The following is a 111,303-nucleotide window of genomic DNA, read 5'->3' as shown; positions in this document are numbered from 1 at the left end:
TCACCGTGATCGCCTTGTGGGACACCAGCTGGCGTGCTTCGGCGCGTGTGGAGCCGAAACCCATGCGGTACACGACGTTGTCCAGACGCGATTCCAGCAGGAACAGCAGGTTGGCGCCGGTGTTGCCCTTCTTGCCGTCGGCAGCTTCAAAGTAGCGGCGGAACTGCTTTTCCAGCACGCCGTACATGCGCTTGACCTTCTGCTTTTCGCGCAGTTGCAGACCGTAGTCAGAAGTGCGGGCGCCCGAAGTGCGGCCGTGTTGGCCAGGCTTGGAGTCGAACTTGGACTTGTCCGCGATGGAGCGACGTGCGCTCTTCAGGAACAGGTCGGTGCCTTCACGGCGGGAGAGTTTGGCCTTGGGGCCGAGGTAACGTGCCACTTGAGCTTCCTTTGTGTCATCTGCCGCAAACCATTGCGGGAGCCGCCTGAGGCGCTTGCGCGTTCACAGGCGGCGGTGGGCTTAGAGAGAAATTAGATACGACGGCGCTTTTGGGGGCGGCAGCCGTTGTGAGGCACCGGGGTCACATCGGAGATCGATGTGATGCGGATGCCCAGTGCGCCCAGTGCGCGCACCGACGACTCACGACCAGGACCTGGGCCCTTGATTTCCACATCAAGGTTCTTAATACCTTGATCGATAGCAGCGCGGCCGGCCACTTCAGAAGCCACCTGGGCTGCGAAGGGGGTGGACTTGCGCGAGCCCTTGAAACCTTGGCCACCGGACGAAGCCCATGACAGAGCGTTACCCTGGCGATCGGTGATCGTGATGATGGTGTTGTTGAACGAGGCGTGCACGTGGGCAATGCCATCCGAAACATTCTTCCGGACCTTCTTGCGGACGCGCTGAGCTGCGTTATTGGCAGGAGACTTAGCCATGATGATCTTTCAATCTTTATTTCTTCAGTGCAGCAGCACCCTTGCGCGGACCCTTGCGAGTGCGTGCATTGGTACGAGTGCGCTGACCACGCATTGGCAGACCGCGGCGATGGCGGAAGCCACGATAGCAGCCGATGTCCATCAAACGCTTGATGTTCATCGTGGTTTCGCGGCGCAGGTCACCTTCAATGGTGAACTGCTCGATTTGCTCGCGAATTTTTTCCAGATCGCTGTCCGTCAGATCCTTGATCTTCTTGGAGTAAGCGATACCAGTTGCTTCGCAGATCTTGCGAGCGCGGGTGCGACCGATGCCAAAAATGGCGGTCAAACCGATTTCCGCGTGCTTATGCGGCGGAATGTTAATGCCAGCGATACGTGCCATATGCGTCCTCTAATACTTTCCAATCAACCTTGGCGCTGCTTGTGACGCAGATCCGTGCAGATCACACGCACCACACCCTTGCGGCGGATGATCTTGCAGTTGCGGCAGATTTTTTTGACCGAAGCCGAAACTCTCATTGCATTCTCCTAAAACTTTTCCATCCGTCCCGGCTGCTTCGCACGGAACACAATTTGTGCCCGCGAAAATCGTGGGGCGCCAATTCAACCGATATCCAACTCTTTGCAGACAGCGCCGTGCGCCGCCTTGGTGCCATCAACCGCCTGCACCGCCCTTGAAGTTCGCCTTCTTGAGCAGCGATTCGTACTGTTGCGACATCATGTAGTTCTGAACCTGGGCCATGAAGTCCATGGTCACCACCACGATGATCAGCAGCGAGGTTCCGCCAAAGTAAAACGGAACGTTGTACTTCAGGATCAGGAACTCGGGCAGCAGACACACAAAAGTGATGTACACCGCGCCCGCCAACGTCAGGCGAACCAGGATCTTGTCGATGTAGCGTGCAGTTTGCTCACCAGGACGAATGCCCGGAATGAACGCGCCGCTCTTCTTCAGGTTGTCTGCTGTCTCGCGGCTGTTGAACACCAAAGCCGTGTAGAAGAAACAGAAGAAGACGATCGCTGCAGCGTAGAACATCACATAGATCGGCTGACCTGGCGTCAGTGCACCCGAGATGTCCTTGAGCCAACGCATCGATTCGCCAGCGCTGAACCAGTTCACCACGGTCGCAGGCAGCAGGATGATCGACGATGCGAAGATCGGGGGGATTACACCCGCCATGTTCAGCTTCAAGGGCAAGTGCGACGACTGGCCGCCATACACCTTGTTGCCGACTTGTCGTCGTGCGTAATTCACCAGGATCTTGCGCTGTCCACGCTCCACAAACACCACGAAGTAAGTCACGAGACCCACCACGATGACGATGAAGATCGCTGCAAGGATGCTCATTGCACCGGTGCGCACCAGTTCCAGAAGGCCACCGATCGAGCTGGGCAGACCGGCAGCGATGCCGCCGAAGATCAGGATCGAGATCCCGTTGCCCAAACCGCGCTCCGTGATCTGCTCACCCAGCCACATCAGGAACATGGTTCCTGCGGTCAGGCTGACCACTGCCGTCAGGCGGAAGCCAAAACCGGGGCTCAGCACCAGACCAGCAGAGCTTTCAAGGGCCACTGCAATACCCAGCGACTGGAACAGGGCCAGACCCAGAGTCCCATAACGGGTGTACTGCGTGATCTTCCGGCGGCCGGCTTCGCCTTCCTTCTTCAACTGCTCGAAGGCGGGCAGCACGTACGTCATCAGCTGCATAATGATCGATGCCGAGATGTACGGCATGATCCCCAGAGCAAACACCGTGAAACGCGACAGCGCGCCACCCGAGAACATGTTGAACAGGTTCAGGATGCCGCCCTGCTGGCCACTGAACAGCTGCTGAAGTTGGGCTGGATCGATGCCCGGCACGGGGATATGCGCCCCGATGCGGTACACGACCAGCGCCAGCAACAGAAAAACCAGACGCCGACGCAGGTCGCCGAATTTTCCGGTCTTTGCAATTTGAGCCGCGCTAGTAGCCACAGATGCCTTCCTTCAGTGCCACACTCAGGCGACGCTGCCGCCAGCAGCTTCGATGGCTGCCTTGGCACCTGCCGTAGCGCCCACGCCAGACAGCTTGACTGCCTTGGTCAGGGAACCGCTCTTGATGACCTTGACCACCTTGGCCAGCTCGTCCACCAGACCAGCTTGCTTCAGTGCCAGAACGTCGACTTCAGCCAGACCCAGTTGGTCCAGGGCTGTCAGCGTCACTTCCGCATTGAACTTCAGCAGGTGCGACTTGAAGCCGCGCTTGGGCAAGCGACGTTGCAGAGGCATTTGACCGCCTTCGAAGCCCACCTTGTGGTAGCCACCGGAGCGGGACTTTTGGCCCTTGTGACCACGGCCAGCGGTCTTGCCCAGGCCGGAGCCGATACCACGGCCTACGCGGCGCTTGGCATGCTTGGCGCCGTCTGCGGGCTTGATGCTATTGAGTTCCATGATCTATCTCTCAGACGATTTTGACCAGGTAGCTGATCTTGTTAATCATGCCGCGAACTTCGGGCGAATCCTTCAATTCGCTGACGCTGTTCAGCTTGCGCAGACCCAGGCCACGGACGGTGGCGCGGTGCGATTCCTTGGTGCCAATCGGGCTGCGCACCAGTTGAATCTTGACGGTTTGTTGCGTTGTCATATTCAGGCTCCGGTTCAGGCGAAGATGTCTTCGACTGTCTTGCCGCGCTTGGCTGCAACGTTCGACGGAGTCGTCGAATTGACGAGCGCGTCAAAGGTAGCACGGACCATGTTGTAGGGGTTGGACGAACCATGGCTCTTGGCCACGATGTCGGTAACACCCAGCACTTCAAAGACTGCGCGCATCGGGCCGCCGGCGATGATACCGGTACCCTTGGGAGCGGGAGCCATCATCACGACAGCCGCGCCATGATGGCCGGTCACGTTGTGATAGATGGTGCCGTTCTTCAGAGACACCTTGACCATGTTGCGACGAGCTTCTTCCATCGCCTTTTGCACGGCAGCAGGCACTTCCTTGGACTTGCCCTTGCCCATGCCCACGCGGCCATCACCGTCGCCAACCACCGTCAGTGCAGCGAAACCGAGGATACGGCCACCCTTCACGACTTTGGTCACGCGGTTGACCGCGATCATTTTTTCGCGCAGACCGTCGTCACGACCTTCGTCTTGCACTTTGGGTTGAAATTTAGCCATTTTGTATTCCGCTCCGCTTAGAACTGCAGGCCGGCTTCACGGGCTGCGTCGGCCAAAGCCTTGACGCGACCGTGGTAGGCAAAGCCTGCGCGATCAAATGCAACCTTCTCGACACCTGCAGCCTTCGCCTTTTCAGCGATACGCTTGCCGATGACCTGGGCTGCAGCGGCGTTGCCACCCTTGCCCGAACCGCCGAGCGACTTGCGCACGTCGGCTTCTACCGTCGAAGCGCTTGCCAGCACCTTGCTGCCGTCGCCGGAAATCACACTGGCGTAGATATGGAGGTTCGTACGGTTCACGGTGAGACGCGCCACGCCTTGCTGTGCAATGCGGATGCGGGTCTGACGCGAACGACGAAGACGCTGCTCTTTCTTGGTCAACATGTTGCAGCTCCTTATTTCTTCTTGGTCTCTTTGATCGTGATCTTTTCGTCCGCATAGCGGATGCCCTTGCCCTTGTAGGGCTCGGGTGGACGAACAGCACGGATCTCAGCAGCGATCTGACCGACGCGTTGACGATCGGCACCCTTGATCACCACTTCCGTGGGCGTGGGGGTGGCAACCGTGATACCAGCGGGCATCTCGATGTTGACCGGGTGCGAATAACCGACGGCCAGATTGAGCTTGGAACCGGCTGCAGCAGCCTTATAGCCCACGCCCACCAGGCTCAGCTTCTTTTCAAAGCCCTTGCTGACACCGACCACCATGTTGTTGACCAACTGGCGAATCGTGCCGCTCATGGCGTTGGCTTCGCGGGAATCATTGGCAGGCTCAAAGCTGAGCTTGCCGTCATTGCTGGACACCTTCACCAGCGCGTTTTGCGCCAGCGACAGGGTGCCGCCAGAACCCTTGACGGAGATCTGGTCGCTCTTCACGGACACATCCACACCTGCGGGGATGGTCACGGGCATTTTTCCTACTCGGGACATTTCAGTTTCTCCTCAATGCCGCGGGTTAGGCCACGTAGCAGAGCACTTCGCCACCGACACCGGTAGCGCGCGCCTTGCGATCGGTCATCACGCCCTTGGGCGTCGTGACAATTGCCACACCCAGACCGTTCATGACTTGTGGAATGGAATCACGGCCTTTGTAGACACGCAGACCAGGGCGGCTGACGCGCTCGATGCGCTCAATCACGGGACGGCCTGCGTAGTACTTCAGGGCAATTTCGAGTTCGGACTTGCCAGCTTCGGTCTTGACCTGGAAGCCGTCGATATAACCTTCGTCCTTCAGCACTTGGGCGATGGCGACCTTCACTTTGGAAGAAGGCACCAGAACCGTGGCCTTGGAGACCATCTGTGCATTACGGATGCGGGTCAGCAAGTCAGCGATGGGATCACTCATGCTCATGTTTAATCTCTCCTGCCTGCTTACCAGCTGGCCTTGGTGACACCGGGGATGTCGCCATTGAAAGCCAGTTCGCGGATCTTGGCGCGAGCCAGACCGAATTGACGGAAGGTGCCGCGTGGACGACCGGTGATTTCGCAACGGTTGCGCTGACGCGTGGGGTTGGCATTGCGGGGGAGCTTTTGCAGGCCCAGGCGGGCTGCATCACGCTCTTCGTCGCTGCGCTTGGCATCGCCAGCGATTGCCTTCAGTTCCGCATACTTGGTTGCGTACTTGGCTGCCAGTTTTTCGCGCTTCAGTTCGCGCTGGATCAAAGCTACTTTAGCCATGCTTCGCCTCAGTTCTTGAACGGGAAACGGAAACCAGCGAGAAGCGCCTTGGCTTCTTCGTCAGACTTGGCCGTCGTGGTGATGCTGATATTGAGACCGCGCAAAGCGTCAACCTTGTCGTACTCAATTTCAGGGAAGATGATCTGTTCTTTGACGCCGATGTTGTAGTTGCCACGGCCGTCGAAAGCGCGACCGGAGATACCACGGAAGTCACGAACGCGGGGCAGAGCCACGGTCACGAAACGGTCCAGGAACTCATACATCTGCACGCCACGCAGCGTGACCATGCAACCGATGGCCTGGCCTTCGCGGATCTTGAAACCGGCGATAGCCTTCTTGGCCTTGGTCACCACAGGCTTCTGACCAGCAATCTTGGTCAGGTCGGCCACGGCGTTGTCCATCACCTTCTTGTCCGAGACTGCTTCGCTCACGCCCATGTTCAGGGTGATCTTGGTCAGACGGGGAACCTGCATCGGCGAGGTGTAACCGAACTGCTTGGTCAGTTCGGGAGCGATCTTGTCGCGGTAAATGTCTTGGAGTCGTGCCATGTTTACCCCTTAGGCCGCCTTGATTTCAGCGCCGCTGGACTTGAACACGCGAACGCGTGTGCCGTCAGCCTGCACCTTGATGCCCACGCGATCAGCCTTGCCAGTAGCGGCATTGAAGATGGCCACGTTGGACTGGTGAATCGGCATGGCCTTTTCGATGATGCCGCCTGTCGTACCCTTCATGGGGTTGGGCTTGGCGTGCTTCTTGACCAGGTTGATACCGTCGATGACGAGGTGGGAGTCATCCTTGCGCAGCGTGACGGTGCCACGCTTGCCCTTGTCACGGCCGGTCAGCACGATGACTTCGTCGCCCTTGCGAATCTTGTTCATGGCGCGTCCTTAGAGAACTTCAGGAGCCAGGGACACGATCTTCATGAACTTCTCGGTACGCAGTTCACGCGTCACGGGTCCGAAGATACGGGTGCCGATAGGCTCCAACTTTGCATTCAGCAACACTGCAGCATTGCCGTCGAATTTGACGAGCGAACCGTCGCCGCGACGAATACCCTTCGCCGTGCGAACCACCACTGCGCTGTAAACCTCGCCTTTTTTGACGCGGCCACGTGGAGCGGCTTCTTTGATGCTCACCTTGATGATGTCGCCAACGCTTGCATAGCGACGCTTCGAGCCACCCAGCACCTTGATGCAAAGGACGGACTTGGCGCCGGTATTGTCGGCAACCTCTAACCGAGATTCTGTCTGGATCATTTCAATATTCCCAACTTGCACCAGAAGACAACAGCCCCAGAGAACTTCTCAAGGGCCGCAAATCAGCCAGTCAGTCTTGGGCCCGTCGTCCGCACCGCAAACCATTTGCAGCACTTCCCGCTGGGCAGAAACTTCACGTAGGAAACGCGAAGCCCTCGATTATTGCAAAACACTTTCGGGAAGTCAAGCCCGTGTTATGCAGGCACATGCAGATACTGTGGCGCCAGCGCCAGGAAGGCGTCCAGTTGCGGGTCGGAGCCCAGTTCCTCGCGCAGGATGCGGGCGACGACGGGCGCCAACTCCATGGCCTTGCGGGCATCCAGGAACAGCAGGCGCGAGCGTCGCGCCAGCACATCCTCCACCGTGCAGGCATATTCAAACCGGGCCGCAAAACGGACCATGGCCTCGGTCAGGCCGCCGCCCAGATCCGTTTGTGCGCCCGGCGTTGCCTGCACATCGGCCGCTTCGCTGCCATAGGAGTGCAGCCCCTGGGCGTCGCTGATCCGGTGCTGGACCGGCTCCCGTGGCGTACCCACCAGCGGCAACTGGTTCGTCACGCCGGCTGGCTTTTCGGGCAGCAGACCCGTGGTGAAGCATTTTTGCAACACATCTTCGGCCATGGCCCGGTAGGTGGTCCATTTCCCGCCGGTCACGGTGATCAGGCCGCTGCGGCTGGCCAGCACCGTATGTTCCCGGCTGATTTTCTTGGTGTTGTCGCCGTCGTCGTCCTGCGGCTTGACCAGCGGGCGTAAGCCCACCCAGATGCTGCGGATGTCCTCGACGCGGGGCGCGCGGGTCAGGTAGCGGGCGGATTCCTCCAGGATAAACCGCACTTCCTCCCGGAAGGGCTCGGGCTCACGCACCACGTCCTGGCGCGGGCTGTCGGTGGTGCCCAGAATGAGTTTGCCCAGCCAGGGCACTGCGAACAGCACGCGGCCATCGGCCGTCCTGGGCACCATCAAGGCGTGGTCGGACGGCAAGAACTCGCGGTCCACCACAATGTGCACGCCCTGGCTGGGCGCCACCATGGGCTTGACGGGCCGCCCGATGGCTTCGCCGTCCATCTGGCGCAGGGTGTCCACCCACACGCCCGTGGCGTTGACCACCGACCGGGCGCGCACGGTGAACTGTTGGCCGGTGTCCGCGTCCTCGCAGACAAAGCCCACGACCTTGCCGGCCTCGTGGACCAAAGATTTGGCTGGGCAGTAATTGACCACCAGGGCGCCCAGGCTGGCCGCCGTGCGCGCCAGCGCCAGCGCCAGGCGCGCATCGTCAAACTGGCCATCCCAGTATTTGACCCCGCCTTTCAGGCCCTCGGTACGGGCGGTGGGCAGGCACCGCAGGGTGCTCTCGCGCCCCAGGAACTGGGTGGCGCCCAGGCCCGCCTTGCCTGCCAGCGCGTCGTACATCATCAGTCCGACGCCGTAAAAGGGGGTCTCCCAGAAACGGTACGACGGCATCACGAAAGGCAATGGCTGCGCCAGATGGGGCGCGTTGTGCAGCAGCGTGGTGCGCTCGTGCAGCGCCTCGCGTACCAGGGCGATATTGCCCTGCGCCAGGTAACGAACGCCACCATGCACCAGCTTCGTGGCGCGGGACGACGTCCCTTTGGCGAAATCGTGGGAATCCACCAGCACCACACTGAAGCCGCGTGCCGCAGCATCCAGCGCCACCCCCAGGCCCGTCGCGCCCCCGCCGATCACGGCGAGGTCATATTGGTGCGGCTGGGCCAGGCGGGCCAGGAGGTCGGCGCGCCGTGTAGGGAGGGGAGCGGTGGCAATGGTCATGGGGTGATTGTCCATGGGCGGAGTAAAAACCAAGGGTTTACCCTTGAATTCCTGACACTCCCGGGGTGAGAACCCGCCCCAAGCCCTATGGAGGCCGGGGCGGTATGGAGCAAAAAAGACAGCCAGAGACCTTGTGAGCCCTGGCTGCCGATCAATGGTGGTTACAAGAACCCCTTGATCTGTAGGTCAGCGCGTCTTGCCGTCCTTCCACGCCTGCAGCAGCGTGTTGTAGGCAATCGTCTGGCCCTTGGGCTTCTCATTGGCGAGCTTGGCCCAAGGTGCCTGCTTGTCGCTCAGCCACTTGGAAGGATCGCTCTTGGGGTTCAGCTTGGGCGCGCAGTGGGCCATGCCGGCACGCTCCAGACGGGCCATCACCTGGTCCATTTCGTCGGCCAGCGTGTCCATGGCGCCCTGGGGCGTCTTTTCACCCGTCACAGCCTGGGCCACGTTCTTCCACCAGAGCTGGGCCAGCTTGGGGTAGTCAGGCACGTTGGTGCCGGTGGGCGACCATGCCACGCGGGCGGGGCTGCGGTAGAACTCCACCAGGCCACCCAGCTTGGGTGCCATGTCGGTCATGGCCTTGGACTGGATGTCGGACTCGCGGATCGGGGTCAGGCCCACCATGGTCTTCTTCAGCGACGTGGTCTTGGCGGTCACGAACTGGGCGTAGAGCCAGGCAGCGGCCGTCTTGTTGGCGTCGTGGTCCTTGAAGAAGGTCCAGCTGCCCACGTCCTGGTAGCCGTTCTGCATGCCCTGCTTCCAGTACGGGCCGTTGGGGCCAGGGGCCATGCGCCACTTGGGCGTGCCGTCGGCATTCACCACGGGCAGGCCGGGCTTGGTCATGTCGGCCGTGAAGGCGGTGTACCAGAAGATCTGCTGGGCGATCTGGCCCTGGGCGGGCACAGGGCCGGCTTCGCCGAAGGTCATGCCCGTGGCTTCCTTGGGCGCGTACTTCTTCATCCAGTCCACGTACTTGGTGAGGGCGTAGACGGCGGCGGGCGAGTTGGTCGCACCGCCACGGGCCACGCTGGCGCCCACGGGGGTGCACTTGTCGTCGGCCACGCGGATGCCCCACTCGTCGATCGGCAGGCCGTTGGGCGTGCCGATGTCGGCAGAACCTGCCATGGAAAGCCAGGCATCGGTAAAGCGCCAGCCCAGGGATGGGTCCTTCTTGCCGTAGTCCATGTGACCATAGATCGGCTTGCCGTCGATGTTCTTCACATCGTTGGTGAAGAACTCGGCGATGTCTTCATAGGCCGACCAGTTCAGCGGCACGCCCAGGTCGTAGCCGTACTTGGCCTTGAACTTGTCCTTCAGGTCCTTGCGGTCAAACAGATCGGCGCGGAACCAGTACAGGTTGGCGAACTGCTGGTCAGGCAGCTGGTACAGCTTGCCGTCGGGCGCCGTGGTGAACTTGGTGCCGATGTAGTCCTTGATGTCGATGCCGGGGTTGGTCCACTCCTTGCCCGCGCCGCCCATGTAGTCGGTCAGGTTCATGATCTTGCCGTAGCGGTAGTGCGTGCCGATCAGGTCCGAGTCCGAGATCCAGCCGTCATAAATGGACTTGCCCGACTGCATGGAGGTCTGCAGCTTCTCGACCACGTCACCTTCCTGGATCAGGTCGTGCTTGACCTTGATGCCAGTGATTTCCTCAAACGCCTTGGCGAGCGTCTTGGATTCGTACTCGTGCGTGGTGATGGTTTCGGAAACGACCGAAATTTCCTTCACGCCCTTGGCCTGGAGTTTTTTGGCTGCGTCGATGAACCACTTCATCTCGGCCATCTGCTGGTCTTTGCTCAGCGTGGATGGCTGGAATTCGCTGTCGATCCACTTCTTGGCCTCGGCCTCGCCGGCCCAGGCAGCCTGCCCCATCGCCAGAGCCGCGGCGGCGAAAGCGATCGCCTTGAACTGCATCTTCATTGCTGTCTCCTCTCAGATTGAGACCCCCATTGGTAGACTGGCACCAACCCGGGGGGGAACCAGGCCAGGCCTTCGACACTACAAAATCAATAGCTAGCAGCGCATATTCCTCTAGCGCTACCGGCTGTTTTTGCTTCAACCCTTGCGCAGGATCAGCACCAAGAGCGCCATCGACGCCACAAAGCTGATCCACACCGACGGCTCGGCAGACAGGCTGAACCACTGGACCAGCTTGCCACTGATGCCCACAAAAATCAGGTTCACGTAGGCCGCCGACAGCAGGCCGATAAAGAGCCGGTCACCGCGCGTGGTTTCCAGCGGCAAAAAGCCCTTGCGCATCGTCGTGGGCGACTTGATCTCCCACACCGTCATGCCGATCAGCATCAGCACGATGCACGTGAAGAACACCGCCACCGGCAACGTCCAGGCCATCCAGTCAAACATGGGTACCCCCCTGAGCGCCTGCGGCGCTTCCCCCCAGGGGGACGCAGCCCGCGGCCGGGCAAAGCCCGCTCCGCGGCTGCCGCTGGCTCGGGAAGCAGCGCGCGCTCTGCTGCGGGTTGTTGTGGTTCATAGGTCGGCTTCCCCTCATATCAAACCCGGCCCATCGCAAAGCCTTTTGCGATGTAGTGCCGCACAAACCAGATCACGATGGCGCCGGGCACGATGGTCAGTACCCCGGCGGCAGCCAGCGTCGCCCAGTCCATGCCGCTCGCGCTCACCGTGCGCGTCATGGTGGCCACGATGGGCTTGGCGTTCACGCTGGTCAGCGTGCGGGCCAGCAGCAGCTCCACCCAGCTGAACATGAAGCAGAAGAACGCCGCCACCCCCACCCCTGCCTTGATCAGTGGCAGGAAGATGGTCACGAAAAAGCGCGGAAAGCTGTAGCCGTCGATGTACGCCGTCTCGTCGATCTCGCGCGGGATGCCGCTCATGAAGCCTTCGAGAATCCACACCGCCAGCGGCACGTTGAAGAGCAGGTGCGCCAGCGCCACGGCGATGTGCGTGTCCATCAGGCCCACGGTGGTGTAGAGCTGAAAGAACGGCAGCAAAAACACGGCCGGTGGCGTCATGCGGTTGGTCAGCAGCCAGAAGAACACATGCTTGTCGCCCAGGAACTGGTAGCGGCTGAAGGCATAGGCCGCAGGCAGCGCCACGGTGAGCGAAATCACCGTGTTGATGCCCACGTAGATCAGGCTGTTGATGTAGCCCGAGTACCAGGACTCGTCCGTGAAGATGGTCTTGTAGTTGGCCCAGGTGAAGTGCTGAGGGAAGAACGTGAAGGTCGACAGGATCTCCTCGTTCGTCTTGAAGCTCATGTTGACCATCCAGTAGATGGGCAACAGCGCGAACAGCAGGTAGACCACCAGAAAGATCGACCGCTTCTGGAAGCGCTTTTCATTCATGGCCGGCTCCTTCGTTGCTGGCGGTGCCCACGCGCTGCATCCAGTTGTAGAGGATGAAGCACAGCAGCAAGATGATGAAGAAATAGATCAGCGAGAACGCTGCGGCAGGCCCCAGGTCGAACTGGCCCACGGCCTTGGTCGTGAGGTACTGGCTCAGGAAGGTGGTGGCATTGCCCGGCCCGCCACCGGTGAGCACGAAGGGCTCGGTGTAGATCATGAAGCTGTCCATGAAGCGCAGCAGCACGGCAATCATCAGCACGCCACGCATCTTGGGCAGCTGGATGTAGCGGAACACTGCGAACTTGCTCGCGCCGTCGATGCGGGCCGCCTGGTAGTACGCGTCGGGGATGGAGCGCAGCCCGGCAAAGGCCAGCAGCGCGACCAGCGGCGTCCAGTGCCAGACGTCCATCAGCAGCACCGTGAGCCAGGCCTGCGTGGCGTTGCCGGTGTAGCTGTATTCGATGCCCATCTCCTGCAGCAGCCGGCCCATGAGTCCGATGTCGGCACGGCCATAGATCTGCCAGATGGTGCCCACCACGTTCCAGGGGATCAGCAGCGACAGCGCCACCACCACCAAAACGGCGGACGACTTCCAGCCCTGCGCGGGCATGGACAGCGCCAGCAGAATGCCCAGCGGAATCTCCACCGCCAGCACGGCCAGCGAGAAGGTGAGCTGGCGCAACAGCGCGGCGTGCAGCTCCTCGTCGCGCATCACCTGCACAAACCACTCGGTGCCCACAAACACGCGGCGCTCGGGGCTGATGATGTCCTGCACCGAGTAGTTCACCACCGTCATCAGCGGCAGGATGGCCGAGAAGGCCACACACAGAATCACTGGCAGGATCAGGAACCAGGCTTTCTGGTTGACGGGTTTGGTGGTTGCGCTCATGCCAGCAACTCCTCATTTTTGTAAAAGCAGGTGTGCTCGCCCAGCACCTGCAGCCAGGCCGTGTCACCGGCCGATGGCAGTCGCGTCTCGGGCGTAAAGCGCGCCTTGACGGTGTGCTCGCCCACCTTGGCGGTCAGCATCTGGTAGGTGCCGATGTCCTGCACCTGCACCACCGTGCCGGGCAGTGCACCAGCCTGTTGCGGCTGGGCCAGCGCCAGGTATTCTGGGCGGATGCCGACCTGCAGGGTGCCAGCGGGCAGCGCGCGGCCGACGGGGCTGGCCAGGCGGTTGCCAGCCACCGTGAGGCTGTCGCCCTCGCTGTGCGCCGGCAAGAAGTTCATGCCCGGCGAACCAATGAAGTGCCCCACGAAGGTGTGTGCAGGCCGCTCGAACAAGGCGTCTGCCGAGCCGACCTGCACGGCCTTGCCGCGCGTCATCACCACCACCTGGTCGGCAAAGGTCAGCGCCTCCACCTGGTCGTGGGTCACATAGATCAGCGTGAGCTTGAGTTCGTGGTGGATCTGCTTGAGCTTGCGCCGCAGCTGCCACTTGAGGTGGGGGTCGATCACCGTGAGCGGTTCGTCGAACAGCACGGCGGCCACGTCCGCGCGCACCAGGCCACGGCCCAGCGAAATCTTCTGCTTGGCATCCGCCGCCAGGCCTGCAGCGCGCTGGTTGAGCTGGCCGCTCATCTCCAGCATCTCGGCGATCACACCCACGCGCTGCTTGATCTGGTCCTCAGGCACCTTGCGGTTGCGAAGCGGGAAGGCCAGGTTCTCGGCGACCGTCATGGTGTCGTAGATCACAGGGAACTGGAACACCTGCGCAATGTTGCGTTCTTGCGGGCTGGCGCGCGTCACGTCGCGGCCGTCGAACAGCACCTTGCCATGCGAGGGGACGAGCAGACCCGACATGATGTTGAGCATGGTGGTCTTGCCACAGCCCGAAGGGCCGAGCAGCGCATAGGCACCGCCGTCCTCGAATTCCATCTTGAGCGGCAGCAGCGCGTAGTCGCTGTCCTGCTGCGGGTTGGGCTTGTACGAATGCGCCAAGTCCAGGCTGATGCGGGCCATGTCAGCGCCCTCCTTGTGCGGTAGCAGGCCGGGCGGGCGCCCAGGCCAGTCGGCCGTCGGCACCAAACACGTAGGCCTGGGCGGGATCCAGGTGCAGCGTGATGGGCGTGCCCAGTTCAAAGTAATGCACGCCAGTCAGCTGCGCCACCAGGTCGCCCCAGGGCGTGGCCGCGTGCACAAAGGTGTCGGAGCCCGAAATCTCGGCCAGCTCCACCACCCCCGCCACGCTGACGTCGCCCGGGCGGGCCGCAACCCGCAGCGCACTGGCGCGCACGCCCACGGTGAGGCCGGCGGCTGCCGCCACGCCTTGTGGCAGCGGCACGCTCAGCTCCAGGCCGCCCTGCAGGCGCACCCCGGCAGGCGTGGCCGATGCGGCAATCAGGTTCATCGGCGGGTCGCTGAAAGCGCGCGCCACGCGCAGCGAATTAGGCGCATGGAACACCTCGGCCGTGGGGCCGTACTGCAGCAGCTGGCCTTCGTCCAGCACCGCCGTGTAGCCGCCCAGCAGCAGGGCCTCGCCCGGCTCGGTGGTGGCATAGACCACGGTGGACTGCCCGGCAGCAAACAGCTGGGTCAGCTCCTCGCGCAGTTCTTCGCGCAGCTTGTAGTCCAGGTTCACCAGGGGTTCATCCAGCAGCATCAGCGGCGCGCCCTTGGCCAGGGCGCGGGCCAGCGCCACGCGCTGCTGCTGCCCGCCCGACAGCTCGGCCGGGTAGCGGTCCAGGAACATGTCGATGTGCAGGCGGCTGGCAATTCCGCGCACGCGGGCGTCAATGTTCTTTTCGCCGCGCAGCCTCAGGGGCGACGCAATGTTGGCCGCCACCTTCATCGAGGGGTAGTTGATGAATTGCTGGTACACCATGGCCACATTGCGGTCGCGCACGGGGGTGCCCGTCACGTCCTTGCCATCCACCAACACGCGCCCGTGGGTGGGCACATCCAGCCCCGCCATGATGCGCATCAGGCTGGTCTTGCCCGCCTGGGTCGCCCCCAGCAACACCGTCACGGCATTGGGCTGCAGCGACAGGTTCATGTCGTACAGCCAGGTCTGCGCCCCGACTTTTTTGCTGATGCTGTCCAACGCCAGCTGCATGAAGCATCCTCTTCCGGCCCTGCGGCCTGTGTGAAAGGGCTGCACACACGCACGGCAGCCCTCAAATTTCGATCTTTTTCATTTTTGTTCCTTTTTGCTCGAATCGAATCAAGGTTTACCCTTAATCAATTCGTTTTTGTTCGATTTACAGTCTTTAGCGTGTCACCGGGCACCCAAGCGGATGTTTCAGATTCGTTACGATTCGGTGACAAACCACTGCGCACCACACCCCACCGTGAACACCAATCCCCGCCAACTCCAACTCCTCGAAGAAGTGCGCGCGCGCAAGTCCGCCACGGTGGAACAACTTGCCGACACCCTGGGGGTCACGCTGCAGACGGTGCGCCGCGACGTGCAGCGCCTGGCGGAGTCGGGACTGCTCACGCGCTTTCATGGCGGCGTGCGCGTGCCCAGCTCCACGGTGGAGAACCTGGCACACACCCAGCGTGAAAACCTGCATGCCGAAGGCAAGGCACGCATTGCGCGCGCCGTGGCCGAGCAGGTGCCCAACGACTGCTCGCTGATCCTGAACATCGGCACCACCACCGAGGCCATTGCCAAGGCGCTGCTGCACCACCGGGGCCTGCGCGTGATCACCAACAACCTGAATGTGGCCGCCATCCTGAGTGGCAACCCCGAGTGCGAGGTCATCGTGGCGGGCGGCGTGGTGCGCGCGCGCGACCGGGGCATCGTGGGCGAAGCGGCGGTGGATTTCATCCGCCAGTTCAAGGTGGACATTGCGCTCATCGGCATTTCGGGTATTGAGCCCGACGGGTCGCTGCGCGACTTCGACTACCGCGAAGTGAAGGTGGCGCAAACCATCATCGAACACGCGCGCGAGGTCTGGCTGGCGGCCGACTTCAGCAAGTTCAACCGCCCGGCCATGGTGCAACTGGCCACGCTGGCACAGATCGACCGCCTGTTCACCGATGCACCGCCGCCTGAGCCGTTTCCTGCCCTATTGCAAGACGCCGAAGTCCTCTGCACAGTCGCCGCCTGAATTCCTGAATCTTCCTCACCATGACCTACTTGCTCGCCCTCGACCAAGGCACCTCCAGTTCCCGCAGCATCGTTTTTGACGAAGGCGGCCACATCGTGGCCCAGGCGCAGCTGGAGCTGCCGCAGATCTACCCCCAGCCCGGCTGGGTGGAGCACGACCCGCTGGAGATCTGGCGCACCCAGCTCGCCACCGCGCGCGATGCGCTGGCCAAAGCGGGCATTGCGGCCCGCGACATCCGTGCCGTCGGCATCACCAACCAGCGCGAAACCACGGTGCTGTGGAACCGCCAAACCGGCCAGCCCGTGCACCACGCCATCGTGTGGCAGGACCGGCGTGCCGAGCCCGCCTGCGCCCAGCTGCGAAGCCAAGGCCACGCCGCCGCCATCCAGGCCAAGACCGGCCTGCTGGTGGATGCGTATTTCTCGGGCACCAAGCTGCAGTGGATGCTGGACCACGTGCCCGGCGCGCGCGACACGGCCGAGCGCGGCGAACTGGCCTTTGGCACGGTGGACAGCTGGCTGATGTGGAAGCTCACCCACGGCAAGGTGCATGTGACGGACGTGAGCAACGCCTCGCGCACCATGCTGTTCAATGTGCACACCAACCAGTGGGACGACGAACTGCTGGCGCTGCTGCGCATCCCCAAGGCACTGATGCCCGAGGTGTTGCCGTCCAGCGCCCACTTTGGCGACACGGCGGCCGACCTGCTGGGCCACGCCATCCGCATCGGCGGCGTGGCGGGCGACCAGCAAAGCGCGCTGTTCGGCCAGGCCTGCTTCACGGCCGGTATGGCCAAGAACACCTATGGCACCGGCTGCTTCATGCTCATGCACACGGGCGGCACGTTCCAGACCTCGCAGAACGGGCTGCTCACCACCAGTGCGGCACAGGCATCGACCCAGCCTGAATTCGCCATGGAAGGCAGCGTCTTTGTGGGCGGCGCCGTGGTGCAGTGGCTGCGCGACGGTCTGCGCGCCATCTCCACCAGCGGCGAGGTCGAGTCGCTGGCCCAAAGCGTGCCCGATTCGGGCGGCGTGATGATGGTGCCCGCCTTCACCGGCCTGGGCGCCCCCTACTGGAAGCCCGACGCACGCGGCACCATCACCGGCCTGACGCGCGGCACCACACTGGGCCACATTGCGCGCGCGGCGCTCGAAAGCATTGCCTACCAAAGCGCCGCCCTGCTGCTGGCCATGAGCCGCGACGCCGTGGCCGCCGGCGGCGCCCCGGTGAGCGAGCTGCGCGTGGACGGCGGCGCGTGCATCAACGACTTGCTGATGCAGTTCCAAGCCGACCTGCTGGGCATCCCAGTGGTCCGGCCCGCGGTCATCGAGACCACCGCTTTGGGCGCGGCCTACCTGGCAGGGCTGTCGAGCGGCGTGTACCGCAGCACGGATGAACTCTCGCGGCTGTGGCGCGCCGACCGCCGCTTTGTGCCCACGCTCAGCAGCGCGCGTGCACAGGAGCTGATGGTGAACTGGGAACACGCCGTTCGCCAAACGACAGCCGATTGAACCCGCCGCGCGCCGGATGGCAGCGCGGCGGCGCTACCATCGTGGCCCCTGTTGTTGCCACCCTGTCGTCCCATGAGCCAAACCGCCGCATCCCCTGCCCTTCCCACCATCGCCTTCATCGGCGGTGGCAACATGGCCAGCGCCATCATTGGCGGGCTGATTCGCCAGGGCCACCCGGCCAGCCAGATCGAGGTGGTGGAGCCCTACGCCCCCACGCGCGAGGCGCTGCTCAAGAACTTCGGCCTCACGGCACAACCCGAGGCAGGCCCCGCACTGCAGCGCGCCAGCATCGTGGTCTGGGCGGTCAAGCCCCAGACCTTCAAGGACGCCGCCTCACAGGCCAAGGCGCACACCCCCCAAGCCCTGCACCTGAGCGTGGCGGCGGGCATTCGCTCTGACAGCATCGCCCAGTGGCTCTCCACCGAGCGCATCGTGCGCACCATGCCCAACACGCCCGCGCTGGTGGGCAAGGGCATGAGCGCGATCTACGCCCGTCCCGCCGTGACCCCGGCCGAGCGCCAGAGCGTGGAGGCCATCATGGCGTCTACCGGCGAATTCCTGTGGGTGGAGAACGAGACCCAGCTGGACGCCGTCACCGCCCTGTCGGGTTCGGGCCCGGCCTATGTTTTCTACTTCCTCGAAGCCATGACGCGCGCTGGCGCGGGCATGGGCCTGACCGAAGCGCAGGCGCACCAGCTGGCCGTGGGCACGTTTGTGGGCGCTTCCGAGCTGGCCCGCCGTTCCGACGAATCCCCCGCCGTGCTGCGCGAACGCGTCACCTCCAAGGGCGGCACTACCTACGCGGCCCTGCAGTCGATGGAAGCCAGCGGCGTATCGCAGGCGTTCGAGGCCGCCATGCGCGCGGCCGAAAAACGTGCCAACGAATTGGGCAACGAGTTCGGATCTTGATGTTTTGGGGCGGTAGCGCTAGTCGATCAAGCGCTGGCCGCTATCAATTGATGAGCATTGCACGCACAAGATAACTGCCTGCAATGCCGGCAAACACTGTAGCGCCCAGCCAGTGGTTGATGCGGAACGCCTTGAAGCAGCCCTCGCGGGTGCGGGTGCGGATCAGCGTGAAGTGCCACATGGCCTGGGCCAACGCCACCGCAAGCGCTACATAAAAAATAGCACCAAGGGCATATGGTTGTAGCGCTACCGCCCAAATTCCCAAAAAAAGCAGATAGAACACCCCGATGGCGGCCACATCCAGCCGCCCCAGGGTGATGGCCGAGGTCTTGATGCCGATCTTCAGGTCGTCGTCGCGGTCCACCATCGCGTATTCGGTGTCGTAGGCCAGCACCCAGAACATGTTGCCCAGCCACATCCACCACGCCACCGCGGGCACGCTGCCCTGCACAGCGGCAAACGCGATGACGATGCCAAAGTTGAACGCAATGCCCAGCACCGCTTGCGGCATGGAAATGAGGCGCTTGGTGAACGGGTAGGCAATGGCCACCAGCACGGCGGGTACCGACCACGCGATGGCGGCAGCGTTGGTGGTGAGCACCAAGCCAAAAGACACCAGCGCCAGCACCGCGCCCAGGCCCAGCGCCTCCTTCACCGACACCGCACCGGTGGTCACCGGGCGCTGCGCCGTGCGCTTGACGTGCTTGTCAAAGTCGCGGTCGGCCACGTCGTTCACACAGCAGCCCGCGCTGCGCATGAGGATGGTGCCCAGCACAAACACGATGAGCAGGTGCCAGCCCGGAAACCCGTCAGCCGCAATCCACAGCGCACTCAGCGTGGGCCACAGGCACACCAGCCAGCCCGCAGGGCGGTCCCAGCGGATCAGGTCGAGATAGAGCGAAAAACGGCTGCGGGCAGAGACAGATTGCGGCGACATGGCGGGACGATCGGATGCAGAAAGAGCAGGCCCGGCAGCAAGGCGCTGCGGCGGGTGGCAACCCACGGGCGCACCGAATGTAGCAGCAGCGCCGCCAACTGCTGGTGCGGCCCGCAGGCCGAGTAACAGCGCCCTACTGGCGCGTAAAACCCGTTACAGTCTCCGGTCCTCCCCCAACGCACCCGCCCTTTTTGGGGCACCAACGCATGCCCCATACATCGACCTCCCAGGCCGCCACGCGTTTTGCTGTCCCCCGCGGAATGCTGGTGGGATTTGTGATTGCTGCCCTCGCCACCGTGCTGATCGCGCTGGTGAACTTCCGCACCGCCCAGGTGCGCGCGCAAGCGGTGGAAGCCATGGACGAGACCACGGTGACCATGCGCCACCTCAACCTGTTCGTGTCCTCGCTGAAGGACGCCGAGACCGGCCAGCGCGGCTACCTGCTGACGGGGGACGACACCTACCTGCAGCCCTACAACCTGTCGCTGAGCGCCATGGAGCGCAACATGGCGCGCCTGAAGGAACTGACGGACGACAGCGCCGTGCAGCGGCGCCTGGTGCTGCAGATCGACGACCTGCGCCACGAAAAACTGCGCGAGCTGGGCGAGACCATTGAACTGCGCCGCTCCAAGGGCCAGGAAGCCGCCGTGGCCGTGACCCGCAATGATGCCGGCCGCGTGCTGATGGACCGCATCCGCGACCTGGCGTCGGACCTGTCCACGCTGCTGAACCAGCAGCTGGAGAGCGACCGCAAACAATGGGTGGAGGCTGCGGCCATGTCCACCTACTACTCCTGGGGCGGCTCGTTCGTGCTGCTGGTGCTCATCTGCCTGTCGGCCGCCGCCAATGCGCGGGAGTACCGCCTCAAGGCGCAGCAGTCCTGGGTGGCGGCCGGCCTCAACGGGCTGAGCCAGCGCATCCAGGGCGACCACCGGCTGGAAGACCTGGGCCAGCTCACACTCGAATACCTGGCGCAGTACCTGCGCGCCGCCGTGGGTGCGGGCTACGTGGCCGACTGCAATGGCGCACTCACCCTGTTTGGGGGCTACGCCCTGCCCCGCGAGCGGCTGGAGCAGCGCCTGCTGCCCGGCGAGGGCCTGGTGGGCCAGGTGGCGCGCTCGCGCCAGATGCTGCATGTGCGCGATGTGCCCGCCGGGCACCTGATGGTGTCGTCCAGCACCGGCCAGTCCGCACCGACCGAACTGCTGCTGGCACCCGCCATCGAGAACGGCGAAGTCTTTGCCGTGATCGAGCTGGGCTTTCATCGCCCGCTGACGGAGCCTGAGCGCACCCTGATGGAGCGCGCCTCGGGCATCCTGGCGGTGGCGATTCGCGCGGGCATTGACCGCAACCGTCTGGAGGCCTTGCTGGAAGAAACCCAGCGCCAGTCCGAAGAGCTGCAGACCCAGCAAGAAGAACTGCGCGTGAGCAACGAGGAGCTGGAGCAGCAAAGCCGCATCCTGCAAGAGTCGCAGGCCCAGATGGAGGTGCAGCAGACCGAGCTGGAGCAGACCAACGCCCACCTGGAGGCGCAGACCCAGCAGCTGGAATACCAGCGCGAACAACTTCTGCGCGCCCAAAGCGCCATGACGGACAAGGCCCGCGAGCTCGAGCTGGCCAGCCAGTACAAGAGCGAATTCCTGGCCAACATGAGCCACGAGCTGCGCACACCGCTCAACTCCACCCTGATCCTGGCCAAGCTGCTGTCCGACAACAAGCCGGGCAACCTGAGCGCCGAGCAGGTGAAGTACGCGCAGACCATCTACGCGGCAGGCAACGACCTGCTGGCCCTCATCAACGACATCCTCGACCTGTCCAAGATCGAGGCCGGCCAGGCCACCGTGTCGGTAGAAACGGTGACGCTGTCCAAGGCCCTGCAAACCCTCATCGACCCGCTGCGCCCGCTGGCGCAGGAGAAAGGCCTGACGCTCACGGCCACCGTCGCCCCCGACGCCCCCGCCACGCTGGACACCGACCCGCAGCGCCTGGGACAGGTGCTGAAGAACCTGCTGTCCAACGCGCTCAAGTTCACCGAAAAGGGCTCGGTGGCGCTGCATGTGTCGCGCAACCCGGACGACACCCTGTCGTTCGCCGTGAAGGACACGGGCATCGGCATCCCGGCGCACCAGCAGGAGCTGATTTTCGAAGCCTTCCGCCAGGCCGATGGCAGCACGCACCGCAAATACGGCGGCACGGGCCTGGGCCTGTCGATCTCGCGCGACCTGGCGCAGCTGCTGGGCGGATCGATCCACGTGCACAGCACGCCGGGCGAAGGCAGCGTCTTCACCCTGGTGCTGCCCCAGAAGCTGGTGCCCCCGTCGCCGGAAGCGGCCCCCGCAGCGCCGCTGGCGGCACCTGCTCCAGCCCATGCGGCGGCACCGGTCGTCGCACCGATTCCTACGGCCCCCGCGTTGCCACCCGTGGCGGCCCCGGTTGCGACCGCAGCCCCGCGCCGTGCGGGCGCGCGCAGCATCCTGGTGATCGAGGACGACGTGCGCTTTGCGCAGATCCTGAGCGACCTGGCGCGGGAGATGGACTTTGACTGCCACCTGGCCCACAACGCGGCCGACGGCCTGGCCTATGCGATACACAGCCTGCCCAGCGCCATCGTGCTGGACGTGAACCTGCCCGACTTTTCGGGCCTGGGCGTGCTCGACCAGCTCAAGCGCAACCCGGCCACGCGCCACATCCCGGTGCACGTGGTTTCGGTGGCCGACTACTCCCAAGAGGCCCTGGGCCGGGGGGCCGTGGGCTACGCCCTCAAACCCGTCAAGCGCGACGAACTGGTGCATGCCTTGCAGCGGCTCGAAGCCAAGTTCACCCAGAACCTGCGGCGCGTGCTGGTGGTGGAAGACGACGAGCGCCAGCGCGAGAGCGTGCGCCACCTGCTCACCAACGACGACGTGGAGATCGTGGGCGCCGGCACGGCGGCTGAGGCGCTGGCGCACCTGCGCGGCTCTACCTTCGACTGCATGGTGATGGACCTGAACCTGCCCGACCTGAGCGGCTACGAGCTGCTGCAGCAGATGACGGAGCAGGACGGCGTCTCCTTCCCGCCCGTCATTGTGTACACGGGCCGTGCCCTGTCACGCGACGAGGAGCAGCAACTGCGCCGGTTCTCCAAGTCCATCATCATCAAGGACGCGCGCTCCCCCGAGCGGCTGCTCGACGAAGTCACACTGTTCCTGCACCAGGTGGAGTCGGAGCTGTCGGCCGAGCACCGCCAGATGCTGCAGGTGGCCCGCAACCGCGAGACCGCCCTGGAAGGCCGCAACGTGCTGGTGGTGGAGGACGATGTGCGCAACGTGTTCGCGCTCTCCAGCATCCTGGAGCCCACCGGCATCCGCGTGGAGATTGCGCGCAACGGCCTGGAGGCACTGCAGGCGCTGGAGCGCGCAGGCAGCGGCGGCCAGCCCGCCATCGACCTGGTGCTGATGGACATCATGATGCCGGAGATGGATGGCTACACCGCCATGCGCGAGATCCGCAGCCGCCCCGAGTGGCGCCGCCTGCCCATCATTGCGCTGACCGCCAAGGCCATGAAGGACGACCAGGAAAAATGCCTGGCCGCCGGGGCCAATGACTACATCGCCAAGCCGCTGGACGTGGAAAAGCTGCTGTCCCTGGTGCGGGTGTGGATGCCCAAGTAGGCCCCGCCATGCCGCACCGCAAGGCCCGCACCGCCGACATCGAGCAGCGCCTGCTGATCGATGCCATCTACCACCGCTACCACTACGACTTCCGGGGCTACGCGCAGGCGTCGCTCAAGCGGCGGTTGGCGTCGGCGCTGGTGCAGTTTGACTGCAAGACGCTGTCGCAGCTGCAGGACCGCGTGCTGCACGAGCCCGCCGTGTTCCCTGCGCTGCTCGAATACCTCACCGTGCAGGTGAGCGACATGTTCCGCGACCCGAGTTACTTCCAGGCGCTGCGCCAGGAGGTGGTGCCGCTGCTGCGCACCTACCCATCGCTCAAGGTCTGGGTGGCCGGATGCAGCGCGGGGGAGGAGGTGTATTCGCTGGCCATCCTGCTGCAGGAAGAAGGCCTGCTGGACCGCACCCTGATCTACGCTACCGACATCAACCCGCACGCGCTGCGCGCCGCCGAGTCGGGCGTGTTCGACGTGTCGCGGGTGGCGGCGTTCACCGAGAACCATGCGCGCTCCGGCGCCCGCAGCTCGTTGTCGGACTACTACGCCGCTGCCTATGGCCGCGTGGTGTTCGACAAGGGTCTGCGTGAGCACATGGTGTTCTCCGACCACAGCCTGGCCACCGACAGCGTGTTTGCCGAAGTCCATCTGGTGTCGTGCCGCAATGTGCTCATCTACTTCGAGCGCGACCTGCAGGACCGCGCCCTGGGGCTGTTCCGCGAGTCGCTGTGCCACCGGGGGTTTCTGGGCCTGGGCTCCAAGGAGTCGCTGCGGTTTTCGGCGCACACCGACGCGTTCGACGACTTCGTGCTGCAGGACCGCATCTACCGCAAGAAGGCCGGGCTGTGAGCAGCGCCGACCGCGCACCCAGGCCAGTGCCCCCCGGGGGCTACGCCGCCATCGTGGTGGGCGGGTCTTCGGGCGGTATTGACGCCCTAATGGAACTGCTGCCCGCGCTGCCCGCCACGCTGCAGGCGGCGGTGCTGGTGGTGCTGCACCTGCCCCGGGACCGGCGCAGCCTGCTGGTGGAGATTTTTCAGCCCCGCTGCGCCCTGCCGCTGCGCGAGGCGCAGGACAAGGATGCCATCACGCCTGGATCGGCAAGCTTTGCGCCACCGGACTACCACCTGCTGGTTGATGCGGGGCCCCAGGGCCCGCATGTGGGGCTATCGGTGGACCCTCCCCTGCATTTTTCGCGCCCCGCCATCGACGTACTGTTCGAGTCGGCGGCGGACCACTATGGCCAGCGGCTGGTGGGCATTCTGCTGTCGGGTGCCAACGAAGACGGCGTGCACGGCCTGCAAGCCATTCAGGCGGCGGGCGGCCTCACCATCGTGCAAGACCCTGCCAGCGCCAGCATGCCCACCATGCCGCAGGCGGCCCTCGCGGTCGTGGCGGTGGACCACATCTTGCCCCCTGAAGGCATTGCAAGACTGCTGGCGGACCTGCACCAGCGCCAGCAGCTTTGACCCGGGCGCATGCGTCCCTTTTTGAGAACCCCACCCACCCTCCCCACCGCCCATGCCCCAGACCGACCGCACCAAATGCCTGCTCGTTGACGATGTTGAGGAAAACCTCATCGCCCTGGAGGCGCTGCTGCAGCGCGACGGGCTGGACATCCTCAAGGCCCAGTCGGGCCCCGAAGCCCTGGAACTGCTGCTGGCCCACGACGATGTAGCCCTGGCCTTGCTGGACGTGCAGATGCCCGAGATGAACGGCTTTGAGCTGGCGGAGCTGATCCGGGGCAGCGAACGCACCCGGCACATTCCGCTCATCTTCATGACGGCGGGATCGCGCGAGCAGAACTGGCAGTTCCGGGGGTACGAGAGCGGGGCGGTGGACTTTCTGTACAAACCCATCGACCCGCACATGCTCACCAACAAAGCGAGCGTGTTCTTTGAACTGCACCGGCGCAAGCAGGCACTGGCGCACGAGCTGCGCGCGCGCACCGAGGCGTTGCGCATCAACGAAATGTTCATGGCCGTGCTGAGCCACGACCTGCGCACCCCCCTGCAGTCCATCGTCGCGGCGGCCACCGTGCTCAAGCGCCAGCCGCCGCCCGACAAGGCCGCACTGATGGCCGACCGGGTGCTGGGCGCGAGCCAGCGCATGGGCCACATGATCGAAGACCTGCTGGACGTGACCCGCATCCGCCAGGCGGGCGGGCTGGCCCTGCAACTGGGCCCTGCCCACATGCAAACGCTGGTGCAACGTACGCTGGATGAGGTGGCGACCAGCCACCCGGAGCGCCCCATCAACTCCACGCTCGCGGGGGACCTGGCCGGCACCTGGGACGCCGAGCGCCTGTGCCAGGTGGTCACCAACCTGGTGGGCAACGCCCTGCACCACGGCAGCGTCGACCACCCGGTGCGCATTGCGGTGGACGGTTCCCGCCCCGAGGAGGTGAGCATCACGGTGTCCAACGGCGGCACCATTCCCGCCGGGCTGCTGCCACATCTGTTTGACCCGTTCCGGGGCGGCGAGCGCGAGCCGGGCCGCCACCAGGGGCTGGGGCTGGGGTTGTTCATTGCGCACCAGATCGTGCGGGCCCACCATGGAACCATCGAGGCCCGGTCACACAACGATGTGACGAGCTTTCGGGTGACGTTGCCACGCCACGCGCCCGCACGCAGCCCCCGCAGTTGACGCAGCGCAGCCCCATCACACGTCTCAGACCTTCAGGGTCCAGGGAGGCGCGATGGGGAAGAAGGAAAGAGGAAGGCAGGAAACCCGAGCGGTGGCCGCCCGTCAGACTTAGAGCGGCTAACAAAACTCAGCGAAGCGGTTCTGGCTAGGCGCTGTGTCGCAGGCAGTACGAGCAGTACGACAAGACACAGCAACGACGCCAGAAGAGTTTTGTTGGCCTCTCCTAACCGGCGGCTGCAGCCAGCGCGGTATGAATGGAAGTCAGGAGTTGCTCCAGCTCTTCCAGCTCGAAAGGCTTGAGCAAGACGCGCACATTCGGGCCCCATTGGGTTGGATGGCTGCCCAGTTCGTAGCCGGAGCACAGCACCACCCAGCGCTGCGGATCGTCCGCCAGCAGCTGGCGGGCCAGGTCCGTGCCCGAGAGGCCGGGCAGGCTGACATCGGTCACCAGCACGTCAAAGGGGTCGCCAGCATCCAGGGCCATCGCCTCCTCGGCAGAGGCGCAGGGCGTGACCGTCCGGCCTTCACCTTCCATGAGCATGCCAATGGTCTCGCGCAGCTCCGGATGGTCTTCAACGTACAGGATTCGCATACATCAGAGGGGGGTTGAGCCGCCATGCCACCCAGCGAAGAGAGGACATGGCCCAAACACGCATCATGTGCAGGCGGCCGTGCCGCGCCGTGTAGGACAAGGCGCCCTTTTGCACCCTGGTGCCCCCTGCGCCCGCGCTGGCTACGCCGGACTTCGGGCAACGCAGGCGGGTGCAACTGGCCTTTTTATTCTTCCAGCAGCGAGCGGAGCATCCACGCCGTCTGCTCATGCACCGTGAGGCGCTGCGTCAGCAGGTCGGCCGTGGGCTCGTCGCTGGCCTTGTCGGCCAGGGGGAACAGGCTGCGCGCGGTGCGGGCCACGGCCTCATGGCCCTCGACCAGCACGCGCACCATGTCCATCGCCTTGGGCGGCTTGGCCGGTGCGTCAGGTACGGTGGCCAGCTTGCCAAACTCGGCATAAGAGCCCGGGGCCACGTGGCCCAGCGAGCGAATGCGCTCGGCAATCGGGTCCACCGCGTTCCACAGTTCGGTGTACTGCGCCATGAACATGGTGTGCAACGTGTTGAACATGGGACCCGTCACGTTCCAGTGGAAGTTGTGGGTCGTCAAGTACAGGGTGTAGGTGTCAGCCAGCAGGCGCGACAGGCCTTGGGCGATGGCAGCGCGGTCTTTGTCGCTGATGCCGATGTTGATGCTGGGGGCAGAGGTTTTGCCGGATGCGGCTTTGCCAGGAGCTTTGGCCATGGGGGAGGTTCCTTCCGTGCGGAAAACATGAAACACCCCGCGCTGTGCGGGGTCCTCAAACACTGTAGCGCAAGCCGCAGCGCCCCTGTGTCAGCCAAGGCCGATGCCTTGGACCAGGGTCAAGAAACCAGCGCGGGCGCCCCCATCGGCTGGTTTATTGCATCTTCGGCAAGTTGCCGATGCGCACCAGCATCTCGGTGAACATCTGCATATCGGCATCCAGGTCCGCCACTTCCTTGAACTCCTTGGCGTTGTGGGCCGTGTACTTCTTGCCCGGCATGGCAGGGCCAAAGTTGATGGCATTGGGCATCAGCTTGGCGGTGGTGCTGCCGGCCGTGGGCACGGGCTTGGCTTCGAGGCCAGTGGTGTCGCCGAAGGTGTTGAGCAGCGTGGCCAGCCAGGCGCCCTTGGGGTCGCGCGCCATCCAATTGCCCTGCTGGTGGTCCACTTCCACCGCCACACCGGCCTGGGCGCCCCAGGCCTTGATCTTGGCCGACGTGGCCTGCGTGAGCGCCTCGGGCGTGCTCCCACGGGGCATGCGCACGTTCACCAGCACATCGACCTTGCCGTCCTTTTCACGGATGAGGTTGGGCGACATCGTGAGCGGGCCCATGAAGTCATCGCTGTAGGTCAGGCCCATCGTGCGCCCCAGGTAGTCGGTGCCGTACAGGTCGGTCAGGTAGCGCACGGCCTGCGCGTAGCCGTTGGGTGCCAGCGCAAGGCCCGACTCCTTCAGGAACAGCGCCAGGCGCGGCAGCGGGTTCACGCCTTCTTCGGGGCGCGATCCGTGGGCCGATGCGCCCGTCAATTTCACCACCACCGCACCGCCGTCCTGCGCCACGTCGATGCTGAAGGCGCCGCCTTGCGGCTGGTACTTGGCGACAAAGGCGCCCTTCGCCGCGTTGAGCCGCGCAGCCACGTCGGCCAGGTTGCCGCCCTGCAGGCGGGCGGTGGCCGTCTGGGGCACGGCGTTGGCCGATGCGGCGCCCGCCATGGCGATGATAGCCGTAGCGCCCGGGTTGGCAGTCGGTGGCAGCGGGAACGAGGCGCGCAGTGCACCCGATCCCTTTTCGGCCACCACGGCCGGGTACTTGCTGTCGAGCACGATGTTGTACTCGGGCAGCGCGGTCTTGGCGCGGTAGTACTTCATCGCGTCGCCGCCGGTTTCTTCGGTGGTTTCGATCATCAGGCGAATGGTGCGCACCAGCGGCAGGCCGCTGTCCTTCACGGCCTTCATCGCGAACAGCACGGTGGCGATGGAGCCCTTGTCGTCGATGGAGCCCCGGCCATACAGGTTGCCGCCCACGCGGGTCAGCTTGAAGGGGTCGAGCCGGGTGCCGTCATCCAACACCCATTCGTCGGCCACCACCGGCACCACGTCGGCGTGTGTGAGGATGCCGAACTCCTCAGGGCCGCTGCCGGGCAGCTTCACCTCAAAGATGCGGTTGTCCACATTGCGGTACTGCAGGCCAAAGTCCTTGGCCATGCCCTCTACCAGGGCGCCAAACGCAATGGTGTGTTTGTCTTCATGCGGCGGCACCTTGTCGGCGCGCACGGTGGGAATGGCCACCATCTTCGCGGTGGCGTCGATCACCGCCGCCTGGTTGCGCAGCCGGTTGTGCAGGCCCAGCAGGCGGCTGATGTTGACCAGGTCATCGCCCGCCAGGGGCTTGTGGGCCAGATACGCCGACACGGCAGTTTGCAGCTGCGGCTGCATCTGCGCGGCCAGCGCCAGGAACTGGCGGAAGTCCGCCGCCGTTGCTGCCGCAGGCGCCGCCGCAATGCGGTCGAGTGCGGGCTTCTTCAACGTCTGGGTGGCAGGCGGAGTGGCGGGGGTGGAGCATGCCGTCAGGGCAGCGGCCAGCGTGGCGGTAAGCCAAAGCGTTTTCATAGGAACCTCTTGTGGGGGCAAAGGCACCGACCGCCGATGGGCGGAGGGTGCCGAGGAGGGAGCATCGCCTGCCCAGGCCGTGTGGACCTGCGCAGGGGCGGCGCGAGTGTAGCGCCGATCCTCCGCCGCGAATCAGAGTCCTGACGCAGTCAGGACAGTCGCGTCACACCCGGCAGTTCACACGCATAGATGGCATTGCGCAGGGCCGCAATGGCTTCATAACGGGTGAAGCTGCGGCGCCAGGCCAGCACCACGCGGCGCATGGGCGGCGGGCCGCCGTCTTCCTCGCGGATGGGCAGGTAGCGGATGTAGGTCTCGTCGCTCTTGCGGCGGCGCGACACGGTGAGCAGCGCATCGCGGGGCACCGACAGGCGGGGCACCAGCGTCACGCCCATGCCGGCGGCCACCATGTGCTTGATGGTCTCCAGCGACGAGCCCTCGAACGACTTGCGGATGCCCTCGGCATTGCTCGCAAAACGCGCGAACTCGGGGCACACCTCCAGCACGTGGTCGCGAAAGCAATGGCCCGCGCCCAGCAGCAGCATGGTCTCGTTCTTGAGTTCAGCAGCCGTGACGGACTTCTTGGATGCCAGCGGGTGCGTGCTGGGCACAGCAGCCATGAAAGGCTCGTCATACAGCGGCGCCATGGCCAGGCCAGTGTCGGGGAAGGGCTCGGCCAGGATGGCGCAGTCGATCTCGCCCGTGCGCAGCATCTCCAGGAGCTTCACGGTGAAGTTCTCCTGCAGCATCAGCGGCATCTGCGGGGTGCGCGTGATGGACTGGCGCACCAGTTCGGGCAGCAGATAGGGGCCGATGGTGTAGATCACGCCCAGTGTGAGCGGCCCGGCCAGCGGGTCCTTGCCGCGCTTGGCGATTTCCTTGATGGCCGCCGCCTGCTCCAGCACGCTTTGCGCCTGGCGCACGATGTCTTCGCCCAGCGGCGTCACCGTCACCTCGCCCGCGCTGCGCTCGAACAGCTTCACGTCCAGCTCTTCTTCCAGCTTCTTGATGGCCACCGAGAGCGTGGGTTGCGACACATAGCAGGCATCGGCCGCATGGCCGAAGTGCTTCTCGCGGGCCACCGCAACGATGTACTTGAGTTCGGTGAGGGTCATGGTGAACTGCTAAGAGTGCTATTCATCCAGGAGTTGCTTTTGTCCCCCATTGAACCAGGCAGCATCAAAACCTTCCGCTAGGACAATTGCCTGCGCAGATGCTTGACCCTGGTCGCGGAGTCTTCCCAGGTACTTGACCAGGGTGTTTGAATCTTCAGTGAGGATGTGCGTGATGGACTCACACACCATCTGCGCCAGCAACTTGACGTCGTCCTTGACTGCCACCCGGTCGTCGCCAGTATCGCGCGACAGCACACGCATGAAATTACCGGAGGTCATAGCGTGGTCAATATTGAAGGGCAATACATGAAAATTGCGCAAAGGGAGGTCGCTCACAGGTTGTCCTACTTGGAACTCTGACGCGACCACGGCAGACAAGTACAAGGGACAGCCTTGAGCCAAGGCCTCGCGCAGATAACGCTTGGCCGTCTCGTGGTGCGCGCGCCCTGGATCGGCCAGCGTGATCAAGTAACTCGTATCCAGAAGAATCGAGATCAAGCTGGACCTCCCCGCAAGGAGTCCACCCAACCGCTCGCATTAGGCACGTCCCGCCAAGCCTTCGCTCCTCGCTCCGTCAACCGACGTAACTGCGCCTCGTCCAAAGTCTGGTGATGCTCTTCAAAACCGAGCAATCGCGCATTGCGGTACTTTCGCGTCACCACGTTGTACTCTGCACTGATGCGAGCCATAGCGACCTTGTAGAGGCGATTCACAGTATCGCTGCGAAAGAACTCGCGATCCGATTCCACCGGAATCAAAGTGCCATCGGGCAAACGAATATGTGCATTGACTTTTTTAAGTCCGCCCATTTCGACAATCTCACCCTGCAAGTAACGCTCAACCTGGACCCATTGGTCTGCGTCGTCCGCGTGGAAATCAGTAGCAGCACTGATGCTGATGTCCCGTTGCGGAATGCCTGGGGCGGTAATTCGAAAAACGCAGCGACGCGCCCCCCGCGCGAGCTTCTGCCACCGCTCCACTACTTCCCGACGCTTTTTGTCGAGGCCATCCAAACGCTCGGAGGCAGCAAGCTGAAGCAGATCCCGCAGAAGGCCTGGCGAAGACACAGGAGCAGTCTGGATCGCCAGGGAGCCTTTGACCACCCCTACATCCAGCGCCTGTAGATCCACTTCGGAGCCATCTCCTCGAAGGAAATCCTCCACGTCTTTCACAAAAGTTCGCAAGACTGCCAAGGGCACTCTGTCCGGGGATATCTCATATCCACCAGACTCGTCGTGCAAACTAATGAAAAGGGGCTGTGCGTCCATCCAGCAATTCTAGGCACTTACCGTGCTGTCCGCACCTCTCATCGAAATCCATTGACACACAGTAGTTGCGAGCGCCTCAGGCCTTGAGATAGTCCGATTTTCCACCCAACCACCGCGCAACATGCCGAGCCGCCAATTCGGGGTGGCGATCCAGCATCTGCGGCGCCAGTTCGCGCGCCCATTCGAGCAGATGGGTGTCGGTGGCCAGGTCGGCAAAACGCAGCAGCGCATCGCCCGACTGGCGCGCACCCAGAAACTCGCCGGGGCCGCGGATTTCCAGGTCGCGCCGGGCGATCTCGAAGCCGTCGTTGGTCTCGGCCATGGCGCGCAGGCGCTCCTTGGCCGTTTCGCCCACGCGGCCGCTGTCGTTGGTGGCGTACAGCAGCACGCAGGCCGACGCCGCCGCGCCCCGCCCCACCCGGCCGCGCAGCTGGTGCAGCTGGCTCAGGCCAAAACGCTCGGCGTGCTCGATGACCATGAGCGATGCGTTGGGCACATCCACGCCCACTTCGATCACGGTGGTGCTGACCAGCACGCCCATCTGGCCGCTGGTGAACAGCGCCATCACGGCCTTCTTCTCGGCCGTGGGCATGCGCGAGTGCAGAAGCCCGACCATCACGCCGGGCAGGGCCTCGCTCAGGTCGGCGTGCGTGGCGGTGGCGTTGGAGAGGTCCAGCGCCTCGCTCTCTTCGATCAGCGGGCACACCCAGTACACCTGCCGCCCGGCCTCCACCTGCGCGCCGATGCGCTCGATCACTTCGTCCTTGCGGCTGTCGGCGATCAGTTTGGTGACGATGGGGGTGCGGCCCGGGGGCAGCTCGTCGATCACCGACACATCCAGGTCCGCGTAGTAGCTCATGGCCAAGGTGCGCGGGATGGGCGTGGCGCTCATCATGAGCATGTGCGGCTCCATGCCGTGGGCCGCCAACTTTTGCCGCAAGGCCAGCCGCTGGGCCACGCCAAAGCGGTGTTGCTCATCGATGATGGCCAGCGCCAGGTTCTTGAACTGCACCTGGTCCTGGATCACGGCGTGCGTGCCCACCACCAGCGCCGCCTCGCCGCTGGCCACCAGCGCCAGCATGGCAGTACGGTCCTTCTTCTTTTGCCCGCCCACCAGCCAGGCCACCTTGCGGCCGTGTGCGGCCAGCAGCGGTTCGAGCCAGCCGATCATCTTGGCAAAGTGCTGCTCGGCCAGGATTTCGGTGGGTGCCATCAGCGCGCACTGCCAGCCCGCGTCCATGGCCAGGCAGGCGGCCAGGGCCGACACCACGGTTTTGCCCGAACCCACATCGCCCTGCAGCAGACGGTGCATGGGCACCTGGCGGGCCAGATCGGCCGCAATCTCTTCGCCCACGCGGCGCTGGGCCGCCGTCAGGTCAAACGGCAATACGCCCATCAACTGTTCGTGCAATGGCAAGGCGCCGTCGGTGCTGCGCCGGGGCCGCAGCACCGGCGCGCGCAGCATGTCGCGTTCGCGCCGCGACTGCTGCTGGGACAGCTGCTGGGCCAGCAACTCCTCCGCCTTCAACCGCTGCCAGGCGGGGTGGCTCTGGTCCTCCAGCGTGGACAGCGCCACATCGGGCGTGGGATGGTGCAAAAAAGTGAGCGCCTCGCGCAAGCTGAACCTGCGCTGCAGGCCATTGGGGCCATAAACCCGGGCCATCGGTGGCTCTGTGCCGGGTGGCAGGGTGTCGGACAAATCCACCCGCGTCAGCGCACTGACGACGGCCCGGCGCAGGTAGGGTTGGGGCAGTCCGGCGGTGGTGGGGTAGACGGGCGTAAGAGCGGCAGGCAACTCTCCACCCGCCACGCGGAAGGCCGGGTGCAGCATCTGCCGCCCCCAGAAGCCGCCTTTGACCTCGCCCCGAATGCGCAGGCGCGCGCCCACGGCCAGGGTCTTCTGGTGCGACGGGTAGAAGCTGAAAAAGCGCAGCTCACAGCTGCCGGTGTCATCCTCTACCTGCACCAGCAGCTGGCGGCGGGGGCGCAGTTGCACCTCGCTGGCAGTGACCGTGGCCTCGATCTGTACCGTTTGCCCGTCGCGCGCGTTGGCCAGCGGGGTGATGCGGGTTTCATCCTCATAGCGCAAGGGCAGGTGCAGGGCCAGGTCGATATCGCGGCGCAGGCCCAGTTTTTGCAACGCCTTCTGCGCCACCGAGGCCGCACCCTGGCCACGCGCGGCCGGGACGGCGGAGCGCGCAGTGGGTTTGGCGGGAGCAGGGGCGGCAGCGGGCATGGAGAGCAATTTGCTAGGGAAAACGAGCGGAGATCGCAGCCTGAAAAGGCTACCATGGTTACCATTGCTAACGCCTGATCACGGCGTGTTTTCGAGTCCGGGGCCCCGTCATGCTCAAGCGCATTCAAATCCAACACCTGACCCTGGGCATGTACCTGCACGAGTTTTGCGGCTCGTGGATGGAGCACCCCTTCTGGCGGGCCAAGTTCCTGCTCAAGGACCCCAAGGACCTCGCCCGCATCCAGGCCACCGCCATTCAGGAAATCTGGATAGACACCGACAAGGGCCTGGATGTGGCCGCAGGCACGGCGTCGATGTCGCGCGAAGAGGTGGATGCGCAGATCGAGACCGACTTCAGCCGCCTGGAGGACCTGCCCCCCATCAAGGTGACGCTGCCTTCACCCCCTCCTCCCCCCAAGCGGGACCGCCAACCGGCGGACATGCACAGCGAGCTGAGGATGGCCGCCGCCATCTGCGTCAAGTCCAAGGAAGCGGTGGTCTCGATGTTCAACGAGGCCCGCATGGGCCGCGCAGTGGACTCGGCCAGTGCACAGAGCCTGGTGGAAGAAATCTCCGACTCCGTCACCCGCAACCCCGGCGCACTCATCAGCCTGGCGCGGCTGAAGACGGCCGACGACTACACCTACATGCATTCGGTGGCGGTGTGCGCACTCATGGTGGCCCTGGCCAAGCAGCTCAAGCTCAAGGACGACCAGCAGCGGCTCGCTGGCATGGCGGGCCTGCTGCATGACCTGGGCAAGGCAGCCATCCCGCTGGCAGTGCTCAACAAGCCCGGCAAGCTCACTGACCAGGAGTTCACCGTGGTGCGCAGCCATCCGGTGGAGGGGTACCACATGCTCAAGGAGGGCGGCAACGTGCCCGACGCCGTGCTGGACGCCTGCCTGCACCACCATGAAAAGGTGGACGGCTCGGGCTACCCTGACAAGCTGCAGGGCGAAGGCATCAGCGTGATCGCCCGCATGACGGCCATCTGCGACGTGTACGACGCCATCACCTCCGACCGGCCCTACAAGCGCGGCTGGGACCCGGCCGAATCGCTGCGCCGCATGGCCGAGTGGACCAAGGACCACTTCGACGCGCGCATCTTCCAGGCGTTTGTCAAAAGCATCGGCATCTACCCCGTGGGCTCGCTGGTGCGGCTGACCTCGGGCCGCATCGGGATCGTGACGGAACAATCGCCCACCGCGCTCACCACTCCCATCGTCAAGGTGTTCTTCTCCACCAAGTCCGACCTGCGCATTCCGCCCGAGGTGGTGAACCTGGCTGCCCCGGACTGCAACGAGAAGATCGTGGCACGCGAAGACCCCGAGAGGTGGCGCTTTCCCGACCTGGACGAGCTGTGGTCCGGGTTCTCCGACAAGGTCTGGTAGCCCATGCCCGCACTGATCACCCTGACGCTCAACCCCGCCCTCGACCTGGCGACCACCACCGACCACGTGGCCCCCACGCACAAGCTGCGCTGCGGCCCGGTGCGGCGGTTTGCGGGCGGTGGCGGCATCAACGTGGCGCGGGTGCTGCACCGCCTGGGCGCGGATGTGTGCGCCTGGGCCCTGGCGGGCGGCGCGGCGGGCGCCCAAGTGCAACAACTGCTGGCCGACGAGGGCGTGCCCACGCAGCTGCAGCGCATTGCGGGCGACACGCGCGAGAACTTTTCAGTGGTCGAGACTACCACGGGCCAGGAGTTTCGGTTTGTGCTACCCGGCCCCACGCTGCAGGCCAGCGAGTGGCAGGCTTGCCTGGATGCGCTGGCAACCCACGCCCCACCACCCCGCTGGCTCATTGCCAGCGGCAGCCTGCCGCCCGGCACGCCCGACGACTTCTATGCCCAGCTGGTACGCGCTGTATCCGCTGTATCCGACCAGGGCGTGCGGGTGGCCGTTGACACCTCAGGCCCGCCGCTGGCGGCGGCATTGAAAGCCGGGGTGGCGCTGGTCAAACCCAGCCTGCGCGAGCTGCGCGACCTGCTGCAACAGCCGCTGGAGCACGCCGCCGACTGGTGCACGGCTGCCCAGTCGCTGGTGCACAGCGGCGCGGCCGACACCGTGGCCCTGTCGGTGGGCGAACAAGGCGCGGTGCTGGCCACGCGGGAGGGCGTATGGCAAGCCCCCGCCCTCAACGTGCCCGCCACCACCGGCACCACGGGCGCGGGCGACTGCTTTCTGGCCGCGCTGGTCTGGGCGCTGGACCGGGGCGATGCGCCCGCCGAGGCGCTGCGCTGGGGCGTGGCCGCAGGCGCTGCCGCCTTGCTGCACCCGGGCACCACCCTGGCCAAGGCCGATGACGTGCAACGGCTGGTGCACAGCGTACCGGCACCGGTGGCATTCACCACCTCGCCCTAGCACCGCGCCTGCAGGGGCTGCAGCCCCGTGGGACAATCGCGCCTTCCGCAATTTTTTACCTTGGCACGGGCCCGTTCGGCCCTCAAGCACGATGACTGATCTCTCCAGCGGCGCAGCCAGTGCGCCCCTCGCCTCCGGCGGCCCTTCCACGCCCCGCGTGTTCACCCTCAGCGACTTCGACTTCTCGCTGCCCCCCGAACTCATTGCCCAGCACCCCGCGCCCGAGCGCAGCGCCTCGCGCCTGCTCGACGGCCGCGCCATGCAGCCGGTGGACCGCATCTTTCGTGAGCTGCCCGGCCTGCTGCGCGAGGGCGACCTGCTCGTATTCAACGACACGCGCGTGGTCAAGGCGCGCATCTTTGGCGAGAAGGCCAGCGGCGGCAAGCTGGAGCTGCTGATCGAACGCGTGTTGCCCGCCGAGGCTGGCAACCCGGGTAACGAAGTCGTGGCCCACATGAAGGTCAGCAAGAAGCCCCTGCCCGGCAGCGTGGTGCACATGGCCGGTGGCCGCAAGGCGGGCGGCTTTGACGCGCAGTTGCTGGGCCGCTGGCCCACCGAGGACGGCCCGCTGTTCCGCTTTGCGCTGCACGGCCCCGCAGGCGAATCGCCCTGGGAGCTGATGGACCGCCACGGCCACCTGCCGCTGCCGCCCTACATCGAGCGCCAGCAAAACACCGACCACGACCCCGACGAGGCCGAGGACAGCCAGCGCTACCAGACCGTGTTTGCCCGCAACCCCGGCGCCGTGGCCGCGCCCACGGCCGCGCTGCATTTTGACGAAGGCGTGCTGGCCGACCTGGCGGCGCGCGGCATCGAACGCGCCAGCGTCACGTTGCACGTGGGCGCAGGCACCTTCCAGCCCTGCAAGACCGAGAACCTGGCCGAGCACCAGATGCACAGCGAGTGGTACGAGATTCCGCTGGCCACGCTGGCCGCGCTGGAGCGCTGCCGCCAGCGCGGCGGCCGCGTGGTGGCGGTGGGCACCACCACCGTGCGCACACTCGAATCCTGGGCGAAGACGGGCCAGGCCTCGGGCGACACCAACATCTTCATCACACCGGGCTTTGCATTCCAGGTGGTGGATGTGCTGATCACCAACTTCCACCTGCCCAAGAGCACGCTGATGATGCTGGTGAGCGCGTTTGCGGGCTACGCCCACATCATGGGCCTGTACCGGCACGCCATTGCGCAGCAGTACCGCTTCTTCAGTTATGGCGACGCCATGCTGCTGGAGCGTGCGCGCGGCACGCCGTGAGTCCCCCCGGCCCTGCGTCGTCGACCAGCCCTGCAGCCCGCCGGCGTGCGGCGCTGGCAGGCATCACGCTGGCCGTGGTGGCCTGCGCTTTCTTTGCCTTGCTGGACACCGCGAGCAAGCTGGTCAGCGTGGGCGTGCCCATCGTCATGGCGCTGTGGATGCGCTACGTGTTCCAGTCGCTGCTGACCACGGCCTTTGTGCTGCAGCGCGCGGGGCGCTCGGCGCTGCGCACCACACAGCCCCGCTTCCAGGCCCTGCGGGGCGCGCTGTTCGCCATGACCAGCCTGTTCGGCTTCATCAGCCTCACGGCCCTGCCGCTGGCAGAGTTCACGGCCATCGTGGCGACGGTGCCGCTGTGTGTCACGGTGGTGGCTGCCCTGTGGCTGCACCAGCCTGTGAGCCCTTTGCGCTGGTTGCTGGTGGTAGCCGGGCTGGCGGGCACGCTGGCCATCATACGGCCCGGGGGCGAGGCCTTCACCTGGGCACTGCTGTGGCCGCTGTGCATGCTGGCTGCGGGCACGGGCTACCAGGTACTCAGCAGCAAGATGGCGGGCCAGGAGAGCCCCGCCACCACGCAGCTCTACACCAGCTGGATCGCCACCGCGCTGGTGTCGCTGGGCGTGCCGTTCTTCTGGCAGCCGGTGAGCGACCCGTGGATGTGGGCGGGCATGTTCACTATGGGCCTGTCGAGCGCGGTGGGCCACATGCTGTTGCTCAACGCCTATGCGCGCACCACGCCGGTGACGATTGCACCGTTTCTGTATTCGCAGATCGGGTTTGCCATGCTGGCAGGCTGGCTGGTGTACCGCCATGTGCCGGATGCGTGGTCGATGGCGGGCATCGCGGCCATCGTGCTCAGCGGCGCAGCCAGCGCGTGGCTGACCGTGCGCGAGACACGTTAAGCGCCAAAACAGCCGATAGCGCTAGTGCAATATGCCTGAGCAGCTACACATTCAATAGCGCCAAACCTGCTACCTACGGCATGGATCAGAACGCCACCGCGTGCCCGTCCTTGCGCGGGTCCGAACCGGCGATGTAGCTGTTGCCGTTCTTCAGCACCAGCTGGGCGCCGCCAAAGGCGAACACGCCGTTGCCCTCTTCCACCGTCACCTCGTGCCCGCGTGCGCGCAGCGCGGCGACCACGGCGGGGTCAAAGCCTGGCTCCACGGCCACGCCCTTGCCACCCGTCACGCGCCAGCGGGGCGCATCGGCCGCCGCCTGCGGGTTCTGGCCGTAGCGCAGCACGCGCAGCGCCATCTGGGTGTGGCCCTGGCTTTGCATGGGGCCGCCCATCACGCCAAACGCCATCTGCGGCGTGCCGTCGGCATGCATGGCAAAGGCCGGGATGATGGTGTGCGAGGGGCGCTTGCGCGGCGCCACCTGGTTGGCGTGGCCCGGAGTCAGGTTGAAGCCGTGGCCCCGGTTCTGCAGGCTGATGCCCGTACCCGGCACCACCACGCCCGAGCCAAAGCCCATGTAGTTGGACTGGATGAACGAAACCATCATGCCGGACGCGTCGGCCGCCGCCAGGTACACCGTGCCGCCGGGGCGTGGCGCGCCGTAGACAGGGTCGCCAGCACGCGTGGTGTCGATCAACGCGGCGCGGCTGCGCAGGTAGTCGGGGTGCAGCAGCGCATCGGGCTTGACGTGCATGGCGTCAATGTCGGCGTTGTACTGGTGCAGGTCGGCAAAAGCAAGCTTCATGGCCTCGATGCTGGCGTGGACGGTTTCCACATCGTCCAGCGGGTGCTTGCCAATGCCATGCGCGTCGAGCATGCCCAGCGCCATCAATGCGGCAATGCCTTGGCCGTTGGGCGGGATCTCGTGGATGACCGAGTCACCAAACCGCTGCTGGATGGTGCCCACCCAGTCGGCCTGGTGCGCGGCCAGGTCGGCCATGGTCATGGCGCCGCCGTTGGCTTGCGCGTGGGCGGCGATGCGTTCGGCAATCACACCCCGGTAGAAGGCCTCGCCCTCGGTTTCGGCAATCAGCTCCAGCGTGCGCGCATGGGCTTCACTGCGGAAGATTTCACCCGCCTTTGGCACCCGACCATTCGGCATGAAGCATTCGGCAAACCCGGGCTGTGCGCCCAGCTTGGCCGCGCCCAGCGCCCACAGGCGGGCGATGGTGGGCGACACCGGAAAGCCGTTGCGCGCGTAGTCGATGGCGGGCTGCGCCAGCTGCGCAAACGGCAGCTTGCCCAGGCGCTTGGACAGCGCCACCCAGGCCGACACCGCGCCCGGCACGGTGACGGCGTTCCAGCCGGTTTCGGGGATTCCGCCCAGCTTCTCGAAGTATTCAGGCGTCCACGCCGCAGGCGAGCGGCCCGAGGCGTTCAGGCCGTGCAGCTCCTTGCCATCCCACACGATGGCAAACCCGTCGCTGCCCAGCCCGCAGCCCGTGGGCTCCACCACCGTGAGCGCCATGGCAGCGGCAATGGCGGCGTCCACCGCGTTGCCACCCGCCAGCAGCATGCGCAGGCCCGCCTGTGCGGCCAGCGGCTGCGAGGTGGAGACCACATTGCGGCCCATGACCGCACTGCGGTGTGAAGAATAAGGAAGGGACCAGTCGAGGGATGGGGTGTTCATAGCGTTCTGACTCTGTTGCCCCGCACAGGGCGGGCTGCATGAAACCGGCGCGGCGCAAAGCGAGGGACGCCGAGGAAGGGCCGCCCCGCACCGAGGGCGTCGTCCCCCTTCCCGAATGGCAACGCCATTCGAGAGAAGGGGGAAGCGGCAAAGCCGCTCAGGGGGATGTCACTCCAGGGCTATTTTGTGCTGGCGAATCACCGTCGCCCAGCGGTTGCTGTCGGCCTGCACCATGCTGGCGAACTGCGCGGGCGTGCGCGGCGCAGCGGGCTCCACGCCCAGCTTGGCCAGGCTCTCGGCCACTTCGGGCGCCTGCACGGCTTTGGCAAAGGCCTTGTGCACCTTCTCCACCAGCGCGGGGGATGCCCCGGCAGGCAGGTACACGCCAAACCAGGTCACCGACGAATAGCCGGGCAGGCCGGACTCGGCCAGCGTGGGCAGCTCGGGCGCCAGCGTGCTGCGCTTTTCGCTGGTCACCGCGATGGCACGCAGGCGTCCGGCCTTGGCGTGGGGCATGCCGGTGGGCAGGGAGTCAAACAGCACATGCGTCTGCCCGGCGATCAGGTCCGGGATGGCCAGCGCCGTGCCCTTATAGGGGATGTGCGTCATCTCCACACCCGCCTGGGCGCTGAAGGCGGCCGTGTTCAGGTGCACGATGGTGCCGTTGCCGCTGGTGGCGTAGTTGAGCTTGCCGGGGTGGGCCTTGGCATAGGCAATCAGCTCGCCCACGGTCTTGACGGGCAGCGAGTTGGTGACCAGCAGCACGCTGGGCGCGTCGGCCACATGGGCCACCGGCGTGAAGTCCTTGCGCGGGTCATAAGCCAGCTTGGGCATCAGGTGCGGCGAGATGGCGTGCGTGCTGCTGGTGGTCAGCAGCAGGGTGTAGCCGTCGGGCGCGGCCTTGGCCGCCTCGGCCGTGCCCAGGGTGCCGCCCGCGCCGGGCTTGTTGTCCACCACCAGTTGCTGGCCCAGGTCGGCCGCCACGCGCTGGGTGACCACGCGGGCCACCAGGTCGGTCGCGCCGCTGGCCGGGAAGGGCACGATCACCCGCACGGGGCGGTCCGGCCAATTGGCTTGCGCCTGAGCGGCAGACGCCAGCACCAAAAGGCTAGCCAGGCCCCAGACACCACGGCCCCAGGAAAGTAGACGCATACAGAGCACTCCCGCAAAGAAATCGGACACAACAAAGGATGGAACCATCTTAGGAAGCTGCGCCTTGCTTGACCACCAGCATTTCAGCAAGCTGCTTTGCCGCCACGGCAAACCGACGCATACTGCCAGCCTCGCTCCCGACTCCGTCACCCATGCGCCCCCACCTGCTGCAAGACACCACCCTGCGCTACTTTCTGGCCGTGGCGCAGAGCGGCTCGCTCACCGAGGCCTCGGCCCGGCTGCATGTGGCCGCCTCGGCGCTGAGTCGCCAGATCGCGGGGCTGGAGGCGCAACTGGGCACGCCCCTGTTCGAGCGCCACCCGCGCGGCATGGTGCTGACAGCGGCGGGCGAGATCCTGGCCGTGCACGCGCGCCGCACCCTGCTGGACGCCGAGCGTGCGCTGGGCGAGATCGGTGCGCTGCAGGGCCTGCGTGCCGGGCAGGTGCGCCTGGCCACGTCCGACGCATTTGCCAACGAGCTGGTGCCACGCCTGTGCGTGGAGTTCCAGCGCACCTATGCCGGGGTGCAGTTCAGCGTGATCGCCCTGCCCACCGCCCAGGTGCCCGACGCCGTGCGCAGCGGCGCGGCCGACATCGGCCTGTGCTTCAGCCGCGCGCCGCACAGGGACATCGACGTGGCCTACCGCCAGAGCGCCCCCGTGCTGGCCCTGCTGCCGCCCGGCCACCCGCTGGCCAGCGCAGGCAGCGTGACCCTAGCGCAGATGGCCGCCTACCCGCTGGCTCTGCCCCCGGCCGAAACCACGGTGCGCCAGATGATCGACATCGTCTGCAGCCGCCACGGCCTGCAGCTCGAAGCCGTGCTCATCAGCAACCACGCCAAGACGGTGGTCAACTTTGTGCAGCTGGGCGGCGGACTGTCCGTGGCCAGCGAGATCGCCGTGCGCCACCTGGTGGCCGAAGGCGCCATCGTGGCCCTGCCCATCAGCGACCCCGGCATGGACCTGCGCGACATCGAGATCCAGACCCTGGCCGGGCGCAGCCTGCCGGTGGCGGCGCAGGCGTTTCTGGAGCTACTCAAGGAGCGGCTACCGCAGCCATGGTAGCCCTGGTCGTGGGTTATTCGCTATGCGGGTCATCACCCGGGAGTCCCAGGCGAATCGGGCCGCCGGGCGCCGTGGCATCCACCAGCACACCGCCGCGCGTGACGCGCAAGCGGTGCTGCTGTGCCAAAGCCTGCGCCACCTGCCTGACGTGGGGCATGTGCTGACGCCAGGCGCCACCCTCGGAAGCTAAAGCTCGGGCGACCTCTGACGGGCAGATCGTCGTGTGCGGCTTGCGCTGTGCGAGCAAGGCGAAGATCTGCGCTTCCACGTCTACGTCGGTCATGGCGCACTCGTGGTGTTGCGAACCCTGCTCAATACCCGTACTGCGCGCGAAAATCCCGCGCCTTGCCAAAGTGCCCGTTGCCAATGAAAGGCACCGGCGGGCGCAGTGCCGACAGCGGCGAGGGGTGGTTGGAGGTGAGCACCAGGTGCCCCCGGTCGGCGGGAATCCACGCGCGCTTGGACTGGGCGTGCGAGCCCCAGAGCATGAACACCACCGGGCGCGGCCCCTCGGCCACGTGGCGGATGACGGTGTCGGTCAGCTCCTCCCAGCCTTTGCCTGCATGGCTGGCGGCCTGGCCCTCTTCGACCGTCAGGCAGGTGTTGAGCAGCAGCACGCCATTTTTGGCCCACTTGACCAGACTGCCGCCCGGGTTCGGGAACGGGGGGAAGGCCACCCCCAGGTCGCGCTGCATCTCCTTGAAGATGTTCTGCAGCGAGGGCGGCAGGCGCACGCCCGGCGCGACGGAAAACGCCAGCCCCTCGGCCTGGCCCCGGCCGTGGTACGGGTCCTGCCCGAGGATGACCACGCGCACCTCCTCGGGCGGCGTCAGCTCCAGCGCACGCAGCGGCTGGTGCGGAAAAATCGCCGCCCCAGCCTGCAGCCGCGCCTGCAAAAACGCGAGCAGTGCCTGCCCACGCGCGCCGGCAAAAAACGCGTCCACCAAGGGCTGCCAGCCCGGGGCTACCGGCCAGTCAGCGGGCTGGGCCGTCTGGAGTTGCGTAGCGGGCATTTCAGAGGGATTCATGGCGAAATGGGCTGGAAGCGCAGGTGATATATGCGCTAGCAGCTATTAAAAAGATAGTAAATGTTCACTGTCAAGCAAACAGCTTGGCCAGCGCCAGGCCGGGGTCGTCGGCGCGCATGAAGGCCTCGCCCACCAGGAAGGCGTGCACGCCCGCGTCGCGCATGGTCTTCACGTCGGCAGGCTTCAGGATGCCCGACTCGGTGACCAGCAGGCGGTCCGCAGGCACATCCTTGAGCATGCCCAAGGTCGTGTCCAGCGTGACCTCGAACGTGCGCAGGTTGCGGTTGTTGATGCCGACCAGCGGGGTCTTGAGCTTCAGCGCGCGCTCCAGCTCGGCGCGGTCGTGCACCTCTACCAGCACGGCCATGTCCAGGCTGCGGGCGATGGCTTCAAAGTCGGCCATCTGGGCATCGTCCAGGCAGGCCGCGATCAGCAGGATGGCATCAGCGCCCATCGCGCGCGATTCGTAGATCTGGTACGCGTCCACCATGAAGTCCTTGCGCAGCACGGGCAGCGTGGTGCTGGCGCGGGCTTGCTTCAGGTAGTCGGGCTGGCCCTGGAAGAACTGGCGGTCGGTCAGCACCGACAGGCAAGCCGCGCTGACCTTGCCATCGCCTTCCATGTAGCTCTGGGCGATGTCGGCCGGCTCGAAATTGGCGCGCAGCACGCCCTTGCTGGGGCTGGCCTTCTTCACTTCGGCAATCACGGCCGCCTGGCCCTTGGCGATCTTGGCGCGCAGCGCGCCTTCAAAGTCGCGCGTGAGCACGCGGCTCTCGGCATCGGCGCGCATGGCGTCAAAGGGCAGGCGCTTTTTGGCGGCGGCCACTTCTTCGTGCTTGACGGCCACGATCTTGTTGAGGATGTCACTGCTCATGGTGGGCTGCCTTGTCGGTTTCAGTGGGCTCGGCGGAGCCCTGTTTCAGAATGCGGGTGAACACACGGTGCATCACAACCCCGGCCACGATGAACAGGGCAGAGACGCCCAGTGCGATCCAGATGCCCGGGTCGTGCCACATGGCTGGGTCAGGCCGCCGTATCAGACCGCTGTGGCCAGCGCATGCGTGCGGGTGACCACCTGCTCCAGCTTGGCCAGCGCGGCGCCGGAGGCAATCGCAGCGCGTGCCTTGGCAATGCCAGTCTGGATGGACTCGGCCACGTTGGCGGCGTACAGGGCCACGCCTGCATTAAGGCAGACGATGTCCTGCGCGGCACCGGGCTCGCCCTTGAGCACCCCGATCAGCATCTCACGCGACTGTTCGGGCGTTTCGACCTTGAGCGCGCGGTTGCTCGCCATCGGCAGGCCAAAGTCCTCGGGGTGGATTTCGTACTCGGTGATCTGGCCGTTTTTCAGTTCGCCCACCAGTGTGGCGGCGCCCAGGCTCACTTCGTCCATGCCGTCACGGCCGTAGACCACCAGCGCATGCTCGGCGCCCAGGCGCTGCAGCGCGCGCACCTGGATACCCACGAGGTCGGGGTGGAACACGCCCATCAGGATGTTGGGCGCGCCTGCGGGGTTGGTGAGCGGGCCCAGGATGTTGAAGATGGTGCGCACGCCCAGCTCCTTGCGCACCGGGGCCACGTTCTTCATGGCGGGGTGGTGGTTGGGCGCGAACATGAAGCCGATGCCGACTTCAGCGATGCACTGGGCGATCTGCTCGGGTTTCAGGTTGATGTGGATGCCCAGGGCTTCCATCACGTCGGCGCTGCCGCTTTTGCTCGACACGCCGCGCCCGCCATGTTTGCTGACCTTGGCGCCTGCGGCGGCGGCCACGAACATCGAGCAGGTGGAGATGTTGAAGGTGTTGGCACCGTCGCCGCCCGTGCCCACGATGTCAACCATGTGGGTCGCGTCCTTGACGTGGACCTTGGTGGAGAACTCGCGCATCACCTGCGCGGCGGCGGTGATCTCGCCAATGGTTTCCTTCTTCACGCGCAGGCCGGTGATGATGGACGCGGTCATGACCGGCGAGAGTTCGCCGTTCATGATGAGCCGCATCAGGTGCAGCATCTCGTCGTGGAAGATTTCGCGGTGCTCGATGGTGCGCTGCAGCGCTTCCTGGGGGGTAATGGGCATGGAATGTCTCCTGGAATTTATGCAGAGGGCTGGTCCGTGAAGGCCAGCTTGAGCCCGAAGCCGATGAACATGGCACCCGCCACGCGGTCCAGCCAGTGCATGCCGCGCTGAATGACCGTGGCTCGCCGTGCCATCCACGACGCGGCCAGCGCCCATCCCACGTTGATAGGGATGGCGTTGATGTTGAACAGCACGCCCAGCAACACAAAGGCCAGCGCCTTGTTGTCCGCACCCGGCGCGATGAACTGCGGCACAAAGGCCAGGAAGAAAATCGCAACCTTGGGATTGAGCACGTTAGTCCAGAAGCCGCCGAGGAACACCTTGGAGAGCGGCGTGTGCTGCGCAGGGGCTGCCTGCGCAGCCGCCAGGGCAGCACCATTGCCCCCATCGGCCCCGGGCTTGGACAGCAGCATGCGCACGCCCATCCACATCAGGTACGCCGCACCGATCCACTTGAGCACAGTGAAGGCCGTGGCCGAAGCGGCCAGCAGTGCACCCACCCCCACGGCGGCGGCAAAGATGTGCACAAAGCACCCGGCCGTGATACCCAGCCCCGCCACAATGCCTGCGCGGGTACCGGACTTGAGCGCGTTGGTGACGATGTAGAGCACATCCGGCCCGGGCGTGAGGTTGAGCAACCAGCCTGCGGCGATGAACATCACCAGCTGGTGGGCGTCGATGAAGTTCATGCGCGCTGCTCCAGAAAGTTCTTCAGCATGGCGTGACCATGTTCGGTGAGGATGCTTTCGGGGTGGAACTGCACGCCTTCGATGGGCAGCGTCTTGTGGCGCACGCCCATGATCTCGCCGTCGTCGGTCCAGGCCGTCACCTCCAGCACATCGGGGCAAGAGGCGCGCTCAATGGCCAGCGAGTGGTAGCGGTTGACCGTGAACTTTTCCGGCAAGCCCGCAAACACGCCCTTTTTCGTGGTGGTGATGACGCTGGTTTTGCCGTGCATCAGCTCTTGCGCGCGGATGATGGTGCCGCCGAAGGCTGCGCCAATGGCCTGGTGGCCCAGGCACACGCCCAGGATGGGCAGCTTGCCGGCAAAGTGCTGGATCGCGGCGACCGAAATGCCGGCCTCGGCGGGCGAGCACGGGCCGGGCGAAATCACCAGGCGATCGAGCTGGCCTGCATTCAGGCGTGCTTCGATCTCGGCCACGGTGATTTCGTCGTTGCGGAACACCTCCACCTCGGCGCCCAGTTCACCAAAGTACTGGACGATGTTGTAGGTGAAGCTGTCGTAGTTATCGACCATCAAGAGTTTTGTTGTCATGCGGCGCTCCCGGCCAAGGCGGGCTCGCGCAGACGGGCGAACTCGCGGTGTTCATAGGCAATGCAGGCTTCCATGAGGCTGCGGTAGATGGCTTCGATCACGTCGGCGTCACCGCCTTCGGCCGTTGCACGCTCGCGCACCCGGTCCACGATGGCCTGGATACGCGCTTCATCGCGCACCTGCTCAGCGCCTTGCTTGATGCGCGCGGCCTGGGTCATGTAGCCCACGCGCTCCACCAGCAAGGGCACCAGCACGTCGTCCAGCGTGTTCACTTCGCGGCGCACGTCCTGCATGGTGGTGCAGTCCTTCACTTTGGCAATGGCCTTGGTTTCAGAGGACGTCATTCCAGCCCCTCCTCGACCAGCTCTGCGGCACGCAGCAGTGCGCGGGCTTTGTGCTCGGTTTCCTTCCACTCCAGCTCGGGCACCGAATCGGCCACCACACCAGCAGCGGCCTGCACATAGAGTGTGCCGTTCTTGATGATGCCGGTGCGGATGGCAATGGCCACATCCATATCGCCCGCGTAGCTCAGGTAGCCACAGGCGCCGCCGTACAGGCCGCGCTTGGTGGGTTCGAGCTGGTCAATGAGTTCCATGGCGTGCACCTTGGGTGCGCCGGTCAGCGTGCCCGCAGGGAAGGTGGCCTTGAGCACGTCCATGCTGGTCATGCCGTCGTGCAGGATACCTTCCACGTTGCTCACGATGTGCATCACATGGCTGTAGCGCTCCACCGCAAAGGCCTCGGTCACCTTCACGGTGCCGGTCTTGGCGATGCGGCCGATGTCGTTGCGCGCCAGGTCGATCAGCATCACGTGCTCGGCACGTTCCTTGGGGTCATTGATGAGTTCAACCTCGGTGGCCTTGTCCTTCTCGGGCGTGGCGCCGCGTGGGCGGGTGCCCGCCAGGGGGCGAATGGTGACCTTGGTGCCTTCGTCGGTCTTTTCCTGCCGCACCAGGATCTCAGGGCTGGCGCCCACCACGTGGAAGTCGCCAAAATCGTAGAAGTACATGTACGGCGACGGGTTCAGCGAACGCAGCGCGCGGTACAGCGACAGGGGCGACTCGGTGTAGCGCTTGTGAATGCGCTGGCCCACCTGCACCTGCATGAAGTCACCGGCGGCAATCAGCTCCTTGGCGCGCTCCACGGCGGCGAGGTAGTCGGCCTTGGCAAAGTCGCGCTGGGCGGGGTGGCTTTCGGTGGGCTTGACCACGGGCGCGCTCACCGAATATTTGAGCTGCTCCTTGAGGTCGCGCAGGCGCTTCTTGGCCTTGGCGTAGGCCTCGGGCTGGGCCGGGTCGGCGTAGACGATGAGGTAGAGCTTGCCCGAGAGGTTGTCGATGACAGCCAGCTCCTCGCACTGCAGCAGCAGGATGTCGGGGCATCCCAGAGTGTCGGGCGGGCAAGTGGTTTCGAGCTTTTTCTCGATATAGCGCACCGCGTCGTAGCCAAAGTAACCCGCCAAACCGCCGCAAAAGCGCGGCAGGCCGGGGCGCAGGGCCACCTTGAAACGCTTTTGGTAGGCCTCGATGAAATCGAGCGGGTTTCCTTGGGCGGTCTCGACCACTTGACCGTCGGTCACCACCTCGGTCCTGGCCTGGCTGCCAAAGCCGCTGGCGCGCAGCAGGGTGCGTGCAGGCAGGCCGATAAAGCTGTAGCGCCCAAAGCGCTCGCCGCCCACCACGGATTCGAGCAGAAAGCTGTGCTTGCCGCCGTCCTTGGTGTGCGCTAGCTTCAGGTAGAGCGAGAGCGGGGTTTCCAGGTCCGCAAAGGCCTCGGCCATGAGCGGAATGCGGTTGTAGCCTTCGCTGGCCAGGCTTTTGAATTCAAGTTCTGTGATCACGGGGAGCGCTCCCAGTTGTCGCAGCGCGCGTCCCTGTGCATGAGAGCGGGGCGCTGCGGTCCATTCGATCGGCCTCACCGCATCGGGGTGGAGGCCACGGGTGCACGCTGGGGCTGCTGCCCAGGTGCCATCAGGCGTTCAAAGCGACAGGCTGACGCCAGGGCCAGGCTCCCCGGTCGCTGCAACCTGTGATGAACACGTGGTGAATGAACATGGGCAAAGTGTAGCAAAGCTTTTTTGGCGGGCCGATTTGACCGTCCTCACAGCGAGATCGCACAACCGCTCGAAAACCCTGTTGCGGCCCTAAGGGAGCGCTGCAACAATTTGAAACGAACGACCGTTCTTTTTTTAGGAGCTGCGCATGAAATTCCTGACGCGATGGGCTGTGATGGCCGGTGCATGCCTGCTGGCAGCCAGCGCCGTTGCCCAGCCCATGACCGTGGCCGACGTGAAATACGAAGAAACCGCCAGCGTGAGCGGCAGCACCCTGCAGCTCAATGGTGCCGGGGTGCGCTACAAGGCTGTTTTCAAGGTGTACACGGCGGGGCTGTATCTTGAAAAGAAAGCCGGCACACCTGCTGACGTCATGGCCCAGAGAGGCCCCAAGCGCATGAGCATCACCATGCTGCGCGACATTGACTCCACCGAGCTGGGCAAGCTGTTCTCACGGGGCATGGAGGACAACATGGACCGCGCGGCGTTCTCCAAGCTCATCCCGGGCGTACTGCGCATGAGCCAGATCTTCTCGGACCACAAGAAGCTGGTGGCGGGCGATCAGTTCCAGATCGACTGGATTCCCGGGACCGGCACCATCATCACCGTCAAGGGCAAGCCGCAGGGAGAGCCCTTCAAGGAGCCCGAGTTCTTCAACGCGCTGCTGGGAATCTGGCTGGGCAACGCGCCAGCGGATTGGAAGCTCAAGGACGCCTTGCTGGGCAAGACCGCCCAGTCCCCGTCCTAAAAGGCTCTGTTTGCCATAGGGCAAACACCCACGCGCTCCCAGCCCCAGTTGTCGCGCGTCCGACAGACGCGCCCCCTACGCGGGAGTAGCCTGCCTCTTACTTATTTCGCCACAGCCATTTCCCATCTTTTTGAGACTTCCGACGACGCGACAACCGGCCTCCCGCTGCGCACACCCGCAGCGTCCGAGGCCACGGCCTGAATCGAGTTTTATGCGCTACCCGCGCCCCGCAACGAGCCGTCTGTAACGCCCCTTGTGATCCCTGCCCTCCTTCGCGCCAGACACCACCATGAAACTCAGCAACCTTTCCGTCGGCCTGCGCCTGAGCGCATCCTTCGGCGCCATTTTGCTCATCACAGCCCTCATCGCGGCCACCGGAATGTGGCGCATCGCCAGCCTGCAAAGTGCCAGCGAGCGCGTAGCCACGCAGGAGATCGAGCAGCAGACCCTGGTGGAAGACTGGGCGTCGGACATCCGCCTGAACTGGGTGCGTACCGAAGCGTTCCTCAAGGCCATTGACCGCGACTACATGGACAAGCTCACCGCCGACACGCAGGCGACGGCCAAGGGCATGGAAGCCAAAGTCAAGCGCATTGAGGCGCTGGTGCAAGGCGACAAGGCCAAGGGCCTTTTGGCTGCGATTGCCACGGCACGGCAGGCCTACAACGACAAGCTCAACGAAATCCGGGAGCTGCACCGCGGCGGTGAGCCCAACGTGCCCGCCCTGGTGGACAAGGACCTGCGCCCGCTGGCCGACAAGTACCTCCAGTCCCTCGACGACCTGCGCAAGACCATGGCCGCCCAGCTGGCCGAAAGCCAGGCCGACACCTCCACACTGGCCAAGGCCAGCCAGGTGCTCTTGGGTGTGGGCACGCTGGTGGCCGTTGCGCTGGGCGCGCTGATGGGCCTGACCGTCACGCGCTCCATCGTCCGCCCCTTGCAGCAAGGCCAGCAGGCCGCCGAAAGCATTGCCGATGGCGACCTCACCCACCCCATCACCGCCAGTGGCAACGATGAAACCGGCCAGCTGCTGCAGGCACTGTCGACCATGCAATCACGCCTGGCAACCATCGTGGGCAACGTGCGCTACAGCGCCGAGGGCGTGGCCACGGCCAGTGCCGAGATTGCATCGGGCAACAACGACCTGAGTGCCCGCACCGAACAGCAGGCCAGCGCACTGGAAGAGACTGCCGCCTCCATGGAAGAGCTGGGCTCCACCGTGCGCCAGAACGCCGACAACGCCCGCACCGCCAACCAGCTGGCCATGAGCGCATCCACCGTCGCCCAGCAGGGCGGCGACGTGGTGGCCGAGGTGGTGGACACCATGAAGGGCATCAACGACAGCAGCCGCAAGATCGCCGACATCATCAGCGTGATCGACGGGATCGCCTTCCAGACCAACATCCTGGCGCTGAACGCCGCTGTGGAGGCTGCCCGTGCCGGCGAGCAGGGCCGGGGCTTTGCCGTGGTGGCGGGCGAGGTGCGCAGCCTGGCGCAACGCAGCGCCGAAGCCGCCAAAGAGATCAAGGGCCTGATTGGCACCAGCGTGGAGCGCGTGGAGCGCGGCACAGCCCTGGTGGACAAGGCTGGCGCCACCATGACCGAGGTGGTCAGCGCCATCCGCCGCGTGACTGACATCATGGGCGAAATCAGCGCCGCCAGCAGCGAACAGAGTCAGGGCGTCTCGCAAGTCGGCGAAGCCATCACGCAGATGGACCAAGCCACGCAGCAAAACGCCGCCCTGGTGGAACAAAGCGCCGCAGCCGCCGACAGCCTCAAAACCCAGGCCGGCCAGCTGGTGGATGCCGTGGCGGTGTTCCGCCTTTCGGACAACGCCACGCGCCACAACAGCTCCGCGCCCGCCCCAGTGCGCAGCAGTGCCCCCGCAGCATCGCGTCTGGACTACCGCAACGTGGCGCCGCGCCAGCTGACCGCCTGAGCGCCAGCGCCCCGCGGACCGAACCGGCAGGCTCAGGTCAGCTGGGCCAGCGAATCCACAAAACCATCGGCATCCACGGCCCGCACAGGCTGGCCGTGGTTGTAGCCGTAGGTGACCAGTACCACAGGGCAACCGGCAGCCCGCGCGGCCTGCGCATCGTTGCTGGAGTCGCCCACCATGAGCGTGCGCGCGGGCTCTGTGCCCAAGGCTTCGCAGGTCTTGAGCAGTGGCAACGGGTCTGGTTTTTTGCGCTCGAACGAGTCGCCACCGAAGACCTTCTCGAAATACCCATCCAGGCCCTTGGATTGCAGCAGGGGCAGCGCAAAGTCCCGGGGTTTGTTGGTCAGGCACGCCAGCCGCAGGCCACGGGCTTGCAAAGCCTGCAGCCCCGCCTTCACACCGTCATACACCCCGGCGTACTGGCCATTGATGGCGAGGTATTGGCGCTGGTAGCTGGCCCAGGCTGACGGGTAGAGCGCTTCAATTTCCGTAGCAATGGAGGAATGTTTGACCTGCACCAGAACATGATTGAGCACTGATCGCAACAGATGCTCCGACCCCTTGCCCACCATGTGCTCAATCGTCTGGGCTGCAATCGACGGCAGCTCAAGTTCACGCAGCATGCGGTTCAGGGCCTCGTTGAAATCACCCATGGTGTCCACCATGGTTCCGTCGAGGTCGATGATGGCGGCGTCCACACGGGTGAGCAAGGTGGACAGCGAAGGCGTAACGGCAGCGGGCATGAAGCAGGCATTCAGTGAAAAAGACGGGGCCAAGTTTACGGACCCCGCCAAATCCTCCCCCGACCTAGCTTGCTTCGTTCAACGCAAGCTCAGCGTTTCGCGCTTCCATGCCGGGTCTTGCCAGCGCTGGAACAGGGGCAGCGCGGCCACGTCGCCAGTCACGCGCTCGGTGGTCAAACCCTCCAGCCGCACCACCTCAAAGCTCTTGCGGTAGCGGCCCTGGCCCCGGGCTTCGCGGGCCACCAGCATTTGCTGGCCGCCGGGTACCCAGCCCGCCCATTCGGCCACGCCGGTCTCGGGGGTGGTGGCGGCCGGCGGCAGCACGTCGGCCAGCCAGCCGCCTTCGGTTTTGCGCAGCACCCACAGCTCGCGCCAGCCTTCCATGGGTTGCACAGCCAGGGCCACGGCCGTGCCTTCGCGGTTGGTGCTGGCCGATGCGGCCCATACCACGCCATAGGTGCAGCGGCGGAGTAGCGGGGCCTTGGCGCTGTGCTGTGCGTCCACCAGCAGCACGCAGGTTTCGCCGGGGGCACCAGGCTCGGTCAGCAGTGTGGGACGAGTGCCGGCAGCATCCACGGGCGCGGCGGCGGGCACCAAGGCCCAGCGCACAGCACTCACGCGCATGGCGGCGTCGTTGTAGGCGGCCTGATCTTCGTCGGGCAGCTCGGCCTTGCTCACGCCACTGAGTTCCGTCAATGCACGGGCCGCGGCAGCGGCTACCGCTGGGTCGGCTGCGCTATTGCGCGCCTGCTGAAAGGCGGCGGCGCCCCACACGCTGGCGCGGCGCATTTGCACGCGGTTGCGCAGGTAGCCGGGCAGGTGGGCCACGTCCACGCGCTCCAGCACGTCAGCCTGCCAGGTGGTGACCTTGGCACGTTCGTGCGCAGGCAGGTCGGGGTTGGTGCACTCAGGGCGGGTCAACGCCAGGGCGGCGCGGGCGCGCTGCTCGGCATCGGCCACGGGCATGGCCAGCAGGCGGCGAAAGGCCTCCCCCTCGTAGCAGACCTGCATGCGGCCTTCGACCTCGTAGGTGGCAAAGCGCACGCCGTAGCCGTTGGCCACATCCAGGTGCGCCGACAGCGTGGCGCCTGAGGCCTTGCCTGGCACGGCCACCGAGGCGCGGCGGGCCAGCCGGTCGGCAAAAGTGCCCAGCGCGTCGAAGGCCTGCGCGCCCTCCACGCCAGCCAAAGCCTTGGCGGGCGCGGCTTGCAGGTAGGCGGCCGTCAGGCCAATGCCCAGCGCCTCGGCGCCGGGCGTTTCTTGCACAAAGTGCATGACAGCCAACAGCGCAGGGCCTTCGGCCTCGGTCAGGGCCACGCGGCGCACATCGCTGGCGCGGATGAAGCCACCGCGCTCGCGCTTGTGGTCCCACACCTGCAAATAGTCGAGGCGCTCACCGCGCACTTCTAGCACTTCGCCCTGCCACAGGCTGGCCTGCTGCTGGGCGCCGTCGCGCGGGGCGGCGCGCAGGCTGGCCTGGTCTTGCACCACGATGGCGCTGCCCTGGGCGCTGGGCGATGGCTGGGGGGCGGCCTCGGCCGCCACGGTCACTGCGGCGCTGGCGACGGCGGCCAGCAAGGTGGCGAGGGTGGCGTTCATGTTCACTGCTCCACGGCTTGGGTGGTGGTGGCGTCGTCGGTCACAGCCGCAGCCTGGGCTGCACTGGCCTGGGCGTTGCGGTTACCGCCCAGCAGCGCGGCACCGATGAAGTCACCATTGGTGGGCGGGGGCGCGATGATGACCTGGATCTTGTCCGAGAGCTTGTCGGCCAGCGTCTTCTGGATGAGCAGCGGGTGCTTGGTCACCAGCGCGCCTTCGCGGGCCATCTGCTCGGCATTCACCTTGCCCACGCGGTCCATGCGGTAAGCCTCGGCTTCGGCCAGCTTCTGGCGGGCGTCGGCCTCACCGTTGGCTTCGATGCGGCGGGCCTGGGCGGCGCCTTCGGCCGCTTTGACGCGGGCCACGCGTTCGGCTTCGGCTGCCAGCTGGCGCTGCTCGATCTGGCGCTGCTTGAAGGGCAGCACATGCTTCATGGCCTCTTCTTGGGCCTTGGCGGCGATGACCTGCTCGCGGGCGGCGGCTTCGGCGGCCACTTCGCGGCGCACCTTGTCGGCGTTGGCGTCCAGCTCGGTTTCCTTCACGCGCTTGTCTTTCAGCTCCAGCGTGTAGCGCATTTTTTCGGAGGCCAGCTCTTCGGCCAGCAGGCTATCCATGCCCCGGCGGTACTCGGCGGGCAAATCCACCTTGCCGATCTGCAGGCTGCGCAGCGTGACGCCATCGGTCGCCAGGCGGGTACGCAATTCGGTTTCGATGATCTGCGCGATCTCGGCCCGTTTGGACGAAAAGATTTCCCGCACCGTGTAGCGGGCAAACACCTTGTAGACCAGACCCTGCACGGCAGGCTCGACGATGTCAGCGCCCACGTTGTCGGGCAGGTTGCCAGCCTTCACAGCGGGCGAGTTGGGGTCCAGCGCATAGCGCACGCTCAGATCCAACCCCAACGACAGGCCTTCGACCGACTGCAGTGGCGCGCTGCCGGTGGCCTGACGCATGGCTTCGGGGCGGTAGCTCTGGTCGCGCAGAGAGAACACGCGCACCGTGTGCAGGCCGGGCACCACCCACACGCTGCCATCGCGCCACAAGCTCACCGCGCCGGTGAACTGGTTCAGGCGCACACCCAGGTCGCCTTGCGCCAGGTGTTGCACGGGCGGGTTGCGGTACACCATCAGACCCGCTGCGGCGACCACGGCACCAGCGGCCAGCCAGCGCACGGTGCGGGCGGTGGGCAGCAGGTAGGCCCAGTTCAACGGGGCGGCCGATACGGGGCCAGTCGTGGGAGGGATGCCCTGCAGGTCAGCGTCCAACACGGGTTCCGTGCCCTCTTCGGGCAAGGGGGTGGAGCGACGGCCCTTCAGGGTCTGCACGATGCGGTTCCAAGTGGCTTTCATGGTGTTTCTCTCTCAGGTTGGTTCGGTGTTGTTGTCGGTTCTGAGCGGCCGCCGTGGCTGACTCATTGAGGACCGATTGTTCGAATCCACCCCGGAAGCAACAATGCAGCGCGGCCCCCAATGCGCTCACACCGCACGCGCGAACCTTCCGGCCCCGGAAGAAAAACTCACACCGCACGACGCGGGCCGCCGGGATAATCCGCCCCACCCCTTACTGCCCGCCCTGCCCATGACCCGCATTGCCGTGATCGAAGACGACCTGCCCACCAGCAACCAGTTGGCCGGGTGGATACGCAGCGCCAAGAGCGGCATCGTCATCGACCAGTGGTTCACCCGCGACGAGGCCGAGGCCGCGCTGGCCCGCGAGCACTACGACGCGGTGGTGCTCGACATTGAACTGGGCCGCGAGCGCCATGCGGGCGTGGCCCTCATCAACGCCATCAACAAGCTGCGCCAGGGCACGCCGGTGCTGGTGGTGTCGGCCATGCCAGCAGCCATTTACCGCAGCATCATGAAGGCGCTCGATGCGTGGGACTACCTGCAGAAAACCACGTTTGAAGAGGCCGATTTCATCGAGACCTTTCTCGACATCCTGCGTACCACGCAGGCGCAGGCCCCGGTCAGCGCAGCCCCTGCCCCGGTCGGCGATGCGCTGGTGTTGGACCCGCTGTGGCAACGCACCCCCACCTGGCGCGGCGAGCGCATCAACCTGCCGCTCACGGCCCAGCGCATCCTGGCCACGCTGCACCAACGCAGTGGCGAAGTGGTGTCGTACGACGAACTGTTCGAGGTGGTGAAAAGCGGCCGCAACCGCGACAACGTGCGCAAGCATGTGAGCACCATCCGCGAGGCGCTGCGCGAAGTCGATCCCAACTTTGAAGGCATCGAAAACGTACCCATGCGCGGCTTCCGCTGGGTTGGCAAATGAAACGCCTGCTGCGCCCAGCACTCGATATCCCCCGCCTGGGACTGCCCGCGTTTCGTCTGCGCATCTTGGTGCGCAGTGTGTTTGTGCTGCTGGCCCTAGCCACGGTAGCCCTGAGTGTGGTGGTGCTCAAGGACGAAAAAGAGCGTGCCTGGCAGGCCTACCAGCACGGCTTTGTGCGCAGCCAGGCCGAGGTCATGGCGCGGCTGCGCCACCCCTCGGGCCAGTTGGCGCTGCTCAACGCGAGCCACCTGGGCCAGGGCGTGACGCCGCTGGCGCCGCTGCTGCTGCCCTACGCGGCCATCGACTTTGACGACCCGCAAAAATCGCAGCAGGCGGTGGAGATGGCGGGCTGCGCGGTGCAGTATCCCGACGGGGCCTCGGTGTGCGCGGCGATTGGCAACAACCCGTACGCGGGCGGCTTCATTTACCTGGTGGGCAGCTTTTATGCGGGCGAGTTGACGCCCCGCGAGCGCGGCGCACTGGTGCCCGCCGAGGCGCACCGTGCGCGCATCAGCCTGGACATGCGCGGCGCCACCTACCGCTGGATTGCGCCGTACGAAGCCATGCCCCCACAAGGCAGCGCGGCGGTGCGCGGTCGGCTCACGGGGTTTGTGGACACCGGCGCACCGCAGCTCGATGCCCGTGCACGGCCCGTGCGCGACTTTCGCGGCTGGCTGTGGCAAAACGGCCAGTGCCGCGATCTGCCGCCAAAGCCCACCAACCAAACCTCCACTGGCACCTCTGCTGGCGCCGTCACTGGCGAGGCTGCAGCGACAGACTGCCTGCGCCGCACCCACTACTCGATCCGCCTGCCCGTCGAGCTGTTCCGCGAAGCGCTGTTTCGCAAGGACGAGCGCCTGGTCTGGCCACCCGAAGACCTGGGGCAAATGCGTGTGCGGGTCGAAATGCTGGCGCCGGGCGAAGACTCTAGGCCGCTGTTTGACAGCAACGCGCCCGGTGCGCAATTGGCCGCATCGCTGAGCGACCTCTCGCGCAGCCTGCTGCCGGGCGAACGCGTGCAGATCCGCAAAATGGGCAGCGACGAGGCCAGTGCCATCACCCTCAAGGGCGTCGAGGTGCAGGCCGAGCCCTCAGCGCCCTGGCTGCTGCGGCTGATCCGCTGGCTGCCGCTGGAGGCAGCAGGCGTGGGCCCGGCAGCTACGCCACCAGAGGCCCCCACAGGCCTGGACATTCTGGACACGCCTACCGGCAACTACGTGGTGAACTTCGCCGGCCACCTGCGCGGTGTGGAGCAGGGCCTGGCGGCTGTGGCCACGCGCCTGTCGTGGTACCTGGGCGCCATGCTGGGGGCGATTGCGCTGGCCTGGTTGGTGGTCGAAGTGGGCCTGATCCGCCGCGTGACCGCCCTCACCCGCCGCGCCGCTGCGGTGTCATACAACGTGCAGCCCGGCCACACCGGGCCCCGGCTGGGTGACCTGGATGTGTCGGACCTGCGCGGATCGGACGAGCTGGGCATTCTGGCCGGGGGCCTGGCCGACCTGCTGCAGCGCGTGAAGGACGACCTGCAGCGTGAGCAACTGCGCGCCCAGCAAGAGCGCGACATGTGGCACGCCGTAGGGCACGAAATCATGTCGCCCCTGCAGTCGCTGATGGCCCTGAACGGCCCGCAAGACCCCGGCCACCGCTACGTACAGCGCATGCAGCAGGCCATCCATGTGCTCTATGGCACGGCATCGCCCGCCGAGGCGCTGCAGGCCGCCGATGTGCCCGAGGGGCGCCTGGACCTGGATGCCTTCTTGCGCAACGTAGCCGACAACGCGCACTTTGCGGGCGTTCTGGATGTGGTGTATGCCCCGGGTTCGAACAACGCAAGTCCGGTGATCGTGCGCGCCGATGAGTTTGCGCTGGAAGACGTGGTGACCCATATCCTGCGCAACGCCGACCGCTACCGCCCCCCGGGCAGCCCGATCGCGCTGACGCTCACGGCATCAGAATCCACCGCCAGTGCCACGCTGCACAACCAGGGCTCGACCATTGCCGAAGACCTGCTGGAGCGGATTTTTGAACTGGGTGTGTCCGACCCCGACAGCCCCACCCCGCTGGGCGAGGGCGAACACCGGGGCCAGGGCCTGTTCGTGGCCAAGACCTACATGGCCAAGATGGGCGGCACCATCAATGCCCGCAACACCGAGGGGGGTGTGGCATTCGTGCTCACCTTCCAGCGGCTGGGCTGACGCGGGGCGCCGAAAAACACACCCCAGGCGGACAGGGAGGCTGCGCGCCGTCCGACAAGGCGCTGCAGGCTGGAGCGCTACGCTGCGGTCACGCCTTCGGGCAATGGCCACAACAAGGAGTCCTTCCCATGAAACGTCCCGGCTTTTTGCCCTCCGCACCGCTGTCTTTGGCACTGGCCAGCGCTTTGTTCACCGCCAGTACCCTGGCCATGGCACAGCCATCGCCCGCCGCAGATGCCCACGCACGCTACGAGCAGGAGCGTCAGAAATGCATGACCAACAATACCCAGGATTCGCTCGCCACCTGCCTGCGCGAGGCGGGAGCCGCCCAGGACGCAGCACGCAAGGGCCAGCTCAGCAACCCGGGGCCACAGGCAGCTGACAACGCCACGCAGCGTTGCTCCGCCTTTCAGAATGCCGACGAGCAGGCCGAGTGCGTGCGCCGTGTACAGGGCCCCGCCAGCGGATCGGTATCCGCAGGCGGTGTGCTGCGAGAGTCCGTCACCACCACCGTGGTGCCGCAGTAAGCAAGCACCCTGGGCGCGTGATCAGCCCAGTTGCGTGCGCATGGCGTCGATCACACCCTTGTAGTCGGGCTTGCCAAAAATCGCGCTGCCCGCCACAAAGGTGTCAGCCCCCGCGTCGGCCACACGGCGGATGTTGTCGGTCTTGATGCCGCCATCCACCTCCAGGCGGATGTCCTTGCCCGAGGCATCGATGCGCTTGCGCACGGCCTCGATCTTGCGCAGGGCCGAGTCGATGAAGCTCTGGCCGCCAAAGCCAGGGTTCACGCTCATGATCAGGATGAGGTCGATGTCGTCGATCACCCAGTCCAGCACATCCAGAGGCTCAGCCGGGTTGAACACCAGGCCGGGTTTGACACCCTTGGACCGGATGGCCTGGATGCTGCGGTGCACGTGACCCGAGGCATCGGGGTGAAAGCTGATGTAGTCCGCGCCCGCGTCGGCGAAGGCGGCGGCCAGCGCGTCCACGGGCTCGATCATCAGATGCACGTCAATCGGCACGGCCGCACCCGCAGGCGTTTTGGCGTGAGGCTTCAAGGCCTGGCAGACCATGGGGCCAAACGTCAGGTTGGGCACGTAATGGTTGTCCATCACGTCGAAATGAATCCAATCGGCGCCAGCGGCAATGACATTGCGCACTTCTTCGCCCAGGCGGGCAAAGTCGGCAGAGAGGATGGAGGGGGCGATTCGGAATGTGCGGCTCATCCCCCGATTGTCGCAAAGCGCAGAACCCCTGGGGTTTTTGGCGCCCGGCAGTGACCCACATGCAGGGCCGCACGGTTACCATGCGGCCCATGCCAAAGTACCAGTTTGACGTGGAAGTGCTGCCCGAATACCTGCCCGAGCAGTCTGCGCCGGACACGGGGGTGTTCAGCTTCGCGTACACCATCACCATCACCAATGCGGGCGATGCACCCGGCCAGCTGATCTCGCGGCACTGGATCATCAGTGACGCGCGCGGCCACACCGAAGAGGTCAAGGGCCTGGGCGTGGTGGGACAGCAGCCCCTGCTCAAGCCCGGGGAGTCGTTCCAGTACACCAGCGGCTGCCGCCTGCGTACATCCAGCGGCACCATGCACGGCACCTTCCATTGCGTTGCCGAGGACGGCGAGCCGTTTGACACGCCCGTGCCCCTGTTTGTGCTCGAGGCGATCAGCCACGGCCCGTCGGGCGAACCCCTGAGTGGCCGGGTGCTGCATTGAAGAACCATTCCCACAGCCCCCACGCTCACCCTTCCGTGGGGCCGCTTCCCATTGGAGGAGCTGCTTTGCTGCTGAGAGCAGTCCGACCATGAAAAATTCCGCCGAGCCCAAAGACCTCGCCGACCTGCTGGCCGCACTGGACCCCACCGCCGATCTGGCCCATCGCCATCTGTGGCTGATCTACCTGCTGAACTGGGTGCGCGGCAAGCGGGATTCCGTCCCTGCCGCTGTGGGGCGGGTGCAGCTGTTCGTAGAGGCGGTTGCAGCGCGCCCCGATATTCAGGTGCGGCTGCGTGCCTGGTGGGCGACGCTGGTGGACCAGGTGGACATCACCACATTGCTCGCAGACTTTGGCTTTGCGCCCCGCACCGCCCTGGTGAGCGAGATCGCCGAGCGCCTGCGCACCAAGCTGTTGCCCGGCAGCCCCGAGACCATCGATGCGTCCGAACTGTTCATGCTGGCCTTGCCCAGCGCGTTCGACGCGCAATGGCTGGCCGCACTGGATGAAGCCACCCTGAATCGCCTGGTGACGCTGCTGGCCCAGGACAACGCCGACGAGCGCGCTGGCGGCGCCACGCGCTGGCACCGGGCGCTGCTCGATGCCATCACCTACTGTGCGGGGCAGATTCTCTCGACCGGTTTTGCACCCGAACTGCGGCTGCGCATGAGCGAATCCGCGCGCGACGCACAGCCCTTCCATGCGCTCATCCGCGATGTGGAGAGCCTGCGCGTAGAGGTGCTTCACGCACTGCGCACTCCCGACCGGCTCAACGAAACCGCCCAACGCCTGCGCGAGCGGCTGGAGTCGTGCCGTGCCGCAGCCGCCACGGTGTACACGCACTTCGAGGACAACGGCATCTCTGTGGGCCTGGTCTTTCGCCTGCGCCAGTTGCGCGAGCGCATCTTGCGCGTGCGCGTGCTGCTCGACTGCCTGCTGTCCGCGCAGCCCGCCGTCACTGCGGCGCAGCTCATGGCACAGCTGGTGATGGTGGGGCAGGAGCGGCGCAGCCTGCGCGCGCTGCTGGCCTCCAACTCCTCCCTGCTAGCAGCCAAGGTGGCCGAGCGCAGCGCCGAAACGGGCGAGCACTACATCACCCGCACCAGCGCCGAATACCGCTCCATGCTGCGCAAGGCGGCGGGAGGCGGAGCGCTGATGGCCTTCACTACCCTGATCAAGTTTGGCCTGTATGCGCTGGCGCTCTCGGCCTTTTGGGGCGGCTTCATGGCGGGCATCAACTATGCCGTGAGCTTTGTGCTGATCCAGTTGCTGCACTTCACGGTGGCCACCAAACAACCGGCAATGACCGCGCCCGCCATGGCGGCCAAGCTCAAGGAGCTGGGCACCGGCGACGCCATCGAGTCGTTCGTGGACGAGATCACGCACTTGGTGCGCTCGCAGGTCGCCGCGGTGCTGGGCAACGTGCTGGTGGTGTTCCCGGCAGTGCTGGGGCTGGCCGCGTTGATTGCACTGGCCACCGGCCACCCAGCCATCAGCGAGAAGCAGGCCGAACATGTGTTCGAGTCCCTGCACCTGCTGGGGCCGTCGCTGTTTTTTGCCGCCTTCACCGGGGTGCTGCTGTTTGCGTCCAGCATCATCGCCGGCTGGACGGAGAACTGGTTTGTGCTGCACCGCATGGACTCGGCCCTGCACTACAACCCCCGCATCACCGGGTTGCTGGGCGCCGAGCGCGCTGCGCGCTGGGCGCGCTTCCTGCGTGAGAACCTGTCGGGCTTTGCGGCCAACATCTCGCTCGGCTTCATGCTCGGCCTGGTACCCGCGTTTGCTGCGTTTTTCGGGCTGGGGCTGGATGTGCGCCACGTCACCCTGTCCACCGGGCAGATGGCGGCCGCCAGCGCCACACTGGGGCTGCAGGTGCTGCAGATGCCAGCGTTCTGGTGGGCCATGGCCTCGCTGCCTTTCCTGGGTGCGTTGAACGTGTCGGTGAGCTTCTACCTGGCCTTCAGCCTGGCACTGCGCGCGCAGAACGTGAGCGGTGTGGACCGCGCACGCATCTATGCCGCCATCCGCGCCCGCCTGCGCACCGCGCCCCTGAGTTTTTTTGTACCCGAGCGACAGCGCCCGGTGCCCACACCGGCACAGGGTTGACGCGCCAACCGCCGCCTCTGTCCTACAAGGGCGGAGTGTTTCCGCCTGTAAATTCGGGGCACCAACGCTCCGGCCCACACCGTCCCGCCTGCGGACGGCCCTTGTGCCGGAGTCTCCACAGCGACGGGCTCCGCCCGTCTGACGCAGAGGTCTGATGACATGAATGAAATCCTGAGCTTTTGGGCGCAGTGGCTGCGCCCGTCGGCCGGGCTGCCCACGGTGCAATGGTCACTGCTGCTGGCGGTGGCGGCCATGGCGGGTTATCTCACCCAGCGCCACACGGGCCTGCCCAAGGTGGTGGGTTATTCGCTCGTCGGCACGGCAGCGGGCCTGGCGGGCTTCAGCGGCGCGGTCTGGCCGCTGCAAGGCATTGGCCTGTTCCTGCTGGAGCTGGGCGTGGCCATCGTGCTGTTTGAATGCGGCGGCCGCATTCCGCTGCGCTGGTTCCGCCACAACCCCATGGTGCTGGTGCAGAGCATTGCCGAGTCGGTACTGACCTACTTTGCCGTGTACTGGGTGCTGGTGTGGTTGCAGCTGCCGCCCCAGGCGGCAGGCCCGCTGGCGCTGGTGGCGCTGGCTGCATCGCCTGCAGTGCTAACCCGCGTGGTGGCCGACACCCGCGCAGCGGGCCCGGTGACGGAGCGCGCCATCGTACTCACCACACTCTCCACGCTCTACGCGCTGACTTTGGGCAGTGCCAAGGCAGAACTTATTAACCGCCAGAGCCTCACCCTGCTCGAAACCATCTCGCCCGTGGTGGTGGTGCTGGGCGTGTCCATTCTGGTCGCCGCCGCATTGTCTCTGGTACTGCGCCTGGCGCTGCGCTTCATGAGCCCCACGAGCGAAAACACCTCCATGCTGTTCCTGGCGCTGGTGGCAGCGGGCACAGCGGTGGCGGCGCACATGGGCGGCTCCGCCCCCCTGGCCGCCTTGCTGGGCGGCATGATGCTCAAGCAGCTCAACCCCCGTCCCTGGGCCTGGCCACGCCAACTGGGCAATGCCTCGTCACTGCTCACCATGCTGATGTTTGTGCTGGTCTCCACCGTGGCGGCGCAGGCCGACTGGAGCGCCCCCGTGGCCGGTGTGGTGCTGGCCCTGATTGCCGTGCGCCTGCTGGCCAAGGCGCTGGGCGTGGCACTGGGCAATGTGGGCAGCGGCGCCAGCTGGAAGCAAGCCCTGTGGGTGGGCTGCGCGATGACACCCATGTCCTCCATCGCCCTGCTGATTGCCTCGCAGTTCGTGCTCGCATCGCCGTCCACCGGCCATGTGATTGCGGGCGTGGCCTTGCCCGCCATCTTGCTGATGGAAGTGTTCGGCGCCGTCATTGCCACCGTGGCCATTTACCGTGCGGGCGAAAGCTCCAAACCCTGGGCGCCCCTGACGCGCAGCAGCAACAACGGAGAAAACCACCGTGAGTCTTGAAGCCTTCAACCATTCCGAGCCGCTGACGCTGGGCGTCGAGCTGGAGCTACAGCTGGTCAACACCAACGACTACGACCTGGCACCCTATGCCGAGGACATGCTGCGCCTCATGAAGAAGACCCCGCTGCCCGGCAGCGTGGTGCCCGAGATGACGAACAGCATGATCGAAATCTCCACCGGCATCTGCCACTCGGCCAGCGAGGTGCTGGGCCAGCTCACCCCCATCCGCGATGCCCTGGTCAAAAGCGCCGATAAGCTCAACATCGCCGTGGTGGGCGGCGGCACGCACCCGTTCCAGCAGTGGCACGAGCGCCGCATCTACGACAAGCCACGCTTTCGCGAGCTGTCGGAGCTGTACGGCTACCTGTCCAAGCAGTTCACCATCTTCGGCCAGCACGTGCACATTGGCTGCCCCGATGCCGATGCCGCGCTGCTGATGCTGCACCGCATGTCGCGCTACATCCCGCACTTCATTGCGTTGTCGGCGTCCAGCCCGTACGTGCAGGGGCAGGACACGGCGTTCGATTCGGCCCGGCTCAACTCGGTGTTTGCGTTCCCCTTGTCGGGCCGCGCCCCGATGGCGCTGACCTGGGACGACTTCACCACCTACTTCAACAAGATGACCCGCACCGGCGTGGTCAAGAGCATGAAGGACTTCTACTGGGACATCCGCCCCAAGCCCGAGTTCGGCACCATCGAGATCCGAGTGTTCGACACGCCGCTGACCATCGAGCGTGCTGCGGCCTTGGCGGGCTACGTGCAGTCGCTGGGCGCGTGGTTCCTCGCCGACCAGCCCTTCATGCCCGAAGAGGACGACTACCTCGTCTACACCTACAACCGCTTCCAGGCCTGCCGGTTTGGCATGGACGCGGTGTATGTGGACCCAGCCACGGGCGACCACATGCCGCTGCGCGAGCACATCCTGCGCACCATGGACAAGATCGCGGGCCATGCGGCCGTGCAGGGGGCGTCGAGCGCAATGCACATGCTGCGCACCGAGGTCGAGGCGGGGCAAAACGATGCCCGCTGGCTGCGCCAGCGCCAAAGTGAAGAGCAACTGCTGGCCGAGGTGAGCCGCCAGGCGGCGCAGCGCTTTCGCGGCGCGGCGGCCTGATCCGCACGCCCCGAGCCGGTCGCCTCACGCGCTCGCCAGCTCACGCAGCCAGCGCCAATCTGCGCGCCTGCTGCGTACGCCCACCATAGCCCCAGTCACTGGCGGGCAGCTCCCGCACCACCACGTAGCTGGCCGCAGCGAGCGCGCCATCGCCCGCCAGCTGGCGCTGCAGCTCGGCAAACGCGGCGGCGATAAAAGCGGCCTTCTCTTCCTCGGTGTTCGTGCCTTCGGTGATGCCGATCTCCAGCAAGGCCGTGGGCTGCGCCACGGGCGTACCGCCGATGTGCCAGCGCGCGGCAGGCAAGTCGTCGATGACCACGGCCGTCACCTCGCGGCGTTTGCCCAATAGCTGGACCGTATGGTCCGTCAGCGCACTGGCCAGCGCCTCGTAGCGCTCGGGGTTTTGCAGCGGGGTCAGTTTCAGGACAAGGGTGGGCATGGCGTATTCGCCTCCAGGGTGGATGGGTGGGAGGGTGCGGATGGGATCCGCATTGCATGAAGAACCCGTCGGGTCAGGCGCACAAGCCCCCGGGCCACCCAGGCATGGGCTTCGCGGATCGCCTCCTGGCGCAACTGCAGAGCGTGGCGCTTGGCGGCATCGCGCAGGCGCTGGTAGTCGTCGGGGTGCAAGTCGGGAGGCAGATACGGACTCATGGCATTCCTTTCGGGGTGGAGCCACTGTAGGCAGCACAGGGCGCGGCGGAAACGGCCTGCGGGGCAATACCGTTTTGCGCGGAGTGCAAGGGATGCCCTGCATCACCCTCGCGAGTTGGTGGTAGTGCGGATCGGGAGGGGGCGCAAGGCGTCTTTTTGCAGCCAATAGCGGGGCTATTGGCAATAAAAGCAACGCAGCGGACCGCCCGAGGCCGCGCTATCACCGACCGCAGGGAGTGATGCAGGACATCCCAAGCCCCCCCCCGTTACCATTGCCCGATGCGAGACATCCGCTTTGAAGACATGCACCTGTTTGCCCGCGTGGCCGACCTGGGCTCGCTGTCGGCCGTGGCGCGCGAGCGCGATGCCCCGGTGAGCCAGGTCTCGCGCGCGCTGGCGCGCATCGAGAAATCCTGCGGTGCGCGGCTGGTCCACCGCAGCACGCACGGGCTCACGCTCACGGCCGAGGGGCAGACCTTTCTGGACTACTGCCGCCGCATCACCGGTGCACTCGACGAGCTCGAAGGCGAGTTCGCCCAGCAAAGCAGCCAGCCCAGCGGCTGGGTGCGCGTGGCCTCCAGTTCGGTGGTGGCCGAATACCTGCTGATCCCCAGCTTTGACAGCCTGCAACAGCAACACCCGCAGCTGCGTGTGGAGCTGGTGGTGGACGACCGCATGGCTGACATGGCGCGCGATGGCATCGACATCGCCATCCGCACCGGCCCGCCACTGACCGATACCGTGGTGGCGCGCCCGCTGGGCACGCTGGCCCGTGCGTTGTACGCCACGCCCGGCTACCTGCAAGCCCGCGGTGTGCCGCAGCAGCCGGGCGACCTGCGCCAGCACCGGCTCATCACCAACAGCGCGGTGGCTTTTCTAAACCACTGGCCCTTTCGGGTCGATGGCGTGCCCGAGGTGCTGGTGGCCGAGGGCCACTGGCGCTCGGGCAGCACGGCCATCACCGCGCGGCTGGCGCTGCAGGGCCTGGGCATTGCGCGCCTGGCCACGGTGGTGGCAGATCCCCTCGTGCGCCAAGGCCTGCTGGCGCCCGTGCTGGCCCACTGCGTGGACCTGCAGCCCAGCACCATCCACGCCATCACCCTCACGCGCAGGCACCGGTTACCCAAGATCCAGGCCTGCATCGACCACTGGGCTGCGTGGTTTTCTCAGACAGAAAGCGGCACCTGATGCCTTTGACCCTTTTGACCCTTTTTTCTGGGACCACCAGGCAGCGCCATGGGTGAGTTCGACCTGATCGCCCGCTACTTCACCCGCCCCGTCCACAAGGCAGCCCTGGGCGTGGGCGACGACTGCGCGTTGCTCGTGCCCGCACCCGGCATGCAACTGGCCGTCTCCAGCGACATGCTGGTGGAGGGCCGCCACTTCTTTGCCGACGTGGACCCCGAAGCCCTGGGCCACAAGGCGCTGGCCGTGAATCTGTCAGACCTGGCGGCGTGTGGTGCCAAGCCGCTCGCGTTCACGCTGGCCCTGTCGCTGCCCCGGGTCGATGAGGCCTGGCTGGCGGGCTTCTCGCGCGGGCTGCTGGCGCTGGCCGATGCCCACGGCTGCGAGCTGGTAGGCGGCGACACCACGCAGGGCCCGCTCAACATCTGCATCACCGTGTTTGGCGAGGTACCCACCGGCCAGGCCCTGCTGCGCAGCCGCGCACAGCCCGGCGACGACATCTATGTGAGTGGCACGCTGGGCGACGCCCGGCTGGCGCTGGAGGCGCTGCTCGGCCACATCGCCCTGCCCGCCGAGGTGATGGCCCGCGCCCGCCAGCGGCTGGAGCGCCCCACCCCGCGCGTGGCCCTGGGCCTTGCCTTGCGCGGTGTGGCCAGCAGCGCGATGGATGTGAGCGATGGCCTACTGGGCGACCTGTCGCACATCCTGAAGGCCTCGGGCGTGGGGGCCCGCATCGACACCTCATTGACTACTGATTTGATAGCAGAAAAGGCATATTCGACTAGCGCATCTGGCGTATTCGACGCCAAACTGCTCCACCAATGCACCTTGGCTGGCGGTGACGACTACGAACTGGCCTTCACCGCCCCACCCGCGCGGCGCGATGCCGTGGCTGCCGCGTCGCAAGCCAGCGGCACGCCCGTCACCCGCATTGGCACGGTGCTGGCCGAACCCGGCCTGCAGTTGGTGGATGCACTGGGGCACGTGGTGGAGAACCGCTATGCCTCGTTCGACCATTTCCGGTGACGGGTGGTGGCAGGCAAAAATTTTTTGCAACCCATGAATCCTTTTGCGCAACCAGCCGCTCTTGGTAGGGAAGGTGCCCTGTGCCGGCGCCTTCATTTCCCCACCAAGGAGTTTTTCACCATGCTGTACCGCAAGAACATCACCCGCCCCGAAAGCCTGCTGCGCGTTGCAGGGGGCGTCGCCCTCATCGCTGCAGGCCTGTGGTGGATGTCCGCATCGCCCCTGGGCCTGGCGCTGGCCGCCTCGGGCGTTGGCAGCATCCTGAGCGGTGCCTTTGGCTACTGCCCCGCCTGTGCCATGGTGGGCCGCAAGCCTGTCGAGTGACATGAAACAACACCCCCCTGAGTCGCTTCGCGCCTTCACCCCCGCTCTCACGCTGCGCGTGGGCAGGGGGACGCAGCCAGCGCGGCGGGGCGGCCCTTGCGTGGCTGCCCGCGCAGGGGTCGCGCCGGTTTCACAGGCTGCGGGTGGCGCAATGCGCTGTGGAGGACTAAAACCATGACCGCACCCACACTCGCCCAGCTTCTGCCCGCCGCGCGCAGTGGTGACGCGGCGGCCATGGAGCAGCTGCTGCGCCTCACCCGTCCCGACATCCGCCGCTATGCGCTGCGCCACTGCGCCGCCACCACGGCGACGGACGACGTGGTTCAGGAGGCGCTCATCATCGTGTACCGCCGCGTGGGCGCGCTGCGCGAGGTGGCGGCGTTCGGCGGGTGGGTGGTGCGCATCGTGCAGCGGCTGTGCATGCGGCCCATACTGGCCTGGCTCAAGGGCGAGCCGCTGGCGCAGGTGGAGGACCACCTCGCCTGGTCGCACCGTCCCGACCACGAACTGCGCCACGACCTGGCCCTGGCCATCGACTCGCTGCCGCCCCTGTACCGCGAAGCCCTGCTGCTGCGCGACTTCGAGGAGCTGACTATCGAAGAAATGGCGCAGCGGCTGGGCGTGACACGTGAGGCCGCCAAAAGCCGCCTCCACCGCGCGCGGGCCCTGGTGCGGGAATACCTAGTGCCCCCGGACCAGCACCCAAAGAGTTAGGTCACGGCCCCGGGGAGCCTACCTCAGCGCATCTGAAACAACTCCTGATGAAAGCGCGCAGGCGAGCGCCCCAGCTGCTGCATGCCCTGCCGCACGGCTTCGGCAAAGCCCTGCGGCCCGCAGAACCACACACTGGCCGCGTCGCTGGTGCCTGCCAGTAGCACTGCCGGTGCCACGGGCCCGGCATCGTCGCTGTAGTGGATGTCCAGCGTCACGCTGGGCAGACGGGCGCACAGCGCGGCCATGCGCTCGGCAAACACGGCCTCGCCCACATGGCGCACACAGTAGTGCAGGTGCACCCGGGGCGCCAGCGCGGGCGTGGACTGCAAGGATTCAAGCCAGGCCATGAACGGCGTGGCGCCGATGCCCGCAGCCACCCACACCTGCTCGGGCGCGCTGTCGCGGCGGAAGTCGAAGCGCCCATACGGCCCCTCGATGTCCACCCGCTGGCCCGGCTGCACTTGCAAAGGCAATTGCCCCGTGTGATCGCCCAGCGCCTTGATCGCAAAACGCAGCGTGCCGTCGCCCTGGTCGGCATTGAGCAGGGTGAACGGATGCGCGCCTTCGGCCTTGCCAAAGGTGACAAACGCAAACTGCCCTGCCGTGTGCCGCCAGGCGCTGGCGGGACTTACCTGACAGGTCACCTCCAGCACACTGGCCCCTCGTGGCGCCACGCTCACCACGCGGGCCACATGGCGGCGGCTGCGCCCGATGGCCCCGGCCAGCGAGCGCACGGCGCACAACACCCCCACCAGCGTGCACAGGCCCACCAGCATGCCCGCAGGCTGCGCCCACCAGGCGGGCGGCGTCAGCACCACGGCATGAAACGCCAGCACCAGGTACACAACGGCCAACAATTTGTGCAGGTAGCGCCAGACGTGGTACGGGAAGCGCTGCCACAGCGTGATGACCAGCATGGCCGCGAGGAACCACACGGCCCATTCCCCCATCTCCTCAGCCAGGTGGCGGAAGGTGTTGAGCCACCAGTCCGCCCGCGGCGCACGCACCGGACGGCCCACCCAGGCCGCCAGCAGGCTGCGCGACAGTTGCAGCCCATAGTGCAGCAGCGCCAGCACGATGGCCCCGATGCCCGCCCACTTGTGCAGGCGGTAGCTCTTGTCCAGGCCGTCCAAGGGCTTTTCCAGCCACGCGGGACGCACTGCCAGCACCATGATCAGCGACATCAGCGCCCAGGCCGCCACGCCAGTCAGCAGCATTAGCTGGTTGCGCCACCACCAGACATCGCCCCACGCAGGCGGCGCTGGCTGCGGCCCCCACAGTGCCATCAGCCAAGCCGCACCTGCCAGCGCCAGGGCGCCCCCCAAAACCTTCTTCCACATCGCCAGTCCAACATTTGTTGCAATGCAGCAACTGTAGGAAACTGCGATGAACGCCACCTGAACGGTGTGTGAAGCGGCGGCAAAGCGCGCCAGCTTGTAGCCGGAGGTTGATCTGCATCAGCCCTCTGCGCAGAGGACAGCCGGACTCGAACTCACGTCCGTACAAATTTCGCAAGCGGCCTGCGCGGCGTGGCGGGCGCCGGGTCGGGTGCGTAGCCCATGCGGCAGAACATCTGCACCGTGGCGTCGTGCGGCGCGCGCGGCGCAGGCTGGCCCAGCACCAGCTGGTGCACACGTCCGTAGTGCGGCGCCATCTCGGCAAACTCCTGCAGGGCCTGGCTCATGGGGTGCATGCCCACGCCCAGCGCGGTGGCCTGCAACTGCAGGCGCACATAAGCACGCCCGGCCTGGACCTGGTCGCTGCGCGTGTTGGGGCTGGTGATCCACACAAATCCCATGGCCGTGCGGCTGTGGCCCTCAAAGCGCCCCATCGCACTTTTGTAGGCGGCGCTGCCTTCGGCCGGGGGCTGGGTGCGGTCAAACATGCCCAGCGCAGTCACGGCGCGCACAAAGGGCGAGTTGATCGAGATGCCGTCGCGGTGCTGAAGGATTTCGGACGGGCCCACGCGGGTGAGGTGGATGCTTTCCATCATGGTGCGCGGCGTGAGCAGCTCGACCTGGGCGGACTCCCAGCACAGCGTGCGCAATGCGGGCAACTGGTCGGCCGCCACGGTGCCGCCCACACGCAACGCGGTCTGCCCGGAGGCTGGCGCACTGGCCAGCAGGCGGGCCAGCAGTTCGGGCGCCACAGGGCGGGTGGTGTCAAAGTCGGTCTTGGGCGTGCGGCGCAACAGCACCTGGGCAAACAGCGGGTCGGGCTGGCCGCCGGGCTGCAGCGTGATGCGTGCCACCGGGCGGTCGTCCCAGTCTTTCGGCGCCAAGGGCAGCTCACCCTGTGGCCACAGTTGCACCTGGCTGGCGACTCCCTGCTGGGCCAGTGCCATCACCAGCAGTTCCAGAAAAGCGCCGTGGCCGATGAGGATCTGGCGGCCCAGCGGGTCGGTGTGGGGCAGCACGCGCTCGCGGTCGGTGCGCAGGGTGATCACGCCCTGCTCGCGCAGGTCCACCAGCCAGGGCTGCAGGTTGTGCGGGTTGGGCGCGGTGATGGCGTAAGCCACGGCGCGGCGGCGCAGGTCGGTCTCGCCCACCGGGCCGTTCCAGGCCTCCACCGCCTCGGCGGGATAGTGCGAGCCCAGTGCGCCACAGGCAGCCAGCGAGCCTGCCGTGGCAGCGGCGATGGTGCCGCCACCGGCCAGGCGGATGAAGTTGCGACGGTTCATGGGAGTGCTCCAAAGGGTCAAAGTGGGTGGGGCCCGGCCAGCGCGGCGCGGGGCGTGTGAATGGCCACCAGCCCTAGGTCCGCCAACGCCTGGCGCACGGCCTGGTCGAACGGGGTGTGGAGTTCGTCGCCGATCAGGGCGCGCAGGCGGGTGTTGTCCAGCCGGTGCGGCGTGCTCCACAGGTAGCGCATGTCCGCCAACGCGGCGAACGTGGGTGCCACCAAGCCGGCCAAGCGCAGCAAGGGCCAAGGCAACTTCCCCACCCGCAGCGCCCCCGTTGTGGGCAGCCAGCCCTGCTCTGCCGCAATGGCCGTGAAGCTGCGCAGCCACTGCTGCGCGGTGACGTGGTGGCCTGCGAAGTGCAGGCACTCGAAGGCGGCCAGCCGGTGCCGCTCCTGCGCCACGCGCACCAGCGTGCGGGCCAGGTCGGGCAGGTACGCCCAGGGCGTGGCCACGTCCAGCGGGCCGGGCCAGGTGACGCGGCCCCGGGGCAGGTCCTTGGCGATGGCCTGGTCGATCCAGCTGCCGGTGCCGCTGCCAAAGAAGTCCCCGGCGCGCAGCACCACGGCGCGCATCTCGCCCTCTTGCGTGGCGGCCTGCAGGCGCTGCTCCAGCTGCACCCGAATGCGGCCCTTGAAACCGGTGGCGGCCTGGGGCGTGTCTTCGCGCAGCACGGGCGGCATGGATTCGCCAAAGTTGTAGACGTTGCCCGGCAGCATCAGCGTGGCGCGCAGCTGGCGGCTGACGGCAATGGCCGCTTCCATCAATGCGGGGGCTTCTTCGCGCCAGGCCTTGTGGGTGTAGGCGGGGTTGAGCGCATGCACCACCACCTGCACCCCTTGCGCCTGAGCAGCAAGCGCGGCGGTGTCGTCGACCGCCACGGGCATCCACCACACCCCGGCGATGGCAGGCAAGGTGGCGCGCTGCGCGCCGGGCCGCACTTGGGCCAGCACCTGCCAGCCCGCCTGCGCAAAGGCACGGGTGGCGGCCAGGCCCAAACGGCCCCGGGCGCCGAGGATCAGCACGGTGGACGGGTGGTCCGTGGAGGGTCGGGAAAGAGAATCGGGGGTCATGCCAGGGCTCCATTCACAAGGGATGGAGCGATTGTGGAAACGCAGACACCGTTACACAATTGGCTAAGCATTCATACCAGCAATGCAAATATGAATACCACCAACCACCCCGCTGTGACCCTTTCGCAGGCACGCTATCGCCATGAACCAGACCTTTGACTGGAGCCTCGTGCAGTCCTTCCTGGCCGCGCTCGACCAGGGCAGCCTGCTGGGCGCGGCACGCGCACTCAACGCCAGCCAACCCACCATCGGCCGCCACATTGCCGAGCTGGAGTCGCAGCTGGGCGTGGTGTTGTTCGAGCGCACCGGGCGTGGCCTGCTGCCCACGGCCACGGCGCTGCGGCTGGCCGAGTCGGCCCGTGCCATGGAGATGGGTGCCCACCAGCTGGCACGCAGCGTGTCGGGCGCCGAGGAGGGGGTGACCGGCACCGTGCGCATCACCGCCAGCCAACCCGTGGCCTGTGTGCTGCTGCCGCCCGTGCTGGCGCGCATGCGCCAGGCCCTGCCCGAGGTGCAGGTGGAGTTGGTGGCCAGCAACCAGGTCACCAACCTGTTGCGGCGCGAGGCCGACATTGCGCTGCGCATGGTGCGCCCCGACCAGGCCAGCCTGGTGGCCAAGCGCATCGGCGCCGTCACGCTGGGCGCCTATGCCCACCGCGACTACCTGCGCCGCAAGGGCACACCCCGCCAGCCGCCCGACCTGCTGCAGCACGAGCTGGTGGGCAACGACCGGCACGAAGACATCCAGCAAGGTTTTGCCGCCATGGGCTACCCCGTGGAACGCCAACACTTTGCGTTTCGCACCGACGACCTCATGGCCTACTGGGAGGCCGTACGCGCCGGGCTGGGCATTGGCTTTGTGGGCAACTACATGGCCCGCACCGACCCGAACGTGGTGGCGGTGCTGCCCCAGTTGCCGCTTCCTGATCTGCCCATCTGGCTGACAGTGCACCGCGAGATACGCACCAGCCGCAAGATCAGGGCGGTGTATGACTTTCTGGCGGCAGAGGTGCCCTTGGTGCTGTGAAACCCGGTCAATCCAGTGCGCGGCTGCTAGCATGCCAATCCCTTTGTCTCTCGCGCCCAAGGAGCCCCATGCGCCCCGTGAGCCCACCATTCCCCGTCCCCTTCCTGAGTCTTGCAACGCCCCCTGCCCTGCTGGCCCTGGGACTGACCATCCTGGCCCCGCTGCCCGCAGCGGCCCAAGACACCTCCCGCATCGCCCGCGTCACCGTCTACCCTGGCAGCGCCACGGTAGAGCGTGTGGCCAAGGTGGCGGCGGGCGCGCGCAGCCTCACGCTGGCCTGCCTGCCCGCATCGCTGGATGTGCAGAGCCTGCAGATCAACGCCGACGCCGCCGTGCGCGTAGGCGAGTTCAATGTGCTAACCGAGGACCGCGATGTGGCCGCAGGCTGCGCCAGCCCGCTGGACGGCCGCATCCGCGAGCTGGAGGATCAGATCGCCGGGGTGAAGGCCGAGGCCTCGGCCCTGCAGCTGGTGGATGGCTACCTGCGCAGCGTGGCCCAAACCGGCGCGGGATCGGAGGCGCCAGCGCCTGCCAGCACCGCCGCCCGAGCCGCCACGCCAACGCCCGCACAGATTACCGCCACCGCCGAGGTGCTGCGCAAGTCCGGGCAGGACAGCGCTGCGCGCGCGCACCAGCTTCAGCGCAAGCAGGAGGCGCTGGAACTGGCACTCAAACCCCTGGTGGCAGAACGCGACCGCGTAGCCAGCCAACGCGCGCGGGTGGTGTCGGTCACCATCAACCTGGCCGCCGAGCGCGAGGCCGAGCTGCGCCTGTCCTACCAGGTGCGCGGCCCCGGCTGGCAGCCCAGCTACCGCGCCACGCTCGATGCCAACAAATCCACGGTGCTCATCGAGCGGCAGGCGCTGGTGGCGCAAAACAGTGGTGAAGACTGGGGCAACGTGCAGCTGACCTTGTCGACGGGCCAGCCCGGGCGCGCCACGCAAGGACAACTGCCACGCCCATGGTGGCTGAACGTGGCGCCACCGCCCCAAGGCTCGCCTGCACCCGCCATGGCGATGGCACCAGCGCCCGCACCGACCGTTGCGTCGCTGTCCCGGTCCCGCAATGCCGCCGAAGAGGCCATGCCCACGTTCGACGTCAGCGCCCTCGACAAGGGGTTTGCCACCGAGTTCGCCGTGCCCCAGCGCATCACCGTGCCTTCCAGCGGCCAGCGCGTGACGCTGGCGCTGGGCAGCCACAGCGCCCCCGCCACACTGATCACACGCACGGCACCCGCCGTGGAAGAAGCGGCCTACCTGGTCGCGCAGATTGCGCAGCCGCCCGGCGTGTGGCCTGCGGGCGCAGCGGGCCTGTACCGCGACGGCGCCTTTGTGGGCAACGGCCGCATCGACTTTGGCACGCCCAGTGCGGGTGCCCCGGCCGGCAGCACCAGCCTGTCGTTTGGCCGCGATGAACTGGTCACCGTGCGGGCCGAGCCCACGCAGGATCTGACGGGCAGCAGCGGCTTCACCGGCTCGCGCGTGGAGCGCAAGACGCGCCGGGCCTACAGCGTGGAGAACCGCCACAAGACAGCCATCACACTGCAGGTGCTGCATGCCGCACCGGTCTCGCGCAATGAAAAAATCGAGGTCGAATCGCGCTACCAGCCCCAACCAGCAGACACGGCCTGGAACCGCACGCCCGGCACTGTGGCCTGGCAGCAGCCCGTGGCCGCAGGGGCCACGGCACAGTTCAGTGCCGAGCACACCATCCGTTACCCCAAGGACGTGGAGCTGATCGAACGCCAGTGACCTTGGAGACACGGTGACAGGCCCTCTGAACGCCTCGCGCAACAGCAGGTCGGTCACAATCCGTCACAGCGCCCGCCAAGTCGCCACCGAGCCCCCAGGAGCCCGCCGCCATGAGTTACCAACACCTCCTCGTTGCCGTTGACGGCAGCCCCACCGCCGACCACGCCGTGAACGAAGCCACGGGCCTGGCCCAGGCCACGGGCGGACGCATCCGCCTGCTGAACGTGATGGACCCTTTGGCCCACATCAGCGGTTTTGAGCGGCCCGATGTGTACAGCCAGGAGGTGCTGCCCCGCCTGCGCCAGGCGGGCGAGGCCTTGCTGCGCCGCGCCCAGGAGCGCGTGGCGCAAAGCGGCGTGCCGGTGGACACCGTGCTGATCGAAAACCTCGACGCCCGGGTGGCTGACCTGGTGGTGGAACACGCCAAAGCCTGGGGCGCCGACCTGATCGTGCTGGGCACCCACGGGCGCCGTGGCCTCGCCCGCGTGCTGATGGGCAGCGATGCCGAGCAGATCGCGCGCACCGCCCCTGTGCCCGTGCTGCTGGTGCGCCTGCCCGCCGGGGCAGGCGGCAGTGTCGCCAATGCCGCCAGCGCCTGACCCTTTTTCTTTCGTGCCATGACCGTTTCCGAGCCCCAGCCCAGCCTTGCCCCCCTGCGCCCCAGCGTGCGCTTCATGCTGTCCCACCCGGCCCACTTCATGGCGCTGGGCTTTGGTGCCGGCCTGGCCCCCAAGGCACCGGGCACCGTGGGCACGCTGTGGGCCTGGCTGGCATACCTGGTGCTGCAGCAGTGGCTGAACCCGCGGCAAATGGGCCTGCTGATCGCGATCAGCACCGTGGTGGGCTGGTGGGCCTGCACCACCACGGCACGCCACATGCGCGTAGCCGACCCCGGCAGCATCGTGTGGGACGAGGTGGTGGCCTTCTGGCTGGTGCTGTGGCTGGCCATGCCCATGGGGCTGTGGGGGCAGGTGGTGGCGTTTGGGCTGTTCCGCTTTTTTGACGCCGCCAAACCCGGCCCGGTGGGCTGGGCCGACAGCCTGTTCAAAGGCTTTGGCTGGCGCGGGGGCTGGGGTATCTTGTGGGACGACTTTGTGGCAGCCTTCTGTACCTTGCTGGTCATTGCACTGTGGAGGTTCTGATGGCACCCACATCACTATCAAAAAGTGAGCTACTAGCGCAAGAAATACAAGCACTTGAGGCCAATTTGACGCAAATATCGCTGCGTTTGCTGGCCCGCCGCCGCCTACTGGCCACTGCCGAGAGCTGCACTGGCGGCATGATCGCCGCCGCCTGCACCGACCTGTCGGGCTCCAGCCAGTGGTTTGAGCGCGGCTTTGTGACCTATTCCAACGAGGCCAAGGCCGAGATGCTGGGCGTGCCCCCCGGCCTGATCGAGCAGCACGGTGCAGTGAGCGAGCCCGTAGCGCGTGCCATGGCCGACGGCGCCCTTGCCCACTCGCGCGCGCAGGTCAGCTTGGCCGTGACGGGCGTCGCGGGCCCCACAGGCGGCACCGAGGCCAAGCCGGTGGGCACCGTGTGGTTTGCCTGGTGCGTGGGCGGCGAAACCCACAGCGAAATGCAGCACTTTGCCGGGGACCGCGCCGCCGTCCGCACGGCCACGCTGCGGTACGCGCTGAAGCGGCTGCTGAGCTTGCTGCCTGCCTGACCTCGCTGGCAAGGTCCCAGGCCCCGGCGTGGGCAACGCTGCTGTCGTCCACAAGACAGGGCTTCCCCCGCCCCTTGCCACACCATACGGCCATGACAACGACACCCTCCTGGTTTGACGGCTTTGCCACCCAGCGCATCACCACCTCGGGCGCGGAGATCTTTGTGCGCACAGGGGGCACCGTGGGCGCGCCCCCGCTGCTGTTGCTGCACGGCTTTCCGCAAACGCATGCGCTGTGGCACCGCGTGGCGCAGCAGCTGGCGCGCGACTACTGCCTGGTGCTGCCAGACCTGCGCGGCTATGGCGACTCATCCCACGCGCCCGGCCTGCCCGACCACAGCAACTACAGCAAACGCGCCCTGGCGCAAGACATGGCCGAGGTGATGACTGCCCTGGGCCACGACCGGTTCTACCTGTGCGGCCATGACCGGGGCGGCCGGGTGGCCCACCGGCTCGCGCTGGACCACGCCGCGCGCGTGAAGAGGCTGTGCGTGATCGACATCGCCCCCACGCTCGACATGTACGCGCGCACCGACATGGAGTTTGCGCGCGCCTACTACCACTGGTTCCACCTGATCCAACCCGCACCGCTGCCCGAAACCATGATCGGCGGCAACGCGCGCGCCTACCTGCACGCCAAGCTGGGCGGCTGGGGCAGCGCAGGCCTGGCCCACATCGAGCCCCAGGCCCTGGCCGACTATGAGCGCTGCTTTTGCACACCCGAAGCCATCCACACCGCCTGCGAGGACTACCGCGCCAGCGCAGGCATCGACCTGGACCATGACCGCGACAGCCGCACGCGCGGCGAGAAAATCGCCTGCGACACCCTGGTGATCTGGGGCGCGCACGGTGTTGTGCACCGGCTGTTTGATCCGCTGGCGCTGTGGCAGGCGCAGTGTGCAGGCGTGGTCACGGGCCAGGCCGTGCCGGCGGGGCACTTCATTCCTGAACAATTGCCCGGCGAAACCGCCGAGGCACTTCGCAGCTTCATGCGCTGACGGCCCGGTCCCATTCGGCCCGAAGGGGCAATCGAAAGGGCCTGCCGTGCATTTGTTCACGCGCTGCGCAGGCGCCATGCTCCGTGCAGTGCGCACAGGGGCCTTCGCGTTCCTAGAATCCGCCGCTTCGCACGCTGCGGAACACTTGGCCAGCACCGGTGGCTGGCCAGCCATCACCTTTCGCAGCGCCTTCACTGTGCCTTGCCCATTGCGTGACCATGCCTCCCTTTACCGCGACCCAGAACCAACTGCTCACCGAGCACCTGCGCAACTTTCTGCCAGGCATCGAGCCCGAGGCGCTGGAGCTGCTGCGCGCCCAGCTGGAATGGGTGGAGGTGCCCGGCGGCAGCACGCTGATGACCCAGGGCGAGCCCGGCGAATCGATGTACCTCACCGTCAGCGGCCGCCTGCGCGCCTATGTGCGCAGTGACGACGGCCACAGTGGCACGCAGCGCCGCGTCGCCGACATGGGCCGGGGCCAGGTGATTGGTGAGATCAGCCTGTTCACCGACGCCCCCCGCGCCGCCACCGTGGTCGCAGTGCGCGACTCGGTGCTGGTGCGCCTGACCAAGGACGTGTTCAAGACCCTGCTGGCCAGCAGCGCGCAGGTGTCGATTGCCCTCACACGCCAGATCATCCAGCGCCTGCAGTCAGGCACCGCCGCCCACACGGCCGCGCAGGAGCGCCCTGTGGCCATGGGCCTGCTGCCCGTGAGCAGCGGCGTGGACCTGCAGGCCTTTGGCCAGCGCCTGGCGCGCCACCTCGGCACGGTGGGCCGCGTGCGGGTGGTGGACTCGACCACCGTGGATGCCGAATTGCACGAACCCGGCATTGCCCAGCGTGAAGGTGCCGACGCCACGGCCAACCGGCGCATCGCCATGCTGCTCGACGAGATCGAGGCGCGCAATGACTTCGTGCTGCTGCTGGCAGACCCGGAGCCCACGCCCTGGACGCGCCGCGTGAGCCGCCACTGCGACGAGTTGCTGCTGCTGGCCGACGCACAGGCCGAGCCCGCCATCCACCCGATTGAAGAAAACTGCCTGCTGCGCCGCGCGCCCCTGGCCGAGGCCGCCGAGATTTTGGTGCTGCTGCACCCGGAAGGCACCCAGTGCCCGCGCGGCACCCAGCAATGGCTGGACCGCCGCCCCGTGGCCGACCACGTGCACGTGCGCCCTGCCCTCGACCGCGACATGGCGCGCCTGGCCCGCATCCAGAGCCGCACCGCCGTGGGCCTGGTGCTGGCCGGTGGCGGCGCGCGCGGGTTTGCGCACCTGGGCATCTACCGCGCGCTGCAAGAAGAAGGCGTGGAGATCGACTGCGTGGGCGGCACCAGCATCGGCTCGGTGATGGCCGCGTATGTGGCGTCCGACCAGCCCCTGACCACGGTGATGGACAACGCCCGCGAGGCGTTCCGCACCAACCCCACGGGCGACTGGAGCCTGCTGCCGCTGATGTCGCTCATCAAGGGCCGCCGCCTGCGCCACATCCTGCACGACGCAGTGGGCCAGCTGGTGGGCTTTCCGGCGCAGGTCGAGGACCTGTGGAAGAACTACTACTGCGTGGCCACCAACTACTCGCGCGCCAGCGAACAGGTGGTGCGCCGGGGCAGCCTGGTGAAGTCGCTGCTGGCCAGCATCTCCATCCCCGGCGCGCTGCCCCCGGTGGTGCACGAGGGGGACCTGCTGTGCGACGGCGGTACGTTCAACAACTTTCCGGTGGACGTGATGCGCAGCAGCATGCGCGGCGTGGGCACGGTGATTGGCGTGGACCTGAACTTCCGCAAACCGCGCCGCATCGAGCTGGACGACATCCCCAGCAGCTGGGCCCTGCTGCGCGACAAGCTGCGGCCGCGCGCGCAGCGCCGCTACAAGCTGCCCTCGCTGGCCAGCTACCTCATGCAGGTCACCATCCTGTACAGCATGTCGCGGCAGCGCCAGTCGCAGCAGCTCACCGACCTGTACTTCAACCCGCCCATGGACCGCGTGGGCATGCTGCAGTGGAACCGGTTCGAGCAGATCGTGCAGCAAGGGTATGCGCACGGCATCCAGGTGCTGGACGCATTGGATGAAACCCAGCGGCGGCGCATTGGCGGGCTGCGCACCAGCTGAAAGCACGTCGCCGCGCCGGTCCCGCAGGGGGCAGGCAGCGCAACGGCCCCGGTGTAGCATGGGCGCCCTTGAGGAGGAGAACCCATGCACCCCAACGCCCAGACCCTGCAACGCTTCTACACCGCGTTTGCGCAACTGGACCATGCCACCATGGCCGCCTGCTATGCCCCCAACGCCACGTTTGACGACGAAGCCTTTTCCCTGAAAGGCCGCGAGCAGGTGGCCGGCATGTGGCGCATGCTGTGCACCGCAACGAAAAAGCCCGGCGCCGCCGAGCACTGGAAGCTGGAGTTCAGCGGCATCGACGCCGATGCGCAGGGCGGCAAGGCCCACTGGGAGGCGCACTACCTCTTCAGCGCCACGGGGCGCAAGGTGCACAACATCATCGACGGCACCTTCACCTTCACGCCCGACGGGCTGATCGCCACGCACCGCGACCGTTTCAACTTCTGGCGCTGGGCGCGGCAGGCACTGGGCGCACCCGGGCTGCTGCTGGGCTGGTCGCCATCGCTCAAGCGCAAGGTGCGCAGTACGGCGGCGGGGAATCTGAAGAAGTTTCTGGCGCAGGGCGGCTAGGGAGCGAGCGGGCTATTGGGCCAGCGCTGCATCGCCCGCCAGGCGGTCGATCAGCACCGCACTGGCTTCGTTCAGCCCCAGCACCTGCACCGTGCAGCCGTGGTGGCGCAGGCGCTCCACCACCTTGTCGAGCGCAGCGACGGCAGTGATGTCCCAGAAGTGGGCGTGCGTGACGTCGATGACCACCGGGCGGCCCTCGGCGCCCAGCACGTCGAAGGCTTCGATGAACGCATCGGCCGAGGCAAAGAACACCTGGCCGGACACGCGCCAGGTGCGTTGGCCGGTCTGTGCGTCGTCGTGCATGCGCACATCCAGCATGCGCGAGACCTTGAACGCAAAGAACACCCCGCTGAGCACCACGCCCACGGCCACGCCGGCAGCCAGGTTGTGGGTGGCGATGGTGACGGCCACGGTGGACAGCATGGCGGCGCTGGACAGGCGCGGGTGGCGCACCAGGGCGCCGAGCGACTTCCAGTCGAACGTTTCGGCCGACACCATGACCATGATGGCCACCAGCGCGATCACCGGCACCTGCGACACCCAGGGCTTGAGCGCCACCATCAGGATGAGCAGAAACACCCCCGCGAACAGCGTGGACAGGCGCCCGCGCCCGCCGTATTTCACGTTGCCCACGGCCTGGCCGATCATTCCGCAGCCAGCAATGCCACCAAAGCAGCTGGCTGCAATGTTGGCCACGCCCAGCCCGGCGCATTCGCGGTTTTTGTTGCTGGGGGTGTCGGTCAGTTCATCGACCACGGCGGCGGTGAGCACGGATTCGAGCAGACCCACCATGGCAATCGCCAGTGCGGGCAGCAGGATGATGCGCAGTGTGTCCAGCGACACGGGCACCTGCGGCAGCGCAAACACGGGCAGCGCATCGGGCAACTGGCCCAGGTCTCCCACAGTGGGTAACTTCAACCCCAGTGCGGACGCCAGCACGGTGAGCACCACCACGCAGATCAGCGGTGACGGGATCACGGACAGTGCAGGCCACGCCAACCGCTGGCCCAGCCACGGCAGGCCGTAGATAAGCGCCAGCCCCAACGCCAAAGCACCCCAGGTGGCTGTAGTGGCCCCGTGCAGATGCGGCAGCTGCGCGGCAAAGATCAGGATGGCCAGTGCATTCACAAACCCGGTGCGTACCGAGCTGGACACAAAGCGCATCAGCACGCCCAGCTTCATCAGCCCAAACGCCACCTGCACCACACCGGCCAGCAACCCGGCTGCCAGCAGGTAGCCCAGCCCGTGCGACTGCACCAGCGGCGCGGCCACCAGCGCCACCGAGCCCGCCGCAGCAGACACCATGGCCGGCCGCCCGCCGGTGAAAGCAATCACCAAACTGATGACAAACGAGGCAAAGAGCCCCACCGAAGGGTCCACGCCCGCCACGAAGGAGAAAGCGATGACCTCGGGGATGAGCGCAAACGTGGCCACCGCGCCAGCCAGCAGTTCGCGCGGAATGCTGGGCGCCCATTCGGCGCGCAGGCGGGTGAGGAATGATCGATTCATGAAAGGTGCAAAGCAAAGCGCGCCCGAAGGCGCGCTGCGAGGGGTTTCAGACAAAAACAGGCTCTAGCGCTTATCCATCAAGCGCAACAAGCTATCAACTCAGTAGCAAATTCTCCAACGGGATCACGCCCCGTGGCACTTCTTGTACTTCTTGCCGCTGCCGCAGTGGCAAGGGTCGTTGCGCCCGGGCTCGGGCGCCTTGCGCACCGTCTCCACGCGCGGGCCCATGCTCTTCCATAGCTGGCGCAGGTCGTACACGGCCCAGATGGCTTCGCCGAAGGCTTCCACGCGCGCCTGGCTGGTGCTGGGTGGGCCGTCTTCGTCGTACATGCAGACTTCGGGTTTGCCGGTGTCGTCTTCGGTCAGGGCCACGATGCGCTCCAGCGCATCGTCCAGCCACTTGGCGGCTTCCTTGTCGCGCGGGGCGGCCCAGTCTTCAGGCCAGTTTTCCACCGCAAACATGAAGCCCAGCGCCCACACTTGGCCGAAGGATGGAATCTCCTGGTCGTCGCCCATCTCGGCGCGCTGTTCGTCAGTCAGGCTGGCCACCGCGCCGCGCATGTCCATGGCTTCGGGCTGGAAGGTGCGGTCGTCGTCCAGCGTCTTCACGTCGGTGTCGAGCTGGGCCACGATCTCGTTCCAGCGGCGCATCCACAGGTCCATGAAGCGGGCTTGCTGGGCAGCGTCGGCAAACGCGGGCAGCAGGGGCAGCGGCTCGCCCTCGGCCACATCCAGTTCGGCACCATCGCCCAGCAGCATGGGCAGGTATTCGGCCGGGCCGATGGGGCGGCGGCTGCAGATCAGCGCGGTCATGAAGCCGTCGCAGAACTCCCACTGCGGGATTTCCTCGCCGCGCGCGCGCAGGTCGTCGAGGATGTTGTCCATCTCCTCCAGCTCGTCGGGGCCCAGTGCGGCAGCGGGCGCAGCGGAGGCGTCGAGGTCGTCGTGAGCGGGGGTGGGCGATGTGGGTTCGGTCATGGGAGGCTCCGGTCGTCAAGCGAGAAAGCGGGGGCAGTAAAGCGATGTTTTACTTTTATGATGCGCTGGCCTTGTGCTGTGGCGCTCGTCAGCGGCAGATGCAAGGCGGCCCAGGCAAGGCCAGGGCGTGAAAAAAGAGCCGCGCGCAACATGGCGACCCGATAAAAAGGCGGTCAGTGTAGCCCTCCCGCGCCACCGCCCAGAACCAGGACCCCCATGATCCACCAACTGAACTCCCTGTACCCGGTGCGCTACACGGCCTTTGCGCTGTGCGTGTTCGGGCTGCTGCTGTCGCTGTTTGCGCTGGTGGTGTTTGGCGTGGGCCTGCCCGTGGTGCTGGTGTTTGCAGCGCTGGTGGCCCTGGGCGTGTACGACCTGCAACAGACGCGCCACGCCATCCTGCGCAACTACCCGGTCATCGGCCACATCCGCTTCATGCTCGAATATGTGCGGCCCGAGGTGCGCCAGTATTTCATCGAAAGCGACAGCGAGGCCGCACCGTTCTCGCGCGCGCAGCGCTCGCTGGTCTACCAGCGCGCCAAGGGCGACCCGGACAACCGCCCCTTCGGCACCCACCTGGACGTGGGCGCGCAGGGCTACGAATGGGTGAACCACTCGCTCGCGCCCACCCAGCTGCCGTCGCACGACTTTCGCGTATGGATCGGCGGCAGCCCCGATGCGCCTTCGCAGTCGGTGTCGCCCTGCACCCAGCCCTACCACGCGAGCGTGTTCAACATCTCGGCCATGAGCTTTGGTGCGCTGTCGGCCAATGCCATCCTGGCGCTCAACCAGGGCGCTAAAAAAGGTGGCTTTGCACACGACACGGGGGAGGGCAGCATCAGCCAGCACCACCGCGTGCATGGCGGCGACCTCATCTGGGAGATCGGCTCGGGCTACTTTGGCTGCCGCAACCCCGATGGCACGTTCAGCGAAGAGCGTTTTGCGGCCAATGCCACCGACCCGCAGGTCAAGATGATCGAGCTGAAGCTCAGCCAGGGCGCCAAGCCCGGCCACGGCGGCGTGCTGCCCGGCGCCAAGGTCACCGCCGAGATCGCGGCCGCACGCGGTGTGAAGGAGGGCGAGGCCTGCATCTCGCCCGCCAGCCACAGCGCGTTTCGCACTCCAGTGGAGATGATGCACTTCATCGCCAAACTGCGCACGCTGTCGGGCGGCAAGCCCACGGGCTTCAAGTTCTGCCTGGGCCATCCGTGGGAGTGGTTTGCCATCGTCAAGGCCATGCTGGTCACGGGTATCACGCCGGATTTCATCGTGGTCGATGGCGCCGAAGGCGGCACAGGTGCGGCGCCGGTGGAGTTCAGCGACCATGTGGGCGCGCCGCTGCAAGAGGGCCTGCTGCTGGTGCACAACACCCTGGTGGGCGTGAACCTGCGCGACCGCGTGCGCATTGGCTGCGCGGGCAAGGTGATCAGTGCCTTCGACATCGCGCGCATGATGGCGCTGGGGGCCGACTGGTGCAACGCGGGGCGCGGCTTCATGATGGCGCTGGGCTGCATCCAGGCGCAGAGCTGCCACACCGGCCACTGCCCTACCGGCGTGACCACCCAAGACCCGCTGCGCCAGCAGGCGCTGGTGGTGCCCGACAAGGCCACGCGCGTGGCGCAGTTCCACCGCAGCACCTTGCACGCGCTGCAAGAGCTGGTGCAGGCCGCCGGGCTGCGCCACCCCAAGGACATCACGGCCCACCACATCGTGCGCCGCATCAGCGACACCGAGGTACGCCTGCTGTCCAACCTGATTACCCGCATGCAACCTGGCGCGCTGCTGGGCCCGCTGGATACGCAGCACAACGTATTTCGCCTGTACTGGCCGCTGGCCAATGCCCACAGCTTCCAGGCCAGCGAGCCTGCGCTGGAGCCCTCTGTGCCCCACCATGTCGAGCTGGCGCAGGCCGCCGCCGTCGGCACCGCCGCCGCAGTGGCTGGGGATGCCCCCGTATGACTTTGACGATGGACAGCACCAACGCCGCCCCCGACTACGCCGCCTTTTTGCAGCAGCAACTCGCCACCCAGCCGCACAACGTGATGGCCCATGTGCTGGGCCACGAACAGATCTGGATCAAGCGCGCAGGCGCCCCCCACGGCACGGGCCGCTACCGCGCCATGGCCGTACTGGCCGCCCTGCTGCGGCTGGACGCCCTGCGCCCCGTGCCCAACCCCGGCGGCCCCGCGGCCATTGCCACCGAAGTGCAGCGCCTGCGCGACCTGGCCGCACGCGGCATCCGCGTGCCCGTGGTGCTGGCGGCATCCACCAATGGCTTTGCCATGCGCCATCTGGGCCACACGGGTGAAGAGATCCATTCGCTCGGCAACGAGATCGACCACGCTGTGCAGGCGGGCGACACCACCAGCGTGCTGGCCCTGTGGCAGCAGGGGCTGGATACCTTGGCCCATGTGCACCGCCAAGGCACCTGCCTGAGCCAGGCCTTTGCGCGCAACCTGGTGCGCTGCCCTGATGGCGAGGTGGCCTGCATCGACTTTGAAGACGACCCCGCCGCCGTGCTGCCCCTGGCGGTGTGCCATGTGCGCGATGCGCTGTGTTACGCGCACTCCACCGCGATCTACCTGCACACCAGCGGCACGCTGACCGAGGGGCGCGCGCGCTGGGCGGCGTGGGTGGCGCAGGGCAGCGCGGAGATGCGGGAGGTGCAGGCGACCAGCGTGCGGCGGATGGGGTGGATGCGACATCTGCCCACGAATCGCAAGCTGGGGCGGGATTTGCAGCGGGTGCGGGCCGCGTATGACTTGCTGGCCTGAAAGAGTCTCTTTCGATGAGCGACTTTGAGATTTACACCCCCACGGCAGAAGAAGTCCACTCCGGCGTGCTGGGCCGCCGGATGCGGCAGTTCAACTACGGTTTTGTGGGTGAGTACGGCCAGTCCCAGCCCGTATGGGTGAGCGCGCGGGATACGCACGGCGAACTCGTCGGCGGACTGCGTGGGTTCGTGTTTTTACAGTGGCTGACGGTGGAGCTGCTGTTTGTGGACGAGACGGCCCGGCACCAGGGGGTGGGCCGCCAACTGCTGGCCACCGCAGAACAGAAAGCCCGCGACCTGGGCGCCCACAGCGTGACGCTCAACACCTTTGAATGGCAGGCCCGAGGCTTTTACCTCAAGCAGGGCTACGAAGAGTTTGGGCATATCGACAACTATATCCAGGGCTTTCAGCTGGTGTATTTGAAGAAATCCCTGGCGACTTGATACCCGAACGTCGTCTGCCGAGTGGACGATAGGCCGACCGAAGTCCTACGCCAGCCACAGCCCGGCCGCAATTCCAAAGCAAGCTACTGAGAGCGCCACAAGAACCCAGTAGAGGCCCGGAATGCCCCCCACCGCAGTGATTTCGTTCGACTGCGCACCTTCTTGTTCGGCGCGGGACAAAGGATCCACACTTACGGCGCGATCAGAAGATGGCGGCACGGCCCAGACTTTGTGGCCGGATGTCCGGTTGAACTGGTGCGCGTCGAACGCCAGGTATGCAAAAAAGCCTGAGAGGACAAGAAAACCCAACGGTCCCATACCGATCCTTGCAGCAAAAACTGAGTAATGCGTGATCAGGCCACCTCAGTGGCGGGCGCCTCGTCCAACACCACCTCCGTCGCCACATCCGCCCCCAGGTTCGCCAGCCGCTTTCGCATGCAGATCACCGCCTTGTCCTTGCTCAGCAAGATCGCCCGGTGCGCCGCCGCCAGGTCGATGAACTTCTGGTCGTCCGCGTCCTTGCACACATAGGCCACCTTGGGAGCGATCTCCACCAGGCGCGCCTGCGCGTCAAACGCCGCCAGCACCTGGGCGGCACCCACGCGGTAGAAGTTCATGCGCTCAACGATGTGCGGGTAGGCCAGCACGCGCTCCAGCTCGTCGCGCATGACCTGCGTGGCAATCCAGGCCAGGCGCCCCTGGACCAGCAGCGTGCGCAGAGGGGCGGTGCGCGGGTCGCTGAAGATCAGCAGGTCGAGCGCCACGTTGGTGTCCACCACCACGGGGCGTGCGGGCTCGTTCGCCTGCACCTCGGCGGGCAGGCGCAGTTCAACCTTCATGGCGCGGGCCGCCGTCGGGGGCAGGCTTGGCAGCCCGGTCGCGCACGGCGCCCTTGATCATGTCGAAGCGGAACATGCGGCATTCGATGGGGCCGTTCCACATGGGCACGCGGCGCGATTCCTTGAGGCGCATCTTGCCGGGCAGTTTGAGGTCGGGGGTGAGCATCCAGGCCGTCCAGCCGCTGTAGTTCTTCTTCCAGTGCGTGGCCAGCTGGCTGAAGAATTCGCCGCCGTCTTCGGTCTGCGCCTCTTCGCGGCCCACAGCCAGGCCCTGGGCGCGGTCGGCCGCGCGTTCGCTGGCGTTGCGGCCTGCGGTACCGGCTGCGGCAATGCGCTCGCCGTAGGGCGGGTTCAGCAGCATCACGCCGGGCTGGTCGCAGGGCGGCATGCGCTGCAGGGCGTCGCCACCGCGCAGCTGCACGGCCTGGGCCACACCTGCGCGCTCAGCGTTGCGCTGTGCAAAATCGACCATGCGGAAGGCCACATCACTGCCAAAAATGGGTACAGCGCTAGTACATATTGCGCCTTCAGCTTCGTTTTTGATAGCAGACCAAACGTGCGCCTGGAAGGGCAGCAGCTTTTCAAACGCAAAGCGACGCAGCATGCCCGCCGGGATGCGGCAGGCGATCTGCGCGGCCTCGACCACGATGGTGCCGCTGCCGCAGCAGGGGTCGTACAGGGGCTGGGGGTTGTCGCCGTGCGGGTCCCAGCCGCTGGCGGCGATCATGGCGGCGGCCAGGGTTTCCTTGAGCGGTGCGTCGCCCTTGTCCTCGCGCCAGCCGCGCTTGAACAGCGGCTCGCCGCTGGTGTCGATGTAGATCGTGGCTTCGTCGGTGGTCAGGTGCAGGTGGATGCGCACGTCGGGCCACTGGGTGTTCACATCGGGGCGCACGCCGCTCTTGTGGCGGAAGCGGTCGGCCACGGCGTCTTTCACCTTGAGGCCCGCGAAGTTCAGGCTCTGCAGCGGGCTGTGCTGGGCCGTCACTTCGACCTTGAAGGTCTGGCGCGTGGTGAACCAGATCTCCCAAGCCACATCGCTGGCCATGTTGTAGAGGTCGTTCTCAGACCGGTACGGGCGGTGGGCCAATTGCACCAGTACGCGCTGGGCCAGACGGCTGTGCAGGTTGAGCTGCATGGCCTGGCGCCACGAGGCGCGCAGCAGCACACCACCCCGGCCCACCAGCAGGTCTTGCCCCGTGAGACCGGTGATGCCATGCACCTCGTCGGCCAGAAAGCCCTCGACGCCCGCGGCGCAAGGGAGAAAAAGTTGGAGTTGGTTCATGTCGATGGGGAGGATACGCGCTCGGGCACTGCGGGGGAACCGGGCTCCCCCGCCCGGGCCAGCAGCTGGCGGATGGAGTCCGGGATGGGGGCGACCTTGCGGCTGGCCTTGCCGATGAAGACGATGCCGATCTTGCCGCGCGCCACCTCGCGGCCTGAGGCCTTTTCGGTCATGCAGAACACCAGGTCGAAACCGTAGCGGTTGAAGTCCGCAGGCGCCATCTCCACGCGCATGGTCTCGCCGTGGAAACCTTCGGACTTGTACTGCGCCACGATGTCGCCGACCACGATGGACAGGCCGCCCACATCGGCCTCGGGGTAGCCCAGCGACTGGAAGAAACGCACGCGTGCTTCGGACACCAGGGTGAGCAGCTGCGCGTTGTCCAGATGCCCGCCCTGGTTCACGTGGCTGATGTAGATCTGCAGCTCGGTGGCAAAGCCGAAGTACGGGGGAAGGTCAAAGACGATGCGGGCCATGGTGGGCTGCGGTAGGTAATACGGAAACAACAGAAAAGGTACGGCATCGCAGGCGCGCCGTGCGCCAGCTGCCGAGGCGGCTACAACGCCTTGCGCAAATTCGCCGGCGCGATCTTGAGCGCCTCGCGGTACTTGGCCACGGTGCGGCGCGCGCATTCGATGCCCTGCTCCTTGAGCATCTCGGCGATCTGGCTGTCGGACAGCGGCTTGGCCGGGCTCTCCGCCGACACGAACTGCTTGATCAGTGCGCGCACCGCCGTGCTCGATGCATTGCCGCCCGTTTCGGTACCCAGGCCCGAGCCAAAGAAATACTTCAGCTCGTAGGTGCCAATCGGCGTGGCCATGTACTTGGCAGTGGTGACGCGGCTGATGGTGGACTCGTGCAGGCCCAGTTCGTCGGCAATGTCGCGCAGCACCAGCGGGCGCATGGCCAGTTCACCGTGGGTGAAGAAGTTCTTTTGCCGCTCGACAATGGCGCGCGACACGCGCAGGATGGTGTCAAAGCGCTGCTGGATGTTCTTGATGAACCAGCGCGCCTCCTGCAGGCGCTGCTGCATGCCCTGGTGGCCTTCGCCGCCCTTGTGGCCGCGCAGGGCGCCTGCGTAGATGTCGTGCACGCGCAGGCGGGGCATCACGTCGGGGTTGAGCTGCACGATGAAGCTCTGCTGGCCGCTGCCATTGGCGCGACCGGCTTTGCGCACGATGACGTCGGGCACGATGATGTTGCGCTCCACGTCGGCAAACTTGCGGCCCGGGCGTGGTTCCAGGCGGGCGATGAGTGCCATGGCAGCGCGGGTACGCTCTTCTCCAGCCACGCCGCCTTCGCTGCACAGCTGCGTCAGGCGGCGGATGTCGCGGCGGGCCAGCATCTCCAGCGGCTGCTGGCAGATGCGCAGAGCGGTCTGCACGGTCTCGGGGTCGGCGTCGCTGTCTTCGTCGGCCGCCAACGCCGCGAGCTGCAGCGTCAGGCATTCGGACAGATTGCGCGCGCCCACGCCCACAGGTTCCAGGCTTTGCAGCAGGCGCTGGGCCACCGTGAAGCGGTGCACCAGCTCTTCGATCTGTTCCAGGTCGTCGGGCCCGACGAGGCTGATGGCGAGTTCTTCCAGCGGCTCTTCGAGGTAGCCGTCGTCGTTCAGCGATTCGATGAGGAAACGCAGCGCGGCCGTGTCCACTTCGGACAGGCGCAGCGACAGCGCCTGGCGGTGCAAAAAGGCCGTCAGCGATTCGTGCGAGCGGGCCAGCTCGGTGGCATCGGCCTCGTCGCCTTCCGCGTCGTTGCGGGTGCGTGCCGGGGCGTCGCCGCCCCACTCGGCATCGTTGGGCGCCATCTCGACGGTGCCGTCGCCGCTCCAGTCGGGCTCGTCCGAGCCCCCGCCGGAGATTTCAGCGTCGTTTTGGCTATCAGCGCTAGTACTGCTTGCGCTGGTAGCTCCTGAAAACATAGCATCATCGGCACTGTAGTCGTCGGCCTGTGCAGGCGTGTCGGCGGCTTCCAGGCCAAATTCCTCGCGCGGGGCTTCGTCGGCATTGCGTTCGAGGAACGGGTTTTCGTCGAGCATCTGCTCGACTTCCTGCGAGAGTTCGAGCGTGGACAACTGCAGCAGCCGGATGGACTGCTGGAGCTGGGGGGTCAATGCGAGATGCTGCGAGACGCGCAGCGACAGTCCAGGCTTCATCACATCCTGAAGTGTTCGCCGAGGTACACCCTTCGGACCTCCGCGTTGTCCACGATCTCGGACGGCGTGCCCTGCGCCAGCACGCGGCCGTCGCTGATGATGAAGGCGTGGTCGCAGATGCCCAGCGTCTCGCGCACGTTGTGATCGGTGATGAGCACCCCAATGCCGCGCGCCTTCAGGAAGCCGATGATGCGCTGGATTTCAATCACGGCGATGGGGTCGATGCCCGCAAAGGGCTCGTCCAGCAGGATGAAACGCGGCTGGGTGGCCAAGGCCCGCGCAATCTCCACACGGCGGCGCTCGCCGCCCGACAGCGCCAGAGCGGGTGAGGCCCTCAGGTGGTCCACGCGCAGCTCTTGCAGCAGGGCCGTCAGGCGCTCTTCGATGGCATCGCGCGACAGCGGCTGGCCGTCATCGGCGCGCTGCAGTTCCAGCACGGCGCGCACGTTTTCTTCGACGGTGAGCTTGCGGAAGATGGAGGCTTCTTGCGGCAGGTACGACAGCCCCAGGCGCGACCGGCGATGGATGGGCATGTGGGCCACGGACTGGCCGTCGATACGGATGTCACCCGCATCGCTGCGTACCAAGCCCACGATCATGTAGAACGAAGTGGTCTTGCCCGCGCCATTGGGGCCCAGCAAACCCACGACTTCGCCTTTTTGCACCTCCAGGGACACGTCCTTGACGACCTTGCGGCTGCCATAGGACTTGGCCAGGTGCTGCACCTCCAGGCGGCTGCCCGACTGCGAATCAGGCCCCAGACGGCTGTTCGCAGGGGTCGCCGGGGTCTCGGGACCAGTACTCACCACGCGCCCGCTCACTTGGCGCCGCCGCCAAGGGTGTTGCTGGGGCGCAGCGCCGGTGCGGGCGACTCGGGCGCCTTGGCGGGGGCTGCCGTACCGGGCGGCGGGTCCTTGGGTGCCAGCACGGCGCGCACGCGGCCGCCAGACGTGGGGGCGTCGCCGGCCGCAGCCGAAGACGCAGGCGCCTTCTGGCCATCGACGGTGAACACGTCGGTGAGGTTGTTGTAAACGATCACGGCGCCGGTGATCTCGTCGTTGAGCACCGACCCACGGTAGCGGCGCAGTTCGGCGCGGGTGATGAAGCGCACGTTGTCGGCCTTGCCGTCGTATTCGATGACTTCGCTTTCGCCTTCGATGAACTCGTCCGGCGCTCCGGCCACGGTGTCGCGCTTCTGGCGGAAGAACGCCCGTTTGCCCGCCTCGGCCGTGACCACGCCGTACTGGTAGCCGTCGGCGTCCTGGCGCACATCCAGCCGCGCGCCGCGCAGCACGATGGTGCCCTTGGTCATCACCACGCGGCCCGAGAACACGCTGGTCTGCTTGAGTTCATCGTGCCGCAGGGCGTCGGCCTCGATGTTCATGGGCTTGGCACGGTCTGCCTTTTCGGCATGTGCCATGCCCGCAAGGCCGGTCAGGGCTGCGAGCACAAGGAGGGGGAGTAGGCGGTGGGTCATAGGGCACGAATCTTGCAACGATTGTAGCCACCCGATGGTACCCACCCCGAAAAAAAAGCCCGCATCCGCGGGCCTTTGGGACAGCTTGCCGACAGGGTCGGCCGCTCGTCAGGCTTTGCGCGCCGTAGCGGCCAGGTATTCGACCACCTGCAGCACGGTCTGCATGCTGCCAGCCATCGTGCCGTCGGTGTAGTACTTGCCCGCCACACCCATGGATGGCACGCCTTCGACACCGTACGAATCCTGCAGCTGCGAGGCGCGACGCACCTGGTTGGCGACGCTGAAGGAGCCGTAGACCTCCTTGAACTTGGCCACGTCCACGCCCTGCTGGTTCACCCAGGCCAGGATTTCGTCGTCCTTGGCGAGCTTGGCCTTTTCCACATGGATGGCACGGAAGACCTTGGCATGCAGGGCTTCGAGCTTGCCCATGCCTTCGAGCGTGTAGAACAGCTTTTGCTGGGGCACGAAGCTGGCATTGAACGCCACGGGCACGCGGCGGATGGAGAGATCCTTGGGCGCGGCCTTGACCCAGGCGTCCAGTGTGGGCTCGAAGGCGTTGCAGTGGGGGCAGCTGTACCAGAAGAACTCGATCACATCGACCTTGCCGGCCGGCGCATCGGGGGCGACGGGCTTGTCCAGCCGCTTGAAGTCCTTGCCCTCCTTGAACTGGCGGGCTTGCGCCATGGCGGGGTTGGCCACTGGCAGCGTCAGGGCAGAAGCGGCAACCGCCGAGGCGGCGGACAAAGAAAACTCACGGCGTTTCATGACAAAGACTCTCCTGGTTCAGTTATGCGGGATGTGAGACATCCCTTTACAAAAAGTTCAGCCTTGGCGATGGCGCCGTTTTTGCAAGCGCTTCAGCGCTGCACGCGCACGAGCGCCGATTCCAGCCCGGCGCCGTCGAGTTTCTCTTTGAGCACCTCGGCATCGTCCCGCTTGGTGAAGGGGCCGATGCGCACCCGGAACACTGCCCGGCCATTTTGCTCACGCTCGCTCACGCGGGCCTCCCAGCCCAGCATGGCCAGCTTGGCGCGCTGGGCGTCGGCGTCGGCCTGGGTGCGGAAGGCACCAGCCTGCACAAAGTAGTCAAACGGGTCCACGCTGCCCTTGGCGGCTGCCTTGGCCACGGCCAAGTCGCCCAGCGGGTCTGCGCCCGGCTTGCTCTCTGCCTTGGCCTCGGCTTTGGCGTCTGGCTTGCTCGCGGCAGGCTTGGCGGCCGATGCGGCGGCGCGCACCTCGGGCGCCGGTGCCGATGCAGGGGCTGACGCAGCCGCGGCCACCGGGGGCGCCGCGGGGCGGGCCGGGTTCTTGCCATACAGCGGCGAGTTCGGGTCCCAGTTCTTGTTCTTCTGGGACTCCGCTGCGTCCAGGTCGGCACCGCGGCCGTTGCCCTTGTTTAGGAACGGCACCGGCACCTTGGTCACGTACACGGCCACGGCCAGCGCCGCGCCCAGGCCCACGATGACCCCGACGATGAAGCCGACAATGGTCCCGCCCGTCTGTTGCTTTTTCATATTGGTAGTAACTGCTTACATTCTGGCCGGGGCCGACACGCCCAGCACCGCCAGGCCATTGTGCAATACCTGGGCGGTGGCAGCGACCAGCGCCAGGCGCGCCTTCTTCACCACCTCGTCGTCCACCAGGATGCGCTCGGCATCGTAATAGCTGTGGTAGCTGGCGGCCAGGTCGCGCAGGTAAAAGGTCACATCGTGCGGGGCTTCGCCCTCGGCAGCGGCCGTGAGCATCTCGGGGTACTTGGCCAGCTGCAGCATCAGGGCCTGGGCCTGCGGGCCTTCGAGGGCGGACAGGTCCACATCCTTGAGCGAAGCCACATCACCACCACCCGCCTCTTGCCAGGCGCGCAGCACCGACTGGATGCGCGCATGGGCGTACTGCACGTAGTACACCGGGTTGTCGTTGTTCTGGGCCACGGCCAGGTCCACGTCAAAGGTGTACTCGGTGTCTGGCTTGCGGCTGAGCAGGAAGAAGCGCACGGCGTCCTTGCTGGTCCACTCGATCAAATCACGCAGCGTGACATAGCTGCCCGCGCGCTTGCTGATCTTGACCTCTTCGCCGCCCTTGACCACGCGCACCATGGTGTGCAGCACGTAGTCGGGGTAGCCCTTGGGGATGCCCACATCGGCCGCCTGCAGGCCGGCGCGCACGCGGGCAATGGTGCCGTGGTGGTCTGTGCCCTGGATGTTGACGACCTTGGTGAAGCCCCGCTCCCACTTGGCAATGTGGTAGGCCACGTCGGGCACGAAGTAGGTGTAGGTGCCGTCCTGCTTGCGCATGACGCGGTCCTTGTCGTCGCCGTAGTCGGTGCTCTTGAGCCACAGCGCGCCGTCCTGCTCGTAGGTTTTGCCGTTGGCGATGAGCTTGTTCACGGTGGCCTCGACGCGGCCGCTGGTGTACAGGCTGGACTCCAGGTAGTACTGGTCGAAGTGCAGGTTGAATGCCTGCAGGTCCTTGTCCTGCTCGTTGCGCAGATAGGCCACGGCGAACTGGCGGATGTTGTCATAGTCGTCCACGTCGCCATTGGCGGTGAACTCGCGGTCGTCGGCCTTCACCGTGGCCTTGGCCTTGAAGGCCTCGGCGATGTCGGCGATGTAGTCGCCGTTGTAGAAGTTCTTGGCCAGCGGGTTCTCGCTGTCGGTGGGCCAGCAGTCGTCGCCGGGCTTGAAGCCCTTGGCGCGCAGCTGCGTGCTCTTGGTCAGCGTGTCGATCTGTACGCCTGCGTCGTTGTAATAGAACTCGCGGTGCACCTTCCAGCCCTGGGTGCTGAACAGGTTGCAAATCGCATCGCCCAGCGCGGCCTGGCGACCGTGGCCCACGTGCAGCGGGCCCGTGGGGTTGGCCGACACGAACTCGACCAGCACCTGCTGGCCGTTGCTGGCTTGGTAACCAAAGCGCTCGCCCGCAGCCAGCACCTCACGCACCACTTCCTGCTTGGCGGCAGGTTGCAGGCGGATGTTCAGAAAGCCCGGACCCGCAATTTCAATGGCGGACACCCAGCGCTGAAAGGCTGGCGTGGCTTCGAGCGCGGCCTTGAGCTGCTCGCCCAGTGCACGCGGGTTGAGCTTGAGCGGCTTGGCCAGCTGCATGGCCGCAGTGCAGGCGAAGTCGCCATGGGCCGCCACCTTGGGAGATTCAAAGGCTGCCTTGGCGCCAGCGCCGGGGGACAGGTTTTCCAGCTCGGCTGCGAGCGCAGCGAGCAATTCATTTTTGGCTGTGAGCATCGGCGGATTTTACGGGCCCGCCAACAGCGGGGCGCCAGACGCACCACCGGGGTGGCGTCCCGCAGCCAAAGGCACAATAAGTCGCCGTGCCCTTTCAACCGGAGATTGCACATGCCACCCCAACCCATCCTGCTCTACCGGCGCCGCTGGACCCTGGTGTTTCAGGTGCCTTTTGTGCTGCTGATGGCGATATGCCTGGCCTTCTCGCTGTATTGGGCGTCTGTATCGAACGACCGGCTGCTCACGGCCCTCTGCCTGTGTGCCGCATTCGTCTCCTTCTGTGTGGGCGGAACCCTGGGCCGGTCCGCCCTGGAGGCCTACCGGGAGCAAGACCCTGCAATTGTCATTGATGCCACCGGCATCACCGATCTGCGCCAGGACGACCCGCACACCGTGCCCTGGGAAGCCATGGAACGTGTGCACCTGGACGGCTACGAAGGCGTGATCCTGGTCAAGCTGAGACCCGGCCACAAAGACTCTGCACTGGGCGTGATCATCAAGACCCTCAAACGCTGGCAGCAACGGGGTGATGTAGTGTTTGCCCTCGGCGGGCTGGCGCACGCCCCCCTGCAGATCCAGACGACACTGAAAGCCTTTCACGCGGCAGCGGCCTCCAAGCCCCGTACAAGGTTGTCATGACTTGTGCGCGTTGTCGCACGCCATGTTCTATGGTGCAATGCCACCGGGACCCCCCATAACGCATTCACACCAGGAGATTCCATGAAAAAGCTTCTTTCCCTGACTGCACTCGGCCTGGCCCTCACACTGGGCGCGGGTGCCCACGCCGCCGAAGACGCCAAGGCCCCGACCAAGCAGCAATCTAAGATGGCGACCTGCAACAAGGACGCCGGAGACATGAAGGGCGACGAGCGCAAGGCCTTCATGAAGACCTGCCTGAGCAACAAGCCCGCCACCCAGCAGGACAAGATGAAAACCTGCAACGCCGACGCCAAGGCCAAGACGCTCAAGGGCGACGAGCGCAAGGCCTTCATGAGCGAGTGCCTGAAGAAGTGAAGTAAGTTCACACCCGGTGCACCATCACCGGGTTCGATAAGCAAAAGCCCGCCGGCATCCAGCCAGGCGGGCTTTTTAATAGGGAATATGTCCGCTTACCAGCCGCGCGCCCAGAACACTGCAATCACGGCCACCACGGGCAGCACATGCGACTGGATCATCACCAGGCGACGCACCCGCGCGACTTCTGCGGCGGGCGGCAGGGCGCCAGTGCTGCGCAGGTTCTGGCGCCAGCGGCGAAACGCAGCCGAGGGCACAAACGACAGCACGACCATGGCCAGCACCAGGGTGATCTTGATGTGAAACAGGGGCTGCGACAGGTACCACGAGGCGCCCTTCACGCCCCAGATCAAGCGGGCCAGGCCGCTGCCAATCATCACGGCCCCGGCCACACCGTAGATCACATCCAAGCGGGCCAGGCGCTCGACCACGGCAGCATTGAGCCACTCGATACGGCACAGCGCCGCTTGGCTGGACAGAAAAACCACAAAGGTCAGGATGGCCAGAAGGTGAAAGGCGGCCAGAATGGCTTCGAGGGTCATGGTGCGGATTCCTTGTAGCGCCCGAGGCCACTGCGCCGCGCCAAGCGCTCACAGTGCCGTCCGGCAGGGCCACCATTGTGCGCGATGGCGTGGGCTCAACGCGCTCAAAGAAAAACGGCGCGGGCCCGAAAGCCCGCGCCGCTGAGAGCGCTATTACAGCAGGTACCAGCGATCACGCCACTGTGCGCGCCACCGTGGGCACGGGCACATCCGCCGGCACCACGGGTGCCGCTGCCGCAGACACCGCGAGCGGCAGCGGATGGCCATTCATCGCCGCGTCCAGGCGTTCCTGGTCCAGCGCGTTTTCCCAGCGGGAGACAACCACCGTGGCCACGGCGTTGCCGATGAAGTTGGTCAGCGAGCGGCATTCGCTCATGAAACGGTCCACGCCCAGAATCAACGCCATGCCGGCCACGGGCACTTCGGGCACCACGGCCAGGGTGGCGGCCAAGGTGATGAAGCCCGCGCCCGTCACGCCCGCCGCGCCCTTGGACGACAGCATGGCGACGAGCAGCAGCGCCACCTGGTGGCCCAGCGTCAACTCGGTGTTGGTCGCCTGGGCGATGAACAGCGCGGCCAGCGTCATGTAGATGTTGGTGCCGTCCAGGTTGAACGAGTAGCCCGTGGGCACCACGAGGCCCACCACCGACTTGCTGCAACCGGCCTTTTCCATCTTTTCCATCAGCGACGGCAGGGCCGATTCAGACGAAGACGTGCCCAGCACCAGCATCAGCTCGGCCTTGAGGTAGCGGATCAGCTTGAACACCGAGAAGCCACACAGGCGCGCCACCAAGCCCAGGATCACCACCACAAACAGCAGCGAGGTGACATAGAAAGAGCCCACCAGCCACGCCAGGTTGACCAGCGAGCCCAGGCCAAACTTGCCAATGGTGAACGCCATGGCTCCAAACGCCCCCAGGGGCGCGGCCTTCATCACGATGCCCACCACCTTGAAAACAGGCGTCGTCAGCGCGTCCAGAAAGTTCAGCACCGGGCGGCCTGCCTCACCCACCATGGCCAGGCCAATGCCGAACAGCACGGCCACCAGCAGCACCTGCAGGATGTTGTCGCCCACAAACGGGCTCACCAGGGTCTTGGGGATGATGTCCATCGCAAAGCCCGTGAGCGTCATCTCGTGCGACCTGGCCACGTAGCCCTTGACGGCCGTCTGGTCCAGGTCGGCCACGTTGATGTTCATGCCCGCGCCGGGCTGCACCACGTTGGCCACCACCAGGCCCACCACCAGGGCCAGCGTGGAGAAGAACAGAAAGTACGCCATGGCCTTGCCGAACACGCGGCCCACGGTGGAGAGCTGCGACATGCCCGCGATGCCGGTCACGATGGTCAGAAAGATCACCGGGGCGATGATCATCTTGACCAGCTTGATGAACGCGTCGCCCAGCGGCTTGAGCGCCTCGCCGTAGGACGGCTCGAAATGGCCCAGCAGAACGCCCAGGACGATGGCGAACACCACCTGGAAGTACAGTTGCCGGTAAAAAGGCAGCTTCAAGGTCGAGGCTGCGGGAGCGGAATGGTTGTGCATGGAACGGGTCTCCTGGAGTCTTGGGACTGCACCACCGGAGTGCACCGGTGCGCTGTCAGGGTGCCGTTTGTACCGCAGCACTTTGTTTCAGCCGATAACCTATTGGTATTAGTCGCCCAACGCCCCAGAGGAGAGCATCGGCGCACCATAAGGGTAACTACCTAGCCTCTGAAGCCCCTGGAACCGGTGCGGCACACTCCCCACCTGCACCAGACTGGTTTCAGAACTCCGTTTTTTCATGCCCACGCCCCGCCTTCGCCAGTTCTGGACGCAGCTCCTCCTGCTTGCAGGCACAGCGGCCAGCATGTTTGCCGCCGGCCAGTGGGCCTGGCACCGGTCCTTGCTGGACGAGAGCGACAGCGTGCAGCGCCAGCTGGCCCTGTACGGCCAGACGCTGGCCCAGCGCATCGACCGCTACCGCACCCTGCCCGAGGTGCTGGCCCTGGACGCGCAACTGCAGGACGCCCTGCGCCGCCCCCTGAGCCCGGACGAGGTGGCGCAGCTCAACCGCAAGCTGGAGCAGGCCAACGGCGCCAGCCAGTCGTCCACCCTCACCCTGCTCAACCGCGACGGCCTGGCCGTGGCCGCCAGCAACTGGCGCAGGGCCACCAGCAATGTGGGTGTGGACTACAGCTTTCGCCCCTATGTGCAGCAGGCGCTGGCCCAGGGGCGCGGCAGCTTCTACGGCATTGGCGTGACCACGGGTGAGCCCGGCTACTTCCTGTCGCAGGCCATCCGCGACGACAGCGGCCACATCCTGGGGCTGGTGGCCATCAAGATCGCGCTGCAGGAGCTGGAGCGCGAATGGCTGCAGACCCCCGACATCGTGCTGGCGTCGGACGCGCATGGCGTGGTCTTTCTGGCCAGCCAGGATGCCTGGCGCTACCGCCTGCTAGAGCCGCTGGACGACGAAGAGCGCCGCGAGCTGAACGCCACGCGGCAATACTCCGACCAGCCTCTGCGCCCGCTCGACTATCGGGTGGACGACCACCTGGACAACGGCGGACGGCTGGTGCGCGTGCAACCGTCCGCCGACATGCCCGCACCGCCCGGCCGCATGCTGTGGCTGACCCAGCCCCTGCCCGGCACGCCCTGGCAACTGCACCTGGTGCACACCACCCACAGCAGCATTGCCGACAGCCGCTGGGCGGCCGCAGCCGGGGGCGGCGGCTGGCTGGCCCTGTCGCTGCTGGTGCTGTTTGTGCGGCAGCGCCAGCGCCTGGCCCGCCTGCGCCAGCGCAGCCGCCAAGAGCTGGAGACCGTGCTGCAACAACACGCACAGGAGCTGCGCACCGCGCAGGACGGCATCGTGCAGGCGGCGCAGCAAGCCGCGCAGCAGACAGACACCGGCCTCTCCCGCAGCCTGGAACACCTGCCCCAGGGCGTGGTCATCATCGACGCCGACCTGAAGCTGGTGGCGTGGAACTCGCGCTATGTGCAGCTGTTTCGCTACCCTGCCGATTTGATGCAAGTGGGCCGCCCCATTGAAGACCTGATGCGCCACAACGCACGCCGGGGCCTGCTGGGCCCGGGCCCGGTAGAAGAAGCCATCGAACGCCGCCTGGCCCACCTGCGCAGCGGCACCCCGCACCTGCACGAAAGCGCCAAGGAAGACGGCACCGTGCTGGAGATTCGGGGCAACCCGCTGCCCGAGGGCGGCTTTGTGACCAGCTACGCCGACATCACCAGCTACAAGAACGCCGCGCGCGAGCTGCGATCGCTGGCCGATGCGCTGGAGCAGCGCGTGGCCGACCGCACGCGCGACCTGGTTGCGGCGCGGCAGGAGGCCGAGCAGGCCAACCGTTCCAAAACCCGGTTTGTGGCCGCCGCCGTGCACGACCTGCTGCAACCCCTGAACGCAGCACGCATGTTCACCTCGCTGTTGCGCAGCCATCTGCCAGGCGACGCCGAACGGCACGCCGTGGACAGCATCGACGGCGCGCTGGCCGCGCAGGACGCCATCCTCAACAGCCTGCTCGACATCTCGCGCATGGAGTCGGGCCAGTTCGACGTGCACATCCACGACGTAGCACTGGGCCCGCTGCTGCAGGTGCTGGGCCACAACTTCGGCGTGCTGGCCAAAAGCCAGGGCCTGCAACTGCGCTGCGTGCCCACCCGCGCCGTGGTGCGCACCGACGACAACCTGCTGCGCCGCATCCTGCAGAACTTTGTCTCCAACGCCATCCGCTACAGCCGGCGCGGGCGCATTGTGGTGGGCTGCCGCAGGATGGGCGACCACCACCTGCGCATCGAGGTGCACGACCAGGGCCCCGGCATCCCCGAGGCATTGCAGCGCGAGATCTTTGAAGAATTCCGCCGCCTGGACGAAGGCCGCGCCGACGACCGGGGCGCAGGCCTGGGCCTGGCCATCGTCGAACGCCTGGGCCGCTTGCTGGGGCACGAGAACGGCCTGCGCTCGCAGCTGGGGCGCGGCAGCGTGTTCTGGGTGTGCGTGCCGCTGGGCAACCCCGACGCCGCACAGCAGGCGGCGCCCCCCGCCACCACGCTACAGCCCAGTGACGACGCGCCCCTGCAAGGCAGCAGCGCCTGGGTGATTGATGACGACGGCCCCACCTGCGCCGCCACGCAGGCCCTGCTGCAGCGCTGGGGCTGCACGGTGCCACTGGCCGCTGGCGCACCCGAGGCCCTGGCCGCCGCCCAGCCCGGCCAGGCGCCGCAGCTGGTGCTGCTGGACGTGCACCTGGGCGCCGGCCTCCACGGCCCCGAAGTGTTCGCGCAGCTGTGCCAGCGCTGGGGCCAGACACCCGCCGTGATCCTGGTCACCGCCGAACGTGACGCCACCCTGCGCCGCCAGGCCGCCGAGCGCGGCTGGGGCTTTCTGGCCAAGCCGGTGCGCTCCCCGGCGCTGCGGGCGCTGATGAGCCAGACACTGCTGCGGCTGGGGGAAAGCAATAGAAAGTAAGCCCTGTCGCGTGCAGACAGGCAGGCCGGCAGGCGGAAACACCATTGCACAGCCCAAAGCGGCGCAGGCTCTCGTAAAGTACCTTGCCACCAAAACACCCGAGGTGCCGCCCGCGCCGCGCAGACACTGCAGGACGGCCACCACCCACACCGAAGCGGAGGACGGAAAGATGAGCGAAGCGATTCTGTATGCGATGGATGCACCGCGTGCCAAAAGCGCAGACGCGGCGGCAGACTTTGTGGAGAAATGGCAGGACAGCAATAAGGCCCCCACCGCGCGCATCGCGGCCTTCTTTGAGCATCTATTGCAAACCTGGCCGACAGACGGCACCGGAAGCGCCATCTGGTACGAAGGCTTTGACCACAGCCCGCCCACAGGGCCGGTGCTCGCCATGGCGTTCGAGCTGCGCGAGTTCAACACCGACCGGCTGCAGCAGCTGCGCGCCATGGCCCAGGCCCATGGCGTGCACATCTTCGACCCGGAAGGCCATGTGCTGTACCTCGCCGATGGCAGCGAAGCTCGGGCGCCGTCGTTGGCCACCCCGGAACCCGGCGCCCCCGTCCAATGCCCATCTGGCTTGCGCTTTGACGGCGTGTACGAGACGAAGCGTGAGAAGGGCTGGACCTACCTGTGCTTCACGGCCGACGGAAAGATCTTCTGGCAAAGCACCGGGGGCCGTTTTCAGGCCCGCGATGCGATGGAGAGCTTTGGCACCGGCGACTCCTTTATTGTCAAAGGCACCTACAAACCTGGCGACAACGCGTTCAGCGCACGGCTCAAAGCCTCGTTTGGCGCGTTCAAGATGAACGGCGTGCTGAAGGAGGACGGCTTGCACGTCCATTCGGAGCGCACCAACGGCAGCTACCCGTTCGACTCCGTGTACACGTTCCTTCCGCTATAGCACGCCATCGATTCGGATCTGCGCCACGCACCTGGCGCAGACACGCCCGGCCGCTCACGCGGTGGACTCTGCCTCCAGGCTCTTCACCAGCACCGCCGCCTGCGTGCGGCTGTAGCACTCCAGCTTTTTCAAGATGGCGGTGACATGCACCTTGACGGTGTTTTCTGCCAGACCCAACGTCGCCGCGATCTGTTTGTTGAGCAAACCATCGGCCAGGCACAGCAGCACGCGGAACTGCTGGGGCGTGAGCTGCGCCAGGCGCGCAGCCAGCTCGGCGTCGGCCTCGGAGCGCTCGGCCGCCATGGGCGGGAACCAGCTGCCACCGTCCAGCACGGCCTGGATGGCGTCGCCCATGGCGTCGGCGGGCGCGGACTTGGGGATGAAGCCCGCAGCACCAAACTGCTGGGCGCGGCGGATGACGCGGGGGTGGTCGTTGGACGAGATGATGACCACGGGCAGCTCGGGGTATTCGCCGCGCACATGCAGTAGGGCAGAGAAGCCGCGCGTGCCGGGCATGCTCAGGTCCAGCAGCACCAGCTCGACCTCGGGGTGGTCCTGCAGCGCCTGGCCCAGCGTGGCGGCGCTGGCCGCCTCCAGCGTGCGGAACTGCGGCAGCCGCTCGCGCAGCACGTGCAGCACAGCCGCACGGAACAGCGGGTGGTCGTCAGCAACGAGGAGTGTGGGCGCGGTGGGCATGGATTGTTGTGCAGTCTGCCACGGGGGCTATCAGCCGCCGGCCTGCGGGCCTTTCCAGAACGCGGGCTGTGCGTACTGGTGCTTGAGGTGTTCGATCCACAGCCGCACCCGCAGCGGCATGTGCTTGCGCTGCGGAAACACCACATAGATGCCGTTGGGCGGCGCCGCAAAATCGTGCAGCACCTCCACCAGGCGCCCGGCGGCGATCTCGGCCTCCACCTCCCAGGTGCTGCGCCAAGCAATGCCGTAGCCCGCCAGGCACCAGTCGTGCAGCACCTGCCCGTCCGAGCAATCGAGCGGGCCGCCGGGCTTGAGGTGGATGACCTCAGTGCCACCGCCTTCGACCGGCATGCGGAACGCCCAGCCCCGTGTTTGCGACGCCTCGCTCGACAGCGTGAGGCAGTCGTGCTGCACCAGCTCGCTGGGGTGGCGCGGGGTGCCGTGGCGCTGCAAGTAGGCGGGCGTGGCCACGCACAGGCGGCGGTTGTCGGCAATGCGCACGCTCACCAGCGACGAGTCGGGCAGGTCGCCCACGCGCACGGCGCAGTCATAGCCCTCGCCCGCGAGGTCCACCACGCGGTCGCTGAGGTTGAGCGAGATGGTCACATCGGGGTGCGCCGTCCGAAAGCGCGGCACCAGCGGCGCCACATGGCGGCGGCCAAAACCGGCGGGTGCGGTGATGCGCAAATGCCCCGTGGCCTTGACGCCGCCTTCGGACACGCTGGCCTCGGCATTCGCCACGTCGGACAGCAGGCGCTGGCAGTCTTCCAGAAACGCACTGCCTTCGTGCGTGAGGCTGATGCGGCGCGTGGTGCGCACCAGCAGCTTCACGCCCAGGTGTTCCTCCAGCGCATCGAGCCGCCGGCCCATGATGGCCGGCGCCACGCCCTCGGCCTTGGCCGCAGCGGTGAGGCTGCCGCGCGTTGCCACCGACACAAACGATTCGAAGGCCTTGAGTTTGTCCATGGGCGCTGATTATGGGGATAAAGCGGCAAAGGGCCTGGTGGCGGACCCGGGCGCGGCCTGTGATCGATTTTGAAGCCAAACAGGCCACTTGCGCCAGTGCAACATGCCTGAGCAGCTGCATAAATGATAGCAAACCAGCATCACACCCCACGTTACACCAGGCGCGACTTGAGGAACCCCACGGTGCCATAGCGCTTGACCTCGGTGTAAAGGTCGCGCGTGAGGCCCTGCACCATGACGGTGTAGGCGTCGGCCAGGTCGGGGGCGATGGTGAAGTGGTCGTAGTTCACGATCACGCCCACGCGCTCGCCCTGTGCGGCCAGCGGTGCGAGCAGGCGGCGCACCTCCTGCTCGATGGCGTCGATGGTGCTGGCGGTATTGATCTGCAGGCCCGAGAAGTCGATGTGCAGCAGCTGGCGCGCGGCGTCCAGCTCAAAGCGCTGCACCAGCGGGCGGTTAAGCAGCTGCTCGCGCAAGCCCAGCGGGCCGGGCTCGAACAGGCGCATATCCATGGTCTGCAAACCAGGGCTGATGCGCGGCGTGAAGGACATGTGGGCCAGCACGTCGCGCTCCAGGTCGATGCCGGGGGCCAGCTCGATGAGTTCCAGCGCGCCGCCGCCATCCGCCTCGCCCGAGGGCACCAGGCGGAACACGCAGCGCTCCGTCACATACAGCACGCGCTGGCCGCGCCGCAGCGCCTCGGCGCCGCTGAAGGTGCGGTGCTCGACCTCGCGCACCAGCTTGCGCGCGCCACCCTCGTGCAGGATGTGCAGGTGGCCGTCCACCGCCTCGACCTGCAGCGCGCCAGCGGTGAAGGTGCCGACAAACACCACCGTCTTGGCGTTCTGGCTGATGTTGATGAAGCCGCCCGCGCCCGCCAGGCGGGGCCCGAACTTGCTCACGTTGAGGTTGCCGTGCTGGTCGGCCTGCGCCAGGCCCAGGATGGCGATATCGAGGCCACCGCCGTCATAAAAGTCGAACTGGTTGGGCTGGTCGATGATGGCCTGCGGGTTCACCGCCGCGCCAAAGTTCAGCCCGCCGGCGGGGATACCGCCGATCACGCCGGGCTCGGCCGTGAGCGTGACCAGGTCGATGATGCGCTCTTCGGCCGCGACGTTGGCCACGCCCTCGGGCATGCCGATGCCCAGGTTCACCACCTGGTGCGGGCGCAGCTCCAGCGCCGCGCGGCGGGCGATGATCTTGCGCTCGGTCAGGGGCATCGAATCCAGCGTGTCCATGGGCACGCGCAGCTCGCCCGCAAACGCGGCGCTGTAGGGCTCGGCAAAGGTCTGGTGGTGGTGCGCGGGCTCGGTGGCCAGCACCACGGCATCGACCAGCACGCCGGGCACCTTCACCTGCCGGGGGTTGAGCGTGCCGCGCTCCGCAATGCGCTCGACCTGCGCGATGACCACACCGCCCGAGTTGCGCACGGCCATGGCGATGGCCAGCGCTTCGAGCGTGAGCGCCTCGCGCTCCATGGTGAGGTTGCCATCGGCGTCGGCTGTGGTCGCGCGAATGATGCCCACGTGGATCGGGAAGGCCTTGTAGAACAGGTAGTCCTGCCCGTCGATGGGCAGGATGCGCACCAGGTCTTCGGTGGTGCGCGCATTGAGCTTGCCACCGCCGTGGCGCGGGTCCACAAAGGTGTCGAGGCCCACGCGCGTGAGCGTGCCGGGCTTGCCCGCAGCGATGTCGCGGAACAAGTGCGTGATCACGCCCTGCGGCAGGTTCCAGGCCTCGATCTGGTTGTCCACCGCCAGCTTCTGGATGCGGGGCACCAGACTCCAGTGCCCGCCGATCACGCGCTTGAGCAGGCCCGCGTGGCCCAGGTGGTTGAGGCCGCGCTGCTTGCCGTCGCCCTGGCCTGCGGCGTAGACCAGCGTGAGGTCGCGCGGGGTTTGGGTCGTTTCCCAGCGCTGGGCCAGCGCCACCGCAATGCTCTCGGCAAAGCCGATGCCCACAAATCCGCCCGTGGCCACGGTGTCGCCGTCGTGGATGAGCTGCACCGCGTCGGCGGCGCTCACGATCTTGTTCTTGTGGGCCGCGTTGAGCGCGCTGGCGTCCAGGGGTGCCTGCATGGGTTTGTCTCCCGGTGGGTTTGTTGTGCGCGCAGCGTAGTGGGTAACGGGCCAAAGCACCATTCAGGGTGACTACGGACCACGCTCAGTTTTGCGTAAAAGTCACTGGTTTAGAGATTTTCAGCGTATTTATGTGGGCAAACATTTGCAATACAGTGTGCCTATGGCCTGCTGCTGCGGGCACCGTTTTCATTGATCCCCGTTTCCACCACTCTTCTCTAGGCACCCCATGACCGATCGCACCCAAGTTCACGGCCTGCAAGTGGCCACCTCCCTGTACCGCTTTGTCGAAGACAAGGTGCTGCCCGGCACAGGGGTGGATGCCGCCGCCTTCTGGAAGGGCTTTGACGCCATCGTGTCGGACCTGGCCCCGCGTAACATTGCACTGCTGGCCGAGCGCGACCGCCTGCAGACTGAGCTGGACACCTGGCACAAGGCCAACCCCGGCCCCATCAAGGACATGGTGGCTTACCGAGGCTTTCTGGAAAAGATCGGCTACCTGGTGCCCCAGCCTGCCGATGTAAAGGCCACCACCGCTAACGTGGACGACGAGCTGGCCACGCAGGCTGGCCCCCAGCTGGTGGTGCCCATCCTGAATGCCCGCTATGCACTCAACGCCGCCAACGCGCGTTGGGGGAGCCTGTATGACGCGCTGTATGGCACGGATGCGATCCCCGAGACTGACGGCGCCGAAAAGGGCAAGGGCTACAACCCCGTGCGCGGCGCCAAGGTGATCGCGTTTGCACGCCAGGTGTTGGATGACACGGCGCCCCTGGCCTCGGGCTCGCACAAGGACTCCACCGGCTATCGTGTAGAAGGCGGCCAGTTGGTCGTGTCGCTCGCCAACGGCAGCACCACGGGCCTCAAGGACGCGTCGCAATTCAAGGGTTACCAGGGCAATGCCGCCGCACCGTCGTCGGTGCTGCTGCAGCACAACGGCCTGCATCTGGACATCCAGATCGATCGCAGCACGCCCATCGGCCAGTCCGATGCCGCGGGCGTGAGCGACCTGGTGCTGGAAGCAGCCCTGTCCACGATTCTCGATCTGGAAGACTCCGTGGCCGCCGTGGACGCCGAGGACAAGGTGCTGGGCTACAGCAACTGGCTGGGCATCATCCAGGCCACGCTGACCGAGCAGGTCGCCAAGGGCGGCAAGACCTTTACGCGCGGCCTGAACCCCGATCGCATCTACACCGGCCCCCAAGGCGGTGAAGTGCGCCTGCATGGCCGTTCGCTGATGTTCCTGCGCAATGTGGGCCACCTGATGACCAACCCGGCCATCCTGTGGAAGGACGCCCAGGGCCAGGTGCGTGAGATTCCTGAAGGCATCATGGACGCAGTGGTGACCACGGCGATTGCGCTGCACGACCTGCAAGGCCATGGCGCGAACGGCATCCGCAACAGCCGCAAGGGCAGCGTCTACATCGTCAAACCCAAGATGCACGGCCCCGCCGAAGTGGGCTTTGCTGCCGAGCTGTTTGGCCGCGTCGAGAAGCTGCTGGGCCTGCCCGACAGCACCGTCAAGCTGGGCATCATGGACGAAGAGCGCCGCACGTCCGTCAACCTCAAGGCCTGCATCGCCGCCGCATCGAGCCGCGTGGCGTTCATCAACACCGGCTTCCTGGACCGCACGGGCGACGAAATGCACACCGCCATGCACGCCGGCCCCATGGTGCGCAAGGGCGACATGAAGACCAGCGCGTGGATTCAGTCGTACGAGAAGAACAACGTGCTGGTGGGCCTGAGCTGTGGCCTGCGTGGCAAGGCCCAGATCGGCAAGGGCATGTGGGCCATGCCCGACCTGATGGCCGAGATGCTCAAGCAGAAGATCGCCCACCCCAAGGCCGGTGCCAACACCGCCTGGGTGCCCAGCCCCACCGGCGCCACCCTGCACGCCCTGCACTACCACCAAGTGAAGGTGAGCGACATCCAGATCGAGCTGGAAAAGACCGACGTGAACGCCGAGCGCGATAACCTGCTGACCGGCCTGCTCACCGTGCCGGTGGCCGCCGCTCCCAACTGGAGCGACGCCGAAAAGCAGCAGGAGCTGGACAACAACGCCCAGGGCATCCTGGGCTATGTGGTGCGCTGGGTGGACCAGGGCGTGGGCTGCTCCAAGGTGCCCGACATCCACAACGTGGGCCTGATGGAAGACCGTGCCACGCTGCGCATCAGCAGCCAGCACATGGCCAACTGGCTGCACCACGGCGTGGTGACCGAAGCCCAGGTGCGCGAGACCTTTGAACGCATGGCCGCCGTGGTGGACCAGCAGAACGCGGGTGACCCGCTGTACCGCCCCATGGCTGGCCACTTCGATACCAGCATGGCCTACCAAGCGGCGTGCGACCTGGTCTTCAAGGGCATGGAGCAGCCGAGCGGCTACACCGAGCCACTGCTGCACGCTTGGCGCCTGAAGCTGAAGGCAGCGCAAGCTGCCTGATTCCCGATGGCAGTCGGCGCCATGTTTGCGGCGTCGGTTGCTCCAATTTTGATATCTGCTAGCGCAATCAACATATGCGCTAGCGGCTATTTTTGTTTGGGCGGCACTGTGGCTCGCCTCATTGACGTGGATGGGACGCAGCGGCCGCGCGCGGGCAGCGCCGCGCCGTACACTGGCACCCGCGCCCACGCGTTCCTCCCCCCATGCCTGCAGCACTCTCCACCCCTCTCACCCCCTCTGTCTGCCCGCTGTGTGGGCAGTCCAACGAATGCGCTATCGCAGCGGGTCGTCCAGCAGAAAGCTGCTGGTGCATGACGCAGGCCATCAACCCTGCGGCCTTGGCCGCTTTGCCGCAGGAGGCACGCGGCAAGGTCTGTATCTGCGCGGCATGTGGTGCGCCGGCCCCAGTCGCGCAGCAACCCTCCGCCGCCAGCAACCCGCCTTCGCCGATATGATTTGGGCTTTTCGCTGTCTTCACAGCGCGCGAAGGAACAAGACATGCCCACGTACCACATCGAAATGATGGAAGGCCGCACGGTCGAGCAGAAGAAGAAGCTGGTGGAAGAGATCACCCGCGTATCCGTCGAGATCCTGGGCGGCTCGCCCGAATCGGTGGACATCCTGATCACGGACGTGAAGCGCGAAAACTGGGCCACTGGCGGCAAGCTGTGGCTGGAGCGCACGTCCTGAGTGATGCGCCCCGTCCTCATTGACTCCGCGGTGTTGCTTCAGCATTTGATCGCTTCATGAGCACCGCCTCGGGGTCTTTGGCTGTATTGCGCGAGCGCTATGGCGAGCGGTACCGGTGGCTGCTGCTGCTGTCTGTCATGGTCGGCACCATGGCTTCCATCATGTCCTCCACCATCGTCAACGTGGCGATCCCGGACATGAGCCATTACTTCGCACTGGGCCAGGAGCGCGCCCAGTGGGTCACGTCCGGCTTCATGGTGGCCACCACCGTGTCCATGCTCACCACCCCCTGGCTGTTGTCTCGCTACGGTTACCGCGCGACCTATGTGGGCGCGATGTTGCTGCTGCTCGTTGGGGGCGTGGGGGGCGGTCTGGCGCGCGACTTTGGTCTGGTGCTGGCCGCACGGGTGGCCGAGGGGCTGGCAGCGGGCGTGGTACAGCCCATCCCAGCCGTCATCATCCTGTATGCCTTCCAGCCCCACGAGCAGGGGCGCGCGAGCGGCATCTTCGGCATGGGAGTTGTGCTGGCGCCGGCCATCGGCCCGAGCATGGGCGGCTTGCTGGTGGATTGGTTTGGCTGGCGCTCCATATTTTTCATGGTGGTGCCGCTGTGCCTGGCCTCACTCTGGCTGGCCTACAAGTTTGTACCGGTCACCGCCCCAGGAGGGGTCGAGGCCAACCGGCAAGGCCAAGCGCTGGACTGGCGAGGCCTTCTGCTGGGCACTGTCGGAACGCTGTGCTTGCTGAACGGGCTGGTGTCGCTGCATGGCGGCTCTCACGTCGAGGCGGCGGGCCTGCTGATCGGTGCGGTGGTGACCGTCGCCTGTTTTATTGCCTGGCAGCGCAGGCTGCTGCGCACCGGGCGGAAGCCGCTCATGGACCTGCGCCTTTTTCAATACCGCCAGTTCGCCATGGGCAGTGTGGTGGCCTTCATTTACGGCACAGCCTTGTTCGGCTCCACGTATCTGTTGCCGGTGTTCATGCAACTGGGGCTGGAACTTTCGGCATCGCACGTCGGCACCCTCATGCTGCCAGCGGGGTTTGTATTGGCCGCCACCATTGCCGTGGTGGGCCGCCTCGCGGACCGGCAGCCGACCCATTTACTGGTCAGCACCGGCCTGGGTTTGCTGGCCTTGTCCTTCGGGCTGATGGTGTTTGTGGGCCTTGGCTCATCGCTGTGGATGCTGGTCGCTTTTGCGATTCTGGGGCGCATCGGACTCGGCTTCATTCTGCCGTCCCTGAATCTTGGCTCCATGCGCCCGCTGGACAAATCGCTGATCTCGCAAGGCTCCAGCGCCATTGGTTTCTTGCGCATGCTGGGCGGTGCCGCCGGGGTGAGCCTGTGCGGTATCGTGCTTGAATGGCGACTCGGTGCACATGGCGCCTCGTTGACTGCCGGAGCCAGCAACCCGGCGCGCATCGCAGCGTTCGGTGAAACCTTTTTGATGCTGACTTTTCTGTGCGGTCTGGCGCTGGTAGCAGCCTGGCAGCTGCGCGAGCGGCAGCCAGATTGAGGGCGGGCGTAACTTGTCCTGTTGCTTGAAGGCAGATACGCACAGTACCCCGTCAAGCCTTTCAAGAAATCAAAGAAACGGAACCTTCGCCATGTGCCAACTGCTCGGCATGAACTGCAATGTGCCCACGGATGTGACCTTCAGCTTCACGGGTTTTGCGCAACGCGGCGGAAAGACCGACCACCATACCGACGGCTGGGGCATCGCGTTTTTTGAGGACAAGGGGCTTCGCCACTTCGTGGACCATCTGGCGGCTGTGGACTCTCCAGTGGCCGAACTCATTCGCCGTTACCCCATCAAGAGCCGGAACGTCATCGCCCACATCCGCAAGGCCACCCAGGGCGTGGTGAGCCTGCAGAACTGCCACCCGTTCGTGCGGGAGCTGTGGGGCCGCTACTGGGTCTTTGCCCACAACGGGGACCTGAAAGATTTCCGCCCTCGCCTGCATTCGCATTTCCGACCCGTAGGAGATACCGATAGCGAACACGCGTTTTGCTGGATCATGCAAGAGTTGGCCAAATCACACGCCAGCGTGCCCTCCGTTCCAGAACTGACGCTAACGCTCAAGGAACTCGCTGCGCGCATTGCGCCCCACGGCACATTCAACTTCCTGCTTTCCAACGGTCAGGCCTTGTGGGCACACGCCTCCACCCACCTCCACTACATTGAGCGCCGCCACCCCTTCGGCGCCGCGCATCTGAGTGACGAAGACCTTCAGCTGGATTTTTCGAAGGAAACTGGGGAGAACGATCAGGTGGCAGTGATCGTGACCAGTCCTCTCACCACAAACGAAACGTGGACCGCCTTCGGAATAGGCGAACTGCTAGTGTTTGAGCAAGGTCGGCGGCTGCCTATCTGATGCAGGCGAGGCATCGGCGCTGAGAGAGGCGGCATGTTGTGTGCGCCATAAGAATGAGCGTCGCGTGGCGCGTGGGTCGCTCAATTAGTTCACGCCGTATTCGGTTCGTGCAAACGGATTTGTCCCAACTCTTCGATCCAGAGCTCAGGGCCCGAACGGCTTTATAGGTTCGCGCCAGCGATACAGGTCTGGTAAGTAAGGCAGACCAAGTGAACCCCATGTCATCCACAATCGTGGATTAGCGCCTATTGGCCTTGGCGTATTTTCAATGTCTGCAAAGCAAAAAACCCCAGTCTTTATGAGACTGGGGTTTTCTGGGCTGTAAGAGCCTGACGATGACCTACT

General features: G+C 66.0%; 112 protein-coding genes (1 of these 112 only partly in view). 45 read left to right on the top strand and 67 right to left on the bottom strand.

The annotated features are described in order from the left end of the window. The 22 genes from rpsD to ACT531_RS16650 form a co-directional block, all read right to left on the bottom strand. Positions 1–379: the 5' portion of a 30S ribosomal protein S4 gene (rpsD, locus tag ACT531_RS16755; protein WP_015016011.1), read on the bottom strand. It extends 245 nt beyond the left edge of the window; the window shows 379 of its 624 coding nt (coding positions 1–379); the start codon lies at positions 377–379; its stop codon lies beyond the left edge, outside the window. Between the two features lie 92 nt (positions 380–471). After that, entirely contained in the window at positions 472–876 is a 405-nt protein-coding gene (gene rpsK / locus ACT531_RS16750) for a 30S ribosomal protein S11 (RefSeq protein ID WP_005793662.1), read from the bottom strand. 16 nt (positions 877–892) lie between these two features. Then, complete coding sequence (gene rpsM, locus ACT531_RS16745; RefSeq protein WP_060987448.1) at positions 893–1,258, bottom strand: 30S ribosomal protein S13; 366 nt, start codon at positions 1,256–1,258, stop codon at positions 893–895. Positions 1,259–1,281: 23 nt separating this feature from the next. After that, positions 1,282–1,395 carry a 50S ribosomal protein L36 gene (rpmJ, locus tag ACT531_RS16740; protein WP_005793651.1) on the bottom strand — a complete coding sequence of 38 codons (114 nt, stop codon included), beginning with the start codon at positions 1,393–1,395 and terminating at the stop codon, positions 1,282–1,284. A gap of 136 nt (positions 1,396–1,531) precedes the next feature. After that, entirely contained in the window at positions 1,532–2,851 is a 1,320-nt protein-coding gene (gene secY, locus ACT531_RS16735) for a preprotein translocase subunit SecY (RefSeq protein WP_015016012.1), read from the bottom strand. Between the two features lie 24 nt (positions 2,852–2,875). Further along, positions 2,876–3,307, bottom strand: a complete 432-nt coding sequence (gene rplO, locus ACT531_RS16730) for a 50S ribosomal protein L15 (RefSeq protein WP_476018141.1) — start codon at positions 3,305–3,307, stop codon at positions 2,876–2,878. A 10-nt stretch (positions 3,308–3,317) separates the two neighbouring features. Beyond that, complete coding sequence (gene rpmD / locus ACT531_RS16725) at positions 3,318–3,500, bottom strand: 50S ribosomal protein L30 (RefSeq protein ID WP_005793644.1); 183 nt, start codon at positions 3,498–3,500, stop codon at positions 3,318–3,320. A gap of 14 nt (positions 3,501–3,514) precedes the next feature. Next, positions 3,515–4,033, bottom strand: a complete 519-nt coding sequence (gene rpsE / locus ACT531_RS16720) for a 30S ribosomal protein S5 (protein ID WP_015016014.1) — start codon at positions 4,031–4,033, stop codon at positions 3,515–3,517. A gap of 17 nt (positions 4,034–4,050) precedes the next feature. Beyond that, on the bottom strand, positions 4,051–4,416 hold the full coding sequence (rplR, locus tag ACT531_RS16715) for a 50S ribosomal protein L18 (protein WP_476018140.1): 366 nt from the start codon (positions 4,414–4,416) through the stop codon (positions 4,051–4,053). An 11-nt stretch (positions 4,417–4,427) separates the two neighbouring features. Next, the gene (gene rplF, locus ACT531_RS16710; RefSeq protein ID WP_015016016.1) at positions 4,428–4,961 is read right to left on the bottom strand and encodes a 50S ribosomal protein L6; all 534 of its coding nucleotides are present in this window, start codon (positions 4,959–4,961) and stop codon (positions 4,428–4,430) included. Positions 4,962–4,986: 25 nt separating this feature from the next. Beyond that, entirely contained in the window at positions 4,987–5,382 is a 396-nt protein-coding gene (rpsH, locus tag ACT531_RS16705) for a 30S ribosomal protein S8 (RefSeq protein WP_056420320.1), read from the bottom strand. A 20-nt stretch (positions 5,383–5,402) separates the two neighbouring features. Continuing rightward, positions 5,403–5,708 (bottom strand): 30S ribosomal protein S14, encoded by a 306-nt coding sequence (gene rpsN, locus ACT531_RS16700; RefSeq protein WP_015016017.1) that lies wholly within the window; start codon positions 5,706–5,708, stop codon positions 5,403–5,405. 8 nt (positions 5,709–5,716) lie between these two features. After that, positions 5,717–6,256: a 50S ribosomal protein L5 gene (rplE, locus tag ACT531_RS16695; RefSeq protein ID WP_015016018.1), complete on the bottom strand. Its 540-nt coding sequence runs from the start codon at positions 6,254–6,256 to the stop codon at positions 5,717–5,719. 9 nt (positions 6,257–6,265) lie between these two features. After that, complete coding sequence (gene rplX, locus ACT531_RS16690) at positions 6,266–6,586, bottom strand: 50S ribosomal protein L24 (RefSeq protein WP_060987447.1); 321 nt, start codon at positions 6,584–6,586, stop codon at positions 6,266–6,268. Positions 6,587–6,595: 9 nt separating this feature from the next. After that, on the bottom strand, positions 6,596–6,964 hold the full coding sequence (gene rplN, locus ACT531_RS16685; protein WP_007861702.1) for a 50S ribosomal protein L14: 369 nt from the start codon (positions 6,962–6,964) through the stop codon (positions 6,596–6,598). 194 nt (positions 6,965–7,158) lie between these two features. Then, entirely contained in the window at positions 7,159–8,751 is a 1,593-nt protein-coding gene (locus ACT531_RS16680; RefSeq protein WP_476018139.1) for a glycerol-3-phosphate dehydrogenase/oxidase, read from the bottom strand. A gap of 186 nt (positions 8,752–8,937) precedes the next feature. Next, positions 8,938–10,671, bottom strand: a complete 1,734-nt coding sequence (locus tag ACT531_RS16675; protein ID WP_015016021.1) for an ABC transporter substrate-binding protein — start codon at positions 10,669–10,671, stop codon at positions 8,938–8,940. Between the two features lie 135 nt (positions 10,672–10,806). Beyond that, a complete protein-coding gene (locus tag ACT531_RS16670) occupies positions 10,807–11,115 on the bottom strand; it encodes a DUF2160 domain-containing protein (protein WP_015016022.1) in 309 nt (102 codons plus the stop codon). Between the two features lie 149 nt (positions 11,116–11,264). Continuing rightward, positions 11,265–12,077 carry a carbohydrate ABC transporter permease gene (locus tag ACT531_RS16665; RefSeq protein ID WP_015016023.1) on the bottom strand — a complete coding sequence of 271 codons (813 nt, stop codon included), beginning with the start codon at positions 12,075–12,077 and terminating at the stop codon, positions 11,265–11,267. Next, positions 12,070–12,966: a carbohydrate ABC transporter permease gene (locus ACT531_RS16660; protein ID WP_015016024.1), complete on the bottom strand. Its 897-nt coding sequence runs from the start codon at positions 12,964–12,966 to the stop codon at positions 12,070–12,072. Before ACT531_RS16660 ends, ACT531_RS16665 begins: the two co-directional genes overlap by 8 nt. Next, positions 12,963–14,039, bottom strand: coding sequence for an ABC transporter ATP-binding protein (locus tag ACT531_RS16655; RefSeq protein ID WP_476018138.1), 1,077 nt, complete (start codon positions 14,037–14,039; stop codon positions 12,963–12,965). The genes ACT531_RS16660 and ACT531_RS16655 overlap by 4 nt, the downstream gene beginning before the upstream one ends. Before the next feature lies 1 nt (position 14,040). Beyond that, positions 14,041–15,132, bottom strand: a complete 1,092-nt coding sequence (locus tag ACT531_RS16650; protein ID WP_476018137.1) for an ABC transporter ATP-binding protein — start codon at positions 15,130–15,132, stop codon at positions 14,041–14,043. A 235-nt stretch (positions 15,133–15,367) separates the two neighbouring features. Here ACT531_RS16650 and ACT531_RS16645 point away from each other — a divergent pair, with 235 nt between their 5' ends. The 3 genes from ACT531_RS16645 (at position 15,368) to proC (ending at position 18,555) form a co-directional block, all read left to right on the top strand. Next, complete coding sequence (locus ACT531_RS16645) at positions 15,368–16,132, top strand: DeoR/GlpR family DNA-binding transcription regulator (RefSeq protein WP_056648352.1); 765 nt, start codon at positions 15,368–15,370, stop codon at positions 16,130–16,132. Positions 16,133–16,152: 20 nt separating this feature from the next. Then, entirely contained in the window at positions 16,153–17,646 is a 1,494-nt protein-coding gene (gene glpK, locus ACT531_RS16640) for a glycerol kinase GlpK (RefSeq protein ID WP_476018136.1), read from the top strand. Positions 17,647–17,718: 72 nt separating this feature from the next. Further along, on the top strand, positions 17,719–18,555 hold the full coding sequence (gene proC, locus ACT531_RS16635) for a pyrroline-5-carboxylate reductase (RefSeq protein WP_476018135.1): 837 nt from the start codon (positions 17,719–17,721) through the stop codon (positions 18,553–18,555). A gap of 43 nt (positions 18,556–18,598) precedes the next feature. Here proC and ubiA read toward each other — a convergent pair whose 3' ends face one another. After that, on the bottom strand, positions 18,599–19,492 hold the full coding sequence (gene ubiA, locus ACT531_RS16630; RefSeq protein WP_476018134.1) for a 4-hydroxybenzoate octaprenyltransferase: 894 nt from the start codon (positions 19,490–19,492) through the stop codon (positions 18,599–18,601). Positions 19,493–19,698: 206 nt separating this feature from the next. Between ubiA and ACT531_RS16625 the strand changes: the two genes are divergently transcribed. From ACT531_RS16625 to ACT531_RS16610, 4 genes are read left to right on the top strand one after another with little or no spacing between them, the layout of a single operon-like run. Continuing rightward, positions 19,699–23,142, top strand: coding sequence for a response regulator (locus ACT531_RS16625; RefSeq protein WP_476018133.1), 3,444 nt, complete (start codon positions 19,699–19,701; stop codon positions 23,140–23,142). Between the two features lie 8 nt (positions 23,143–23,150). Next, positions 23,151–23,987, top strand: a complete 837-nt coding sequence (locus ACT531_RS16620) for a CheR family methyltransferase (protein ID WP_116750181.1) — start codon at positions 23,151–23,153, stop codon at positions 23,985–23,987. After that, positions 23,984–24,607 (top strand): chemotaxis protein CheB, encoded by a 624-nt coding sequence (locus tag ACT531_RS16615; protein ID WP_476018132.1) that lies wholly within the window; start codon positions 23,984–23,986, stop codon positions 24,605–24,607. Before ACT531_RS16620 ends, ACT531_RS16615 begins: the two co-directional genes overlap by 4 nt. Positions 24,608–24,659: 52 nt before the next feature. After that, positions 24,660–25,784 carry a hybrid sensor histidine kinase/response regulator gene (locus tag ACT531_RS16610; RefSeq protein ID WP_476018131.1) on the top strand — a complete coding sequence of 375 codons (1,125 nt, stop codon included), beginning with the start codon at positions 24,660–24,662 and terminating at the stop codon, positions 25,782–25,784. A 223-nt stretch (positions 25,785–26,007) separates the two neighbouring features. On the opposite strand, the gene ACT531_RS16605 is transcribed toward ACT531_RS16610, so the two are convergent. The 7 genes from ACT531_RS16605 to recG all read right to left on the bottom strand — a co-directional run bounded on the left by ACT531_RS16605 (position 26,008) and on the right by recG (position 33,590). After that, positions 26,008–26,376: a response regulator gene (locus ACT531_RS16605; RefSeq protein ID WP_422847929.1), complete on the bottom strand. Its 369-nt coding sequence runs from the start codon at positions 26,374–26,376 to the stop codon at positions 26,008–26,010. Positions 26,377–26,561: 185 nt separating this feature from the next. Next, the gene (locus tag ACT531_RS16600) at positions 26,562–27,080 is read right to left on the bottom strand and encodes a Dps family protein (protein WP_015016036.1); all 519 of its coding nucleotides are present in this window, start codon (positions 27,078–27,080) and stop codon (positions 26,562–26,564) included. Between the two features lie 154 nt (positions 27,081–27,234). After that, positions 27,235–28,971 (bottom strand): dipeptidase, encoded by a 1,737-nt coding sequence (locus ACT531_RS16595; RefSeq protein WP_476018130.1) that lies wholly within the window; start codon positions 28,969–28,971, stop codon positions 27,235–27,237. Between the two features lie 149 nt (positions 28,972–29,120). Continuing rightward, positions 29,121–30,086, bottom strand: a complete 966-nt coding sequence (locus tag ACT531_RS16590; protein WP_060984996.1) for a LysR substrate-binding domain-containing protein — start codon at positions 30,084–30,086, stop codon at positions 29,121–29,123. Positions 30,087–30,104: 18 nt separating this feature from the next. After that, positions 30,105–30,584, bottom strand: coding sequence for a type II toxin-antitoxin system VapC family toxin (locus tag ACT531_RS16585; protein WP_476018129.1), 480 nt, complete (start codon positions 30,582–30,584; stop codon positions 30,105–30,107). Further along, positions 30,581–31,354 (bottom strand): hypothetical protein, encoded by a 774-nt coding sequence (locus tag ACT531_RS16580; RefSeq protein WP_476018128.1) that lies wholly within the window; start codon positions 31,352–31,354, stop codon positions 30,581–30,583. The genes ACT531_RS16585 and ACT531_RS16580 overlap by 4 nt, the downstream gene beginning before the upstream one ends. A gap of 76 nt (positions 31,355–31,430) precedes the next feature. Next, positions 31,431–33,590, bottom strand: coding sequence for an ATP-dependent DNA helicase RecG (gene recG, locus ACT531_RS16575; protein ID WP_476018127.1), 2,160 nt, complete (start codon positions 33,588–33,590; stop codon positions 31,431–31,433). A gap of 110 nt (positions 33,591–33,700) precedes the next feature. Here recG and ACT531_RS16570 point away from each other — a divergent pair, with 110 nt between their 5' ends. From ACT531_RS16570 to ACT531_RS16555, 4 genes are all read left to right on the top strand, one after another. Beyond that, entirely contained in the window at positions 33,701–34,981 is a 1,281-nt protein-coding gene (locus ACT531_RS16570) for an HD-GYP domain-containing protein (RefSeq protein ID WP_476018126.1), read from the top strand. A gap of 3 nt (positions 34,982–34,984) precedes the next feature. Beyond that, positions 34,985–35,950 (top strand): 1-phosphofructokinase family hexose kinase, encoded by a 966-nt coding sequence (locus tag ACT531_RS16565; protein WP_476018125.1) that lies wholly within the window; start codon positions 34,985–34,987, stop codon positions 35,948–35,950. A gap of 91 nt (positions 35,951–36,041) precedes the next feature. Beyond that, positions 36,042–37,205 (top strand): tRNA preQ1(34) S-adenosylmethionine ribosyltransferase-isomerase QueA, encoded by a 1,164-nt coding sequence (gene queA, locus ACT531_RS16560; protein ID WP_476018124.1) that lies wholly within the window; start codon positions 36,042–36,044, stop codon positions 37,203–37,205. Further along, positions 37,202–38,107 carry a DMT family transporter gene (locus ACT531_RS16555; protein WP_476018123.1) on the top strand — a complete coding sequence of 302 codons (906 nt, stop codon included), beginning with the start codon at positions 37,202–37,204 and terminating at the stop codon, positions 38,105–38,107. The genes queA and ACT531_RS16555 overlap by 4 nt, the downstream gene beginning before the upstream one ends. An 85-nt stretch (positions 38,108–38,192) precedes the next feature. On the opposite strand, the gene ACT531_RS16550 is transcribed toward ACT531_RS16555, so the two are convergent. Continuing rightward, positions 38,193–39,794 (bottom strand): gamma-glutamyltransferase family protein, encoded by a 1,602-nt coding sequence (locus ACT531_RS16550; protein WP_476018122.1) that lies wholly within the window; start codon positions 39,792–39,794, stop codon positions 38,193–38,195. 168 nt (positions 39,795–39,962) lie between these two features. Then, on the bottom strand, positions 39,963–40,946 hold the full coding sequence (locus ACT531_RS16545; RefSeq protein WP_476018121.1) for a Bug family tripartite tricarboxylate transporter substrate binding protein: 984 nt from the start codon (positions 40,944–40,946) through the stop codon (positions 39,963–39,965). Positions 40,947–41,098: 152 nt separating this feature from the next. Between ACT531_RS16545 and ACT531_RS16540 the strand changes: the two genes are divergently transcribed. Continuing rightward, positions 41,099–42,010, top strand: coding sequence for a LysR family transcriptional regulator (locus ACT531_RS16540; protein WP_476018120.1), 912 nt, complete (start codon positions 41,099–41,101; stop codon positions 42,008–42,010). Between the two features lie 13 nt (positions 42,011–42,023). On the opposite strand, the gene ACT531_RS16535 is transcribed toward ACT531_RS16540, so the two are convergent. From ACT531_RS16535 to trpE, 9 genes are all read right to left on the bottom strand, one after another. Continuing rightward, positions 42,024–42,293 (bottom strand): DUF3253 domain-containing protein, encoded by a 270-nt coding sequence (locus tag ACT531_RS16535; protein ID WP_015016047.1) that lies wholly within the window; start codon positions 42,291–42,293, stop codon positions 42,024–42,026. A 28-nt stretch (positions 42,294–42,321) separates the two neighbouring features. After that, the gene (locus ACT531_RS16530; RefSeq protein WP_476018119.1) at positions 42,322–43,038 is read right to left on the bottom strand and encodes a uracil-DNA glycosylase; all 717 of its coding nucleotides are present in this window, start codon (positions 43,036–43,038) and stop codon (positions 42,322–42,324) included. 70 nt (positions 43,039–43,108) lie between these two features. After that, positions 43,109–43,912: an indole-3-glycerol phosphate synthase TrpC gene (gene trpC, locus ACT531_RS16525; RefSeq protein ID WP_110961774.1), complete on the bottom strand. Its 804-nt coding sequence runs from the start codon at positions 43,910–43,912 to the stop codon at positions 43,109–43,111. Continuing rightward, positions 43,902–44,054: a hypothetical protein gene (locus ACT531_RS16520; protein ID WP_476018118.1), complete on the bottom strand. Its 153-nt coding sequence runs from the start codon at positions 44,052–44,054 to the stop codon at positions 43,902–43,904. Before ACT531_RS16520 ends, trpC begins: the two co-directional genes overlap by 11 nt. 20 nt (positions 44,055–44,074) lie before the next feature. Further along, on the bottom strand, positions 44,075–45,112 hold the full coding sequence (trpD, locus tag ACT531_RS16515) for an anthranilate phosphoribosyltransferase (RefSeq protein WP_056747856.1): 1,038 nt from the start codon (positions 45,110–45,112) through the stop codon (positions 44,075–44,077). Positions 45,113–45,129: 17 nt separating this feature from the next. Next, positions 45,130–45,801, bottom strand: coding sequence for a LysE family translocator (locus tag ACT531_RS16510; RefSeq protein WP_476018117.1), 672 nt, complete (start codon positions 45,799–45,801; stop codon positions 45,130–45,132). Beyond that, positions 45,798–46,388 (bottom strand): aminodeoxychorismate/anthranilate synthase component II, encoded by a 591-nt coding sequence (locus ACT531_RS16505; protein WP_476018116.1) that lies wholly within the window; start codon positions 46,386–46,388, stop codon positions 45,798–45,800. The genes ACT531_RS16510 and ACT531_RS16505 overlap by 4 nt, the downstream gene beginning before the upstream one ends. After that, the gene (locus tag ACT531_RS16500) at positions 46,385–46,732 is read right to left on the bottom strand and encodes a chorismate mutase (protein ID WP_476018115.1); all 348 of its coding nucleotides are present in this window, start codon (positions 46,730–46,732) and stop codon (positions 46,385–46,387) included. Before ACT531_RS16500 ends, ACT531_RS16505 begins: the two co-directional genes overlap by 4 nt. Beyond that, positions 46,729–48,228 carry an anthranilate synthase component I gene (gene trpE, locus ACT531_RS16495; RefSeq protein WP_476018114.1) on the bottom strand — a complete coding sequence of 500 codons (1,500 nt, stop codon included), beginning with the start codon at positions 48,226–48,228 and terminating at the stop codon, positions 46,729–46,731. The genes ACT531_RS16500 and trpE overlap by 4 nt, the downstream gene beginning before the upstream one ends. Positions 48,229–48,589: 361 nt before the next feature. Between trpE and ACT531_RS16490 the strand changes: the two genes are divergently transcribed. Both ACT531_RS16490 and ACT531_RS16485 read left to right on the top strand, forming a co-directional pair. After that, positions 48,590–49,189, top strand: coding sequence for a chalcone isomerase family protein (locus ACT531_RS16490; protein ID WP_476018113.1), 600 nt, complete (start codon positions 48,590–48,592; stop codon positions 49,187–49,189). Between the two features lie 289 nt (positions 49,190–49,478). Next, positions 49,479–51,128, top strand: coding sequence for a methyl-accepting chemotaxis protein (locus tag ACT531_RS16485; protein ID WP_422847949.1), 1,650 nt, complete (start codon positions 49,479–49,481; stop codon positions 51,126–51,128). A gap of 32 nt (positions 51,129–51,160) precedes the next feature. Here the strand turns inward: ACT531_RS16485 and gph are convergent, their stop codons facing one another. The 3 genes from gph to ACT531_RS16470 form a co-directional block, all read right to left on the bottom strand. Then, complete coding sequence (gph, locus tag ACT531_RS16480; protein WP_476018112.1) at positions 51,161–51,871, bottom strand: phosphoglycolate phosphatase; 711 nt, start codon at positions 51,869–51,871, stop codon at positions 51,161–51,163. A gap of 78 nt (positions 51,872–51,949) precedes the next feature. Beyond that, entirely contained in the window at positions 51,950–53,470 is a 1,521-nt protein-coding gene (locus ACT531_RS16475; protein ID WP_476018111.1) for a hypothetical protein, read from the bottom strand. A gap of 2 nt (positions 53,471–53,472) precedes the next feature. After that, positions 53,473–54,819, bottom strand: a complete 1,347-nt coding sequence (locus ACT531_RS16470) for an SPFH domain-containing protein (protein WP_476018110.1) — start codon at positions 54,817–54,819, stop codon at positions 53,473–53,475. Between the two features lie 229 nt (positions 54,820–55,048). On the opposite strand from ACT531_RS16470, the gene ACT531_RS16465 reads away from it, so the two are divergent. The 3 genes from ACT531_RS16465 (at position 55,049) to ACT531_RS16455 (ending at position 58,469) form a co-directional block, all read left to right on the top strand. Next, on the top strand, positions 55,049–55,747 hold the full coding sequence (locus ACT531_RS16465) for a response regulator transcription factor (RefSeq protein WP_309828426.1): 699 nt from the start codon (positions 55,049–55,051) through the stop codon (positions 55,745–55,747). Continuing rightward, positions 55,744–57,942 (top strand): sensor histidine kinase, encoded by a 2,199-nt coding sequence (locus tag ACT531_RS16460; RefSeq protein WP_476018109.1) that lies wholly within the window; start codon positions 55,744–55,746, stop codon positions 57,940–57,942. The genes ACT531_RS16465 and ACT531_RS16460 overlap by 4 nt, the downstream gene beginning before the upstream one ends. 128 nt (positions 57,943–58,070) lie before the next feature. Next, the gene (locus ACT531_RS16455; protein ID WP_110961764.1) at positions 58,071–58,469 is read left to right on the top strand and encodes a hypothetical protein; all 399 of its coding nucleotides are present in this window, start codon (positions 58,071–58,073) and stop codon (positions 58,467–58,469) included. Positions 58,470–58,490: 21 nt separating this feature from the next. On the opposite strand, the gene rpe is transcribed toward ACT531_RS16455, so the two are convergent. Further along, the gene (gene rpe, locus ACT531_RS16450; RefSeq protein WP_476018108.1) at positions 58,491–59,171 is read right to left on the bottom strand and encodes a ribulose-phosphate 3-epimerase; all 681 of its coding nucleotides are present in this window, start codon (positions 59,169–59,171) and stop codon (positions 58,491–58,493) included. 89 nt (positions 59,172–59,260) lie between these two features. On the opposite strand from rpe, the gene apaG reads away from it, so the two are divergent. The 4 genes from apaG (at position 59,261) to ACT531_RS16430 (ending at position 64,311) form a co-directional block, all read left to right on the top strand. Continuing rightward, on the top strand, positions 59,261–59,668 hold the full coding sequence (gene apaG, locus ACT531_RS16445) for a Co2+/Mg2+ efflux protein ApaG (RefSeq protein WP_015016065.1): 408 nt from the start codon (positions 59,261–59,263) through the stop codon (positions 59,666–59,668). Between the two features lie 88 nt (positions 59,669–59,756). After that, positions 59,757–61,775, top strand: a complete 2,019-nt coding sequence (locus ACT531_RS16440) for a site-specific recombinase (protein WP_476018107.1) — start codon at positions 59,757–59,759, stop codon at positions 61,773–61,775. 159 nt (positions 61,776–61,934) lie between these two features. Then, positions 61,935–63,197 (top strand): cation:proton antiporter, encoded by a 1,263-nt coding sequence (locus ACT531_RS16435; RefSeq protein ID WP_476018106.1) that lies wholly within the window; start codon positions 61,935–61,937, stop codon positions 63,195–63,197. Beyond that, positions 63,187–64,311 carry a YbdK family carboxylate-amine ligase gene (locus ACT531_RS16430; RefSeq protein ID WP_274111585.1) on the top strand — a complete coding sequence of 375 codons (1,125 nt, stop codon included), beginning with the start codon at positions 63,187–63,189 and terminating at the stop codon, positions 64,309–64,311. Before ACT531_RS16435 ends, ACT531_RS16430 begins: the two co-directional genes overlap by 11 nt. Before the next feature lie 40 nt (positions 64,312–64,351). Here ACT531_RS16430 and ACT531_RS16425 read toward each other — a convergent pair whose 3' ends face one another. Both ACT531_RS16425 and ACT531_RS16420 read right to left on the bottom strand, forming a co-directional pair. Beyond that, positions 64,352–64,750: a tautomerase family protein gene (locus ACT531_RS16425; protein ID WP_476018105.1), complete on the bottom strand. Its 399-nt coding sequence runs from the start codon at positions 64,748–64,750 to the stop codon at positions 64,352–64,354. Further along, positions 64,732–64,965, bottom strand: coding sequence for a hypothetical protein (locus tag ACT531_RS16420; protein ID WP_422847957.1), 234 nt, complete (start codon positions 64,963–64,965; stop codon positions 64,732–64,734). The genes ACT531_RS16425 and ACT531_RS16420 overlap by 19 nt, the downstream gene beginning before the upstream one ends. Before the next feature lie 279 nt (positions 64,966–65,244). Between ACT531_RS16420 and ACT531_RS16415 the strand changes: the two genes are divergently transcribed. The 4 genes from ACT531_RS16415 (at position 65,245) to ACT531_RS16400 (ending at position 68,214) form a co-directional block, all read left to right on the top strand. Next, the gene (locus ACT531_RS16415; protein ID WP_476018104.1) at positions 65,245–66,153 is read left to right on the top strand and encodes a LysR family transcriptional regulator; all 909 of its coding nucleotides are present in this window, start codon (positions 65,245–65,247) and stop codon (positions 66,151–66,153) included. Between the two features lie 48 nt (positions 66,154–66,201). Further along, positions 66,202–67,176, top strand: coding sequence for a thiamine-phosphate kinase (gene thiL / locus ACT531_RS16410; protein WP_476018103.1), 975 nt, complete (start codon positions 66,202–66,204; stop codon positions 67,174–67,176). 120 nt (positions 67,177–67,296) lie between these two features. Continuing rightward, a complete protein-coding gene (locus ACT531_RS16405) occupies positions 67,297–67,500 on the top strand; it encodes a YgaP family membrane protein (RefSeq protein WP_056065267.1) in 204 nt (67 codons plus the stop codon). Positions 67,501–67,674: 174 nt separating this feature from the next. Continuing rightward, positions 67,675–68,214, top strand: coding sequence for an RNA polymerase sigma factor (locus ACT531_RS16400; protein WP_476018102.1), 540 nt, complete (start codon positions 67,675–67,677; stop codon positions 68,212–68,214). A 23-nt stretch (positions 68,215–68,237) separates the two neighbouring features. Here the strand turns inward: ACT531_RS16400 and ACT531_RS16395 are convergent, their stop codons facing one another. From ACT531_RS16395 to ACT531_RS16385, 3 genes are all read right to left on the bottom strand, one after another. Continuing rightward, positions 68,238–69,554, bottom strand: a complete 1,317-nt coding sequence (locus ACT531_RS16395) for a ferredoxin reductase family protein (protein ID WP_476018101.1) — start codon at positions 69,552–69,554, stop codon at positions 68,238–68,240. Positions 69,555–69,706: 152 nt separating this feature from the next. Beyond that, complete coding sequence (locus ACT531_RS16390; protein ID WP_476018100.1) at positions 69,707–70,894, bottom strand: Acg family FMN-binding oxidoreductase; 1,188 nt, start codon at positions 70,892–70,894, stop codon at positions 69,707–69,709. Between the two features lie 17 nt (positions 70,895–70,911). Next, positions 70,912–71,967 (bottom strand): NAD-dependent epimerase/dehydratase family protein, encoded by a 1,056-nt coding sequence (locus ACT531_RS16385; RefSeq protein WP_476018099.1) that lies wholly within the window; start codon positions 71,965–71,967, stop codon positions 70,912–70,914. Between the two features lie 142 nt (positions 71,968–72,109). Between ACT531_RS16385 and ACT531_RS16380 the strand changes: the two genes are divergently transcribed. From ACT531_RS16380 to ACT531_RS16345, 8 genes are all read left to right on the top strand, one after another. Continuing rightward, entirely contained in the window at positions 72,110–72,994 is an 885-nt protein-coding gene (locus tag ACT531_RS16380) for a LysR family transcriptional regulator (protein ID WP_015016075.1), read from the top strand. Positions 72,995–73,062: 68 nt separating this feature from the next. Then, entirely contained in the window at positions 73,063–74,745 is a 1,683-nt protein-coding gene (locus ACT531_RS16375) for a DUF4139 domain-containing protein (RefSeq protein ID WP_476018098.1), read from the top strand. A gap of 110 nt (positions 74,746–74,855) precedes the next feature. Then, entirely contained in the window at positions 74,856–75,344 is a 489-nt protein-coding gene (locus ACT531_RS16370; protein WP_476018097.1) for a universal stress protein, read from the top strand. Between the two features lie 18 nt (positions 75,345–75,362). Then, the gene (locus ACT531_RS16365) at positions 75,363–75,887 is read left to right on the top strand and encodes a phosphatidylglycerophosphatase A family protein (RefSeq protein WP_060984615.1); all 525 of its coding nucleotides are present in this window, start codon (positions 75,363–75,365) and stop codon (positions 75,885–75,887) included. Beyond that, positions 75,887–76,414, top strand: a complete 528-nt coding sequence (locus ACT531_RS16360) for a CinA family protein (protein ID WP_476018096.1) — start codon at positions 75,887–75,889, stop codon at positions 76,412–76,414. The genes ACT531_RS16365 and ACT531_RS16360 overlap by 1 nt, the downstream gene beginning before the upstream one ends. A gap of 92 nt (positions 76,415–76,506) precedes the next feature. Next, entirely contained in the window at positions 76,507–77,412 is a 906-nt protein-coding gene (locus ACT531_RS16355) for an alpha/beta fold hydrolase (protein ID WP_476018095.1), read from the top strand. 218 nt (positions 77,413–77,630) lie between these two features. Further along, positions 77,631–79,520: a patatin-like phospholipase family protein gene (locus tag ACT531_RS16350; protein ID WP_476018094.1), complete on the top strand. Its 1,890-nt coding sequence runs from the start codon at positions 77,631–77,633 to the stop codon at positions 79,518–79,520. 84 nt (positions 79,521–79,604) lie between these two features. Beyond that, a complete protein-coding gene (locus ACT531_RS16345; protein ID WP_476018093.1) occupies positions 79,605–80,096 on the top strand; it encodes a nuclear transport factor 2 family protein in 492 nt (163 codons plus the stop codon). A gap of 12 nt (positions 80,097–80,108) precedes the next feature. Here the strand turns inward: ACT531_RS16345 and ACT531_RS16340 are convergent, their stop codons facing one another. Beyond that, complete coding sequence (locus ACT531_RS16340) at positions 80,109–81,605, bottom strand: SulP family inorganic anion transporter (protein WP_476018092.1); 1,497 nt, start codon at positions 81,603–81,605, stop codon at positions 80,109–80,111. 123 nt (positions 81,606–81,728) lie between these two features. After that, entirely contained in the window at positions 81,729–82,583 is an 855-nt protein-coding gene (locus tag ACT531_RS16335; RefSeq protein WP_309828380.1) for a UPF0149 family protein, read from the bottom strand. Positions 82,584–82,799: 216 nt separating this feature from the next. Between ACT531_RS16335 and ACT531_RS16330 the strand changes: the two genes are divergently transcribed. The 3 genes from ACT531_RS16330 to ACT531_RS16320 are packed head-to-tail and all read left to right on the top strand — an operon-like array spanning position 82,800 to position 85,800. Next, positions 82,800–84,542, top strand: coding sequence for an FMN-binding glutamate synthase family protein (locus ACT531_RS16330; protein ID WP_476018091.1), 1,743 nt, complete (start codon positions 82,800–82,802; stop codon positions 84,540–84,542). A gap of 8 nt (positions 84,543–84,550) precedes the next feature. Beyond that, positions 84,551–85,357 (top strand): BUD32 family EKC/KEOPS complex subunit, encoded by an 807-nt coding sequence (locus tag ACT531_RS16325; RefSeq protein WP_476018090.1) that lies wholly within the window; start codon positions 84,551–84,553, stop codon positions 85,355–85,357. Between the two features lie 14 nt (positions 85,358–85,371). Next, positions 85,372–85,800 carry a GNAT family N-acetyltransferase gene (locus tag ACT531_RS16320; protein ID WP_209820463.1) on the top strand — a complete coding sequence of 143 codons (429 nt, stop codon included), beginning with the start codon at positions 85,372–85,374 and terminating at the stop codon, positions 85,798–85,800. A 45-nt stretch (positions 85,801–85,845) separates the two neighbouring features. On the opposite strand, the gene ACT531_RS16315 is transcribed toward ACT531_RS16320, so the two are convergent. The 10 genes from ACT531_RS16315 to argS all read right to left on the bottom strand — a co-directional run bounded on the left by ACT531_RS16315 (position 85,846) and on the right by argS (position 94,792). Beyond that, complete coding sequence (locus tag ACT531_RS16315) at positions 85,846–86,118, bottom strand: hypothetical protein (protein ID WP_476018089.1); 273 nt, start codon at positions 86,116–86,118, stop codon at positions 85,846–85,848. Between the two features lie 35 nt (positions 86,119–86,153). Beyond that, positions 86,154–86,639 (bottom strand): putative toxin-antitoxin system toxin component, PIN family, encoded by a 486-nt coding sequence (locus tag ACT531_RS16310; RefSeq protein ID WP_476018088.1) that lies wholly within the window; start codon positions 86,637–86,639, stop codon positions 86,154–86,156. After that, positions 86,629–87,921, bottom strand: coding sequence for a THUMP domain-containing class I SAM-dependent RNA methyltransferase (locus ACT531_RS16305; protein ID WP_476018087.1), 1,293 nt, complete (start codon positions 87,919–87,921; stop codon positions 86,629–86,631). Before ACT531_RS16305 ends, ACT531_RS16310 begins: the two co-directional genes overlap by 11 nt. Then, positions 87,918–88,397 carry an acyl-CoA thioesterase gene (locus ACT531_RS16300; RefSeq protein ID WP_476018086.1) on the bottom strand — a complete coding sequence of 160 codons (480 nt, stop codon included), beginning with the start codon at positions 88,395–88,397 and terminating at the stop codon, positions 87,918–87,920. Before ACT531_RS16300 ends, ACT531_RS16305 begins: the two co-directional genes overlap by 4 nt. A gap of 80 nt (positions 88,398–88,477) precedes the next feature. Next, a complete protein-coding gene (locus ACT531_RS16295) occupies positions 88,478–90,076 on the bottom strand; it encodes an RNA polymerase factor sigma-54 (RefSeq protein ID WP_476018085.1) in 1,599 nt (532 codons plus the stop codon). Beyond that, positions 90,076–90,837, bottom strand: a complete 762-nt coding sequence (gene lptB / locus ACT531_RS16290; protein WP_110961889.1) for an LPS export ABC transporter ATP-binding protein — start codon at positions 90,835–90,837, stop codon at positions 90,076–90,078. The genes ACT531_RS16295 and lptB overlap by 1 nt, the downstream gene beginning before the upstream one ends. Positions 90,838–90,893: 56 nt before the next feature. Continuing rightward, the gene (gene lptA, locus ACT531_RS16285) at positions 90,894–91,553 is read right to left on the bottom strand and encodes a lipopolysaccharide transport periplasmic protein LptA (protein ID WP_110961735.1); all 660 of its coding nucleotides are present in this window, start codon (positions 91,551–91,553) and stop codon (positions 90,894–90,896) included. Positions 91,554–91,661: 108 nt separating this feature from the next. Continuing rightward, positions 91,662–92,318: a thiol:disulfide interchange protein DsbA/DsbL gene (locus ACT531_RS16280; protein WP_060986248.1), complete on the bottom strand. Its 657-nt coding sequence runs from the start codon at positions 92,316–92,318 to the stop codon at positions 91,662–91,664. 92 nt (positions 92,319–92,410) lie between these two features. Next, positions 92,411–93,067 carry an SPOR domain-containing protein gene (locus ACT531_RS16275; RefSeq protein ID WP_476018084.1) on the bottom strand — a complete coding sequence of 219 codons (657 nt, stop codon included), beginning with the start codon at positions 93,065–93,067 and terminating at the stop codon, positions 92,411–92,413. Positions 93,068–93,082: 15 nt separating this feature from the next. Beyond that, entirely contained in the window at positions 93,083–94,792 is a 1,710-nt protein-coding gene (gene argS, locus ACT531_RS16270; protein WP_476018083.1) for an arginine--tRNA ligase, read from the bottom strand. A 111-nt stretch (positions 94,793–94,903) separates the two neighbouring features. On the opposite strand from argS, the gene ACT531_RS16265 reads away from it, so the two are divergent. Both ACT531_RS16265 and ACT531_RS16260 read left to right on the top strand, forming a co-directional pair. After that, complete coding sequence (locus ACT531_RS16265) at positions 94,904–95,431, top strand: hypothetical protein (protein WP_476018082.1); 528 nt, start codon at positions 94,904–94,906, stop codon at positions 95,429–95,431. Positions 95,432–95,512: 81 nt separating this feature from the next. Next, positions 95,513–95,806, top strand: coding sequence for a PsiF family protein (locus ACT531_RS16260; RefSeq protein WP_015016098.1), 294 nt, complete (start codon positions 95,513–95,515; stop codon positions 95,804–95,806). Between the two features lie 95 nt (positions 95,807–95,901). Here the strand turns inward: ACT531_RS16260 and ACT531_RS16255 are convergent, their stop codons facing one another. Next, the gene (locus ACT531_RS16255) at positions 95,902–96,348 is read right to left on the bottom strand and encodes a DUF2214 family protein (protein ID WP_015016099.1); all 447 of its coding nucleotides are present in this window, start codon (positions 96,346–96,348) and stop codon (positions 95,902–95,904) included. A 172-nt stretch (positions 96,349–96,520) separates the two neighbouring features. Continuing rightward, complete coding sequence (locus ACT531_RS16250; RefSeq protein WP_476018081.1) at positions 96,521–97,891, bottom strand: dicarboxylate/amino acid:cation symporter; 1,371 nt, start codon at positions 97,889–97,891, stop codon at positions 96,521–96,523. Between the two features lie 238 nt (positions 97,892–98,129). Here ACT531_RS16250 and ACT531_RS16245 point away from each other — a divergent pair, with 238 nt between their 5' ends. Continuing rightward, positions 98,130–100,814 (top strand): hybrid sensor histidine kinase/response regulator, encoded by a 2,685-nt coding sequence (locus ACT531_RS16245; RefSeq protein WP_476018080.1) that lies wholly within the window; start codon positions 98,130–98,132, stop codon positions 100,812–100,814. A gap of 169 nt (positions 100,815–100,983) precedes the next feature. Beyond that, entirely contained in the window at positions 100,984–101,715 is a 732-nt protein-coding gene (locus tag ACT531_RS16240; RefSeq protein ID WP_476018079.1) for a hypothetical protein, read from the top strand. A 54-nt stretch (positions 101,716–101,769) separates the two neighbouring features. On the opposite strand, the gene ACT531_RS16235 is transcribed toward ACT531_RS16240, so the two are convergent. The 3 genes from ACT531_RS16235 to ACT531_RS16225 all read right to left on the bottom strand — a co-directional run bounded on the left by ACT531_RS16235 (position 101,770) and on the right by ACT531_RS16225 (position 105,455). Then, on the bottom strand, positions 101,770–102,411 hold the full coding sequence (locus ACT531_RS16235; RefSeq protein WP_476018078.1) for a LuxR C-terminal-related transcriptional regulator: 642 nt from the start codon (positions 102,409–102,411) through the stop codon (positions 101,770–101,772). A gap of 30 nt (positions 102,412–102,441) precedes the next feature. Continuing rightward, positions 102,442–103,377, bottom strand: coding sequence for a LysR family transcriptional regulator (locus ACT531_RS16230; protein ID WP_015016104.1), 936 nt, complete (start codon positions 103,375–103,377; stop codon positions 102,442–102,444). 152 nt (positions 103,378–103,529) lie between these two features. Further along, on the bottom strand, positions 103,530–105,455 hold the full coding sequence (locus ACT531_RS16225) for an acyl CoA:acetate/3-ketoacid CoA transferase (protein WP_476018077.1): 1,926 nt from the start codon (positions 105,453–105,455) through the stop codon (positions 103,530–103,532). Positions 105,456–105,684: 229 nt separating this feature from the next. Between ACT531_RS16225 and ACT531_RS16220 the strand changes: the two genes are divergently transcribed. From ACT531_RS16220 to ACT531_RS16200, 5 genes are all read left to right on the top strand, one after another. Further along, positions 105,685–107,895, top strand: a complete 2,211-nt coding sequence (locus ACT531_RS16220) for a malate synthase G (RefSeq protein ID WP_476018076.1) — start codon at positions 105,685–105,687, stop codon at positions 107,893–107,895. A gap of 203 nt (positions 107,896–108,098) precedes the next feature. Further along, entirely contained in the window at positions 108,099–108,350 is a 252-nt protein-coding gene (locus tag ACT531_RS16215) for a cysteine-rich CWC family protein (RefSeq protein ID WP_476018075.1), read from the top strand. Positions 108,351–108,393: 43 nt separating this feature from the next. After that, complete coding sequence (locus ACT531_RS16210) at positions 108,394–108,585, top strand: 4-oxalocrotonate tautomerase (RefSeq protein WP_015016108.1); 192 nt, start codon at positions 108,394–108,396, stop codon at positions 108,583–108,585. A gap of 56 nt (positions 108,586–108,641) precedes the next feature. Further along, a complete protein-coding gene (locus tag ACT531_RS16205; RefSeq protein WP_476018074.1) occupies positions 108,642–110,099 on the top strand; it encodes a DHA2 family efflux MFS transporter permease subunit in 1,458 nt (485 codons plus the stop codon). A gap of 91 nt (positions 110,100–110,190) precedes the next feature. Further along, positions 110,191–110,958, top strand: coding sequence for a class II glutamine amidotransferase (locus tag ACT531_RS16200; protein ID WP_309828335.1), 768 nt, complete (start codon positions 110,191–110,193; stop codon positions 110,956–110,958). Positions 110,959–111,303: the final 345 nt, after the last annotated feature.

This window comes from Acidovorax sp. DMC1, assembly GCF_056314325.1.
This window is presented reverse-complemented; position numbering and strand designations above follow the sequence as displayed.

Coding starts and splice junctions, on each gene's coding strand:
- rpsK (WP_005793662.1), bottom strand. CDS start 876: ATGGCTAAGTCTCCTGCCAATAACGCAGCTCAGCGCGTCCGCAAGAAG.
- rpsM (WP_060987448.1), bottom strand. CDS start 1,258: ATGGCACGTATCGCTGGCATTAACATTCCGCCGCATAAGCACGCGGAA.
- rpmJ (WP_005793651.1), bottom strand. CDS start 1,395: ATGAGAGTTTCGGCTTCGGTCAAAAAAATCTGCCGCAACTGCAAGATC.
- rplO (WP_476018141.1), bottom strand. CDS start 3,307: ATGGAACTCAATAGCATCAAGCCCGCAGACGGCGCCAAGCATGCCAAG.
- rpmD (WP_005793644.1), bottom strand. CDS start 3,500: ATGACAACGCAACAAACCGTCAAGATTCAACTGGTGCGCAGCCCGATT.
- rpsE (WP_015016014.1), bottom strand. CDS start 4,033: ATGGCTAAATTTCAACCCAAAGTGCAAGACGAAGGTCGTGACGACGGT.
- rplR (WP_476018140.1), bottom strand. CDS start 4,416: ATGTTGACCAAGAAAGAGCAGCGTCTTCGTCGTTCGCGTCAGACCCGC.
- rplF (WP_015016016.1), bottom strand. CDS start 4,961: ATGTCCCGAGTAGGAAAAATGCCCGTGACCATCCCCGCAGGTGTGGAT.
- rpsH (WP_056420320.1), bottom strand. CDS start 5,382: ATGAGCATGAGTGATCCCATCGCTGACTTGCTGACCCGCATCCGTAAT.
- rpsN (WP_015016017.1), bottom strand. CDS start 5,708: ATGGCTAAAGTAGCTTTGATCCAGCGCGAACTGAAGCGCGAAAAACTG.
- rplE (WP_015016018.1), bottom strand. CDS start 6,256: ATGGCACGACTCCAAGACATTTACCGCGACAAGATCGCTCCCGAACTG.
- rplX (WP_060987447.1), bottom strand. CDS start 6,586: ATGAACAAGATTCGCAAGGGCGACGAAGTCATCGTGCTGACCGGCCGT.
- rplN (WP_007861702.1), bottom strand. CDS start 6,964: ATGATCCAGACAGAATCTCGGTTAGAGGTTGCCGACAATACCGGCGCC.
- ACT531_RS16680 (WP_476018139.1), bottom strand. CDS start 8,751: ATGACCATTGCCACCGCTCCCCTCCCTACACGGCGCGCCGACCTCCTG.
- ACT531_RS16675 (WP_015016021.1), bottom strand. CDS start 10,671: ATGAAGATGCAGTTCAAGGCGATCGCTTTCGCCGCCGCGGCTCTGGCG.
- ACT531_RS16670 (WP_015016022.1), bottom strand. CDS start 11,115: ATGTTTGACTGGATGGCCTGGACGTTGCCGGTGGCGGTGTTCTTCACG.
- ACT531_RS16665 (WP_015016023.1), bottom strand. CDS start 12,077: ATGAATGAAAAGCGCTTCCAGAAGCGGTCGATCTTTCTGGTGGTCTAC.
- ACT531_RS16660 (WP_015016024.1), bottom strand. CDS start 12,966: ATGAGCGCAACCACCAAACCCGTCAACCAGAAAGCCTGGTTCCTGATC.
- ACT531_RS16655 (WP_476018138.1), bottom strand. CDS start 14,039: ATGGCCCGCATCAGCCTGGACTTGGCGCATTCGTACAAGCCCAACCCG.
- ACT531_RS16650 (WP_476018137.1), bottom strand. CDS start 15,132: ATGCAGCTGGCGTTGGACAGCATCAGCAAAAAAGTCGGGGCGCAGACC.
- glpK (WP_476018136.1), top strand. CDS start 16,153: ATGACCTACTTGCTCGCCCTCGACCAAGGCACCTCCAGTTCCCGCAGC.
- proC (WP_476018135.1), top strand. CDS start 17,719: ATGAGCCAAACCGCCGCATCCCCTGCCCTTCCCACCATCGCCTTCATC.
- ubiA (WP_476018134.1), bottom strand. CDS start 19,492: ATGTCGCCGCAATCTGTCTCTGCCCGCAGCCGTTTTTCGCTCTATCTC.
- ACT531_RS16625 (WP_476018133.1), top strand. CDS start 19,699: ATGCCCCATACATCGACCTCCCAGGCCGCCACGCGTTTTGCTGTCCCC.
- ACT531_RS16620 (WP_116750181.1), top strand. CDS start 23,151: ATGCCGCACCGCAAGGCCCGCACCGCCGACATCGAGCAGCGCCTGCTG.
- ACT531_RS16610 (WP_476018131.1), top strand. CDS start 24,660: ATGCCCCAGACCGACCGCACCAAATGCCTGCTCGTTGACGATGTTGAG.
- ACT531_RS16605 (WP_422847929.1), bottom strand. CDS start 26,376: ATGCGAATCCTGTACGTTGAAGACCATCCGGAGCTGCGCGAGACCATT.
- ACT531_RS16600 (WP_015016036.1), bottom strand. CDS start 27,080: ATGGCCAAAGCTCCTGGCAAAGCCGCATCCGGCAAAACCTCTGCCCCC.
- ACT531_RS16595 (WP_476018130.1), bottom strand. CDS start 28,971: ATGAAAACGCTTTGGCTTACCGCCACGCTGGCCGCTGCCCTGACGGCA.
- ACT531_RS16590 (WP_060984996.1), bottom strand. CDS start 30,086: ATGACCCTCACCGAACTCAAGTACATCGTTGCGGTGGCCCGCGAGAAG.
- ACT531_RS16580 (WP_476018128.1), bottom strand. CDS start 31,354: ATGGACGCACAGCCCCTTTTCATTAGTTTGCACGACGAGTCTGGTGGA.
- recG (WP_476018127.1), bottom strand. CDS start 33,590: ATGCCCGCTGCCGCCCCTGCTCCCGCCAAACCCACTGCGCGCTCCGCC.
- ACT531_RS16570 (WP_476018126.1), top strand. CDS start 33,701: ATGCTCAAGCGCATTCAAATCCAACACCTGACCCTGGGCATGTACCTG.
- ACT531_RS16565 (WP_476018125.1), top strand. CDS start 34,985: ATGCCCGCACTGATCACCCTGACGCTCAACCCCGCCCTCGACCTGGCG.
- queA (WP_476018124.1), top strand. CDS start 36,042: ATGACTGATCTCTCCAGCGGCGCAGCCAGTGCGCCCCTCGCCTCCGGC.
- ACT531_RS16550 (WP_476018122.1), bottom strand. CDS start 39,794: ATGAACACCCCATCCCTCGACTGGTCCCTTCCTTATTCTTCACACCGC.
- ACT531_RS16545 (WP_476018121.1), bottom strand. CDS start 40,946: ATGCGTCTACTTTCCTGGGGCCGTGGTGTCTGGGGCCTGGCTAGCCTT.
- ACT531_RS16540 (WP_476018120.1), top strand. CDS start 41,099: ATGCGCCCCCACCTGCTGCAAGACACCACCCTGCGCTACTTTCTGGCC.
- ACT531_RS16535 (WP_015016047.1), bottom strand. CDS start 42,293: ATGACCGACGTAGACGTGGAAGCGCAGATCTTCGCCTTGCTCGCACAG.
- ACT531_RS16530 (WP_476018119.1), bottom strand. CDS start 43,038: ATGAATCCCTCTGAAATGCCCGCTACGCAACTCCAGACGGCCCAGCCC.
- trpC (WP_110961774.1), bottom strand. CDS start 43,912: ATGAGCAGTGACATCCTCAACAAGATCGTGGCCGTCAAGCACGAAGAA.
- ACT531_RS16520 (WP_476018118.1), bottom strand. CDS start 44,054: ATGTGGCACGACCCGGGCATCTGGATCGCACTGGGCGTCTCTGCCCTG.
- trpD (WP_056747856.1), bottom strand. CDS start 45,112: ATGCCCATTACCCCCCAGGAAGCGCTGCAGCGCACCATCGAGCACCGC.
- ACT531_RS16510 (WP_476018117.1), bottom strand. CDS start 45,801: ATGAACTTCATCGACGCCCACCAGCTGGTGATGTTCATCGCCGCAGGC.
- ACT531_RS16505 (WP_476018116.1), bottom strand. CDS start 46,388: ATGACAACAAAACTCTTGATGGTCGATAACTACGACAGCTTCACCTAC.
- ACT531_RS16500 (WP_476018115.1), bottom strand. CDS start 46,732: ATGACGTCCTCTGAAACCAAGGCCATTGCCAAAGTGAAGGACTGCACC.
- ACT531_RS16490 (WP_476018113.1), top strand. CDS start 48,590: ATGAAATTCCTGACGCGATGGGCTGTGATGGCCGGTGCATGCCTGCTG.
- ACT531_RS16485 (WP_422847949.1), top strand. CDS start 49,479: ATGAAACTCAGCAACCTTTCCGTCGGCCTGCGCCTGAGCGCATCCTTC.
- gph (WP_476018112.1), bottom strand. CDS start 51,871: ATGCCCGCTGCCGTTACGCCTTCGCTGTCCACCTTGCTCACCCGTGTG.
- ACT531_RS16475 (WP_476018111.1), bottom strand. CDS start 53,470: ATGAACGCCACCCTCGCCACCTTGCTGGCCGCCGTCGCCAGCGCCGCA.
- ACT531_RS16470 (WP_476018110.1), bottom strand. CDS start 54,819: ATGAAAGCCACTTGGAACCGCATCGTGCAGACCCTGAAGGGCCGTCGC.
- ACT531_RS16465 (WP_309828426.1), top strand. CDS start 55,049: ATGACCCGCATTGCCGTGATCGAAGACGACCTGCCCACCAGCAACCAG.
- ACT531_RS16460 (WP_476018109.1), top strand. CDS start 55,744: ATGAAACGCCTGCTGCGCCCAGCACTCGATATCCCCCGCCTGGGACTG.
- ACT531_RS16455 (WP_110961764.1), top strand. CDS start 58,071: ATGAAACGTCCCGGCTTTTTGCCCTCCGCACCGCTGTCTTTGGCACTG.
- rpe (WP_476018108.1), bottom strand. CDS start 59,171: ATGAGCCGCACATTCCGAATCGCCCCCTCCATCCTCTCTGCCGACTTT.
- apaG (WP_015016065.1), top strand. CDS start 59,261: ATGCCAAAGTACCAGTTTGACGTGGAAGTGCTGCCCGAATACCTGCCC.
- ACT531_RS16440 (WP_476018107.1), top strand. CDS start 59,757: ATGAAAAATTCCGCCGAGCCCAAAGACCTCGCCGACCTGCTGGCCGCA.
- ACT531_RS16435 (WP_476018106.1), top strand. CDS start 61,935: ATGAATGAAATCCTGAGCTTTTGGGCGCAGTGGCTGCGCCCGTCGGCC.
- ACT531_RS16425 (WP_476018105.1), bottom strand. CDS start 64,750: ATGCCCACCCTTGTCCTGAAACTGACCCCGCTGCAAAACCCCGAGCGC.
- ACT531_RS16420 (WP_422847957.1), bottom strand. CDS start 64,965: ATGAGTCCGTATCTGCCTCCCGACTTGCACCCCGACGACTACCAGCGC.
- ACT531_RS16415 (WP_476018104.1), top strand. CDS start 65,245: ATGCGAGACATCCGCTTTGAAGACATGCACCTGTTTGCCCGCGTGGCC.
- thiL (WP_476018103.1), top strand. CDS start 66,202: ATGGGTGAGTTCGACCTGATCGCCCGCTACTTCACCCGCCCCGTCCAC.
- ACT531_RS16405 (WP_056065267.1), top strand. CDS start 67,297: ATGCTGTACCGCAAGAACATCACCCGCCCCGAAAGCCTGCTGCGCGTT.
- ACT531_RS16400 (WP_476018102.1), top strand. CDS start 67,675: ATGACCGCACCCACACTCGCCCAGCTTCTGCCCGCCGCGCGCAGTGGT.
- ACT531_RS16395 (WP_476018101.1), bottom strand. CDS start 69,554: ATGTGGAAGAAGGTTTTGGGGGGCGCCCTGGCGCTGGCAGGTGCGGCT.
- ACT531_RS16390 (WP_476018100.1), bottom strand. CDS start 70,894: ATGAACCGTCGCAACTTCATCCGCCTGGCCGGTGGCGGCACCATCGCC.
- ACT531_RS16385 (WP_476018099.1), bottom strand. CDS start 71,967: ATGACCCCCGATTCTCTTTCCCGACCCTCCACGGACCACCCGTCCACC.
- ACT531_RS16380 (WP_015016075.1), top strand. CDS start 72,110: ATGAACCAGACCTTTGACTGGAGCCTCGTGCAGTCCTTCCTGGCCGCG.
- ACT531_RS16375 (WP_476018098.1), top strand. CDS start 73,063: ATGCGCCCCGTGAGCCCACCATTCCCCGTCCCCTTCCTGAGTCTTGCA.
- ACT531_RS16370 (WP_476018097.1), top strand. CDS start 74,856: ATGAGTTACCAACACCTCCTCGTTGCCGTTGACGGCAGCCCCACCGCC.
- ACT531_RS16365 (WP_060984615.1), top strand. CDS start 75,363: ATGACCGTTTCCGAGCCCCAGCCCAGCCTTGCCCCCCTGCGCCCCAGC.
- ACT531_RS16360 (WP_476018096.1), top strand. CDS start 75,887: ATGGCACCCACATCACTATCAAAAAGTGAGCTACTAGCGCAAGAAATA.
- ACT531_RS16355 (WP_476018095.1), top strand. CDS start 76,507: ATGACAACGACACCCTCCTGGTTTGACGGCTTTGCCACCCAGCGCATC.
- ACT531_RS16350 (WP_476018094.1), top strand. CDS start 77,631: ATGCCTCCCTTTACCGCGACCCAGAACCAACTGCTCACCGAGCACCTG.
- ACT531_RS16345 (WP_476018093.1), top strand. CDS start 79,605: ATGCACCCCAACGCCCAGACCCTGCAACGCTTCTACACCGCGTTTGCG.
- ACT531_RS16340 (WP_476018092.1), bottom strand. CDS start 81,605: ATGAATCGATCATTCCTCACCCGCCTGCGCGCCGAATGGGCGCCCAGC.
- ACT531_RS16335 (WP_309828380.1), bottom strand. CDS start 82,583: ATGACCGAACCCACATCGCCCACCCCCGCTCACGACGACCTCGACGCC.
- ACT531_RS16330 (WP_476018091.1), top strand. CDS start 82,800: ATGATCCACCAACTGAACTCCCTGTACCCGGTGCGCTACACGGCCTTT.
- ACT531_RS16325 (WP_476018090.1), top strand. CDS start 84,551: ATGGACAGCACCAACGCCGCCCCCGACTACGCCGCCTTTTTGCAGCAG.
- ACT531_RS16320 (WP_209820463.1), top strand. CDS start 85,372: ATGAGCGACTTTGAGATTTACACCCCCACGGCAGAAGAAGTCCACTCC.
- ACT531_RS16315 (WP_476018089.1), bottom strand. CDS start 86,118: ATGGGACCGTTGGGTTTTCTTGTCCTCTCAGGCTTTTTTGCATACCTG.
- ACT531_RS16310 (WP_476018088.1), bottom strand. CDS start 86,639: ATGAAGGTTGAACTGCGCCTGCCCGCCGAGGTGCAGGCGAACGAGCCC.
- ACT531_RS16305 (WP_476018087.1), bottom strand. CDS start 87,921: ATGAACCAACTCCAACTTTTTCTCCCTTGCGCCGCGGGCGTCGAGGGC.
- ACT531_RS16300 (WP_476018086.1), bottom strand. CDS start 88,397: ATGGCCCGCATCGTCTTTGACCTTCCCCCGTACTTCGGCTTTGCCACC.
- ACT531_RS16295 (WP_476018085.1), bottom strand. CDS start 90,076: ATGAAGCCTGGACTGTCGCTGCGCGTCTCGCAGCATCTCGCATTGACC.
- lptA (WP_110961735.1), bottom strand. CDS start 91,553: ATGACCCACCGCCTACTCCCCCTCCTTGTGCTCGCAGCCCTGACCGGC.
- ACT531_RS16280 (WP_060986248.1), bottom strand. CDS start 92,318: ATGAAACGCCGTGAGTTTTCTTTGTCCGCCGCCTCGGCGGTTGCCGCT.
- ACT531_RS16275 (WP_476018084.1), bottom strand. CDS start 93,067: ATGAAAAAGCAACAGACGGGCGGGACCATTGTCGGCTTCATCGTCGGG.
- argS (WP_476018083.1), bottom strand. CDS start 94,792: ATGCTCACAGCCAAAAATGAATTGCTCGCTGCGCTCGCAGCCGAGCTG.
- ACT531_RS16265 (WP_476018082.1), top strand. CDS start 94,904: ATGCCACCCCAACCCATCCTGCTCTACCGGCGCCGCTGGACCCTGGTG.
- ACT531_RS16260 (WP_015016098.1), top strand. CDS start 95,513: ATGAAAAAGCTTCTTTCCCTGACTGCACTCGGCCTGGCCCTCACACTG.
- ACT531_RS16255 (WP_015016099.1), bottom strand. CDS start 96,348: ATGACCCTCGAAGCCATTCTGGCCGCCTTTCACCTTCTGGCCATCCTG.
- ACT531_RS16250 (WP_476018081.1), bottom strand. CDS start 97,891: ATGCACAACCATTCCGCTCCCGCAGCCTCGACCTTGAAGCTGCCTTTT.
- ACT531_RS16245 (WP_476018080.1), top strand. CDS start 98,130: ATGCCCACGCCCCGCCTTCGCCAGTTCTGGACGCAGCTCCTCCTGCTT.
- ACT531_RS16240 (WP_476018079.1), top strand. CDS start 100,984: ATGAGCGAAGCGATTCTGTATGCGATGGATGCACCGCGTGCCAAAAGC.
- ACT531_RS16235 (WP_476018078.1), bottom strand. CDS start 102,411: ATGCCCACCGCGCCCACACTCCTCGTTGCTGACGACCACCCGCTGTTC.
- ACT531_RS16230 (WP_015016104.1), bottom strand. CDS start 103,377: ATGGACAAACTCAAGGCCTTCGAATCGTTTGTGTCGGTGGCAACGCGC.
- ACT531_RS16225 (WP_476018077.1), bottom strand. CDS start 105,455: ATGCAGGCACCCCTGGACGCCAGCGCGCTCAACGCGGCCCACAAGAAC.
- ACT531_RS16220 (WP_476018076.1), top strand. CDS start 105,685: ATGACCGATCGCACCCAAGTTCACGGCCTGCAAGTGGCCACCTCCCTG.
- ACT531_RS16215 (WP_476018075.1), top strand. CDS start 108,099: ATGCCTGCAGCACTCTCCACCCCTCTCACCCCCTCTGTCTGCCCGCTG.
- ACT531_RS16210 (WP_015016108.1), top strand. CDS start 108,394: ATGCCCACGTACCACATCGAAATGATGGAAGGCCGCACGGTCGAGCAG.
- ACT531_RS16205 (WP_476018074.1), top strand. CDS start 108,642: ATGAGCACCGCCTCGGGGTCTTTGGCTGTATTGCGCGAGCGCTATGGC.
- ACT531_RS16200 (WP_309828335.1), top strand. CDS start 110,191: ATGTGCCAACTGCTCGGCATGAACTGCAATGTGCCCACGGATGTGACC.